Source organism: Ruegeria sp. BHSC026 (assembly GCF_059613065.1).
On sequence record NZ_JBXWRV010000003.1, the window covers coordinates 110,085 to 221,970 of the forward strand.

Annotated in this window: 109 protein-coding genes and 3 tRNA genes (2 of these 112 only partly in view); 71 read left to right on the forward strand and 41 right to left on the reverse strand. The window is 62.9% G+C overall.

Annotation, left to right across the window (positions count from 1 at the left end):
* The 3 genes from AC2FME_RS04995 to AC2FME_RS05005 form a co-directional block, all read right to left on the reverse strand.
* Nucleotides 1-525, reverse strand: partial view of a bile acid:sodium symporter family protein gene (locus tag AC2FME_RS04995; RefSeq protein ID WP_496799811.1) — the 5' portion only. The gene continues 333 nt to the left of window position 1, outside the view; only the first 525 of its 858 coding nucleotides appear in the window; the start codon lies at nt 523-525; its stop codon lies beyond the left edge, outside the window.
* Between the two features lie 72 nt (nt 526-597).
* Entirely contained in the window at nt 598-1,332 is a 735-nt protein-coding gene (locus tag AC2FME_RS05000; protein ID WP_496712435.1) for a glutamine amidotransferase, read from the reverse strand.
* A gap of 40 nt (nt 1,333-1,372) precedes the next feature.
* Nucleotides 1,373-3,145: an SLC13 family permease gene (locus tag AC2FME_RS05005; protein WP_496799812.1), complete on the reverse strand. Its 1,773-nt coding sequence runs from the start codon at nt 3,143-3,145 to the stop codon at nt 1,373-1,375.
* A 110-nt stretch (nt 3,146-3,255) separates the two neighbouring features.
* Here AC2FME_RS05005 and AC2FME_RS05010 point away from each other — a divergent pair, with 110 nt between their 5' ends.
* Nucleotides 3,256-3,996, forward strand: a complete 741-nt coding sequence (locus AC2FME_RS05010) for a YebC/PmpR family DNA-binding transcriptional regulator (protein WP_496678717.1) — start codon at nt 3,256-3,258, stop codon at nt 3,994-3,996.
* Nucleotides 3,997-4,044: 48 nt separating this feature from the next.
* On the opposite strand, the gene AC2FME_RS05015 is transcribed toward AC2FME_RS05010, so the two are convergent.
* Nucleotides 4,045-4,923: a LysR family transcriptional regulator ArgP gene (locus AC2FME_RS05015; RefSeq protein ID WP_496799813.1), complete on the reverse strand. Its 879-nt coding sequence runs from the start codon at nt 4,921-4,923 to the stop codon at nt 4,045-4,047.
* 85 nt (nt 4,924-5,008) lie between these two features.
* Here AC2FME_RS05015 and AC2FME_RS05020 point away from each other — a divergent pair, with 85 nt between their 5' ends.
* The 7 genes from AC2FME_RS05020 (at nt 5,009) to AC2FME_RS05050 (ending at nt 11,510) form a co-directional block, all read left to right on the forward strand.
* The gene (locus tag AC2FME_RS05020) at nt 5,009-5,608 is read left to right on the forward strand and encodes a LysE/ArgO family amino acid transporter (protein ID WP_496678721.1); all 600 of its coding nucleotides are present in this window, start codon (nt 5,009-5,011) and stop codon (nt 5,606-5,608) included.
* A 40-nt stretch (nt 5,609-5,648) separates the two neighbouring features.
* Entirely contained in the window at nt 5,649-6,557 is a 909-nt protein-coding gene (locus AC2FME_RS05025; protein ID WP_496685883.1) for a DMT family transporter, read from the forward strand.
* 84 nt (nt 6,558-6,641) lie between these two features.
* On the forward strand, nt 6,642-7,214 hold the full coding sequence (betI, locus tag AC2FME_RS05030; protein WP_496678724.1) for a choline-binding transcriptional repressor BetI: 573 nt from the start codon (nt 6,642-6,644) through the stop codon (nt 7,212-7,214).
* Nucleotides 7,211-8,719, forward strand: a complete 1,509-nt coding sequence (betC, locus tag AC2FME_RS05035; RefSeq protein WP_496799814.1) for a choline-sulfatase — start codon at nt 7,211-7,213, stop codon at nt 8,717-8,719. The genes betI and betC overlap by 4 nt, the downstream gene beginning before the upstream one ends.
* A gap of 86 nt (nt 8,720-8,805) precedes the next feature.
* Entirely contained in the window at nt 8,806-10,464 is a 1,659-nt protein-coding gene (gene betA / locus AC2FME_RS05040) for a choline dehydrogenase (protein WP_496799815.1), read from the forward strand.
* A gap of 54 nt (nt 10,465-10,518) precedes the next feature.
* Entirely contained in the window at nt 10,519-11,163 is a 645-nt protein-coding gene (locus AC2FME_RS05045) for a thermonuclease family protein (RefSeq protein ID WP_496799816.1), read from the forward strand.
* 101 nt (nt 11,164-11,264) lie between these two features.
* Complete coding sequence (locus AC2FME_RS05050) at nt 11,265-11,510, forward strand: HP1242/YdcH family protein (protein WP_496678730.1); 246 nt, start codon at nt 11,265-11,267, stop codon at nt 11,508-11,510.
* 39 nt (nt 11,511-11,549) lie between these two features.
* Here the strand turns inward: AC2FME_RS05050 and AC2FME_RS05055 are convergent, their stop codons facing one another.
* On the reverse strand, nt 11,550-12,950 hold the full coding sequence (locus tag AC2FME_RS05055) for a helix-turn-helix domain-containing protein (protein ID WP_496795673.1): 1,401 nt from the start codon (nt 12,948-12,950) through the stop codon (nt 11,550-11,552).
* A 64-nt stretch (nt 12,951-13,014) separates the two neighbouring features.
* Nucleotides 13,015-14,220: a multidrug effflux MFS transporter gene (locus tag AC2FME_RS05060; RefSeq protein WP_496678733.1), complete on the reverse strand. Its 1,206-nt coding sequence runs from the start codon at nt 14,218-14,220 to the stop codon at nt 13,015-13,017.
* A 172-nt stretch (nt 14,221-14,392) separates the two neighbouring features.
* Between AC2FME_RS05060 and AC2FME_RS05065 the strand changes: the two genes are divergently transcribed.
* The 5 genes from AC2FME_RS05065 (at nt 14,393) to AC2FME_RS05085 (ending at nt 19,791) form a co-directional block, all read left to right on the forward strand.
* Complete coding sequence (locus tag AC2FME_RS05065) at nt 14,393-15,925, forward strand: acyl-CoA carboxylase subunit beta (RefSeq protein ID WP_496799817.1); 1,533 nt, start codon at nt 14,393-14,395, stop codon at nt 15,923-15,925.
* A 65-nt stretch (nt 15,926-15,990) separates the two neighbouring features.
* Entirely contained in the window at nt 15,991-16,476 is a 486-nt protein-coding gene (locus AC2FME_RS05070) for a DUF6497 family protein (RefSeq protein WP_496799818.1), read from the forward strand.
* Between the two features lie 130 nt (nt 16,477-16,606).
* Entirely contained in the window at nt 16,607-16,960 is a 354-nt protein-coding gene (locus AC2FME_RS05075; protein ID WP_496685896.1) for a hypothetical protein, read from the forward strand.
* Nucleotides 16,961-17,424: 464 nt separating this feature from the next.
* Entirely contained in the window at nt 17,425-17,628 is a 204-nt protein-coding gene (locus AC2FME_RS05080) for a hypothetical protein (protein WP_149774774.1), read from the forward strand.
* Between the two features lie 117 nt (nt 17,629-17,745).
* A complete protein-coding gene (locus AC2FME_RS05085; RefSeq protein WP_496685898.1) occupies nt 17,746-19,791 on the forward strand; it encodes an ATP-binding protein in 2,046 nt (681 codons plus the stop codon).
* 115 nt (nt 19,792-19,906) lie between these two features.
* On the opposite strand, the gene AC2FME_RS05090 is transcribed toward AC2FME_RS05085, so the two are convergent.
* Complete coding sequence (locus tag AC2FME_RS05090) at nt 19,907-20,353, reverse strand: DUF4174 domain-containing protein (protein ID WP_496685900.1); 447 nt, start codon at nt 20,351-20,353, stop codon at nt 19,907-19,909.
* Nucleotides 20,354-20,512: 159 nt separating this feature from the next.
* Here AC2FME_RS05090 and AC2FME_RS05095 point away from each other — a divergent pair, with 159 nt between their 5' ends.
* From AC2FME_RS05095 to AC2FME_RS05125, 7 genes are all read left to right on the forward strand, one after another.
* Nucleotides 20,513-21,328, forward strand: a complete 816-nt coding sequence (locus AC2FME_RS05095; RefSeq protein ID WP_496799819.1) for a hypothetical protein — start codon at nt 20,513-20,515, stop codon at nt 21,326-21,328.
* The gene (gene scpA, locus AC2FME_RS05100; RefSeq protein WP_496799820.1) at nt 21,325-23,451 is read left to right on the forward strand and encodes a methylmalonyl-CoA mutase; all 2,127 of its coding nucleotides are present in this window, start codon (nt 21,325-21,327) and stop codon (nt 23,449-23,451) included. The genes AC2FME_RS05095 and scpA overlap by 4 nt, the downstream gene beginning before the upstream one ends.
* Nucleotides 23,452-23,607: 156 nt before the next feature.
* A complete protein-coding gene (locus AC2FME_RS05105) occupies nt 23,608-24,210 on the forward strand; it encodes a VOC family protein (RefSeq protein WP_496799821.1) in 603 nt (200 codons plus the stop codon).
* Nucleotides 24,207-24,695, forward strand: a complete 489-nt coding sequence (locus tag AC2FME_RS05110) for a GNAT family N-acetyltransferase (RefSeq protein ID WP_496799822.1) — start codon at nt 24,207-24,209, stop codon at nt 24,693-24,695. The genes AC2FME_RS05105 and AC2FME_RS05110 overlap by 4 nt, the downstream gene beginning before the upstream one ends.
* A 45-nt stretch (nt 24,696-24,740) precedes the next feature.
* The gene (locus tag AC2FME_RS05115) at nt 24,741-25,421 is read left to right on the forward strand and encodes a TerB family tellurite resistance protein (RefSeq protein ID WP_496799823.1); all 681 of its coding nucleotides are present in this window, start codon (nt 24,741-24,743) and stop codon (nt 25,419-25,421) included.
* Between the two features lie 3 nt (nt 25,422-25,424).
* Nucleotides 25,425-26,438 (forward strand): endonuclease/exonuclease/phosphatase family protein, encoded by a 1,014-nt coding sequence (locus AC2FME_RS05120; RefSeq protein WP_496712414.1) that lies wholly within the window; start codon nt 25,425-25,427, stop codon nt 26,436-26,438.
* 38 nt (nt 26,439-26,476) lie between these two features.
* The gene (locus AC2FME_RS05125) at nt 26,477-26,860 is read left to right on the forward strand and encodes a hypothetical protein (RefSeq protein WP_496799824.1); all 384 of its coding nucleotides are present in this window, start codon (nt 26,477-26,479) and stop codon (nt 26,858-26,860) included.
* Between the two features lie 9 nt (nt 26,861-26,869).
* On the opposite strand, the gene AC2FME_RS05130 is transcribed toward AC2FME_RS05125, so the two are convergent.
* Genes AC2FME_RS05130 through AC2FME_RS05140 form a run of 3 tightly spaced genes read right to left on the reverse strand, consistent with a single transcriptional unit; the run spans nt 26,870 to nt 30,227 of the window.
* A complete protein-coding gene (locus AC2FME_RS05130; protein WP_496678757.1) occupies nt 26,870-28,411 on the reverse strand; it encodes a Ppx/GppA family phosphatase in 1,542 nt (513 codons plus the stop codon).
* Nucleotides 28,412-28,463: 52 nt separating this feature from the next.
* Nucleotides 28,464-29,153, reverse strand: a complete 690-nt coding sequence (locus tag AC2FME_RS05135; protein WP_496799825.1) for an HdaA/DnaA family protein — start codon at nt 29,151-29,153, stop codon at nt 28,464-28,466.
* On the reverse strand, nt 29,154-30,227 hold the full coding sequence (locus AC2FME_RS05140; RefSeq protein WP_496712411.1) for an AI-2E family transporter: 1,074 nt from the start codon (nt 30,225-30,227) through the stop codon (nt 29,154-29,156).
* A gap of 237 nt (nt 30,228-30,464) precedes the next feature.
* On the opposite strand from AC2FME_RS05140, the gene proS reads away from it, so the two are divergent.
* Nucleotides 30,465-31,805 carry a proline--tRNA ligase gene (proS, locus tag AC2FME_RS05145; protein ID WP_496799826.1) on the forward strand — a complete coding sequence of 447 codons (1,341 nt, stop codon included), beginning with the start codon at nt 30,465-30,467 and terminating at the stop codon, nt 31,803-31,805.
* Nucleotides 31,789-32,682, forward strand: coding sequence for a glycosyltransferase family 2 protein (locus AC2FME_RS05150; RefSeq protein WP_496799827.1), 894 nt, complete (start codon nt 31,789-31,791; stop codon nt 32,680-32,682). Before proS ends, AC2FME_RS05150 begins: the two co-directional genes overlap by 17 nt.
* On the opposite strand, the gene AC2FME_RS05155 is transcribed toward AC2FME_RS05150, so the two are convergent.
* The gene (locus AC2FME_RS05155; protein ID WP_496795686.1) at nt 32,679-33,140 is read right to left on the reverse strand and encodes a hypothetical protein; all 462 of its coding nucleotides are present in this window, start codon (nt 33,138-33,140) and stop codon (nt 32,679-32,681) included. The genes AC2FME_RS05150 and AC2FME_RS05155 overlap by 4 nt on opposite strands.
* 204 nt (nt 33,141-33,344) lie before the next feature.
* Here AC2FME_RS05155 and AC2FME_RS05160 point away from each other — a divergent pair, with 204 nt between their 5' ends.
* The 3 genes from AC2FME_RS05160 to AC2FME_RS05170 all read left to right on the forward strand — a co-directional run bounded on the left by AC2FME_RS05160 (nt 33,345) and on the right by AC2FME_RS05170 (nt 36,402).
* A complete protein-coding gene (locus AC2FME_RS05160) occupies nt 33,345-34,355 on the forward strand; it encodes a DUF6492 family protein (RefSeq protein ID WP_496799828.1) in 1,011 nt (336 codons plus the stop codon).
* Nucleotides 34,356-34,436: 81 nt separating this feature from the next.
* Nucleotides 34,437-35,723 (forward strand): lipoprotein-releasing ABC transporter permease subunit, encoded by a 1,287-nt coding sequence (locus AC2FME_RS05165; protein ID WP_496799829.1) that lies wholly within the window; start codon nt 34,437-34,439, stop codon nt 35,721-35,723.
* Nucleotides 35,716-36,402, forward strand: a complete 687-nt coding sequence (locus AC2FME_RS05170) for an ABC transporter ATP-binding protein (RefSeq protein WP_496799830.1) — start codon at nt 35,716-35,718, stop codon at nt 36,400-36,402. Before AC2FME_RS05165 ends, AC2FME_RS05170 begins: the two co-directional genes overlap by 8 nt.
* Here the strand turns inward: AC2FME_RS05170 and AC2FME_RS05175 are convergent.
* Nucleotides 36,386-36,823 (reverse strand): DMT family transporter, encoded by a 438-nt coding sequence (locus AC2FME_RS05175; RefSeq protein ID WP_496678772.1) that lies wholly within the window; start codon nt 36,821-36,823, stop codon nt 36,386-36,388. The two genes, AC2FME_RS05170 and AC2FME_RS05175, sit on opposite strands and share 17 nt — an antisense overlap.
* Before the next feature lie 97 nt (nt 36,824-36,920).
* Between AC2FME_RS05175 and AC2FME_RS05180 the strand changes: the two genes are divergently transcribed.
* Nucleotides 36,921-37,316 (forward strand): c-type cytochrome, encoded by a 396-nt coding sequence (locus AC2FME_RS05180; RefSeq protein WP_496678774.1) that lies wholly within the window; start codon nt 36,921-36,923, stop codon nt 37,314-37,316.
* A gap of 3 nt (nt 37,317-37,319) precedes the next feature.
* Here AC2FME_RS05180 and AC2FME_RS05185 read toward each other — a convergent pair whose 3' ends face one another.
* Both AC2FME_RS05185 and AC2FME_RS05190 read right to left on the reverse strand, forming a co-directional pair.
* Nucleotides 37,320-38,006 (reverse strand): hypothetical protein, encoded by a 687-nt coding sequence (locus AC2FME_RS05185; protein WP_496678775.1) that lies wholly within the window; start codon nt 38,004-38,006, stop codon nt 37,320-37,322.
* Nucleotides 38,007-38,047: 41 nt separating this feature from the next.
* Nucleotides 38,048-38,710, reverse strand: a complete 663-nt coding sequence (locus AC2FME_RS05190) for a DNA-3-methyladenine glycosylase I (protein ID WP_496685941.1) — start codon at nt 38,708-38,710, stop codon at nt 38,048-38,050.
* Between the two features lie 398 nt (nt 38,711-39,108).
* Here AC2FME_RS05190 and AC2FME_RS05195 point away from each other — a divergent pair, with 398 nt between their 5' ends.
* From AC2FME_RS05195 to AC2FME_RS05225, 7 genes are all read left to right on the forward strand, one after another.
* Nucleotides 39,109-40,059 carry an ABC transporter substrate-binding protein gene (locus tag AC2FME_RS05195; protein ID WP_496799831.1) on the forward strand — a complete coding sequence of 317 codons (951 nt, stop codon included), beginning with the start codon at nt 39,109-39,111 and terminating at the stop codon, nt 40,057-40,059.
* A 9-nt stretch (nt 40,060-40,068) separates the two neighbouring features.
* On the forward strand, nt 40,069-41,121 hold the full coding sequence (locus AC2FME_RS05200; protein ID WP_496795690.1) for a quaternary amine ABC transporter ATP-binding protein: 1,053 nt from the start codon (nt 40,069-40,071) through the stop codon (nt 41,119-41,121).
* Nucleotides 41,118-43,184 carry an ABC transporter permease gene (locus tag AC2FME_RS05205; protein ID WP_496799832.1) on the forward strand — a complete coding sequence of 689 codons (2,067 nt, stop codon included), beginning with the start codon at nt 41,118-41,120 and terminating at the stop codon, nt 43,182-43,184. Before AC2FME_RS05200 ends, AC2FME_RS05205 begins: the two co-directional genes overlap by 4 nt.
* Nucleotides 43,185-43,287: 103 nt before the next feature.
* A complete protein-coding gene (locus tag AC2FME_RS05210; RefSeq protein WP_496799833.1) occupies nt 43,288-43,953 on the forward strand; it encodes an NnrU family protein in 666 nt (221 codons plus the stop codon).
* 71 nt (nt 43,954-44,024) lie between these two features.
* A complete protein-coding gene (locus AC2FME_RS05215; RefSeq protein WP_496678947.1) occupies nt 44,025-44,546 on the forward strand; it encodes a DUF2478 domain-containing protein in 522 nt (173 codons plus the stop codon).
* 90 nt (nt 44,547-44,636) lie between these two features.
* Nucleotides 44,637-45,884 carry a D-arabinono-1,4-lactone oxidase gene (locus tag AC2FME_RS05220; protein WP_496799834.1) on the forward strand — a complete coding sequence of 416 codons (1,248 nt, stop codon included), beginning with the start codon at nt 44,637-44,639 and terminating at the stop codon, nt 45,882-45,884.
* Complete coding sequence (locus AC2FME_RS05225) at nt 45,881-47,002, forward strand: alanine racemase (protein WP_496799835.1); 1,122 nt, start codon at nt 45,881-45,883, stop codon at nt 47,000-47,002. Before AC2FME_RS05220 ends, AC2FME_RS05225 begins: the two co-directional genes overlap by 4 nt.
* 3 nt (nt 47,003-47,005) lie before the next feature.
* On the opposite strand, the gene AC2FME_RS05230 is transcribed toward AC2FME_RS05225, so the two are convergent.
* The 6 genes from AC2FME_RS05230 to AC2FME_RS05255 all read right to left on the reverse strand — a co-directional run bounded on the left by AC2FME_RS05230 (nt 47,006) and on the right by AC2FME_RS05255 (nt 52,720).
* The gene (locus AC2FME_RS05230; RefSeq protein WP_093964811.1) at nt 47,006-47,761 is read right to left on the reverse strand and encodes an ABC transporter ATP-binding protein; all 756 of its coding nucleotides are present in this window, start codon (nt 47,759-47,761) and stop codon (nt 47,006-47,008) included.
* 9 nt (nt 47,762-47,770) lie between these two features.
* Nucleotides 47,771-48,526 carry an ABC transporter ATP-binding protein gene (locus AC2FME_RS05235; RefSeq protein ID WP_496799836.1) on the reverse strand — a complete coding sequence of 252 codons (756 nt, stop codon included), beginning with the start codon at nt 48,524-48,526 and terminating at the stop codon, nt 47,771-47,773.
* Nucleotides 48,527-48,538: 12 nt separating this feature from the next.
* Nucleotides 48,539-49,744: a branched-chain amino acid ABC transporter permease gene (locus tag AC2FME_RS05240; protein WP_170340852.1), complete on the reverse strand. Its 1,206-nt coding sequence runs from the start codon at nt 49,742-49,744 to the stop codon at nt 48,539-48,541.
* A gap of 3 nt (nt 49,745-49,747) precedes the next feature.
* The gene (locus AC2FME_RS05245) at nt 49,748-50,779 is read right to left on the reverse strand and encodes a branched-chain amino acid ABC transporter permease (RefSeq protein WP_170340251.1); all 1,032 of its coding nucleotides are present in this window, start codon (nt 50,777-50,779) and stop codon (nt 49,748-49,750) included.
* A gap of 104 nt (nt 50,780-50,883) precedes the next feature.
* Nucleotides 50,884-52,230: a substrate-binding protein gene (locus tag AC2FME_RS05250; protein ID WP_496678792.1), complete on the reverse strand. Its 1,347-nt coding sequence runs from the start codon at nt 52,228-52,230 to the stop codon at nt 50,884-50,886.
* Nucleotides 52,231-52,636: 406 nt separating this feature from the next.
* Nucleotides 52,637-52,720: transfer RNA gene (locus AC2FME_RS05255), tRNA-Tyr, on the reverse strand.
* Between the two features lie 116 nt (nt 52,721-52,836).
* On the opposite strand from AC2FME_RS05255, the gene rlmB reads away from it, so the two are divergent.
* The 4 genes from rlmB to AC2FME_RS05275 all read left to right on the forward strand — a co-directional run bounded on the left by rlmB (nt 52,837) and on the right by AC2FME_RS05275 (nt 55,138).
* On the forward strand, nt 52,837-53,610 hold the full coding sequence (rlmB, locus tag AC2FME_RS05260; RefSeq protein ID WP_496799837.1) for a 23S rRNA (guanosine(2251)-2'-O)-methyltransferase RlmB: 774 nt from the start codon (nt 52,837-52,839) through the stop codon (nt 53,608-53,610).
* 12 nt (nt 53,611-53,622) lie between these two features.
* Nucleotides 53,623-53,913, forward strand: a complete 291-nt coding sequence (locus tag AC2FME_RS05265) for a hypothetical protein (protein ID WP_496678949.1) — start codon at nt 53,623-53,625, stop codon at nt 53,911-53,913.
* 145 nt (nt 53,914-54,058) lie between these two features.
* Nucleotides 54,059-54,466 carry a YHS domain-containing (seleno)protein gene (locus AC2FME_RS05270; RefSeq protein ID WP_496678798.1) on the forward strand — a complete coding sequence of 136 codons (408 nt, stop codon included), beginning with the start codon at nt 54,059-54,061 and terminating at the stop codon, nt 54,464-54,466.
* A 201-nt stretch (nt 54,467-54,667) separates the two neighbouring features.
* Complete coding sequence (locus AC2FME_RS05275) at nt 54,668-55,138, forward strand: CoA-binding protein (RefSeq protein WP_496678799.1); 471 nt, start codon at nt 54,668-54,670, stop codon at nt 55,136-55,138.
* A gap of 4 nt (nt 55,139-55,142) precedes the next feature.
* Here AC2FME_RS05275 and AC2FME_RS05280 read toward each other — a convergent pair whose 3' ends face one another.
* From AC2FME_RS05280 to hisA, 4 genes are all read right to left on the reverse strand, one after another.
* Nucleotides 55,143-55,718, reverse strand: a complete 576-nt coding sequence (locus tag AC2FME_RS05280; RefSeq protein WP_496678800.1) for a hypothetical protein — start codon at nt 55,716-55,718, stop codon at nt 55,143-55,145.
* Nucleotides 55,719-55,803: 85 nt separating this feature from the next.
* Nucleotides 55,804-56,121, reverse strand: a complete 318-nt coding sequence (locus AC2FME_RS05285; RefSeq protein WP_496678801.1) for a phosphoribosyl-ATP diphosphatase — start codon at nt 56,119-56,121, stop codon at nt 55,804-55,806.
* Complete coding sequence (gene hisF, locus AC2FME_RS05290; RefSeq protein WP_496678803.1) at nt 56,118-56,879, reverse strand: imidazole glycerol phosphate synthase subunit HisF; 762 nt, start codon at nt 56,877-56,879, stop codon at nt 56,118-56,120. Before hisF ends, AC2FME_RS05285 begins: the two co-directional genes overlap by 4 nt.
* 123 nt (nt 56,880-57,002) lie before the next feature.
* On the reverse strand, nt 57,003-57,725 hold the full coding sequence (gene hisA, locus AC2FME_RS05295) for a 1-(5-phosphoribosyl)-5-[(5-phosphoribosylamino)methylideneamino]imidazole-4-carboxamide isomerase (RefSeq protein ID WP_496678804.1): 723 nt from the start codon (nt 57,723-57,725) through the stop codon (nt 57,003-57,005).
* A gap of 135 nt (nt 57,726-57,860) precedes the next feature.
* Between hisA and AC2FME_RS05300 the strand changes: the two genes are divergently transcribed.
* Nucleotides 57,861-58,268: a DUF2147 domain-containing protein gene (locus AC2FME_RS05300; RefSeq protein WP_496678805.1), complete on the forward strand. Its 408-nt coding sequence runs from the start codon at nt 57,861-57,863 to the stop codon at nt 58,266-58,268.
* A gap of 4 nt (nt 58,269-58,272) precedes the next feature.
* Here AC2FME_RS05300 and hisH read toward each other — a convergent pair whose 3' ends face one another.
* Together hisH and hisB are read right to left on the reverse strand one after the other, a co-directional pair.
* Entirely contained in the window at nt 58,273-58,911 is a 639-nt protein-coding gene (gene hisH, locus AC2FME_RS05305) for an imidazole glycerol phosphate synthase subunit HisH (protein WP_496799838.1), read from the reverse strand.
* Complete coding sequence (gene hisB / locus AC2FME_RS05310; RefSeq protein ID WP_496799839.1) at nt 58,912-59,499, reverse strand: imidazoleglycerol-phosphate dehydratase HisB; 588 nt, start codon at nt 59,497-59,499, stop codon at nt 58,912-58,914.
* A gap of 155 nt (nt 59,500-59,654) precedes the next feature.
* Here hisB and AC2FME_RS05315 point away from each other — a divergent pair, with 155 nt between their 5' ends.
* Nucleotides 59,655-59,894 (forward strand): Lrp/AsnC ligand binding domain-containing protein, encoded by a 240-nt coding sequence (locus AC2FME_RS05315; protein ID WP_149774720.1) that lies wholly within the window; start codon nt 59,655-59,657, stop codon nt 59,892-59,894.
* 70 nt (nt 59,895-59,964) lie between these two features.
* Here AC2FME_RS05315 and AC2FME_RS05320 read toward each other — a convergent pair.
* Both AC2FME_RS05320 and AC2FME_RS05325 read right to left on the reverse strand, forming a co-directional pair.
* Nucleotides 59,965-60,039 (reverse strand) — tRNA-Gly (locus AC2FME_RS05320).
* A 34-nt stretch (nt 60,040-60,073) separates the two neighbouring features.
* Nucleotides 60,074-60,148 (reverse strand) — tRNA-Gly (locus AC2FME_RS05325).
* A 413-nt stretch (nt 60,149-60,561) separates the two neighbouring features.
* Here AC2FME_RS05325 and AC2FME_RS05330 point away from each other — a divergent pair.
* A complete protein-coding gene (locus AC2FME_RS05330; protein ID WP_496799840.1) occupies nt 60,562-61,542 on the forward strand; it encodes a hypothetical protein in 981 nt (326 codons plus the stop codon).
* A gap of 60 nt (nt 61,543-61,602) precedes the next feature.
* On the opposite strand, the gene AC2FME_RS05335 is transcribed toward AC2FME_RS05330, so the two are convergent.
* A complete protein-coding gene (locus tag AC2FME_RS05335) occupies nt 61,603-65,040 on the reverse strand; it encodes a pyruvate carboxylase (protein ID WP_496685972.1) in 3,438 nt (1,145 codons plus the stop codon).
* Between the two features lie 120 nt (nt 65,041-65,160).
* Entirely contained in the window at nt 65,161-66,321 is a 1,161-nt protein-coding gene (locus tag AC2FME_RS05340) for an alpha-hydroxy acid oxidase (RefSeq protein ID WP_496799841.1), read from the reverse strand.
* 161 nt (nt 66,322-66,482) lie between these two features.
* Here AC2FME_RS05340 and AC2FME_RS05345 point away from each other — a divergent pair, with 161 nt between their 5' ends.
* A complete protein-coding gene (locus tag AC2FME_RS05345) occupies nt 66,483-68,885 on the forward strand; it encodes an ATP-dependent helicase (protein ID WP_496799842.1) in 2,403 nt (800 codons plus the stop codon).
* 54 nt (nt 68,886-68,939) lie between these two features.
* Nucleotides 68,940-69,305, forward strand: coding sequence for a hypothetical protein (locus AC2FME_RS05350; RefSeq protein WP_496794549.1), 366 nt, complete (start codon nt 68,940-68,942; stop codon nt 69,303-69,305).
* 94 nt (nt 69,306-69,399) lie between these two features.
* On the opposite strand, the gene AC2FME_RS05355 is transcribed toward AC2FME_RS05350, so the two are convergent.
* Nucleotides 69,400-69,624 carry a DUF1127 domain-containing protein gene (locus AC2FME_RS05355; protein WP_496685980.1) on the reverse strand — a complete coding sequence of 75 codons (225 nt, stop codon included), beginning with the start codon at nt 69,622-69,624 and terminating at the stop codon, nt 69,400-69,402.
* 200 nt (nt 69,625-69,824) lie between these two features.
* Between AC2FME_RS05355 and AC2FME_RS05360 the strand changes: the two genes are divergently transcribed.
* The 10 genes from AC2FME_RS05360 (at nt 69,825) to AC2FME_RS05405 (ending at nt 80,233) form a co-directional block, all read left to right on the forward strand.
* Nucleotides 69,825-70,151, forward strand: coding sequence for a hypothetical protein (locus AC2FME_RS05360; protein WP_496799843.1), 327 nt, complete (start codon nt 69,825-69,827; stop codon nt 70,149-70,151).
* A gap of 388 nt (nt 70,152-70,539) precedes the next feature.
* On the forward strand, nt 70,540-71,043 hold the full coding sequence (mraZ, locus tag AC2FME_RS05365) for a division/cell wall cluster transcriptional repressor MraZ (protein WP_496685986.1): 504 nt from the start codon (nt 70,540-70,542) through the stop codon (nt 71,041-71,043).
* Nucleotides 71,044-71,047: 4 nt separating this feature from the next.
* Entirely contained in the window at nt 71,048-72,043 is a 996-nt protein-coding gene (gene rsmH / locus AC2FME_RS05370; protein WP_496678950.1) for a 16S rRNA (cytosine(1402)-N(4))-methyltransferase RsmH, read from the forward strand.
* Nucleotides 72,040-72,408, forward strand: coding sequence for a cell division protein FtsL (gene ftsL, locus AC2FME_RS05375; RefSeq protein WP_496678822.1), 369 nt, complete (start codon nt 72,040-72,042; stop codon nt 72,406-72,408). The genes rsmH and ftsL overlap by 4 nt, the downstream gene beginning before the upstream one ends.
* On the forward strand, nt 72,405-74,192 hold the full coding sequence (locus tag AC2FME_RS05380; protein WP_496799844.1) for a peptidoglycan D,D-transpeptidase FtsI family protein: 1,788 nt from the start codon (nt 72,405-72,407) through the stop codon (nt 74,190-74,192). Before ftsL ends, AC2FME_RS05380 begins: the two co-directional genes overlap by 4 nt.
* Nucleotides 74,193-74,213: 21 nt before the next feature.
* On the forward strand, nt 74,214-75,695 hold the full coding sequence (locus AC2FME_RS05385) for a UDP-N-acetylmuramoyl-L-alanyl-D-glutamate--2,6-diaminopimelate ligase (RefSeq protein ID WP_496799845.1): 1,482 nt from the start codon (nt 74,214-74,216) through the stop codon (nt 75,693-75,695).
* Entirely contained in the window at nt 75,692-77,086 is a 1,395-nt protein-coding gene (locus AC2FME_RS05390; protein WP_496799846.1) for a UDP-N-acetylmuramoyl-tripeptide--D-alanyl-D-alanine ligase, read from the forward strand. Before AC2FME_RS05385 ends, AC2FME_RS05390 begins: the two co-directional genes overlap by 4 nt.
* A 34-nt stretch (nt 77,087-77,120) precedes the next feature.
* Nucleotides 77,121-78,203, forward strand: coding sequence for a phospho-N-acetylmuramoyl-pentapeptide-transferase (mraY, locus tag AC2FME_RS05395; RefSeq protein ID WP_496678829.1), 1,083 nt, complete (start codon nt 77,121-77,123; stop codon nt 78,201-78,203).
* Between the two features lie 150 nt (nt 78,204-78,353).
* Nucleotides 78,354-79,748, forward strand: a complete 1,395-nt coding sequence (murD, locus tag AC2FME_RS05400; protein ID WP_496799847.1) for a UDP-N-acetylmuramoyl-L-alanine--D-glutamate ligase — start codon at nt 78,354-78,356, stop codon at nt 79,746-79,748.
* A 110-nt stretch (nt 79,749-79,858) separates the two neighbouring features.
* The gene (locus tag AC2FME_RS05405) at nt 79,859-80,233 is read left to right on the forward strand and encodes a glycine zipper family protein (RefSeq protein WP_496678832.1); all 375 of its coding nucleotides are present in this window, start codon (nt 79,859-79,861) and stop codon (nt 80,231-80,233) included.
* Here the strand turns inward: AC2FME_RS05405 and AC2FME_RS05410 are convergent.
* On the reverse strand, nt 80,230-81,411 hold the full coding sequence (locus tag AC2FME_RS05410) for a BaiN/RdsA family NAD(P)/FAD-dependent oxidoreductase (RefSeq protein WP_496799848.1): 1,182 nt from the start codon (nt 81,409-81,411) through the stop codon (nt 80,230-80,232). The genes AC2FME_RS05405 and AC2FME_RS05410 overlap by 4 nt on opposite strands.
* A 129-nt stretch (nt 81,412-81,540) precedes the next feature.
* Here AC2FME_RS05410 and ftsW point away from each other — a divergent pair, with 129 nt between their 5' ends.
* The 9 genes from ftsW (at nt 81,541) to ftsA (ending at nt 90,115) form a co-directional block, all read left to right on the forward strand.
* A complete protein-coding gene (gene ftsW / locus AC2FME_RS05415; protein WP_496685996.1) occupies nt 81,541-82,704 on the forward strand; it encodes a putative lipid II flippase FtsW in 1,164 nt (387 codons plus the stop codon).
* Entirely contained in the window at nt 82,704-83,801 is a 1,098-nt protein-coding gene (locus AC2FME_RS05420; RefSeq protein WP_496799849.1) for a UDP-N-acetylglucosamine--N-acetylmuramyl-(pentapeptide) pyrophosphoryl-undecaprenol N-acetylglucosamine transferase, read from the forward strand. The genes ftsW and AC2FME_RS05420 overlap by 1 nt, the downstream gene beginning before the upstream one ends.
* Nucleotides 83,798-85,207 (forward strand): UDP-N-acetylmuramate--L-alanine ligase, encoded by a 1,410-nt coding sequence (murC, locus tag AC2FME_RS05425; RefSeq protein ID WP_170371540.1) that lies wholly within the window; start codon nt 83,798-83,800, stop codon nt 85,205-85,207. Before AC2FME_RS05420 ends, murC begins: the two co-directional genes overlap by 4 nt.
* A 75-nt stretch (nt 85,208-85,282) precedes the next feature.
* Nucleotides 85,283-85,531, forward strand: a complete 249-nt coding sequence (locus tag AC2FME_RS05430) for a DUF2484 family protein (protein WP_490359448.1) — start codon at nt 85,283-85,285, stop codon at nt 85,529-85,531.
* A complete protein-coding gene (locus AC2FME_RS05435) occupies nt 85,528-85,770 on the forward strand; it encodes a DUF2484 family protein (RefSeq protein WP_170357288.1) in 243 nt (80 codons plus the stop codon). The genes AC2FME_RS05430 and AC2FME_RS05435 overlap by 4 nt, the downstream gene beginning before the upstream one ends.
* Before the next feature lie 55 nt (nt 85,771-85,825).
* Nucleotides 85,826-86,752 (forward strand): UDP-N-acetylmuramate dehydrogenase, encoded by a 927-nt coding sequence (gene murB / locus AC2FME_RS05440; RefSeq protein WP_496799850.1) that lies wholly within the window; start codon nt 85,826-85,828, stop codon nt 86,750-86,752.
* 104 nt (nt 86,753-86,856) lie between these two features.
* Nucleotides 86,857-87,777: a D-alanine--D-alanine ligase gene (locus AC2FME_RS05445; protein ID WP_496799851.1), complete on the forward strand. Its 921-nt coding sequence runs from the start codon at nt 86,857-86,859 to the stop codon at nt 87,775-87,777.
* Nucleotides 87,765-88,772, forward strand: coding sequence for a cell division protein FtsQ/DivIB (locus AC2FME_RS05450; RefSeq protein WP_496678842.1), 1,008 nt, complete (start codon nt 87,765-87,767; stop codon nt 88,770-88,772). Before AC2FME_RS05445 ends, AC2FME_RS05450 begins: the two co-directional genes overlap by 13 nt.
* 8 nt (nt 88,773-88,780) lie before the next feature.
* The gene (ftsA, locus tag AC2FME_RS05455; RefSeq protein WP_496678843.1) at nt 88,781-90,115 is read left to right on the forward strand and encodes a cell division protein FtsA; all 1,335 of its coding nucleotides are present in this window, start codon (nt 88,781-88,783) and stop codon (nt 90,113-90,115) included.
* A gap of 6 nt (nt 90,116-90,121) precedes the next feature.
* Here ftsA and AC2FME_RS05460 read toward each other — a convergent pair whose 3' ends face one another.
* Nucleotides 90,122-91,000 carry a LysR family transcriptional regulator gene (locus tag AC2FME_RS05460; RefSeq protein WP_496799852.1) on the reverse strand — a complete coding sequence of 293 codons (879 nt, stop codon included), beginning with the start codon at nt 90,998-91,000 and terminating at the stop codon, nt 90,122-90,124.
* Between the two features lie 152 nt (nt 91,001-91,152).
* On the opposite strand from AC2FME_RS05460, the gene AC2FME_RS05465 reads away from it, so the two are divergent.
* The 6 genes from AC2FME_RS05465 (at nt 91,153) to AC2FME_RS05490 (ending at nt 98,999) form a co-directional block, all read left to right on the forward strand.
* Nucleotides 91,153-91,416 (forward strand): DUF4242 domain-containing protein, encoded by a 264-nt coding sequence (locus tag AC2FME_RS05465; RefSeq protein ID WP_068347630.1) that lies wholly within the window; start codon nt 91,153-91,155, stop codon nt 91,414-91,416.
* A 380-nt stretch (nt 91,417-91,796) separates the two neighbouring features.
* Nucleotides 91,797-93,404, forward strand: coding sequence for a cell division protein FtsZ (gene ftsZ / locus AC2FME_RS05470; RefSeq protein ID WP_496678847.1), 1,608 nt, complete (start codon nt 91,797-91,799; stop codon nt 93,402-93,404).
* A 211-nt stretch (nt 93,405-93,615) separates the two neighbouring features.
* Nucleotides 93,616-94,536, forward strand: a complete 921-nt coding sequence (gene lpxC, locus AC2FME_RS05475; RefSeq protein ID WP_496740947.1) for a UDP-3-O-acyl-N-acetylglucosamine deacetylase — start codon at nt 93,616-93,618, stop codon at nt 94,534-94,536.
* Between the two features lie 125 nt (nt 94,537-94,661).
* A complete protein-coding gene (locus AC2FME_RS05480) occupies nt 94,662-95,525 on the forward strand; it encodes an outer membrane protein assembly factor BamD (RefSeq protein ID WP_149774745.1) in 864 nt (287 codons plus the stop codon).
* Between the two features lie 36 nt (nt 95,526-95,561).
* Nucleotides 95,562-97,211, forward strand: a complete 1,650-nt coding sequence (recN, locus tag AC2FME_RS05485; RefSeq protein WP_496799853.1) for a DNA repair protein RecN — start codon at nt 95,562-95,564, stop codon at nt 97,209-97,211.
* A gap of 102 nt (nt 97,212-97,313) precedes the next feature.
* Entirely contained in the window at nt 97,314-98,999 is a 1,686-nt protein-coding gene (locus tag AC2FME_RS05490; RefSeq protein ID WP_496799854.1) for a chloride channel protein, read from the forward strand.
* Nucleotides 99,000-99,012: 13 nt separating this feature from the next.
* Here AC2FME_RS05490 and AC2FME_RS05495 read toward each other — a convergent pair whose 3' ends face one another.
* From AC2FME_RS05495 to cobS, 4 genes are all read right to left on the reverse strand, one after another.
* Nucleotides 99,013-99,357 (reverse strand): DUF427 domain-containing protein, encoded by a 345-nt coding sequence (locus tag AC2FME_RS05495; protein WP_496678854.1) that lies wholly within the window; start codon nt 99,355-99,357, stop codon nt 99,013-99,015.
* Between the two features lie 76 nt (nt 99,358-99,433).
* A complete protein-coding gene (locus AC2FME_RS05500) occupies nt 99,434-101,224 on the reverse strand; it encodes an aminopeptidase P family protein (RefSeq protein ID WP_496799855.1) in 1,791 nt (596 codons plus the stop codon).
* Nucleotides 101,225-101,309: 85 nt separating this feature from the next.
* Nucleotides 101,310-103,187, reverse strand: a complete 1,878-nt coding sequence (cobT, locus tag AC2FME_RS05505) for a cobaltochelatase subunit CobT (protein ID WP_496794545.1) — start codon at nt 103,185-103,187, stop codon at nt 101,310-101,312.
* 113 nt (nt 103,188-103,300) lie between these two features.
* Nucleotides 103,301-104,287 (reverse strand): cobaltochelatase subunit CobS, encoded by a 987-nt coding sequence (gene cobS, locus AC2FME_RS05510; RefSeq protein WP_496678859.1) that lies wholly within the window; start codon nt 104,285-104,287, stop codon nt 103,301-103,303.
* Between the two features lie 349 nt (nt 104,288-104,636).
* Between cobS and AC2FME_RS05515 the strand changes: the two genes are divergently transcribed.
* Both AC2FME_RS05515 and AC2FME_RS05520 read left to right on the forward strand, forming a co-directional pair.
* On the forward strand, nt 104,637-105,440 hold the full coding sequence (locus AC2FME_RS05515) for a Hint domain-containing protein (RefSeq protein ID WP_496799856.1): 804 nt from the start codon (nt 104,637-104,639) through the stop codon (nt 105,438-105,440).
* A gap of 235 nt (nt 105,441-105,675) precedes the next feature.
* Nucleotides 105,676-107,130, forward strand: coding sequence for an arylsulfatase (locus AC2FME_RS05520; protein ID WP_496686032.1), 1,455 nt, complete (start codon nt 105,676-105,678; stop codon nt 107,128-107,130).
* A 66-nt stretch (nt 107,131-107,196) separates the two neighbouring features.
* On the opposite strand, the gene AC2FME_RS05525 is transcribed toward AC2FME_RS05520, so the two are convergent.
* On the reverse strand, nt 107,197-107,817 hold the full coding sequence (locus AC2FME_RS05525) for a J domain-containing protein (protein ID WP_496711481.1): 621 nt from the start codon (nt 107,815-107,817) through the stop codon (nt 107,197-107,199).
* A 107-nt stretch (nt 107,818-107,924) separates the two neighbouring features.
* Between AC2FME_RS05525 and AC2FME_RS05530 the strand changes: the two genes are divergently transcribed.
* Nucleotides 107,925-108,179, forward strand: coding sequence for a BolA family protein (locus AC2FME_RS05530; protein WP_490360767.1), 255 nt, complete (start codon nt 107,925-107,927; stop codon nt 108,177-108,179).
* 97 nt (nt 108,180-108,276) lie between these two features.
* Here AC2FME_RS05530 and AC2FME_RS05535 read toward each other — a convergent pair whose 3' ends face one another.
* On the reverse strand, nt 108,277-108,714 hold the full coding sequence (locus tag AC2FME_RS05535; RefSeq protein ID WP_496711480.1) for a DUF4177 domain-containing protein: 438 nt from the start codon (nt 108,712-108,714) through the stop codon (nt 108,277-108,279).
* Between the two features lie 358 nt (nt 108,715-109,072).
* Between AC2FME_RS05535 and AC2FME_RS05540 the strand changes: the two genes are divergently transcribed.
* On the forward strand, nt 109,073-109,987 hold the full coding sequence (locus tag AC2FME_RS05540; RefSeq protein ID WP_496799857.1) for a calcium-binding protein: 915 nt from the start codon (nt 109,073-109,075) through the stop codon (nt 109,985-109,987).
* Between the two features lie 234 nt (nt 109,988-110,221).
* On the opposite strand, the gene gatB is transcribed toward AC2FME_RS05540, so the two are convergent.
* Nucleotides 110,222-111,733: an Asp-tRNA(Asn)/Glu-tRNA(Gln) amidotransferase subunit GatB gene (gene gatB / locus AC2FME_RS05545; RefSeq protein WP_496799858.1), complete on the reverse strand. Its 1,512-nt coding sequence runs from the start codon at nt 111,731-111,733 to the stop codon at nt 110,222-110,224.
* A 90-nt stretch (nt 111,734-111,823) separates the two neighbouring features.
* Nucleotides 111,824-111,886, reverse strand: partial view of a hypothetical protein gene (locus AC2FME_RS05550; RefSeq protein WP_496799859.1) — the 3' end only. It continues 1,191 nt past the right edge of the window; the window shows 63 of its 1,254 coding nt (coding positions 1,192-1,254); the start codon falls outside the window, past its right edge; its stop codon occupies nt 111,824-111,826.

Consider the following 111,886-nt stretch of genomic DNA (forward strand, 5'->3'; position numbering starts at 1 on the left):
GATGGTGGCCAGTTTCGAAAGGGGGCCGTCGATCCGGTCGGCAAAACCGGTTGCAAAATGGCGCAGGCCAACGCCGATGGCGACGGGCAGGGTGGTGATCAGGAACATTGCCAGCGCCAGACCGCTGATCGACACTTCGGGTGCGTCCTCGCCCATGAAGTTGTCGATCGACCAGGCCGCCAGAACCGGCACCGTGACGATCGACAACAGGCTGATCACCGCCGTCAGGCTGACCGACAGCGCCACATCGGCCTTCGCCAGTTTCGACAGGATGTTGCTGGTGACACCGCCCGGGCAAAAGCTGAGCAGCATGAACCCGACCGCAATTGCCGGCGGCAGCGCGAACATCTTGACCGTGACGAAGGCCGCGACCGGCAGCAGAACGACCTGGCAGACCGCGCCGATCGCAAACGGATAACGCCGACTGATCACGCGCCGGAAATCCGCCGCCTCAAGCCCGATGCCCAAAGACAGCATGATGATGGCCAGCGAAACCGGCAGGCCCACGTTTATCAGAAGATCCAAAACAACCCCTCCCAAAGTCGTTTTGGTCCAACCTAAGCGTGCGGTCCCCGGTCAGGCAACCGCGCCGTTGGGTCACCCGTAGCGCTGGGCGAAACGGCGCAGGATTTCGCCGGGCTGCGTGACCTCGGCGGCATGGCAGCGGTCGATCAGCAGTTGGGCGTCCTCGGGGCGGAAATAGCCGTGATCCTTGTAGATGTGGATGCGCTGTTCAAAGTCTTTGGCGTCGGCTTCGGGGTGGAACTGTGTGGCATAGACATTCTGGCCCCAGCGGATCATCTGGAACGGGCAGGGATCCGACGCAACCAGGTGCACGCAGCCCTCTGGCAGGGCCTGCACCGCCTCTTTGTGGCCGACGAAGGCATCAAAGTCGGACTCTAGACCGGCGGTCAGCGGGTCGCGGGCGCCATCCTCGGTCAGGTGGCAGCGCGACGGGCCGACCGGCTCGCCATAACGGTCCTTGCTGACCGGTGCGCCTAGATGCGCGGCCAGAATGCCCAGGCCATAGCAACAGCCCATGAACGGATGATCGCGCGCCGTGATCTGCGGCATCAGCCCCATAATCGCGCCCTCGATCCGGGCATCCATTTGCGATTTTCTGGCCGGGTCGTCGCTGACGCAGCCCGGTCCGCCACCCACGATCACACCAGCATAGTCGGTGACGTCCAGCGCCTCGGGCAGGGCCTCGCAATCCAGACGGATGCGGTGGGTGCGCTCGGGCGTCAGACCGGACCGGTTCAGGATCGAAGCATATTCGGCGTCCGAGGCATCGGTTTCGGGGCGCAGCTGCAGGATCAGAAAGCATTTCATGCGCTGCCCTTAGCGCGCGGTCCGGCGGTCACGCAAGCCCTCACAGCGGCCAGAACACAAGGATCGCCGGGACCGAAACCGCCACGATCAGAATCTCCAGGGGCAGGCCCATGCGCCAATAGTCGCCAAAGTGATAGCCGCCGGGCCCTAGGACCAGAGTGTTGTTCTTGTGTCCGATCGGTGTGAGGAATGCCGCCGAGGCGGCCACTGCCACCGTCATCAGGAAGGGATCGGGCGAAACCTCGAGCGTGCGCGCCATCTGGATGCCCACCGGCGCGGCCACGATGGCGGTTGCGGTGTTGTTCAGCACGTCCGACAGCGTCATGGTCACGACCATCAAAACCGTCAGAATAGCCCAAGCCGGCAGGCCTTCGGTCAGTTGAACCAGCGCATTCGCGATCAGTTCCGTCCCGCCCGAGCTTTCCAGCGCGCTGCCCAGCGGGATCATCGAGCCCAGCAGAACCACGACCGGCCACTCGATCTGATTGTAGATCTCGGAGATCGGGATGATCTTGGTCAGCACATAGGCGATCACCACAAGCCCCAGCGCGATGGGCAGGTAGATCAGCCCGATGCTGGCGGCCAGAACGGCAGCGGCGAACAGGCCGATGGCCAGCCATGCCTTGTCATTGGCGGTTACGTTCAGGCCGCGTTGGGCCAGAGGCAGGCAGCCCAGCCACTCGGTCACGTCCGCGCCTCGGTCGCGCGGGCACAGCAGAAGCAGAATGTCGCCCGGCTGCACCTCGGTCTTGCGGACCTGTTCGGTGATGCGCCGACCTTGGCGGGAAATGCCCATCAGGATCGTGTTCTGCCGCCAGGCCAGCCCCAACCCCTGTGCGGTACGACCCGCGATGCGGGCGCTTTCGGGTACGACGACTTCGATAACTTCCAACCCGTCGCCGGCAGCCGTTAGCAGCTCTTGCCGGCGGGCATCCGAGAAATCCAGGTTCAGCGCGGCGCGGAATTCATCCAGCGCCTCGGGGCTGGCTTCCAGCACCAGCGCGTCGCCTTCCTGAAGGATCGTGTTTGCCGCGCGGCCATAGCGACGTTTGCCGTCCCGGATCAGGCCGATGATGGCGACGTCGGATTTCTCGGCCATCTCGTCCAACTCGGCGACGCGCTTGCCGATATGAGGCGACCCGGCCGGGACCGTCAGTTCAGCGATGTACTCCGCCAGCGTCTCCGAACTCTCGGTCTGTTCGCCGCGGTTTGGGATCAACCGCCAGCCGATCAGGGCGACGAAGGCCAGACCTGCGATGGCCGCCAGCCCGCCAACAGGGGCGAAATCAAACATCTGGAACGGCTCTCCCAGGGTCTCCTGCCGGATTGACGCGATGATGATGTTGGGCGGTGTGCCGATCAATGTGGCCATGCCGCCCAGAATGGTGGCAAAGCTCAGCGGCATCAGCGACAGACCAACGGGGCGCCCGGCTTTGCGCGCGGTCTGAATATCGACAGGCATCAACAGCGCAAGCGCCGCCACGTTGTTCATGAAGGCGGACAGAACGGCTCCGATCCCGCCCATCAGAGCGATATGCGCACCCAGGCTCCGCGAGGCATCGACCAGCGTGCGGGTGATCAGGAACACCGCCCCCGACCGCACCAGCCCGGCAGAGACCACAAGCACCAGAGCCACGATGATCGTGGCCGGATGGCCGAAGCCGGCAAAGGCGCCTTCAACCGGCACAACGCCCAGGATCACGCCGACCATCAAGGCGGCGAAGGCCACGAGGTCATAGCGGAACCGGCCCCACAACAGCAGACCGAATACGGTAATGAACAGTGCAAAGAGAATGATCTGATCCGTTGTCATTCGGCCACCATAGCGGCGCCGGACCGACGGGCAAGTGGGTGTCTTGATCCTTTGCCCCGCAAACGTCTATATGTGCGCCGAAGACCCAATCACGATTACGAGGACGCAACATGGCAGGCCATTCCAAATGGGCCAACATCCAGCACCGCAAGGGGCGCCAGGACGCCGCGCGGTCCAAGCTGTTTTCCAAGCTGTCGAAAGAGATAACCGTGGCCGCCAAGATGGGCGATCCCGATCCGGAAAAGAACCCGCGTCTGCGTCTGGCCGTGAAAGAAGCGAAATCGCAGTCGATGCCCAAGGACAACATCGAACGCGCGATCAAGAAGGCCACCGGCGGCGATGCCGAGGCCTATGAGGAAATCCGCTATGAAGGCTACGGCCCCAACGGCGTCGCGGTCATCGTCGAAACCATGACCGACAACAAGAACCGCACCGCGTCGAACGTGCGCTCGACCTTCGCCAAGAACGGCGGCAACCTGGGCGAGACCGGCTCGGTCGGCTTCATGTTCGAGCGCAAGGGCGAGGTGGTATATCCGGCGTCCGCTGGCGATGCCGACACCATCTTCGAAGCCGCCATCGAGGCCGGCGCAGAAGATGTCGAAAGCTCGGAAGACGGCCACATCATCTGGTGCGCCGACACCGACCTGAACGAAGTCGCCAATGCACTTGAAGCGACGTTGGGTGAATCGGAATCGACCAAGTTGGTCTGGAAGCCGACCACCACGACCGAGCTGGGGCTGGAGGACATGCAGCGCCTGATGAAGCTGGTCGAGGCGCTGGAAGACGATGATGACGTGCAGCGCGTCACCACCAATTTCGAAGCCTCTGACGAGGTGATGGCGCAGCTCTGACGCCACCGCATCACGTTGCCAGAAAACCCGGCCCTTGGGCCGGGTTTTTCAGTTCAGAACCTGCTTTGCGGCCTGTTGCACGGCGCGGGTCAGCGGGGTCAGCGCCGGTGCCAAAATACGCCCGACCTGCCAGGTCAGCGGCACGTCCAGCGGGGCGTCCGGCTCGATCTCGCACAGGCGGCCGTCGGCAATGGCGGACCGTACCAGAGGTTCCGGGTTCATTCCCCAACCCAGACCGGCGGCAGCCGCCGTGACGAAGCCGCTCGACGAAGGCAGAAAATGGGTCGGTGGCGACAGGCGCTTGCCGGTCCGGGTCTCGATCCATGCCCTTTGCAGCATGTCCTTGTGGTTGAAGGTCAGGCAAGGCGCGCGAGAGAGGCTGTGCGGCGTCACACCGTCTGCGAACCAGCGCGCGATGAAGTCCGGGCTGGCCGTGGGCAGGTACCTGAGCGCTCCCAACGGGGTTGCCGCGCAGCCGGGAACTGTCTGGCCGCCCACCGTGATAGCCGCGCTGACTTCGCCGCGCCGCAGCCATTCGGCCGAGTGGTCCTGGTCGTCGATCTCCAAATCAAACAGCATTCCGTCCACCGCCGCCATTGCCTCGATGAAAAAGGCCGACAGGCTGTCGGCCGGGACGGCGATGCGGACCCGGGCCGGGCCGTGCCCTGCATCCAGGGCCAACTCACGCCGCAGTTGCGCTTCGAGCAGACCGATATCCTCGGCATGTCTGGCCAGTCTTTGCCCGGCCTCGGTGCCCGTGCAAGGAGTTCCGCGTCGGATCAGGGACAGCCCGATCCGATCTTCCAGCGCCTTGATCCGTTGCGAGATCGCCGAAGGGGTGACCCCCAGTTCATCGGCCGCGGCCTCGAAGCTGCCCCGCCGCAGGATGGCCGCAAGCGCCGCCAGGTGATTCCGGTCGATTTCCATTAGAAGTTCTAATTTAGAGTTAGCATCTTTAATTTGATAAAAGGCCACTCGCGCTGTAGTCAACACCTGCGACACAGGAGGTTCCATGACGGCATCCATGTTTTCGGGCTTTGCGCTGGGCTTCAGCCTGATCCTGGCCATCGGTGCGCAGAACGCGTTCGTGCTGCGCCAGGGGCTGCGGCGCGAACACGTCTTTGCCCTGTGCCTGACCTGTGCCATCTCGGATGCGATCCTGATCGCCGCCGGTGTTGCGGGCTTTGGCAGCCTTGCGCAGGCCGCACCCTGGTTCGAGCCCATGATGCGTTATGGCGGTGCGCTGTTTCTGACGTGGTACGGGCTGCGCAGCTTGGCTTCGGCCTGGCGTGGCGGAGCGGCACTGGAACTGGCCGAGGGACAGCGCACCAGCCTGCGGGCGGCACTGCTGACGGTTTTGGCCTTCACCTGGCTGAACCCGCATGTCTATCTGGATACGGTGGTGCTGATCGGGTCGATCTCGGCACAATATCCCGACCGGCTGGGGTTCGCGGTGGGGGCGATGTCGGCCAGCTTCGTGTTTTTCTTTTCGTTGGGATACGGGGCGCGGGTGCTTTCGCCAATTTTCGTCCGCCCGCGGGCGTGGCAGGTCCTGGACCTGCTGATCGGGTTGGTGATGCTGGCCATCGCGTGGAAACTGGTGGCGATGTAAGGGCTTGTTCCCCAGCGGCTTTCGGTGTTCAACCAAATCCATGACAGCTCTCGCCGCCCAATCCCGGCCCCTGGCCGGCATGTTCTGGATGTTCACTGCCGGCCTGTCCTTTGTCGGGATGACCGCCCTGGTCAAATCGCTGGGCACCACGATGGACCCGATCCAGGCCGCCTTCCTGCGCTATGCGTTGGGTCTCGTGTTCCTGCTGCCGGCCGCGCGGGCCATCCTGACGACCCGACTGAACCGCCGCAACCTGACGCTGTTTTCGGTCCGGGGCGCCATCCATGCGGTGGGCGTGATGCTGTGGTTCTTTGCCATGACCCGCATCCCGCTGGCCGAGGTGACGGCCATGAACTATCTTACCCCGGTCTATGTGACGCTGGGTGCCGCGCTTTTTCTGGGCGAAACCATGGCCTTTCGCCGCATCGCCGCCGTGCTGGTGGCCATCATCGGGGCCGCGATCATCCTGCGGCCGGGATTTCGCGAGATTTCCGCAGGCCACCTGGCCATGCTGGGCACCTCGCTGATGCTAGGGGGGTCATACCTGCTGGCCAAGGCGATGGTGCGGGATGTGCGGCCCTCGGTCGTGGTGGCACATCTGTCGATCTGGACGACGATCTTCCTGATCCCTTTTGCGATCGCAGTCTGGACGCCGCCCAGCCTTCGTGACATCGGCGTGCTGTTCCTGATCGCCAGCTTTGCCACGGCCGGGCATTACTTCATGACACTGGCCCTGCAGGCCGCACCCGTCGCCGTAACTCAGCCGGTCACCTTCCTGCAGTTGATCTGGGCCACCCTGCTGGGCGCGCTGGTCTTTCACGAAGGTGTGGATATCTGGGTGGTCGCTGGCGGCACCTTGATCCTGGGGGCGGTCAGTTTCATCACTTGGCGCGAGGCCGTGCTGAACCGCAGCGGCTTGACGCCGCCCAGCCTTGCGCCCAAGCTTTGACGGTGGTCGCCTTCCCGTTATTGATTGACGAGTCAATAAAAAGGTCTTAGCGTTTTTCCGACATGGGTCATGTTGGGGGCGCGTATGCCGAAGCTTGGAATGGAGCCGATCCGGCGCGATGCGATCGTCAGGGCGACGATCGCCGAGTTGGGCGCGAAGAAATCGCTGGATGTGACCGTCAGCCAGATTGCCAAGCGGGCCGGCATGTCCAGTGCGTTGGCGCATCACTATTTCGGCGGAAAAGACCAGATATTCCTGGCCGCCATGCGCCGCATCCTGGGCGATTTCGGCGCCGAGGCCCGGTCGGAGCTGAAATCCGCCCCGCCGGACCAGCGCGCCCAAGCCATCATCCGCGCCTGTTTTGCGCCGTCCTGCTTTACCCCCGACGTGATCGCCGCGTGGATGACTTTTTACGTCCTAGCTCAAACCAACGATGACGCGCTGCGCCTGTGGCAGATCTATCAGGCACGGATCCGGTCGAACCTGATCCATGCTTTGCGCCCGTTGATGAGGGACCCGGTCGAGGCGGCCGAGAACATGATCGCCCTGATCGACGGTCTGTACATCCGCGCCGCTCTTTCCGCGCCCGAGGAACCGCAACTGGCCGTTTCCCACGCCATGCGCGTCCTGACGACCTTGCTCGAGGCCGAAAAATGACACAACCCAACATTCTGATCCTGATGGTGGATCAGCTGAACGGAACCCTCTTTCCCGACGGTCCCGCCGATTGGCTGCACGCGCCCAACCTCAAGAAACTAGCGGAGCGGTCAACGCGGTTTGCCAATGCCTATACGGCCTCGCCGCTGTGTGCGCCGGGGCGGGCCAGCTTCATGTCCGGCCAGTTGCCCTCGCGCACGGGGGTCTATGACAACGCGGCCGAGTTCCGCAGCGACATCCCCACCTATGCCCATCACCTGCGCCGCGCGGGATACTACACCTGCCTGTCGGGCAAGATGCATTTCGTTGGCCCCGACCAACTGCACGGGTTCGAGGACCGCCTGACCACCGACATCTATCCGGCCGATTTCGGCTGGACCCCGGATTACCGCAAACCGGGCGAGCGCATCGACTGGTGGTACCACAACATGGGCTCGGTCACCGGGGCCGGCGTGGCCGAGATCACCAACCAGATGGAGTATGACGACGAGGTCGCATATCACGCCAAGGCCAAGCTGTATGATTTGGCCCGTGGCAAGGATGACCGTCCATGGTGCGTGACCGTCAGCTTCACGCATCCGCATGACCCCTATGTTTCGCGGCGAAAGTACTGGGACCTGTACGAGGATTGCGAGCACCTGCTGCCGCAGGTCCCGGATCTGGGCTACGACAACCAGGACCCGCACGCCAAGCGCATATTCGACGCCAATGACTGGCGCAGTTTCGACATCAGCGAAGAGGATATCCGCAGCTCGCGCCGGGCCTATTTCGCCAACATCACCTATCTGGACGACAAGATCGGAGAGATCCTCGAGGTTCTGGAGACCACCCGGCAAGAGGCGATCATCCTCTTCGTCTCCGACCACGGCGACATGCTGGGCGAGCGGGGCCTGTGGTTCAAGATGAACTTCTACGAAGGCTCGGCCCGGGTGCCGCTGATGATCTCGGCGCCGGGCCTGCCGGCCGGCCGCATCGACGCCCCGGTTTCGACGATCGACGTGGCCCCGACGCTGGGCGAACTGGCGGGTGTGGACATGGCGGAGATCGCTCCGTGGACGGATGGCGAAAGCCTGGTGCCGCTGGCCAATGGCACCGAGCGGACGGCGCCGGTCCTGATGGAATACGCCGCCGAGGCCTCATATGCCCCGCTGGTGTCGATGCGCTATGGCAATTGGAAATACAATCGCTGCGCGCTGGACCCCGAACAGCTCTTCGACCTCGAAGCCGACCCGCACGAGTTGGAGAACCTGGCCGAAAAACCGGAACACGCCGGAACGCTGCAGACCTTGCGCGCCAAGTCCGAGGCGCGCTGGGATCTGGACCGGTTCGACGCCGACGTGCGTGCCAGCCAGGCGCGCCGCTGGGTGGTTTACGAGGCGCTGCGGCAGGGCGGCTATTACCCGTGGGACTACCAGCCGCTGCAGAAAGCGTCGGAACGCTACATGCGCAACCACATGAATCTGGACAACCTCGAGGAAAGCCAGCGCTTTCCGCGCGGCGAATGACCTCTTTCAAGATTTGAAGAAAAACCCACTGGTGGCAACGCACGGGACATCCCGCGCCACCGGTCGGGGCCAATGGAGACACGACCATGGAAGCAGATTTCGTCATCGTCGGCGCCGGATCCGCCGGATGTGCGATGGCCTATCGTCTGAGCGAGGCGGGGGCCTCGGTATTGGTGATCGAGCATGGCGGCACCGATGCCGGGCCGTTCATTCAGATGCCGGCGGCGCTCAGCTATCCGATGAACATGTCGATCTATGACTGGGGCTATCAGTCCGAGCCCGAACCCTACCTGAACAACCGGCGGCTGGCCTGCCCGCGCGGCAAAGTGATCGGAGGGTCGTCCTCGATCAACGGGATGGTCTATGTGCGCGGCCATGCGCGCGACTTTGATACCTGGGCCGATATGGGCGCAGATGGCTGGTCCTTTGCGGATGTTCTGCCTTATTTCAAACGGATGGAGAGCTGGCACGACGGCGGTCACGGCGGTGACCCGATATGGCGCGGCAGCGACGGCCCGCTGCATGTGTCACGGGGGCCGCGCAAGAACCCTCTGTTCAAGGCCTTCGTCGAGGCCGGGCGGCAGGCTGGCTACGAGCTGACCGATGACTACAACGGCGAGAAACAGGAAGGTTTCGGCCCGATGGAGCAGACCGTCTGGAAGGGGCGGCGCTGGTCGGCGGCCAATGCCTATCTGAAGCCCGCGCTGAAACGCCCGAACTGCGATATCGTACGGGGCCTCGCCACGCGCGTGGTGATCGAGGATGGCCGCGCAACCGGGGTCGAACTGATCCGTGGTGGCCGCACGCAGATCGTGCGCGCCCGGCGCGAGGTGGTGCTGGCGGCCTCGTCGATCAACTCGCCCAAGCTTCTGATGCTGTCGGGGATCGGACCGGCTGCGCATCTTGCCGAGCACGGCATCGACGTGGTCGCCGACCGGCCCGGCGTGGGCGCGAACCTGCAGGATCACTTGGAACTGTATATCCAGCAGGCCTCGCTGCAGCCGATCACGCTGTACAAGTACTGGAACCTGTTCGGCAAGGGCCTGATCGGGGCGCAATGGCTGTTTACCAAGACCGGCCTTGGCGCGTCGAACCAATTTGAAAGCGCGGCGTTCATCCGCTCGAGGCCAGGGGTCGAGTATCCGGATATCCAGTACCACTTCTTGCCCATCGCGGTACGCTATGACGGCAAGGCCGCAGCCGAGGGGCATGGCTTCCAGGCGCATGTGGGGCCGATGCGCTCACCCTCGCGCGGGGCGGTGACGCTGCGCTCGGCCAAGCCCGAGGACGCGCCGGTGATCCGCTTCAACTACATGAGCACCGAGCAGGACTGGGAGGATTTCCGCACCTGCATCCGCCTGACCCGCGAGATTTTCGGGCAGGACGCGTTCAAGCCTTATGCGGGCAAGGAGATCCAGCCCGGCGCTGACGTGCAGACCGACGAAGAACTGAACGCCTTCATCGCCGAACATGCCGAGAGCGCCTATCACCCCTGCGGCACCTGTCGCATGGGGCGGGCCGACGACCCGAACGCGGTCGTCGACCCGCAGGGCCGCGTCATCGGGGTGGATGGGCTGCGCGTGGCGGACAGCTCGATCTTTCCGCAGATTACCAACGGCAACCTGAACGCGCCGTCGATCATGGTGGGCGAAAAGATGTCGGATCATTTGCTGGGCAAAGACCCGCTGCCCCGGGCCAATGACCGGCCTTGGATCCACCCGAACTGGCAGACCGCGCAGCGTTAACCTTTCGTAGCAGCATGGGTTGAATGTCCGGCACCGGCCGGGCATATCGTGCCCATGTTAAGAATTTGTTTAGCATTTGTTCTTTTTGCTGCGACTGCGAATGCCGCTGACATGCTGACGGGCCGTATCAAGGTCATTGATGCCGATACGTGGGACGTGGGCGGCTTGCGTGTCCGCCTGCACGGGATCGACGCGCCTGAACTCGACCAGACCTGCGAGGACCCAAGCGGAGCGATCTGGTCTTGCGGCGCTTGGGTCACGCATGTGGTCCGGCAGAATTTCGGCGACATGCAAGCGGTCTGCATGCGGCGCGATACCGACCGCTATGGCCGGGTCGTCGCGTCTTGCACGGTGCAGGGCGCCGATGCCGGCGCAATGTTGGTGCAGGCTGGTCTGGCCTTCGCCTATCGAAAATACTCGGTTGACTACATCGCCGACGAAAACCGTGCCGCCGCCGCGGGGGTCGGCCTGCACGCCGGAACGGTGCAGGCGCCTTGGTTGTACCGCGGGCAAAAGCGCAAGGTCGCCAGCAAGGGCTGCGACATCAAGGGCAACATTTCATCCAAGGGCGCGCGAATCTATCACATGCCCGGACAAAGGCATTATGCGCGCACTAGGATCAGCCTGGCAAAGGGCGAACGCTGGTTCTGCTCACCCGCAGAAGCGCGCGCGGCCGGATGGCGCGCTGCGCGGCAGTGAAAAAGTCTGCCCGACAATCCGCATCTTGATCCGCGTCAAAGATGAGTCTGATCAGAGGCTTTAGACGTTGATGGCAATATCAAGACAAGGAGCGAAAACATATGTCACATACGCCACATGAACTGGCCGAAGAATTTCCCGACAAGGTCAAGTTGATGAGCCAGCTCAAACAGTCGGACGCGCATTTCGCCCGACTGGCGGATGAATACCATGAGGTCAACCGGGCGGTGCATCGCGCCGAAACCAATATCGAACCGATGGAGGAACTGGCCGAAACCGAGTTGCGCAAGAAACGCGCCGCGCTGAAGGACGAGATTTGGGCGATCCTGTCCAAGGCCACGGCCTGACACCGCGCGGGGCGGGTGACCGACCCGCCCCTCGTATTTTCATGTCACCTCGTAGGGCAGAGTGCCGCGGCTGTTCGCGTCGATTGTCAGGCGCCGTTCCAGCGGCGGCACCGAGCGTTGGTGGCACGTCTTGCGTTCGCAGATCCGGCAGGAAATGCCGATCGGCTCATAGGCGCTGGCATTGTTGATGTCGAGATGATCGGCATAGACCAACGCCTCGGCGTGGCGCACCTCGCATCCCAGCGCGATGGCATAGCGCCGCACCGGCGCGCCGAAGGACCCCCCTGATTTCGACACGTCCCGCGCCAGCGAGATATAGCGCACCCCGTCCGGCGTTTCGGCCAGCTGCCGCAGGAAATGGCCCGGAGTCTCGAAGGCCCGGTGCACGTTCCACAGCGGGCAGGCCCCGCCGAACCGCGCAAATTGCAGCCGCGTGGCCGAGTGGCGCTTGGTGATCGTTCCCGCCTGATCGACCCGCACGAAGAAGAACGGAATGCCCTTGGCGCCCGGACGCTGCAGCGTGGACAAACGGTGGGCCACCTGCTCGATCGAGGCGCCGAACCTGTTGCTGAGCAATTCCAGATCGTGCCGATAGTCCCTGGCAGCGTTCAGAAAAGCGCCGTAGGGCATCAGGGATGCGCCGGCAAAGTAGTTCGCCAGCCCGATCTTGGCGATTGCGCGGGCCTCGTCGCTTTGGAACTTGGCAAAATCCAACGTGGCCTCCAGCAACTTGTCCTGGCTGATCAGGGCGACCTGAAGCAACAACTGAAAGACCTGCGTCTGCGGCGCCGCACGCGATGACAGGCGCAGGGTCTTGGTCTGACCGTCATAGCTGCGCAGGGCCCGGATATCCTCGAATGTGACCTGAATGCCGCGCTCTGCGAGGCTTTCCAGCGCGGCCTGCCGAATGCCGCCGGGCCCGTCGGCACGGGCGGCAAAGCGTTCAGCGGCACGGTCCACCGCATCGATGTAGTTGTCGCAATAGTGGAAGAAATCGCGAACTTCCTCCCACGGGCTGGCCTGAATGCGCGCGTCCTCGCGGCCCAGTGCTTCGTCCAGCGAGGCCAGCCGTTCGTGGGTCTGCCTGTAGGCTCTGTGCAGTTCGATGAAGGCCCGCGCCAGGGCCGGGGCGTTTGAGGCCGTCAGGCGCAGATCGGCCAGCGGTGGCGTGGCATCGGCAAAGACCGGATCGGCCAGCGCCTCGCGCATGTCCGAGACCAGACGCTCGCTGTCGCCGGTGCTCAACTCGGTCACGTCCATGCCGAATTCCTGCGCCAGCGCCAGAACGACGGTCGTCGAGATCGGCCGATTGTTGTTCTCCATCTGGTTCAGATAGGGCAGGGACACGCCCAGCTTGGCGGCGAATTCCTTTTGCGTCAGTGTCAGGCGTGTGCGCATTTCGCGCAGCTTGGCGCCAGCATAGAGTTTCTGAGTGGCCATTGGGTGTCTTTGCAATTATTCTGCTTGGTCAGCCTAACTTTGCAAAGCGAGTCTCGCAAGTCTCTCACAAGCCGATTTGCCTTTCGCGCCAGATGACCGAACTGATGGCGATGATGGCGAGGACCGAGGTGGCGAGCATCAGCCAAAGCAGAGGCATCGCGCCGGTTTCATGCGTCAGCAGGGCTCCAGCCAGCGCGCTGAGTGCCGCCCCGCCGCCCAGCATGATCGCTCCGCTCAACCCCGAGGCCGTGGCCGCCAGGTGTGGGCGCACCGACAGGGCGCCGGCGGTTGCGTTCGGGATGGACATGCCATTGCCGAGGCCTACGAAGGTCATGAAGCCGAAGAAGCTGAGCGCCGAGCCTTTGTCCAAAAGGAACAGGCCCGCCGAAAGGGCGACCCCGATGGCATTCAGCCAGCACCCCCAGCGCACCATCCGGTTGACACCAAAGCGGACCGAGAAGCGCCCACTGATGAAGTTGCCGAAGAAATAGCCCACCGCCGGTGCGCCGAAATAGATGCCGACCTGGGCTGCCGTCAGGCCAAATAGTTCCGACCCGATAAAAGGTGCGCCCCCCAGATAGGCAAAGAACGCCCCCGAGGAGAATGCCGAGGACAGCGAATACCCCCAAAAGCGGGGCGACATCAGCAGTTCGGGATACTCTCGGAACTGCTGGAGCAGGGTTTTTCCGCTTTTGGCCGAAGTTTCCCCGAAATCCAGATAGGTCAGCCCGAGCGCCAGCGCCGCTAGCCCGAACGGCAACCAGAAATTGGCTTTCCAGCCAAAACTCTCTTCGAGAATGCCGCCGATGGCCGGCCCGATCATAGGGACCACGGCCATGCCCATGGTGACATAACCGATCATCGAGGCGGCCTGATCCTGATCGTACATATCCCGTACTGCAGCCCGGCTGAGCACGATGCCGACCACGATGACCGCCTGTGCCATGCGAAAGGTCAGGAAGGTCTCGACATTCGGGGCATAGATGCACCCAAGCGTCGCCAGCAGAAACAGCGCCAACCCCCACAGCAGCACCGGCCGCCGACCGGCCTTGTCCGCGATCGGTCCGATCACGATCTGCAGCACCGCATTGACCAGCAGGTACAGCGCGATCGACAACTGCATGATCTTGTAGTCCGCCCGGAAATACTCTGCCATGAAGGGCAGGCTGGGCAGGAAAAGGTTCATGCTGAGCGCACTAAGGCCGGACAGCAGGACCAGTGTCGCAAGTGTCGGAGGGGAACGATCAGCGGAGGTGGATCTGAACTGCATGGTTCACTCTTAGATCGAAGGTCGCGCAAAGGCCATGCCGCACTGGTGAGGTTAGCCAATTTGCAATTTAGTTGCCACGCATTGCCAATGGTTTGCAAATTTGCCGAAAAGGGCTTTGGGTGACGCAGAGCTGTCTATATTGTCCCTGCAAAATTCACAGGGGACGATCGAGATGAAGGATATCCTGGCCGAGCTGGAAAACCGCCGCGAGAACGCGCGCCTGGGAGGGGGGCAGAAGCGGATCGACGCGCAGCATGCCCGCGGCAAGCTGACGGCACGCGAACGGATCGAGCTGCTGCTGGACGAAGGCAGCTTTGAGGAATTCGACATGTTCGTGACCCACCGCTGCACCGATTTCGGTATGGAAAAACAAAAACCTGCCGGAGATGGCGTCGTCACCGGCTGGGGTACGATCAATGGCCGCATGGTCTATGTGTTCAGCCAGGACTTTACCGTGTTCGGCGGGTCTCTGTCGGAATCGCATGCGCAGAAGATCTGCAAGATCATGGATATGGCGATGCAGAACGGCGCGCCGGTGATCGGCATCAACGACTCGGGCGGGGCGCGAATCCAGGAAGGTGTCGCCTCGCTGGCGGGCTATGCCGAGGTGTTCCAGCGCAATATCATGGCCTCTGGTGTAGTGCCGCAGATCTCGGTGATCATGGGGCCCTGTGCCGGTGGCGCGGTCTACAGCCCGGCGATGACCGACTTCATCTTCATGGTCAAGGACACCTCGTACATGTTCGTGACCGGCCCCGACGTGGTGAAAACTGTCACCAACGAGGTCGTCACCGCCGAGGAATTGGGCGGTGCGTCGACGCACACCAAGAAGTCCAGCGTGGCCGACGGCGCTTTCGAGAACGATGTCGAGGCGCTGGCCGAGGTGCGCCGTCTGGTGGACTTCCTGCCGCTGAACAACCGCGACAAGCCCCCGGTTCGCCCCTTCTTCGACGAGCCGGACCGCGTCGAGATGTCGTTAGACACCTTGGTGCCGGAAAACCCCAACACGCCCTATGATATGAAGGAACTGATCGTCAAAGTGGCGGACGAGGGCGATTTCTACGAAATCCAGGAGGATTTCGCCAAGAACATCATCACCGGGTTCATCCGGCTTGAGGGGCAGACCGTGGGCGTGGTGGCCAACCAGCCGATGGTGCTGGCCGGCTGTCTGGACATCGACAGCAGCCGCAAGGCCGCGCGATTCGTGCGCTTCTGCGACTGTTTCGAGATCCCGATCCTGACCTTCGTCGACGTTCCGGGCTTTTTGCCCGGCACCAGCCAGGAATATGGCGGGGTCATCAAGCATGGCGCCAAGCTGCTGTTTGCTTATGGCGAGGCGACCGTTCCCAAAGTGACCGTCATCACCCGCAAGGCCTATGGAGGTGCCTACGACGTGATGGCGTCGAAACACCTGCGTGGCGACTTCAACTATGCGTGGCCCACCGCCGAGATCGCGGTGATGGGGGCCAAGGGCGCCACCGAAATCATTCACCGCGCCGATCTGGGCGACCCAGAAAAGATCGCGCAGCACACCAAGGACTACGAGGATCGCTTTGCCAATCCTTTCGTGGCGGCCGAGCGTGGCTTCATTGACGAGGTGATCATGCCGCATTCGACCCGCCGCCGGGTGTCACGGGCCTTTGCCAGCCTGCGCAACAAGCAGCTGAAAAACCCGTGGAAAAAACACGACAACATTCCGTTGTAGGTTGCGGGGCGCAAGCCCCTTGTCCGCCAGACATTCAGGATTGACCGACACCGCAAAACCATATCATGATCCGCCCGACCCGAAACAGAACCGCGCAGGCAGGCTGCCTTGCGCACGCGACCTCGGAAGGAGGAGCCCGCCCACAGCGGGTCCGAGGTCGCGCTCTTTTCGTTCTGCTTTGGGGGGTGGCCGGCCCCGTTCAGGCGCAGCCGGGCAACCAGCTGCCCGTACCTTCGGGGCAACCGGTCGAGTTGAGCGAGGTCCTGCTGGACAACAACCCAGGCGAGCTGTGGCTTCGGTTCCGGTTCATCGCACCCAAGATCGGGGGCGAGGTGGGGCGCATCGGCTATGACGTGGCCGCCAAGGACATGCTGCACCTGTGCCAGACGCTGGTTGTTCCCTATGTCGCGCATCACGATTTGCACCCTGCGCGGGTGGTGATTTCGTTGTCCGACAGGCCGATTCAGTTCGGGGATGTCGCCCCGGACGCAACCCAGTTTTTCGAAGCCTACCGGTTGGAACGATCCACCTGTATCTGGGAGGAGCTTTGACCATGACTCGCCCGATTCATCTGCGTCGAGCCCAACTTTGCACTCTTGCGGCTTTGGAGTTGCCCATGACCCATTCTTCCCGATGTGGACGCCCGCACCGGATTCGCTTGACCGCGGCCCAGGTGCCGCCATGTTGAAACACCGCGGTTTTCCCGGCCGGTTGCCCGGCACCGATTTCCAGTTCACGATTCGGCGCGCAAACCCCAAGGGGGTTACGCCCCTAACGCGGCGCGAGCGGTTCCGTGATCGCAAACCGGCCGATCGTCGCGCCGACGCGGCCTTCATGGAGGCCCTGTGGGAGCATTTCGGGGATCAGCCGTTCGAGCGCGGCAATCTGGATGCCGGTCGCCTGAGTTGGCTGTTCGGCCGCGAAGTCGTTCCGGCCGAAGATCCGTTTGATCCTGCCAGTTATGACGCGTTGTTGAAAATAGATGTCGATGTTGCGCGGCAGTCATTTCCCGACATCTTCGATGGAGCGTCCTAGCTGGTGGATCGGGGTGCCACATATCTGACCCGGGACCACACGCGCGGGTTGGCCTTGGACTGTCTGCCCGGGGCCGATGCGCGCGCCGTGATCCTGCAGCGCGGACGCAGTCCCTTCGGCGCAAAATCGCGCGCCTTCGCAGCGCATGGGCAGGTTTCAGCCGGAAATGAAATTGGAAACAATGATCGCTTGGTGATCAAAATTGTCCAATGCAGAATTATGGGGCCGTGCGGCTCGACTTTGCCTGCGTCGCACAAGCACCTACTATTCCGTACCCCTTCCTTCCGCGGGCAGGCCGATCCTTCCCAGTTCGACCTGTCCGCGGTCTTCTCCTCGTCACCGGCGCGCCCTCCGCGGCAAAATCCTGCGCAGGATCCCTGCGGGGCAAGTCTGATATTGAATAGCAGGCCCGGTTTCGGGCAACTGAAGGGCAGTTCGTCAAGAAACCAAAAGGGGCAGATCGAATGCGAGCTTCACGAGTCATTCTTGCGTTGGCGGCATGCGCCGGCATCACCGCCTGCGGTGAAACAATCGGAGAACAGGCGATCCTGGGTGGCGGAGTCGGGGCCATCGGCGCGGCCGTCGTCAGCGCGGACCCGATCGTCGGGGCCGCGGTCGGTGCGGCGGGCAATGTGCTGTACTGCAAAACCCAGAACAACTGTTACTGAAACCTTCATTGCGGGGCGCGCGCCGTCCCGTCCACCATTTGACGGCACGCCGTTGCGGGGCATCAGCCCGGCAACGGCGTTTTCGTTTGTCCAGAACACAAAGACAGAGGACGTTCCATGTTCAACAAGATCCTGATCGCCAACCGAGGCGAGATTGCCTGCCGGGTCATCAAGACTGCTCGGAAAATGGGAATCGGCACTGTCGCCATCTACTCGGATGCCGACAAGCACGCGTTGCATGTGGAAATGGCCGACGAGGCTGTTCACATCGGACCGCCGCCGGCGAACCAGTCCTACATCGTGATCGACAAGGTGATGGACGCCATCCGCCAGACCGGCGCGCAGGCGGTTCACCCCGGCTATGGCTTCCTGTCCGAAAACGCGAAATTCGCCGAGGCGCTCGAGGCCGAAGGCGTCGTATTCGTGGGCCCTCCGAAAGGGGCGATCGAGGCGATGGGTGACAAGATCACCTCGAAGAAGATCGCGCAGGAGGCCGATGTCAGCACCGTTCCCGGATACATGGGCCTGATCGAGGATGCGGACGAGGCGGTGAAGATCAGCCAGCAGATCGGCTATCCGGTGATGATCAAGGCCAGTGCCGGTGGCGGCGGAAAGGGTATGCGCATCGCCTGGAACGACGACGAGGCGCGCGAAGGCTTCCAGTCGTCCAAGAACGAGGCCGCAAGCTCGTTTGGCGATGACCGGATCTTCATCGAGAAATTCGTGACGCAACCGCGCCACATCGAAATTCAAGTTCTCTGCGACACGCACGGCAACGGCATTTATCTGGGCGAGCGTGAATGCTCGATCCAGCGTCGCAACCAGAAAGTGGTGGAAGAGGCCCCGTCGCCCTTCCTGGACGAGGCGACCCGCCGTGCGATGGGCGAACAGGCCGTGGCGCTGGCCAAGGCCGTGGGCTATGCCAGCGCGGGCACGGTAGAGTTCATCGTGGATGGCGACAAGAATTTCTACTTCCTGGAAATGAACACCCGCCTGCAGGTCGAGCACCCGGTGACCGAGCTGATCACCGGTGTCGATCTGGTCGAACAGATGATCCGCGTCGCCGCGGGCGAGCCGCTGTCGATCACCCAGGACGACGTCAAGTTGACCGGCTGGGCGATCGAGAACCGGCTGTATGCCGAGGATCCCTATCGCAACTTCCTGCCCTCGATCGGGCGGCTGACCCGCTATCGTCCGCCGCAGGAGGTGGCCGCGGGCCCGCTGTTGGAAAATGGCAAATGGCAGGGCGATGCGCCCAGTGGCGAGACAGCCGTGCGCAACGATACCGGCGTCTTTGAGGGCGGCGAGATCAGCATGTATTATGACCCAATGATCGCCAAGCTGTGCACCTGGGCGCCGACCCGCGAGCAGGCGATCGAGGCGATGCGCGTGGCACTGGACAGTTTCGAGGTTGAAGGCATCGGCCACAACCTGCCGTTCCTGTCGGCGGTGATGGATCACCCCAAATTCGTCAGTGGTGACATGACCACCGCTTTCATCGCCGAGGAATATCCCGATGGGTTCAACGGTGTCGAACTGCCCGAAGGCGACTTGCGCCGAATCGCGGCCTCGTGCGCGGCGATGCACCGGGTGGCCGAGATCCGCCGCACTCGCGTTTCGGGTCGGATGGACAACCACGAACGCAAGGTCGGCAAGCGCTGGGTGGTCACGCTGCAGGGGCAGGAATATGCCGTGCAGGTGAATGCAGACCGCGACGGTGCTACGGTCAAGTTCGAGGACGGCGCCGCCCTGCGCGTCAGCTCGGACTGGACACCAGGTGACCAGCTGGCGGTTCTGGACGTGGACGGCAGCCCACTTGTGCTGAAAGTCGGCAAGATCTCGGGCGGGTTCCGCATCCGCAACCGGGGGGCGGACCTGAAGGTGCATGTGCGCCGGCCGCGCGCTGCCGAACTGGCCAAGCTGATGCCCGAGAAACTGCCGCCAGACACCTCGAAAATGCTGCTGTGCCCGATGCCGGGCCTGATCGTGAAGATCGATGTCGAGGTCGGGCAAGAGGTGCAGGAAGGTCAGGCGCTGTGCACGGTCGAGGCGATGAAGATGGAGAACATCCTGCGCGCCGAGCGCAAGGGGGTGGTGTCCAAGATCAATGCCGGTCCGGGCGACAGCCTGGCCGTCGATGACGTGATCATGGAGTTCGAATAACGTCCATGTGCGCTTGCCCGGGAAATGTGGGTTTTGCCCGTTTTGTCGCCATCTGCACCGTCAGTGCGGATGGTGCGGGCGTGGCAGACCCCCTCTGCCGGGCGGGTCTGAGTCGTCAGCGCCCCTCGCGCCGCTCGCGGACTTCGCGCTCGCGCAGGGGGGTCTTGTCGATGGACCGGCTGATCTCGCGCACGCTCCACGGCGTGGGTTTGCGCAGTTTCACCACCCCGTCCTTGTCGACGAAGACCATCGCGAACCCGCGCGGGCGCAGTTGCGTCCGGATTGGGGATCGCGCTGAAGGGTCGGTGTCGGTCAGAACGACGACGTCACGTTCGCGCATCATGTCTTCGCCGTCCTTCAACATCTCGATCTGCTGTTGGAATCGCGGATCGGCCGGGGTGTCTGCAAACACCACGATGGGCCGGTGGGTCCAGAGAAACTCGCTCAGCTCACTGTCGCCGGCGGGGCGGATGAAGGCGTCTTCTTCCGCGGCCGCGCCGTCCGCCGCCCAGGCGGCGAGGGGCAAAAGTGCTGAAAAAACCAAGGTAATCAAGCGTGTCATTGCGTCTCCCGTCATCCTGAATATAGCCTTTGTCCCGGCGAATGCGACCGACGAAATGACTTTGGGCATCAAAAAAGCATGCGCAGCAGCGCAACGATTGCGTGATCGCGGCAGGCACCAATCCAACCGGATGGAGTTTCCTGGTGGCGGGGTGTTGGCATGGAAGTGATTCTGCACTGCGGTGCGCATCGGTGCGCCACGACGAGTTTTCAAGGTTTCATGGCCGCACATGCCCAGGGACTGGAGAACCAGGGGCTAGTGTACTGGGGGCCTGAACGCACGCAGTCCAATGGTCTCAACAGTCTCGACAAACTGACGCCCGACATCTGCGCGGGTTTGCACCAGGAGTTGGATGCATGCAGACGCCAGGGCGCTCGGCAGGTTCTGATCAGCCAGGAGAACTTTGTCGGTTCCATGGTTCGGAACTTCGCCTACGCCTCGCTGTATCCAAATGTACTGGAGCGGGGGCAGCTTCTGGCCCAGGCCTTTGGCGGACGGGTTTCGAAGATTGCGCTGAACATCAGGTCGCTGGACATGTACTGGGCGTCGGCTGCGGATTATTTGCTGACCCGCAAGAACACATCGATAGAACCCGAGCGCTGGCAACGCATCGCAAACGGCAAGCGGAGTTGGCGTAGTGTCATCACGGATCTGGGACGTGCGTTCCCGGGCATTCGTTTTCTGGTTTTGCCCTTCGAGGAGTTTTGCGGGCAACAGCACGCACAGCTTGAGGTTCTGACCGGCCTGACCGTGCCGGACACGGGCCGGCGCTTTGCACTCAACGGCACATCCCGGCCGGCCGGGCATGGGCTGAACGCCCAGCAGGCCATGAAGCTGTGCATCGACTATGCCGACGATCTCGCCTGGCTGGCCTCGGGCGCCGACGGCCTTGCCGAATTGATAACCCACACGGGGACACATGATCGCGGGACCGCGCCCGCGGAAACAGGATTGGAACAGAGGATATCGACATGACCGATATGAAGGACTGGCGCGCGCTAGCCGAAAAGGAACTGCGGGGGCGCCCCGTCGAGGACCTGACCAAGACAACGCTGGAAGGGATCGAGGTCAAGCCGCTGTACACGCAGGACGACACCGCCGACCTGCCGCATATGCATTCCCTGCCGGGGTTCGCGCCCTTCACCCGAGGCGTGCGGGCCACGATGTATGCAGGCCGCCCGTGGACCATCCGCCAGTATGCGGGGTTTTCCACGGCCGAGGAATCGAATGCCTTTTACCGCCGCAACCTCGCGGCCGGTCAGCAGGGCGTTTCGGTTGCCTTCGACCTGGCCACGCACCGCGGCTATGACAGCGACCACCCGCGCGTGGTGGGCGATGTGGGCAAGGCCGGGGTGGCCATCGACAGCGTCGAGGACATGAAGATTCTGTTTGACGGCATCCCGCTGGATCAGGTCTCGGTCTCGATGACGATGAACGGCGCGGTGATCCCGATCCTGGCCAATTTCATCGTCACCGGCGAAGAGCAGGGCCATGACAAGTCGGTTCTGGCGGGCACCATTCAGAACGACATTCTGAAGGAGTTCATGGTCCGCAACACCTATATCTATCCGCCCGAGCCTTCGATGCGGATCATCTCGGACATCATCGAATACACCTCGAACGAGATGCCCAAGTTCAACTCGATCTCGATCTCGGGTTACCACATGCAGGAGGCCGGCGCGAACCTGGTGCAGGAGCTGGCCTATACCCTGGCCGACGGGCGCGAATATGTGCGCGCGGCCATCGACGCGGGCATGGACGTGGACAAATTCGCGGGGCGCCTGTCGTTCTTTTTTGCCATCGGCATGGATTTCTTCATGGAGATCGCCAAGCTGCGCGCCGCGCGTACGCTGTGGCACCGGGTGATGACCGAGTTCGGGGCCAAGAACGAACGCTCGAAGATGCTGCGCACCCATTGCCAGACCTCGGGCGTGTCGCTGCAGGAGCAGGACCCCTACAACAACGTGATCCGCACGGCCTATGAGGCGCTGAGCGCGGTTCTGGGCGGCACACAGTCGCTGCATACCAACGCGCTGGACGAGGCGATCGCGCTGCCCACCGATTTCTCGGCCCGGATCGCCCGCAACACCCAGCTGATCCTGCAGGAAGAGACGGGGATCACCAACGTGGTCGATCCGCTGGCGGGCTCCTACTACGTCGAAAGCCTGACCAACGAGTTGATCGAAAAGGCGTGGGCCCTGATGGAAGAGGTCGAGGAGATGGGCGGCATGACCAAGGCCGTGGCCAGCGGCATGCCCAAGCTGCGGATCGAGGAAAGCGCCGCGCGCCGCCAGGCCATGATCGACCGTGGCGAAGAGGTGATCGTCGGCGTCAACAAGTACCGCAAGGAAAAGGAAGACCCGATCGAGATTCTCGAGGTCGACAACCAGGCCGTCCGCGAGGCGCAGATCGCCCGGCTGGAACGCATCCGCGCGACCCGGGACGAGGCCGCCTGTCAGGCCGCGCTGGACGAACTGACCCGGCGCGCGAAAGAGGGGGGCAACCTGCTGGAAGCCGCCGTCGAGGCCGCGCGTGCCCGCGCAACCGTAGGAGAGATCAGCATGGCAATGGAAAAGGAATTCGGCCGTCATCGAGCCGAAGTGAAAACGCTGGCTGGTGTCTATGGCGCAGCTTACGAAGGTGACGAGGGCTTTGCCGCCATCCAGAAATCGATTGAGGAATTTGCCGAGGAAGAGGGCCGCCGCCCGCGTCTTCTGGTGGTCAAGATGGGCCAGGATGGTCACGACCGCGGGGCAAAGGTGATCGCCACCGCGTTCGCCGATATCGGTTTCGACGTGGACGTCGGTCCGCTGTTCCAGACCCCGGCCGAGGCCGCTCAGGACGCGATCGACAATGATGTGCATGTGGTTGGCATTTCCAGCCAGGCGGCGGGTCACAAGACACTGGCGCCGCAATTGGTGGAAGAACTGAAGAAGGCTGGTGCCGAGGATATCATCGTGATTTGCGGTGGCGTCATCCCCCAGCAGGATTATCAGTTCCTGTATGATCACGGGGTCAAGGCGATCTTCGGTCCGGGGACCAACATTCCCGAGGCGGCGCAGGACATCTTGCGCCTGATCCGCGAGGCGCGCGGCTGAACTGTGATTTGGGGGGCTGTCTGCCCCCTCTGCACGATGCCTTTGGCCTCGTGCATTCACCCCCGAGGATATTTGGGGCCAGATGAAGTGTTGGCGTCTGGCGTTTCGTGGTATCAAGTGGGGATGAGGTCGGGGCTGGAAGGTGGAGGCTCGGTCATGGAACTGGATCATCTTGCGGTGGCCGCCGCGACGCTGGAAGAGGCCGTGGCCCATGTGGAGCAAGCGCTGGGCGTGCAGATGGCGCCAGGCGGCAAGCACGCGGCGTTCGGCACGCACAACTATCTGCTTGGATTGGACGAAGGCCTTTATCTTGAGGCGATTGCGATTGACCCGCAGGCCCCCGATCCCGGGCGGCCGCGTTGGTTTGATCTGGATCGGTTCGCAGGGCCGCCCAAGCTGAGCAACTGGATTTGTCGGGTTTCCGATTTGTTGGCCGATCTGGATGCGTTTCCGGTTGATGTGGGGCAGGTCCATGACCTTGAACGGGGCGCCTTGCGGTGGAAGATGGCTGTTCCAGAAACGGGCCGGTTGCCTTTTGACAATCTGTTTCCGGCGCTGATCCAGTGGCAGGGCGATCTGCATCCAGCGGGGATGTTGCAATCCAGCGGGTGCCGTCTTCGACGGTTGGTCGTCTTTCATCCTGACGCGCTGACGATGGCGCGGTTGCTGGGCCAGATGGATCGGGTTGTGTTCGACACGGGGCCGGCCGCGTTGCGGGCCGAGTTCGACACGCCCCATGGTCTGCGCGCGCTGGAATGATCGTCCGACCTGCACGGACCCGGGATGCGGTGGCGATCGCGGCAATCACCAATCAGGTGGTTCGGGATACCTTGGTAACCTTTACGACCCAAGAGCGCAGCCCGGCCAGTATTGCCGAGGACATCGCCGCGCGAGGGCCCGCGTTCCAAGTTGCCGAATGGCAGAACCGGGTGGTCGGGTTTGCCACCTATGGTCGGTTCCGCACCGGTCCCGGCTATGACGCCACGCGCGAACACACGATCATGTTGGACCCACAGGCGCAGGGGCAGGGCGGCGGCCGAAGATTGATCGAGGCCTTGGAACAGGTCGCGCGGGCGGATGGGGTTCATGTTCTGGTTGCGGGGATCTCGGCCGAGAATCCCGCGGCGGTTTCCTTTCATTCGGCTTTGGGGTTCACGCAGGTCGGACGCATGCCCGAGGTGGGGTTCAAATGGGGCCGATGGCTGGATCTTGTGCTGATGCAGAAAATTCTTCGTCCGAAATGATTGGTCGCACCTGACAGTCCGGTTTGGGCGCGCTAGGGTGCGCCCATGTCGATCTGGTCCCGCATATCCGAGGCGCTGAGCGCGCTGGCCAAGGGCGAAAGCTTGGCAAAGGTTTTCGAAAAGCTGCGCACTCCGCCCGAAAAGTCCGTGGCCTTCGCCATCGCCGTGATCGCGCTGGGGGCGAAGATGGCCAAGGCCGACGGTCAGGTGACGCGCGACGAGGTGACGGCCTTCCGCGAGGTATTCCGCATTCCGCCCGAGGAGGAAGCCGGCGCCGCCCGTGTTTTCAACCTGGCCCGTCAGGACGTGGCCGGCTACCAGGAATATGCGCGCAAGATAGCTCGGATGTTCTCCGAGGACAGCACGACCTTGTGCGACCTGATGGAAGGGTTGTTCCACATAGCCATGGCCGACGGGTTTTATCACCCCAACGAAAACCGGTTTCTTGAGGATGTGGCCCAGATTTTCGGCCAGTCCGAGGCGCAGTTCAAGGCGCTGCGGGCCAGGTTCGTGCCCGATGCGCCCAAGGATCCCTATACGGTTCTGGGGGTCACCCCGGATATGCCGTTGCCGGAAATCCGCAAGGTCTGGCGCAAGCTGGTGAGGGACACCCATCCCGACGCCATGATGGCGCGCGGTGTGCCGGAAGAAGCGATCCGTCTGGCCGAGAAGAAGATGATCGACATCAACCGCGCCTGGGACGAAATCAACGGCGCGCGGGCCTGAGCGATGCGGCTGGCGACCTATAATATCGAATGGTTCGCCAACCTGTTCGATCGCCACGACAAGCTGGTCGTCGATGATAGCTGGTCGGGGCGGCGCAACGTCACCAAGGCACAGCAGGTCGAGGCCATCGCGACGGTTCTGACCGCGATCGACGCGGACGCCATCCTGATCGTCGAAGCGCCCAATACCGGCAGCAGCCAAAACACCGTGCGCGCCCTGCAGGAATTTGCCGAGGTGTTTGGCCTGCGCACCTCGCAGGCGGTGATGGGTTTCCCGAATGACACCCATCAGGAGCTTGCCCTGATGTACGACCCAGACAGGCTCAGCGCCCGTCACGACCCGATCGGAGACCGCGAGACGGACGGGTTCGCCGGCGACGCGCCCCGGTTTGACGGTGAATTTCGCATCGACCTGGACATCGACGCGACCGAAGACATCGTCCGGTTTTCGAAACCACCGGTGGAACTGGCCGTCAAAACGGCGGACGGGCTCGAGTTTCGGATGATCGGCGCGCATCTGAAATCCAAGGCGCCGCATGGGGCGGACACGCCCGAGCAGGCGATGCGGATTTCGATTGCCAATCGACGCAAGCAGTTGGCCCAGGCGGTGTGGCTGTCGCATCGGGTCAAGGCGCATCTGGCTGCGCACGAACCGGTGGTTCTGCTGGGCGATCTGAATGATGGGCCGGGGCTGGACGAGTTCGAAAACCTATTCGGGCGATCCTCGGTCGAGATCCTGTTGCAAGCCGGCCTGTTTGACCCCCACGCGGCCCAAGCCTGCCGGCCCCGACCGGGGTGGATCCCGTCGACCGCCCGCTTTCCGCGGCCTGAAGAGGGCCAATATCTCGAGGCGCTGCTGGACTACATCATGGTCAGCCCCGATCTGAAGGCACGCCGCCCGGTCTGGCGCATCTGGCATCCGTTGCGGGACGAGCATTGCTGGAGCGTTCCCGAATTGCGCGAAGCATTGGTCACCGCGTCCGATCATTTTCCGGTCACTCTGGATATCGACCTCTAGCCCTTTCAACCTGATCGTCCGCCCCTTATCTTGGACGCATGAAGCATCTTGTTCTGACCGTTTCGCTCGCTTTGGCTGCCCTGCCTGCCGTCGCGCAGGAGCCGCAAGGCAAATCCCTGATGGAGCAGGGGGCCGAATTGTTCTTTGAGGGGTTGCGCCGGGAACTGGAGCCGGCGCTGGAGGATCTGCGCGATCTGGCCGACCAGTTCGGCCCGGCGATGCAGTCCTTCCTGCAGGAGATGGGCCCGGCGCTGGCCGAACTGGCGGCGCAGGTTCAGGATTGGAGCGCCTATGAGGCGCCCGAGATGCTGCCCAATGGCGACATCATCATCCGCAAGAAGCCCGAGCCGCCTTTGCCGGAAAGCCCCGCACCCGAGGCTGAAGAAGACCGACCCGAGGGCGAAGACGTCACGGATATCTGACCGCCCGGGTCATTTCTGGATGATGACGCGCGGTTCGGATTTCAACGCATCGGCCAGCGAGTTGAACCGTGCCTCGGCGACCTCGTTGAACAGCGGGCTGAGCGAACCGGGCAGATACAGTTCAAGCTCGCGTTTCTTTGGGTAGAACCGTAGCTTGCCGATGGCGGCGTCATTCTGCATCCACAGCATTGCCCCGAACCGCATGGCTTTGCCCAGAATCTCGGCCTGTTGCTGGTCTTTCTCGTCCAGCAGGTCATAGAGCGGCGCGAACCGGTTGCCGTGGCGTTTGTTGCGGTATCTGTGTTGCAGCGCCAGACCGATGAAGACCCGTTCGGAATGTTTCAGCCCGCCAAGATTGGCACGGGTTACGTTGTCAAAGCAGACCTCGGCCCGGTAATCAGGGTGGGCGCGCCAGCTGACGTCATGCAGTAGACAGGCGGCCTTGATCAATCGGATTCGGGATTGTGGCGCCGACCGGAACAGCGGCATCACGAAATCGAACAGGTGGCGGCCGAACCCCGGCAGTCGGGCGTCCTTCTGCTCGGAAAACCGGCAGGCCTCGATCAGCGGGTCCCGGTCGCGCAGGATCTGGGGCATCTGTTCATACAGAAGCCCTTCGCGTATGCCATAGCTCGAGATGGCGATGTCCTTGGGTTTGAAGGTGCGGATTAGGCGCGACAGCACATCCATCGCATAGGGAACCAGCGCCATGCGCGAGGCCGACACCCCGGCCCGCGACCGCAGCTTTTCGGCGTCGTTTTTTTCGATGAACTTGATCGTCTCGCGAACCTGCTTGGTGGTCATGCGGTATTCATGCAGCACGTTCAGCGGATAGCCACGGCGCAGCATGTCCAGCCGAGCGAAGGCCCGCCAACTGCCCCCCACAAGGAACAGCCGGTCGCGCTGCGGCCCCAGCTTGTCACGCAGGGCCTCCATGGTTTCCTTGATATGTGCCTTGCGCGCCCGTCGCCCGCCCTTGATATCGCGCAGCTTCAGCGGCCCCAAGGGCGAGGTCACGCAGCGCCCGACAGAGTTGCCGCCGATCTCGGCCAGTTCCATAGAGGCGCCACCGATGTCGCAGATCAGCCCGTAGGCGCCGGGCCAGCCCAGCAGCACGCCCTGAGCGGACAGCCGGGCCTCTTCCTCGCCGTCGATGACCGACACGTGCAGGCCAGTCTCGGCCCAGACCTGGTCGCAGAAATCGGGGCCGTCCTCGGCCTCGCGCACGGCGGCGGTGGCCACCACATGAAGGCCGGGTAGGTCCAGATCGCGCGAAAGGTGTTCGAACCGGCGCAGGGCGGCCAACGCACGTTCACGCCCGCGCGGGTTCAATCGCCCGGTTTCCGCCAGCCCGGCGCCCAGTTCGCACATCACCTTTTCGTTGTAAAAGTAGGCCGGCGAGCGCGCCGCGCCGTCAAAGATCACCATCCGCACCGAGTTCGACCCGACATCGACCACTCCGACCCGCGACAGGTCGCGAATCCCCGGGTCGTCGAACAATGGTCTTCCGAATGATCCCCAATCCGGAATCCTGGCTGCAATCTGTTCCATGTTCTTCCCCGGGGTCCCTTCCTGCGCAGGATGCGAAATCAGACCCAAACGGTCAATCGCCGGTGATGGTTTCGTCGACGTCCTTGTTCAGCACGCGGACGGCCAGTGCCCGGGTGATTTCGCGCTTTTCCATCAACGCGACGTGATCCAGTTGGGCCACGACCTCGGCGGCGGTCTCGAACCGGCGGTCCATGTGCTTGACCAGATAGGCGATCACCTCGGGGCCGGGGTTCAGTTGCCGGTCCACGAACAGCTTGGCCAGAACCGCGCCCAGCAGCGCATCGTCGGGCGGGTCCAGGGCCACGTGATGCGCGCCCTCGACCCGGCTTTGCAGATCGGCCAGGGGCAGTTCCCAGAACCTCGGCGCCAACCGTCCGGTCATCAGCAGCGCATGCCCTTCCGCCAGAACAAGGTTGTGCAGGTGAAACAAGGTTTTCTGCCGTTCGATGTCGCCCGCGATCATCGGCACGTCCTCGACCGCGACCGGCGACCGCGCCAGGGCGGGCACCAAATCGTGGTGCAGGTCTGCCGCCGACACGATCCGCCCCCCGGTTTCGGCCGCCCAGACATGGGCCAAATGGGTTTTGCCGGACCCGGCTGGGCCGGACAGGACCAGCTTGTTGCCTGGCCATGAATTGGCCGAGATCATAGCCACCGCCAGCGCATTGGCCGGTGATACAAAAAAATCCTCGCGTCCCAGCGCGGTCTTGGCTGGAAGATCGAAACTCAGTTGTCTGGCCATTTACTCGCTTTCCCGGTCCAGCTCGTCATGCCCCCGGTAGAGGCGGCCTGCCAGATATTGCGAAGTGGCGAAACGTGCAAGCACGCCCAGCGACGCCGCGACTGGAACCGCGATCAACATGCCCACGAATCCGAACAGCGATCCGAAGACCGACAGGGCCAGAAGCAGCCACACCGGGTGCAACCCGACCGAGCTGCCCACCAGCTTGGGGGTCAGTAAATTGCCCTCGACCACCTGGCCGATGGCGAAGATCCCGGCCACTAGGCCGATCGATGCCCAGTCGCCCCAGAACTGGAATAGCGCCAGGCCGATGGCCAGCGTTCCGCCGATCAGGGCGCCCAGATAGGGAATGAAGGTGACCAGCCCCGCGATGAAACCCACGATCAGGCCGAACTGCAGGCCTACGATCATCAGCGCTACCGCATAGTAGGTGCCCAGGATCAGGCAGACCGACCCCATTCCGCGCACGAAAGACGCCAGCACCGCGTCGATTTCCGAGGCCAGACGGCGGATGGTCGGCGCATGGTCACGGGGCAGAAGCTGGTTGATGCGGGCAATCATGTGATCCCAGTCCAGCAGCAAATACACCGCCACCACGGGCACGATCACCAACAACAGTACCACGTTCACGGCCGATCCCACCGAGGCGACGACCGTTTCGAGGATGTCGCCGGACTTTGCCTTGAGGGTTTCGCTCAGCGACATCAGGAATTGATGCGTGTTTGACTCACTGTCCAGAAGCGCGGGAAACCGCTGTTCGACAAAGGTGCGTAGTTGTTGGAACAGGGTGGGCAGGGTTTCGACCAGATCGGCCAGTTGCGTGATCAGGGCCGGAACCACCATCAGGATTATCAGAAGAAAGGTCAGCACGCCGATAATCGTGATCGTTGCGGTCGCCGCCGCACGCGACAGACCCAGGCGCTCTAGCCGATCGGCCAGGGGGTCGAGGAAATAGGCGATCGCGCCGCCGATGACGAAAGGCAGCAGGACATCCCCCAGCAGCCAAAGCACCAACACGAAAACGGCCGCGGCCACGCCCCAATATTTCAGCTGGTCCCGAACCGGCAACGCCATCATGGTCTCCTGTCTGCAGGCCTGTGGTTGTTCTTGGACGATGCAACCTTGTGATGCAAGCGCTTCATGAGACGGGATTTTGGCGTGGCGGACAAGCGGTGCACCGGTTTCGACGTGGTTTGATCAAAGGCACAGCCGCCTGGCCACGAACCGGCGATTGGGTCATTGTCCGATTGCCCCCGGCGGGGCTTTCGCATAATCACGTGTCCGTGGAATTCTCACCTGCAAGGTAAAAACATGCGCCTCAGCCGTTATTTTCTGCCCGTTCTCAAAGAGAACCCCGCCGAAGCCCAGATCGTCAGCCACCGGCTGATGCTGCGCGCCGGGATGATCAAGCAGGCCGCCGCCGGGATCTATTCGTGGCTGCCGCTTGGCTTCAAGGTGCTGCGCAAGCTGGAAAACATCGTGCACGAGGAGCAGATCCGCGCCGGTCATATCCCGATCCAGATGCCGATCCTGCAATCGGCCGACCTGTGGCGCGAATCCGGGCGCTATGATGACTACGGCCAGGAAATGCTGCGCATGAAGGACCGGCACGGCCGCGACATGCTGTACACGCCCACGGCCGAGGAGCTGGTTACCGACATCTTCCGCGGTCATGTCAACAGCTACAAGGACCTGCCGCTGACGCTCTACCAGATCCAGTGGAAGTTCCGCGACGAGATCCGCCCCCGCTTCGGCGTGATGCGTGGCCGCGAGTTCTACATGAAGGACGGCTACAATTTCGACCTGACCAAAGAGGACGCGCTCCACGCCTACAACCGCCACCTGGTCAGCTATCTGCGCACGTATGAACGCATGGGTCTGCAGGCGATCCCGATGCGTGCAGACAGCGGCCCGATCGGCGGTGACGACACGCATGAATTCCTGGTGCTGGCCGATACCGGCGAATCCGAGGTGTTCTATGACAGCGCGGTCACCGACATCCGTCTTGGCGAGCGCGACATCGACTATGACGACAAGGCCCAGTGTCAGGCGATCATGGAGGAGTTCACCTCGCTCTACGCCCGCACGGATGAGACCCATGACGAGGCCCTGTTCCAGCAGGTACCCGAGGAACGCCGCCGCAGCGCGCGTGGCATCGAAGTGGGGCAGATCTTCTATTTCGGCACCAAGTACTCCGAGCCTATGGGCGCCACCGTGCAAGGTCCCGACGGCAAGCAGGTTCCGGTGCATATGGGCAGCCACGGCATCGGCGTCAGCCGCCTGATCGGTGCGATCATCGAGGCCAGCCACGACGACAAGGGCATCATCTGGCCCGAGGGCGTGACTCCGTTCCACTGCGGCATCGTCAACCTGAAACAGGGCGATGACGAGGCCGACGCAGCCTGTGACAAGATCTACAAGGCGCTGACCGTGCTGGGACTCGAGCCGCTCTATGACGACCGCAACGAGCGGGCAGGGGGCAAGTTCGCCACGATGGACCTGATCGGCCTGCCCTGGCGCATCACCGTTGGCCCGCGCGGGTTGAAGAACGGAGTGGTCGAGCTGACCAACCGCCGCACCGGCGAAAGCGAAGAGCTGAGCCCCGAGGCCGCCGTAACCCGCATTGCCGAGATCTATGAGCGCACCGCCTGATACCGGTGACTCGCCGCTGATCTCGGTGATCACGGCAACTTGGAACCTGCTGTCCCAAGGGCGTCAGGACACGTTTCGTCGCGTCATCGAATGCATGGCGCGGCAGAATTGCGACCGTTCCGAGCACATCATTCAGGACGGAGCATCGTCGGACGGGACGGTCGAATTTATTCAGGACTTGATCGTCAACGCTCCGCGCACGCGCCTGATCAGTGAACCGGACCATGGCCTGTACGACGCAATGAATCGCGGCGTCGAAGCGGCACGCGGCGAATATGTCCTGTTCCTTAATTCCGACGACTCGTTGGCCGCGGATGATCTTCTGAACCGGGCGGCCGAGCGACTGACCGCGACCCGTCCTGACTATCTATTCGGATCAACCCTTCACCGGTCCGCGGACGGCGGCGAAAAGATGGAAAAACGGATGTCGGTCAAGGCCATCCTTCAGCGTATGCCGTTTTGCCATAACTCTGTTTTTCTGCGGCGAGATGTTTTTCAGGAATTGGGGGGACACGACACTCAGTTCCGCATCGCTGGTGATTATGACCTGATGCTGCGGTTGGTTGCCCGGGGCTATCGCGGCGAAAGGATGGATGAGCCGATTTCATTGTTCTGGGACCGCGGCGAGACCAGCGACCAGCAAGCGACGGGACGGGATTATGCCCGCGTCTGGCAACGGTTCTTTGCCGATTATCGCGCGGCACAAGGCTTGGATCTGGATGATTTTGCAGAGTTCTATCGCCGCGGGCATATGCCGGCAAACCTGCTTATCGAGGTGCTGAGGCGCCAGGAAACGCCGCTGCCGATCCGGCGGGCAGCAAAACACAGCCTTGCCAAATCTCTGCGCCGGTCCGTCCAGTTCTGGCGGCGGTACTAGGACCCGCCCGTCGCCGGACGCGCGCGAAGCAGTTCACCATCCGCCTTGTCACCTCGGGCGACGACGACGGGGCGACCCAAACGACGGACCAGATCCTTCAATTCGATGTCCAGAAACCGCAACCCGCAAAGCCGTTTTCCGGTCGCTCGGTCCATCAGGCACATGCGCCCGCTTTGGAATGCCAGGCGATAGCCTTTTTCGCGCAGCGTGTCGGCAAGACCGGCCCAACTGGCCGCGCCGGCAAACAGCGGTCGAATGACGGCCCGCAATAACGCTGCGGTTTCGCAATCCATGTCCTGAGATATGATCGTCGTGGCTGGCGCACCAACCTGTTCAATTTCCTCTTCAATATTCATGAGCGACCCCCGCTCTTTAAAATGTATTCCCCCACAATCAGGGTGCCAAAATTTCTCAAAAGAAGCAAAATGCGAAACAAAGTTGCTGTGAAAATGTTGCATTTCAAGTTCAGTTTACGGCCTGAACCTCACATTGATTTCATACCTGAAACAATAAAGGCCTGTCTGAGATGGGCTTCACAACCAGCGGTATAATCGTCTTTCACATATCATCTGTTACTGGAATTTGCGCCCGACGGCTGATTCTGCGCCAACGCGGAAAAGCAGATTTGGCGGCAGGTCGAGAAGCTGATACAGCAGCGCCGAGTGATTGTGAAAGGCAACCCGACCGTGCTGAGTTTTGCCACGATAGTGTATTCCAAGGATTACCCGCTGCTCGAGTTGCAGGCGCGTTCCTTTGCGCGATTTGCTGATCCGGCCAAAGTTGCTTCCATCCATGTGGTTCTGAACGACGTGGACGAAACCGCATTGCAGGCGCGTATCGAGCCCATATTAACGGCCTATGGCCCTCTGCAATCCAAGGTTCGGGTGGTCGGGGGCGATGACATTCTGCTTGGGGCAAGTCAATGCGTCAGGCGCTCACTGGGCGACCGGCTTCTGATTGAAGGACGGCACCGTATCCCTTTCGTGCGAAAGGGGGGCTGGCGCGGCAACAACGGATACCGCACGCAACAGGTGCTCAAGCTGGGCGCCGCACGGATCGCCGAGACGGAGCAGATGGTTATCCTGGACACCAAAAACCTGTTTCTGCGGTCTTTCAATGAGGCAGAATTCTTTGCGGATGGCGGAGCCGCCCGGATTCCGTTCATTTCGGTCAACAGCGATTTTCACCGCAACTGGCTGCGGCAGAGCCTGGATGCTTTGCAGGTCACCGTCCCGGACATTGAGGCGTTGAAGACCACGACGTTTTCGACGCCGTTCCCGGTGCGCAGGTCGTTGGTGTTGGAGGTGTTGGACGAGATCAACGAACGCTACGGTTCGGTGCAGTCGCTCTTCGGGTCGCGCCGGAGACCCTCGGAATTCATGCTGCTGAATGCGTTTTGCCTCCGGTCGGATCTGACTTTGCGCCCGTGGTTCGAGGACGCACCCAGCACCGCGCTGGGGCTGTGGCCGACCTATTCGCAACAGAAGCTGGAAGGCCTGATTGCCAGGATCGACGAACCGGAACTGTTGAGCCTCGGCCTGCACAACCGGGCGGTTTCCATGCTGACACCTGAAACCCGAGATCGCTTGTTCGAGGCCTTGGCGCGACGAGGGATTAGTGATCGTGAGACGACCCAGTCTGTGCTGGATGCAACTTCGTCGCTAACCGGTTGAACGGGCGCGCGCATCCAGAACCGGCTTGACCATCCAGCCAAATCCCGAAAATGTCCCCACCACAGATTTGCCGGAGCAGGAATGGCCAGAACACCCCCTCCCTTTGCCGCCTTCGAATGGAAGATCGCCTGGCGCTATCTGCGCGCCCGGCGTGCCGAGGGCGGTGTAAGTGTGATGACATGGATCTCGTTGATCGGGATCACTCTGGCCGTTTTCGCGCTGATCGCAACGCTGGCGGTCCGGTCCGGGTTCCGGTCCGAATTCGTGGGCACCATTCTTGGGGCCAACGCTCACGTTACAGTTTACTCGGCCGGAGAACTGGACGCGCACGGGCAGGTGGATCGCACCATCGTTGAATACGACGCCATGGCCGAGCGCATCGCGCAGGTGCCGGGCGTTCAACGCGCCGCGCCGTTGGTCAAGGGGCAGGTCCTGATCACAAACCGAGATCGCAGCAGCGGCGCCGAGGTGTTCGGCATCCGCCCCGATGACTTGCTCAACCTGCCCGGCATCGCCCAAAGCGACCAAGCCTATGGCGATCTGTCCCGGTTCGAGGAGGGAATCGCCATCGGCTCGGGCGTGGCCCGCGCCATCGGCGCCACGGTTGGTGATAGGGTCAAGCTGACCTCGCCCAACGGGGTCAAGACCGCCTTCGGCACCTCGCCCCGCGTGAATGCCTATGAAGTCGTTTACGTGTTTTCGGCCGGGCGCTATGACATCGACCGCACCCGCGTCTACATGCCGTTTTCCGAGGCGCAGAGCTTTTTCAATCGCGAGGGCGTCGCCGACGAGATCGAGGTTATGGTCGACGGTCCCGAGGACCTGAACCCGATCCTGATCCCGATCCTCGAGGCGGCGGGCGAGCGGGTGCAGATCTGGACGTGGCTGGATGCGTCGGGTGGTTTTCTGCGCGCGCTCGAGGTCGAGGACAACGTGATGTTCATCATCCTGTCGATACTCGTGCTGATCGCGGCGATGAACATCGTGTCAGGCCTGATCATGCTGGTCAAAAACAAGGGCCGCGACATCGGCATCCTGCGCACCATCGGCCTCAGCGAGGGCTCGGTGCTGCGCGTGTTCTTCATCTGCGGTGCGTTCACCGGGATCATCGGCACCGCGATGGGCGTCATTCTGGGCTGCCTGTTCGCGCTCTATATCGACCCGATCTTCTCTTTCGTGAACTACGTGATGGGCGGCGGAATTTGGGATCCAGCGATCCGCGGCATCTATGCCTTGCCGGCCGAGCTGCACCTGTCGGACGTGCTCAAGGCGGTTGGGATGTCGCTGGGCCTGTCCTTCTTCGTCACCTACTTCCCGGCCCGCCGCGCGGCGCGGCTGAACCCGGTCGAGGCGCTGCGCTATGAATGATGTGACCTTGCGTCTGACCGGCCTGACCAAGACCTATCTGAAAGGCACGCCCGCCGAGGTGCAGGTGCTGCGCGGCGCCGATCTGGAACTGCGCGCCGGCGAGGCGGTGGCACTTGTGGCACCCTCGGGGGCGGGCAAGTCGACCCTTCTGCACATCGCCGGTCTGCTGGATACGCCGGATTCCGGGACGGTCGAAATCGGCGGGCAGGACGCGACCGGCAAAGGCGACCGCACCCGCACCGCGATGCGGCGGCGGGATGTGGGTTTTGTGTACCAGTTCCACCACCTGCTGCCGGAATTCACGGCGCTGGAAAACGTTGTGCTTCCGCAATTGGCGAATGGCGTATCCGAAAGGGCGGCCAAGGCCCGCGCGATGGATTTGCTGGGCCTTGTCGGTGTCGCCGAACGTGCCGACCACCGCCCGGCGGCCCTGTCGGGTGGCGAGCAGCAGCGGGTGGCCTTCTGCCGGGCCCTGGCCAATGAACCGCGTGTCCTGTTGGCGGACGAGCCAACAGGGAATCTGGACCCGGGTACCTCGGATCAGGTCTTTGCCGCGCTGATGGATCTGGTGCGCGAGTCGGGCCTGTCGGCGTTGATCGCCACGCACAATGTTGACCTGGCGGCGCGCATGGACCGGATGCTGCGGCTGGACGGGGGTGTGCTCAGGCCAGCTGAGTGATCGCGACACCCACGGCCATCACCGCGATCCCGCCGGCGCGCATTAGGGTCAACGGGGTGATCTGCGCACCGAAAAGGCCGAAATGGTCGATGGCCGCGGTGCTGATCAACTGGCCCAAAAGCACGAAGAACACCGCGTTGCCCACACCGAAATGCGGCGCGACATGGGTGATCGACAGGACGTAGAAGGCAATAAGAACCCCGGCCAGCAACAGGTGCTTCGGCGTGTGCGCGACTTTGGCCACAGCCTGCGTGCCCGGCCCCAGCAGCATCACCATCGCCGAGGCGGCAAAGGCCACGGCAAACAGGATCACCGCCGCGACGGTCGGCGACCCGATCAACTTGCCAAAGGCCGCATTCAGCGCCGCAAGGATTGGCACGCCGATCCCGGCGGCCAGCATGATGGCTGCGTATTGTGTCATTGCCCCGGTCCTTGTCGCCTGTTTCGTTGATCTGGATCATTGCGGCTTGCACCGGTCCGGGCAAGTCTGCATTTGCCGGACTGGATGGAGGAACGCGATGAAACTGCTGACATTTGCAACGCTGGCTCTGTTGGCCGCCCCGAGCGTCTGGGCGCAGGACGTCGGGACGGGCGAAGAGCTGTACCTGCATCACTGCGCCACCTGTCACGGGCTGGATGCAACCGGCCATGGCCCGATGGCCGGCGTGCTGGTCATCCAGCCCACCAATCTGACGGCGTTGAGCGGCTCGGACGGCGTTTTTCCCACCGAACGGGTGGTTAAACGCATCGACGGGCGCGATCCGCTGGTCAGCCATGGCAGTCCGATGCCGGTCTATGGCCCCTATTTCGAAGGGCAGGACACCGCGATCAAGGCGCCGACCGGCCAACCGATCCTGACCAGCAAGCCCATTGCCGACCTTGTGGCCTATTTGGAGACTTTGCAGGGCGGATGATTCTCAGCGGCAGATGCCCTGAACCTTTGCACCGCTCCAGGGAAGGATCACGTCGCTCTCGCGCCGGTCGCCGGGCAGGGCGGCAAGGTCGAGATACTTGTCCAACATCTCGTGCAGGCGTCGGGTGCGCGGCGCATTAGGGTCCAGCGCGCGGCAGCAGACATATTCCTCGACGATGGCCCCCTGCTGTTCAAACCCAAAGTCCAGAAAGTCCGCCGAGTTGTCCAGGTCGAACAGGTACGGATCCTTGCGCCCGCCATGCTCGGCCGCGGCGCGCAAGGGGTGATAGCCTGTCACCGCGCGGTTCTGCCACTGCCAGACATGGGTCAGCTCATGCGCCAGCAGCATCGCGGCCACCAGGTTGATCCGATCGGGATAGCTGGCCATGTAGTCTTCGAGATACCAGTCCCGCGTAAAATACACTTGGTTGAACAGGGCCACGGCCGCGGGTTTTCCGGTAACGGTCTCGGTCTTTATGGGGGGCAGAATGCGTTCGCGGCAGGCCAGCCGAGGGCGGGCCTTGCGCTCATAAGTGATCGCAGCCACCGGGGCACCCTGGACCAGCCGCACTCGATCCAGGTCCAGCGTGTCGCCCTGCACCTGTGCGGCAAAGGCCTTTTCCCGCTCGGTCAGCGGACGACCGCAGGACAGAAGCGTCAGCGCGACAAGGATCAGAGCCAGCCGGATCATGATGCAAGCCTAGCCCGGCAGGGCAGGGCCGCAAGCGGTTTTCAAAGGCTCATGGCCAGAACCCGGCTGATTTCCGTCAGCGACCGGCCCGATTGATCCATCCATGTGTTGAACGCCGTTTGCACGGCGGTCATCGCCCTTTTCGAGGTGGTGGGCTTGTCAATCACCCCTTCGGCGATCAGGCGGGCCGTGACGTCGCGCGACAGGATGAAACTGTCGCGCCCGGCGAACCGCATCGCGTACTGGGCCGAGGCACCGCCCAGCCGAGATCCGCGCCGGGCCAGCATCTCGAGCAATCCGACATAGTCGGTCGAGGGCCAGCCGCCCAGCACCTTGCCTGCGCCGCCCTCGGCGCGTAGTTCCAGCAGAAAGGCGGCGTTGTCGCGCACCGTGGCGATCTTGGCTCCATTGCGCACGATGCGGGTATCCTGCAGCAACGCGTCGAATTTTTCGTCATCCATGAAGGCGCAGCGCCCTACGTCGAACCCATTGAAGGCGGCTTCGAATCCGTCCCACTTGGCCTCGATGACCTTCCAGTTGAACCCGGCCTGAAAGATGCATTTGGTCAAGATCGACAACCAGCGATCATCGGGCATCCGGGCCAGTTCGTCCGTTGATTTGGGGCGGGTCAGCTTCTGCTCGAGCGCGTCGATCCCGCCGTGCCGATCAGCCGCCAGACCATAGATTTCGTCGAAATGGTGCATGTGTCGACCCTCCGGCCAGAATGTTGCCCGTTTGTTCCTATTTGTGCAACCCTGGCCTGAATAGGGAGGATATTCAAACGGGCTGAGTCCGGGAAAACCCGGTATTTTTTCATGCGCTGCGAAAGAAATGCTCGACAAATGACGGGAATCGGGTTTGTGATTGACTGGTCAATCAATAACCTGCCGTACCGAAACCGGACGCGCGCGGCAGGATCTTGATGTTCCAACCGGAACGGAGGGGAGGCGGGACCGGCAAATGTTTCAAGTCAGTCCAAGTGTTCACTTTTCTTTTCCGGCCAAATTTGTGCATGTTGCGACATGGTCATGTCATCAGGCATGTCACCCGGCGGGCCAATCCTGCCGGGGTGGGCAAAACAAGGAAGACAGGGAGCAAATCCATGAAAAAACTCAGTGTTAGTCTGCTGGCGGTGGTTGCCGCAGGCGCAGTTCACGCGGCCGAGATGGGCGCGGTGGACGAGCCGATCAAACTGGCCATCAACGAATGGACCGGCCAGCACGTGACCACGCATGTCGCGGGCGAGATGCTCGAGGCCGCCGGCTACAAGGTCGAATATGTGACCGCAGGCATGATGAACCAATTCCAGGCGCTGGCCGATGGTGACATCGACGCAACGCTCGAAATCTGGTCGTCGAACGTGTCGGACGAGTATGCCAAGAAGATCGCCGAGGGCACCGTGGTCGAGATCGGTGATCTGGGCCTGGATGCCAAGGAAGGCATCGCGTATCCGGCGCATGTGGCTGATCTCTGCCCGGGCCTGCCGGCTTGGGAGGCGCTGAATGACTGTGCGCAGGTCTTCGCCACCGCAGAAACGCTGCCGATGGGCCGTCTGGTCGACTATCCGGCCGACTGGGGCACCCCTGGCGCCGATCGTATGGCGGGACTGGATGTGCCGTTCAAAGCCGTGCCCGCCGGATCCGAAGGGGCGTTGATCGCCGAGCTTCGTGCCTCGACCGAGCGCAAGTCGCCGCTGTTGATCACCTTCTGGCAGCCGCATTGGGCGATGTCGGCCTATGACGTGAAATTCGTCGATCTGCCGCCGGGCGAAGAGGCCTGTTTCACCGATCCGGCCTGGGGCCCGAACCCCAATGCCGTGAATGACTGCGACTTTGCGCCCTCGCGCATCTTCAAGGCCGCCTGGAACGGCATGGCCGACAAATGGCCGGCGGCCTATGAGATCCTGTCGAACTATCAACTGAGCGTCGAGGATCAGCAGCCGATGATGGGCGCGATCGATGTAGATGGTGGCAGGGTCGAAGAGGTCGTGGCCGACTGGATGGCCCAGAACGAAGACAAATGGCGTCCGGTTGTGGACGCGGCAACCAAGTGAGCCGCCTAAGTGACTGACGCGAATACGCCAGCCATTGCCTGCCGGAATCTCTGGCAGGTCTTTGGCCAAGGTGCGGAGAAAGCCCTGACCGACGCGCTGGCTCGGTCAGGGGACGACGCTGAAAAGGCCGCTGCCGAGCTGCGCGAACACGGGTTCATTCCCGCCGTGCAGAACGCCAATTTCGACGTTCGCGATGGCGAACTGTTCGTCATCATGGGGCTGTCGGGGTCGGGCAAGTCGACCCTCATCCGCTGCATCTCGCAGCTGTTGCCAGGGACGGGCGGTGAAATCCGCATTGACGGCGACAACGTGCGCGGTGCGCCCAAGAAGAAACTGACCGAGCTGCGCCGCAGGAAGATGGGCATGGTGTTCCAGCATTTCGGCCTGTTTCCGCACATGACGGTGGCCGAAAACGTGGCCTATCCGCTGCGCGTTCAGGGCGTGGGGCGCAAGGAACGTTTGGCCCGCGCGCAGGAGGTCATCTCGCTGGTCGGTCTCGAAGGCCGCGAAGAGAGTTTCCCGCGGCAATTGTCGGGCGGTCAGCGTCAGCGCGTGGGCATCGCCCGCTCGTTGGCGGTGAACCCCGATATCTGGTTCCTGGACGAGCCGTTCTCGGCGCTGGACCCGTTGATCCGGCGGCAGCTGCAAGACGAATTCCTGCGCATTCAGGCGACGCTGAAAAAATCCATCGTCTTCATCACCCACGACATTGCCGAGGCGCTGAAGCTGGCCGACCGCATCGCGATCATGCGCGACGGCAAGATCGTGCAGATCGGCACGCCCTCGGACATCGTTCTGCGCCCGGTCGACGATTATGTGCGCGAGTTTTCCAAGGACGTTGCCAAGGGCCAGCACGCCAAGGTCGCCTCGGTCATGCATCCAGGCGATGCCGAGCGCGGTCCGGATGACCCTGGCCTGACCGTCAACATGACGCTGGACGCGGCGTTGGCCCGCTGCATGGCCTTGTACGAGCCGGTGCCGGTGCATGACGAAACCGGCGCGATCGTCGGCACGGTAAATCCTTTGGACCTTGCCGCCGCTTTGCAGGTGGATGACGCATGACCGTTGCAGCTGATGTTCCCACGCCCGCGCGGGCGCACCTGACGGCAGGGGCACAGGCGGCGCTGATCACGCTGATCGTCGGAGCGCTGTGCCTGGCGCTTGAGCCGCACGCGCCCTGGCTGGTCAAATGGCCCGCAACGTGGGAGGTGCCGGCCACGCAATGGGTGGGCGCCTTACTCGACTGGTTTCTGAACGCAATCAAACCGGCGGCCCGGCTGTTTTCCGACCTGATGGCCTATCCGATGAACTGGGCCAATTTCGTGCTGGGCCACACGCCCTGGCCGATCCTGATCGGGCTGGTGACGGCACTCGGCTGGTATCTGGGTGGGTTGCCCATGGCGGCGCTGGGCTTTCTGGGCCTCAGCTTCGTGCTGGCCTCGGGCTATTGGGCCGAGAGCATGAACACCTTGGCGCTGGTGGCTGTTTCGGTCCCGGTCGCGCTGATCGTTGGCAGTGCAATTGGCATTCTGGCCAACGAAGTGCCTCGGGTGAAATCAGTGGTTCAGGCGGTGTTGGACATCATGCAGACTGTACCGACCTTTGCCTATCTGACGCCGTTGCTGCTGCTGTTCGGGTTTGGCCCGGTGGTGGGGCTGATCGCCTCGGCCATCTACGCGGCGCCGCCGATGGCGCGCAACGTGATGCTGGGGCTGGAGCGCGTGGAGCCCGAGATCAAGGAAGCCGCCATCATGTCGGGCGGCACTCGGTTCCAGCAGCTGTTCCAGGTGGAAATCCCGGCGGCGGCGACGCAGATCATGGTGGGTGTGAACCAGTGCCTGATGGCGGCCCTGTCGATGGTGATCATCGCCGCGGTCATCGGCGGGTTCAATGACATCGGTTGGGAGGTCCTGCTGACCATGCGCAAGGCGCAGTTCGGTGAATCTCTGCTGGCCGGCATGGTGATCGTTGTCTTTGCCGTGGTGATTGACCGCATGAGCGGCACGCTTGCCACTGAACGCACACGCCATGACAACCGCGTCGTCTGGGCGGTTATTGGCTTTGCGGTCCTGTTTACGCTGCTGTTCTGGGCGCGGCTGCCCAACCCGTCCGAGCTGACGCTGCTGGATCCGGTCGCGCAAGCGGTGGACACCGGCCTGACAGCCTTTACCCAGAATAACGGGCCGTGGCTGGATTCGCTCAAGAACAACTCGATGTTCTATGTGCTGCTGCCGCTGCGGATCGGTCTAAGTCAGGCGGTTCTGCCCTTCACCTGGGGGTTCCAGTGGACCCCGGGCATGAGCTATGGCCTGTTCGCCGCCGGTGCGGTGATCGCCTTGCTGATGGCGTGGCGTGGGCACCTGACCGGCGGTCTGGTCACGCTGATCCTGATCGGCATGCTCGAGACGGGCATCGCGAATCTGCCATGGCCCTTCGTCCTGACTGGCGCGGCGGCGTTGGGCTGGGTGGCGGGCGGTTGGCGTCTGGCGGCGCTGTCTGTGGCGCTGCTGAGCACGATCCTGATCTCGGGCCTGTGGGAGAGGGCGCTGCTGTCGCTCTATCTCAGCGGTGCGGCGGTGTTCTTCTGCGCCGTTGTCGGCGGGCTGATCGGCCTCGCCAGCGCGGTCTGGTCGCCAGTCTGGAGGATCGTGCGCCCGATCTGCGACATGCTGCAGACGATTCCCCTGTTCGTGTTCCTGATCCCGGTGCTGATGGTGTTCCAGATCGGCGAGTTCTCGGCCTTTCTGGCGATCTGCGCCTATGCGATCGTGCCGATGATCCGCTACACCCGTCACGGGCTGGTCAACACCCCGGACGAGATGATGGAGGCCGCGATCGCCAGTGGAGCGACCGAGTGGCAGATCATGCGCGACGTGCGTGCGCCCTATGCTGCGCCCACGATCCTTCTGGGGCTGAACCAGACCATTCTCTATGCCTTTGCTATGCTGGTGATCGCGGCGTTGATCGGCACGACCGGTCTGGGCCAGTCGATCTATCTGGCGTTGGGGCAGGCGGATGTGGGGCTGGGCATTTCGGCCGGGGCAGCGATGGCCATTCTGGCGCTGATAGCCGACCGCATGGTTCAGGGATTTGCCGAGGAACGCCGCAAGGCGCTGGGCCTGTAACCCTGGATCGGGGGCGGCGCAGCTGCCCCCAACCACACTTGATTTCGAAAAAGGCGGGGCCGTTTCCCCCGGTATTCCGGGTGCAAAACAGGCGGAGATGACCATGGCCGGTTGGGGCGCTTTTGTTGCTGCACTTCTGATCTTTCTGCTCAGCCACGCCATTCCGGCGCGTCCGGCAGTGCGCGGGCGGCTGATCGGGTTGATGGGGCGCGGACCCTATTTCGCGGTCTATTCCGCGCTGTCGCTGGCGGTTCTGGCCTGGCTGATCGTGGCCGCGGCCAACGCGCCCTATGTCGAGGTCATCCCGCCGCTGGCGATCCTGCGCTGGGTGCCTCTGCTGGTGATGCCCGTCGTCTGCTGGCTGGCGGTGGCCGGGCTGGCGGCGACCAACCCGTTTTCCTTCGGCGGGCTGGGAGGTCGCCCGTTCAACCCCGAGCTGTCCGGTCTCCTGCGGACCACCCGCCACCCGATCCTGTTGGCGATAGTGTTGTGGGCGCTGGCGCATCTGCTGGCCAATGGCAGCTTGGCACATGTGGTCCTGTTCGGCCTGTTCGCGGGTTTCGCCTGGATGGGCATGGTCCTGATCGACAGGCGCAAGGCGCGCGAGATGGGGGCCGATTGGCCGCACCTGTCGCGCAACACAGCACGCCTGTCGCTGCGGCTGCCGCGCCCCTGGCCGAGGCCCTGGGTCTGGTTGGTGGCAGGGCTGGCCTATGCCGCGCTGTTGCACCTGCACGCGCCGGTGATCGGAGTGTCTCCTCTGCGGTGATGCGGGTGCTGGAAGGGGCGCCTCATGCGTGCTAATTGAAACAACACGATGAAACCCAGAGAGGTCTGCCGATGCACCTGGCCTATGTCACCACTACCGATCGCGGCGCAACCGACCGCCTGCTGAGCGCGGTTGCTGAACGTCTGCTGGCCAAGGGCGCCCGTCTGGCCGGTGTGGTTCAGACCAACTCCGAATGCGCCGACAGCAGCAAATGCGACATGGACCTGCGCGTGCTGCCGGATGGCGAAACCATCCGTATCTCGCAGTCGTTGGGCAGCCAGTCGCGCGGGTGCCGACTGGACCCGGCGGCGTTGGAGCAGGCGGTGGGCTATGTGACGGCGTCTTTGGCCAACCGTCCGCAATTGCTGATCGTCAACAAGTTCGGCAAACACGAGGCCGATGGCCGCGGGTTCCGCCCCGTCATCGCCGAGGCGCTGTCGCTTGACATCCCGGTTCTGGTCGGGGTCAACGGCCTGAACCGTGACAAGTTCGTGGAATTCACCGATGGTGCGGCGCAGGCGCTAGAACCCGATCTGGACGTCATCGAGGCCTGGTTCGACAGCGTCGCCAACCTGCGGCCTGCGGCCGAATAACAGTTTTCCCGACGTAACGTCCTGAAAACCGGTATTGTTCGGTTTCGCCCCGGCTGCGATCCTCTGCTCCGGATGGGAGGAGGATCAGCCATGTGGCAGAACTGGGCAGGCAACCAGACCAGCCAAATACGGCCCAAGCGGCTGACCACGACCGAAGACCTTCAACAGTTGATCGCCTCGGCCGAAACCCTGCGTCCGGTCGGGGCAGGGCATTCCTTCACCCCGCTGGTTCCGGGCGCGCGGCATATCATTGACCTGACAGCCTTAAACCTGCCCCCCGTGACGCGGGTCGAAGGGGAGCGGGCTTGGATCAACGCCAATGCCCGGCTGCGCGATCTGTCGCCGGCACTGGCCGAGCACGGCAGGGCCTTCCGCAATCTGGGTGATATCAATGTGCAGACCCTGGCCGGCGCGGCAGCCACGGCGACCCACGGCACCGGGCGCACCCTGCCGTGCCTGTCTGCCGAAATCACCGCGGCCCGGCTGATCGGCGCTGGCGGGCAGACCCTGACCACCGACGATATTCCGCTGAACATGGTGCAGGTTTCGCTGGGTCTGCTGGGCATCGTGACCGAGGCACAGATCAACGTCGTGCCGAAATACAATCTGCGCCGTCGGGTGCGTCTGTCAGACCTGCAGGACACACTGGAGCGCATGCACCAGCATTGGGACGAGAACAGGAATTTCGAGTTCTTCTACATCCCTTTCACCGGCAAGACCGTTGAAATCCGGCACGATATCACCGACGCGCCCGAGACCCGCGCGCCGCGCGATCTGGACATGATCGCCGTCAAGGTTCTGAAGCTGGCGCGCAATGCGGGTCGGTTCAGCCCCGGCTCGCGGCGCGCCCTGCTACGTCTGCTGACGCTGGCCCAGTCCGACGAGGACTACGTCGGTGAAAGTTGGCGCGTTCTGTGCAGCGACCGGCACATCCGGTTCAAGGAAATGGAATACCACCTGCCGTCCGAAACCGCGGGGGACGTGCTGTCCGAACTGATCCGACGGTTGGAGTGCGACCATGGCAACATCTATTTCCCGATCGAGGTGCGGCAGACCGCAGGCGACGACGCCTGCCTGTCACCTTTCCAGGGGGGGCCGCGCGTATCGGTTGCCATCCACACCGATGCGAAGGAAGGCCATCTGCGCTATTTCGAGGCGATGGAGCCGCTGTTCCTGCAGGCTGGCGGCCGCCCCCATTGGGGCAAGCTGCACAGCCTGACCTATTCCGATCTGTGGCGCCTCTATCCCGATTTCGATGCCTTCTGCGCATTGCGTGAACGGCTGGACCCAAAGGGCAAGTTCCTGACACCCGCACTGGCCCGGATGTTTCGCCCATGACCGAAGGCTATCTCGAACATTTCGCTCAAGCGCTGCGCGATCATGGCGTCGACCGGCCGGTTGCCGTCGTAGATCTGGACCGGGTCGAGGGGAATTGCGACGCTGCCCGCGCGGGGTTGGGCCACGGCTTGCAGGCCCGGCTTGTGGCCAAATCGCTGCCGTGCCTGCCTCTGCTGGACCATATTCGCGCCCGGATTTCCACAACGGGCCTGATGAGCTTTTCCGAATCCATGCTGTCGGCCCTGCTGGCCGCCGAGCCGGACACCGATCACCTGCTGGGCAAACCGCTGCCGGTCACCGCCGCCCGGCGGATTCTTGAGACGCATCCCGACGCCGCCCGGCGGGTGCAGTGGCTGATCGACACGCCACAGCGGCTGGACGCGTATCTGTCGCTGGCCGCTGACACGGACCAAACCCTGCGCCTGTCGCTCGAGATCGACGTGGGCCTGCACCGCGGTGGCTTGGCCGCCGATCAGGTCGCAGGCGTTGCGGCGCGGATCGCGGGTCATGCCCATGCCGCTCTGTCGGGGCTGATGGGGTACGAGGTGCATTTGGCCAAACTGCCTGCGTTGCTCCGACGCCGCGCGCGGCGAGCCAGTGCGAAAGCCTATGAGCAGGCGGTCGCTGCGCTTGGGCAGGGGGCGCAGGGGCTGTGCCTGAACACCGGCGGCAGCCTGACCTTCCAAGATCCGGCCACGCGGAGCCCGGCGACCGAGGTCGCCTTTGGGTCGGTTTTGGTGAAACCTTCGGATTTCGACCACGCATCGACGCAGGCGTTTTCGCCCGCTCTGTTCCTGGCCACGCCGGTTCTCAAGGTGATGCCGCGCAACCCGGTGCCGGGGATCGACCTGCCCGGACTGCGCCGGACCAACCTCGCCATTTCCGGTGGGCACTATCTGGCCAGCCCCGTCTGGCCCGACGGGTTCGGCTATTCCGGCGTGTTCGGGCGTTCAAGCAATCAAGAGGTCTGGGTGGGTCCCAAAACAACCAAGGCGCAGCCCGGAGATATCGCCTTGCTGCGCCCCAGTCAGAGTGAAGCGGTTTTGAACCAGTTCGGCACGGTTCTGGCCCTGCGGCAGGGGCAGGTCGTGGCCGAATGGGCCTGCCTGCCCAATTGACGGTCAGATCGCCAGATATTCCTCCCGCAGCTGGGTGTTTTCCAGCACTTCGTCCGCGGTGCCGTCAAACACGATGCAGCCGGTGTCCAGAATGATTGCCCTGTCGGCCAGTTGCAGCGCGCGTACGGCGTTCTGTTCGACGATGATGGTTGTCATGCCCTGCTGCTTGATGTGGATCAGCGTCTTTTCGATCTCGTCCACGATCACCGGGGCCAAGCCCTCATAGGGTTCGTCCAGCAGCAGCACCTTGATGTCCCGGGCCAGCGCGCGGGCGATCGACAGCATCTGTTGTTCGCCGCCCGAAAGAGTCACGCCCTCTTGCTTGCGCCGTTCGCCCAGACGCGGGAACAGCTCGTAGATCCGTTCCAGCGACCAGCCGATCGGGGGGGCGATCTGGGCCAGCTGCAAGTTCTCCTCGACCGTCAGGCCTGGGATGATCCGCCGATCTTCGGGCACAAGACCCAACCCGGCGGCGGCGGCCTCGTAGCTGGTCATGTTGTGCAGCGGCTTGTGGTCCAGCCAGATTTCGCCGTGGCGCACCTCGGGCTCGCCCACGCGCGCGATCGAGCGCAGAGTCGAAGTCTTGCCGGCCCCGTTGCGCCCCAGCAGGGCGAGGATCTCGCCCTCGTGGACGTTGAAGCTGACGCCTTGGACGATGTAGCTTTCGCCGTAGTACGAATGCATGTCCCACACCGACAGGAACGCGGGCGCGGTGCTGGCCATGTTGGCGTTTTTCGAAAAGTCAGGTTTCTCGTTCATAGCTTTTCCTCACGCCGCCTCGCCCAGATAGGCTTCTCGGACCTTGGGGTTTCCGCGGATGTTTTCGGGGGTGTCTTCGACCAGCGGCGTGCCCTGCGCCAGAACGGTGATCCGCTCGGCCAGGCTGAACACCACATGCATGTCGTGCTCGATGATCGCGATGGTGATGTCGCGCTCATCCTTGATTTGCTTCAGCAGGTCGATGGTGTTGTTGGTGTCGGCCCGTGCCATACCGGCTGTGGGCTCGTCCAGCAGCAGCAGGCGAGGCTTCTGGCTGAGACACATTCCGATCTCGAGCCGCCGCTTGTCACCGCGCGAGAGCGAGGCTGCATGCATGTGCCGTTTGTCGGCCATGTTCATCTCTTCCAGCATGGCCTCGGCCTGTTCGACCACCTCTTTCTCGTTGGCGATGGTCTCGTAGGCGTGCATGCGGAATGCTCCGTCTCGCATCGCGAAGATGGGGATCAGCATGTTCTCCATTACGGTCAGTTCGCCAAAGATCTCGGGTGTTTGGAACACCCGGCTGATGCCCATCTGGTTGATCTGGTACGGCTCGCGCCCCAGCACAGACTGGTTGTCGAACAAGACCGAACCGGTATCCGGGATCAGCTTGCCCACCAGGCAGTTCAGCAGGGTGGACTTGCCCGCCCCGTTGGGGCCGATGATCGCATGGACCGAGTTTTCCTCGACGCTCAGGTTCACGTCCGTCAGGGCCTTGAGGCCGCCGAAGCGCTTGCTGACATCTTTTACTTTCAGAATTGCCATTGACGCGTTCCCTTATTCTGCCGGCTCGGTTTTGCCTTCGCGCGTGTCATCCCCGCCAACGCTTTTGCGGCGGATCCAGTTCAGCAACCGCTGACCGCCCTCGACCAGCCCGCCGGGCAGGTAGATCACCACCAGCATGAACAGGATGCCCAAGGTCAGATGCCAGCCCTTGCCGATGAACGGGTGGATGATGAACACCACCGCGTCCTCGAGCCCGTCGGGCAGGAAGGCGAACCAGCTGTGCAACACGTTGTCGTTGATCTTCGAGAAGATGTTCTCGAAATACTTGATGAAGCCAGCACCCAGAACCGGTCCGATCAGAGTACCGGTGCCGCCCAGGATGGTCATCAGAACGACCTCGCCCGAGGCGGTCCATTGCATCCGCTCGGCGCCGGCCAGCGGGTCCATCGCGGCCATCAGGCCACCGGCCAGGCCGGCATACATGCCCGAGATCACAAAGGCTGCCAGCGTGTAGGGCTTGGAGTTCAGCCCGGTATAGTTCATCCGCTGCTGGTTCGACTTCACCGCTCGCAGCATCATGCCGAAGGGCGAGCGGAAGATGCGGATCGCCAGGTAGAACACCACCATCATGATCACCGCGCACAGATAGTAGCCTGCGTTGAAGTCAAAGCTCCACGCGCCGACATCCATCGTGTAGGTCGCGCGCATCGGCAGGCCGAACAGATGCGGCAGATCGGGGGAATTGGCACCCTGCAGGATCTGCGGGTCATCGGCATAGACCTGCAGGCCGGTTTCCCCGTTGGTCAGGTTGAACTTGGGGTTCGACAGCACCGAATAGGCCAGCGCAAAGCTCATTTGCGCGAAGGCCAGCGTCAGGATCGAAAAGTAGATCCCCGACCGGCGCAGGCTGACATAGCCGATCAGAACCGAGAACAGCCCGGCGACCACGACGCTCAACGCGATGGCTGGAATGACGTTGTAGCTGAGCAGCTTGAACATCCAAACGGCCGAGTAGGAACCCACACCCAGAAAGGCCGCGTGGCCGAAGGACAGGTATCCGGTCAGGCCGAACAGGATGTTGAACCCGATGGCAAAGATGCCGAAGATCACGAACCGCTGCATCAGGTCCGGATAGCCCGCGTTGAACTGCGCCATGGCGCTGTCAGTGGGGAAGGGGTTCAGGATGAAGGGGGCCAGCAGCGTCAGGATTGCGACGACGATCAGCAGGCTTGTGTCTTTTTTGTTCAGTCCCAGCATGGGTTATTCCTCCATCACGCCTTTGCGGCCCATCAATCCCCGCGGACGGGTCAGAAGAACGATGATCGCGACCAGGTAGATGATAATCTGGTTGATGCCCGGGATCGTGGTGGTCGCCCAAGTGGTCGAGGCAAAGCTTTCAAGGATGCCCAGAAGGAACCCGGCCAGAACCGCACCGGGTAGCGAGCCCATGCCGCCGACGACCACGACCACGAAGCTGAGCACCAGAAAGTCCATGCCCATGTGATAGTTGGGCGGGTTCAGCGGCCCGTACATCACGCCCGCGAGGCCAGCCACCGCGGCGGCGATGCCGAACATGATGGTGAACCGGCGGTCAATGTTGATGCCCAAGAGGCCCACGGTTTCTCGGTCGGCCATGCCGGCGCGCACCACCATGCCGAAGGTGGTGAACTGCAGGAAAGAGAACACGCCTCCGATGATCACGACCGCGAACAGGAAATAGACCAGTCGCCAGATCGGATAGATGATGGCATTCGGGTCAAAGCCAAGCGCCACGCCCAGATCGACGGACCCGCTCAGCGCGGCAGGCGGCGGGGTCTGGATCGGGTTGGCGCCGAAGAAATACTTGATGATTTCTTGCAGAACGATGGCCAGGCCGAAGGTCACAAGGATCTGATCTGCATGGGGACGCTTGTAGAAATGCTTGATCAGGCCGCGTTCCATCACGTAGCCGACCATCAGCATGATCGGGATCGCGAACAGGATGGCCAGTGGCACGGACCAGTCGATGATGGTCGCGCCCAGCTCGGGGCCGAACCAGCTTTCGACATAGGGGGTCTTCACCTTCAGCGGGTTGCCCAGAAAGTCGGTCTGGGTCTCATCGACCACCTCGTAGCTGAGGTTGAAGATCTTCTGAAGCGTGACGGCACAGAAGGCGCCGATCATGAACAAAGCCCCGTGGGCGAAGTTCACCACGCCGAGCGTGCCGAAGATCAGCGTCAGCCCCAGCGCGATCAGCGCATAGGCCGAGCCCTTGTCCAGCCCGTTCAGAATTTGCAGTAGGATTGCGTCCATTGTCCTTACCTTTGACTGGTCCCGGCAGCTCTCCCCGGTCGTCTGACCGGAGAGAGCCGTTTTGAGGACTCAGGGGTTTTCTTGCGAAAAACCGAGTGTCGGGATTAAGCGCCCGGGTTGCACTTGCCCAGTTCGCCGCCGGCGAACATCGGGTGGTCGGGTGCGTATTCCACCTGCGCGCGCGGCGTGATCTCGACGATCTCGAGCGTGTCATAGGCGTTGGTCGGGTTCATATTTCCACGCACGACCAGCACGTCCTTGAAGCACTGGTGGTCGTCGGCGCGGTACAGGGTCGGACCATTGCCCAGCCCGTCGAACTCGAAACCTTCCAGGGCCTCGACGACGCCGCAGGGGTTGAAGGTGCCGGCGCGCTCGCACGCATCCGCGTAAAGCAGAACCTGTGCATAGCAGGTCTGGGCCGAGTTCGACGGCGGTTTGCCGTATTTCTCGCCGAAGGACTTCACGAAGGCCTTGGTGCCCTCATCCTGCAGCTGCCAGTTCCAGTTCATCGAACCCAGCACGCCCTTGATGTTCTCGCCCGCACCGGCGGCCATCAGTTCCGAATACAGCGGAACGACGATCTTGAAGTCCTTGCCGTTCACGACCTTGTCGAGCAGGCCGAACTGGATCGCGTTGGTCAGCGAGTTGACCATGTTGCCGCCGTAGTGGTTCAAAACCAGCACGTCCGCGCCCGAGTTCAGAACCGGCGCGATGTAGGACGAGAAGTCGGTCGATGCCAGCGGGGTCTTGACGGTGTTGACCGTCTCCCAGCCCATCGCCTCGGTCGAGGCCACGATCGACTCTTCCTGGGTCCAGCCCCAGTTGTAGTCGGCGGTCAGGTGATAGGCCCGACGGTCGGAACCCATTTCCTTGGCCAGCACCGGCGCCAGCGCCGCGCCCGACATGTAGGCGTTGAAGAAGTGACGGAAGCCGTTCGCCTTCTTGTCCTTGCCGGTGGTGTCGTTGGCGTGGGTCAGGCCGGCCATGAAGATCACGCCCGCCTCTTGGCAGAGGCCCTGAACGGCCACGGCCACGCCCGAGGACGAGCCGCCGTTGATCATGATCGCGCCATCTTTTTCGATCATCGACTTGGCCGATGCGCGCGCCGCGTCCGACTTGGTCTGCGTATCGCCGGTGACGAACTCGACCTTCTTGCCCAAGATGCCGTTGCCCTTCAGCGCCTTCGACGTGAAGGTGTTCAGGCAGCCGCCGTCGCCTTCGCCGTTCAGATGCTCGACCGCCAGCTGCTGCGCCAGCAGTTCGTCATTGCCTTCTTCGGCATAGGGGCCGGTCTGCGGCACGTTGAAGCCCAGCGTGACCGATCCGCCCGTGGGTTCGTTGGTATAGGCCGCGGCCGACGAGGCGGTGAAGATCGTCGGCAGAGCCAGACCGGCGCTTGTGACGGCACCAGATTTCAGCACGCCGCGACGCGTGACAGATTTGTTTGACATGAATTCCTCCCATTCAGCGGGTTGCGCCCTCGGGCTCCTCTTCCGTCGGGTAAAACACAACCTCGCAAGCCGAGTATGGGGGGCAGAAGGAAAATTCCCCAACAAGTGGCTGGAAAGGAAATATTATTTTGTAAAAAAGTGAACTGTCGATCGAGGGGAGTTGTAAAGATCGGCAAGAGGATCCGGATTATCCCGCTGTTGCAAAGCGGTTTCCTCGAAAACTTTTGTGCCGTCCGGCGACAGAACCGTCGGTGCCTTCCTACAAGCTTGGCAGGCATTTTGCGGTGTGCAACCGCATGCTTTGCCGCGGCGCGCATGTTTTCCCGACCATTGACGCAATGTCGGGCGGATTCGCGTCATCCAGACGCGCGCCCCGGACACCATTTCCAACAAGATCGAGTGGAGATGGTGGGCGACCCTGGAATCGAACCAGGCGTGCGTCTCCGCGAGGGAGTTACAGTCCCCTGCCACACCTTGCGGCCTGTCGCCCACTGTCAGGCGTTGCACCTGACGTGGAGGCGTGATTACTAGCGCTCAAAAGCAGCGTCAACAGGAAAATTTCGCGTTGGCGCAGGAAACATCCTTCCCGGCCCGGAGGCCAGCAAAATGAAGAAACCGAAGTGGGTGATCGAGAAAGAACAGGCGCGCAAAGCGGCGGCGTCCGAAACAGTCTGGCTGTTCGGATTGCACGCCGTGCGCGACGCGCTGATGAACCCCAAGCGGCAGAAACTGCGCCTGATCGTGACCCGCAACGCGCAGGACAAGCTGGCGGATGCGATCTCGGAGGCCGGACTGCAGCCCGAGGTCGTCGACCCGCGCAAGTTCACGGCACCAATCGACCCGGGCTCGGTGCATCAGGGCGCGGCGCTTGAGGTCAAGCCGCTGGAATGGGGGGGGCTTGCCGAGAATTGCATCGGGCGCAAAAACCCTCGGGTGCTGCTGCTGGACCGCGTGACCGATCCGCACAATGTGGGCGCGATTCTGCGCTCGGCCGAGGTTCTGGGCGCGAGCGCGGTCATCGGCACGCGCCACCACTCGGCGCCGGAAACCGGTGCCCTGGCCAAGACCGCCAGCGGGGCGCTGGAGCGCCAACCTTACCTGCGGGTGCGTAACCTTGCCGACGCGATCGTCGAGTTGCAGAATATGGGGTTCCTGGTTCTGGGCTTGGATGGTGAGGCCGATCAGACCATCGAGGCGGCGCTGGACGGCCGGCGCGATCAGCCCGTGGCCCTCGTGCTGGGGGCCGAGGGGCCGGGGTTGCGGCAAAAGACCAAGGAAACCGTGGATGAACTTGTCAAAATCGACGCGGCGGGCGGTTTTGGTTCGCTGAACGTCTCAAATGCTGCGGCGATTGCCCTATATGCGTCTCAGCCGCACTGAAAGGAGACAGCCATTCCCGCCCCGTCCAAGATTGCCACATGCTGTTACTGCGGCACCCGCGCCGCACTGGTCCTGAAAGGCCGCGAGCGGCATGAGTTGAGCTGTTCCAGTTGCGGCGCCCCGCTGCATGAGCTCAAGATGCTGCCGCGCAAGAAAGCACCGGAACCCGAGCCGCGCAAGACGGACAGCGTGGCAGTGCGGCGCAACGTGCCGATCAAAAACAAGCGCCGAAAAAAGAAAAAAGGCCTGCTGTATCGTGTGCTCGACGAAGCCTGGGATGTTATCGAGGACGTTTTCGATTGAACGCAGCGTGACACGCGGCTTCACAACTGCGTCAAGGGGGTTTCGCGGCGCGAAAAAAGTTGCATCTTGAAGCGCCTATTGCCCTCAAACTGTGACTGCTATGCTGACTCGACGCTCTGTCCTTACCGGTCTTTCCCTAGCCTGCATGGCCCCGACCACGCTGTGGGCGCAAAAGCGACCGGTGTTCTTTGAAACTGCAAGCGGCGCGATGGCGGGCTTTGATACCGTGTCCTATTTCCGGGATGGTCGCCCCGTACGGGGCAAGCCAGACATCGTGGTGATGTGGAAGGGAGCGGCGTGGCATTTTGTTTCTCAAGAGAATCGAGAGGCGTTCGAAAGCAATCCACGGGCCTTCGCTCCGCGGTTTGGCGGCTATTGCGCCTTCGCCATGGCACACGGTCAGCTTAGCAGCACGGACCCGACAGCCTGGAAAATTGTGGACGGGCGCCTGTACCTTACACATTCACCCGAGATCGAGAGGGTATGGGAGGCGAACATGGCGGAATACATCCGCAAGGCCGAAGTGAACTGGCCTGACATCTTGTATCGATGACTGGAGAACGTGCGCCGAGATCAAGCTGTCATCACAAAATTGCGCGCAGCCCCTTTTTTTTCCTTAACTCATGCCTAAATGTCACAGTGGCCGCGGAATGGAACTGCCGCGGGTCATTTCACTGTCCCTCGTTCCAACAACTGGCGCTCAAGGTATCCTTGGGCGCTTTTTTCTTTTCCAAGTCACGGCTAGGCTGCAGCCATGACTGACTATTCCGATGACTTCCTCAGATCCGTCCTGAAACGCACCAAGGTGGTAGCGGTCGTTGGCGTGTCGATGAATCCGGTGCGGCCCAGCTATTACGTCGCGCGCTACTTGTCGCTCAAGGGGTACAGGGTGATTCCAGTCAATCCCGGCCATTCCGGAGCTGATCTTTTCGGTGAAACCGTTCGGGCTTCGTTGGCCGAAATCTCGGAACCTGTTGACATGGTGGACATTTTCCGCAGGTCCGAAGCCGTTCCCCCGATCGTGGACGAGGCATTGGCCACTTTTCCCGACTTGCGCACGATCTGGATGCAGATCGGTGTCGAAAACGCCGAGGCCGCCGCGGTGGCGCAGGCGCGCGGGGTTGATGTGGTGATGAACCGCTGCCCCAAGATCGAATATCAACGCTTGTTCGGAGAGCTGCGTATGGGCGGGTTCGCCACGGGGATCATCTCGTCCAAGCTCTAGCTGCTCAGTTGACCGCCGCCGGTCTCAGCCGGGCCACCTGCTCTTGCCGTCGTTTCTCCAGCACGATGTCGCGCGGGACCCATTCGTACCGCGAGTCCTTGCGCAAGGGCGCCCAGAAAAGAATCCCGCCATAGCGCCAGGGGTCCAGGACGACTCCATCATACATCGAAGTGCCGCGGCGGCTGATGATCGCCGTGCTGTGATCTATTCGGAACGGGTTGTCGGCATTGGCGATCGCGCGGTGGAGGGTCAGCGTGTGAAACTTCTCTTGGTTCAGGCGGCGTTCCATGTCCTCGGCCCAGTGCCAGCACAGCCCGCGCGGCCGCAGCCCCTTGTTGACCTTGGCATTGTGGATCAGCGGCGGATCGGTGATCTGGTATTCCTGCGCAAGCTGCGCGGTGTAGGCGTAGGCGATTCGAGCCGCGCGCTGGGCCTCTTCGGGGTCCACCTCGGGCCCCAGCGCCCGGATCTGGGCTGCCAGACGCGCGACATCGTCGCTGCGGGCGGGCGGCGCGGACGTGCATGCGCCAAGCCCCAGAATGGCCAGCATCGTCATTGTCCAGATCATGGGTTTGAACATGCCTGCGTCCCTTGTCGACCCTGCGCCCGACAGGCGCTTCGGTCAACCAGTATAGGGCGCGGACGCTATTGGTGAAAGCCGGGTGTCAGCCCCGGTCGCGTGCGGCCTTTTCGGCGATGCCGCTGGTGCCTTGCCGCCTGGCAAGCTCGGCCAGAACGTCCTCCAGCGCCACGTCGCGCGCGGCCAGCATGACCAGCAGGTGATACAGCACGTCGGCGGCCTCGGATGTCAGCCGGTCGCGGTCGCCCTTCACGGCTTCGATGATCGCCTCCACGGCTTCCTCGCCGAACTTCTCGGCGCATTTCTCGGGGCCTTTGGACAGCAGCTTGGCGGTCCAACTGGATTCGGGGTCCGCGCCCTTGCGGGATGCGATCGTGGCGGCCAGATCATCCAGTATGCTCATGTCAGCCTCATGGGGATACCCGCAGCGGCCATGTGTTCCTTGGCCTCGCGGATCGTGTATTCGCCGAAATGGAAGATCGACGCCGCAAGCACCGCGCTGGCCCCACCTTCGGTCACGCCTTCGACCAAGTGGTCCAGATTACCCACGCCGCCCGAGGCGATCACCGGCACGTCGACCGCGTCCGAGATCGCGCGGGTGAGGGGAATGTTGAACCCCGCCTTGGTGCCGTCGCGGTCCATCGATGTCAGCAGAATTTCGCCAGCGCCCTTGGCGACGACGGTTTTGGCAAATTCGACGGCGTCGATGCCGGTAGGTTTGCGCCCGCCGTGGGTGAAGATCTCCCATTTGCCGGGGCTGACGGTTTTGGCGTCGATGGCGCAGACGATGCACTGGCTGCCGAACTGGTCGGCAGCTTCGGCGATCACGTCGGGGTTGGACACGGCGGCCGAGTTGAAGCTGACCTTGTCGGCCCCCGCCAGCAGCAGCGCGCGCACGTCATCCTTGGTACGCACGCCGCCACCCACTGTCAGCGGTACGAAGCACTGCTCGGCCGTGCGCTGAACCACGTCGAACATGGTGCCGCGGTTTTCGTGGGTGGCGTGGATGTCAAGAAAGCAGATCTCGTCAGCGCCGGCGGCGTCATAGGCCTTGGCCGATTCCACCGGATCGCCCGCGTCGCGCAGGCCCACGAAGTTCACGCCTTTGACTACGCGGCCATCGGCGACATCCAGACAGGGAATGATGCGGGTTTTTAGCATGGGGTGGTTATAGCCCTGGGGATTCTGTCGGCGCAATTTGTTTTGGAGGGGCAGGGGGCTGTCTGCCCCCTCTTGGCCTGCGGCCAATTCACCCCCGAGGATATTTCGGGCCAGATGAAGCGGTCAGTCGCGCAATGCTGCCAGCGCTTGGCGCAGATCCAGCGCTCCGTCATAAAGCGCGCGACCTGAAATCGCGCCGTTCAAGTTTGCGCCGCAGTCGCGCAGCGCGATCAGGTCGTCCAGCGAACTGACCCCACCGCTGGCGATCACCGGGATCGAGACTGCCCGGGCCAGGTCGGCCGTGGCCTCGACATTGGGGCCTTGCATCGCGCCGTCGCGGTTGATGTCGGTGTAGATGATCGCCGCCACGCCCGCGTCTTCAAAGCTGCGCGCCAGGTCGGTCACCATCACGTCGGTTTCCTCGGCCCAGCCCTTGGTGGCGACGCGTCCGTTGCGTGCGTCGATGCCGACGGCGACCTGGCCGGGAAAGGCCTTGGCCGCCTGACGGACCAGATCGGGGTTTTCCACCGCAACCGTGCCCAGAATCACCCGGGCCAGCCCTTTGTCCAGCCAGGTCTCGATCGTGGCCATGTCGCGGATGCCGCCGCCCAGCTGGGCCGGTACCTCGCAGGACTTCAGGATCGCCTCGACCGGGGCGGCGTTCACGGGTTCCCCGGCGAAAGCGCCATTCAGGTCCACCAGATGCAGCCATTCGCAGCCGGCTTCGACAAACGCGCGGGCCTGGGCGGCGGGGTCTTCGTTGAAGACTGTGGCCTTGTCCATCTCGCCGCGCAGAAGGCGCACGGCCTGGCCGTCTTTCAGGTCGATTGCGGGGTAGAGGATCATGTCGGGCGGCCTTCTCGTGACTGGTACTGGCGCGGGATATGGCACAGGCGGGGCAGGGGATGCAACGCGACGCAAAGTCAATCTTGCCGGAACGGGTGCCGGCGGTCAGACTGCCTGCAAAACAGGGAGGACACCATGAACAAACTTGCTCTGGCCGCTGCTGCGGCGCTGGTCACCATGGCCACTGGCGCACGTGCCGATGACCCGGTCGACGGGCTTTGGAAAACCCAGCCGGGGGATACCGGCGGATATCTGCACGTTTCGATCAGCCCTTGCGGCAGCGCCGTTTGCGGCATCATCGACAGCGCGTTCGACAAGGACGGAAACCAGCAGCTGGATTATGAGAACCTGGGCAAGAACATCATCTGGGACATGGTCGCGGATGGCGGAGGCAGCTACAGCGGCGGCAAGATCTGGGCACCGGACCGGGACAAGACCTACAACTCCAAGATGTCGCTGGACGGTCAGAACAAGCTGACGGTCAAGGGTTGCGTTGCGGGCGGCCTGATCTGTCGCGGCCAGGCCTGGACCCGCGTGCAGTAACCGGTCAGGGGGCCCAAGTCAGGAAGTTTCCGATCATCCTCAGGCCCACATCCTGGCTTTTTTCAGGGTGAAACTGCATCCCGATCATCGTGTCGCGGCCGATCACGGCCGTGACCGGCCCGCCATAGTCCACATGGGCCAGACGCTGCGCCGGGTTGGCGACACGGAAATGGTAGGAGTGGACGAAATAGACGTGATCGCCTGAGTTGACGCCGTTGAACACCGGGTGCTCGCTCTCGATCACCAGATCGTTCCACCCCATATGCGGAACCTTAAGCGCTCGGACCGTGGGCTCGATCCGCACCACGTCTCCGGTCACCCAATTCAGGCCTGGCGTGTCGGTATATTCGCGGCCCGTGGTCGCCATCAGCTGCATGCCGACGCAGATACCTAGGAATGGGCGGCCTTTCTGCTCGACCGCTTCGACCATCGCATCGTGGATGCCCTTGTGCCCGCGCAGCTCGGCCGCGCAGGCGGGAAAGGCGCCGTCGCCGGGCAGCACCAGCCGATCGGCGCGCGCCACCACATCGGCGTCCGAAGTCACGACGACCTCGCCCGCGTCCAGCTCGCGCGCCATGCGTTGAAACGCCTTTTCCGCCGAGTGCAGGTTGCCGCTTTCGTAGTCGATGATCGCGGTCAGCATCTAGAGCGCGCCCTTGGTGGATGGAATCGCATCCCCCTTGCGCGGATCGGTCTCGACCGCTTGGCGCAGGGCGCGGGCGACGGCTTTGAACGCCGCCTCGGCGATGTGGTGACTGTTGAGGCCGTGCAACTGGTCGATATGGAGGGTGATGCCGCCATGGGTGGCCAGCGCCTGAAAGAACTCGCGCACCAACTCGGTGTCGAAACTGCCGATCTTGGGTGTCGGCAGGTCCACGTTCCAAACCAGAAACGGTCGGCCCGACAGGTCCAGCGCGCAGCGCACCTGCGCGTCATCCATCGGCAGGTGGCACTCGCCATACCGCCGGATGCCTTTCTTGTCCCCCAGCGCCTGCGTCAGCGCCTGACCCAGCGCGATGCCGGTGTCTTCGACGGTGTGGTGGTCGTCGATGTGATAGTCGCCCTTGGCCCGGATCGTCATGTCGATCAGGGAATGCCGCGCCAACTGGTCCAGCATGTGATCGAAGAACCCCACGCCGGTCTGGTTGTCATAGGTGCCGGTGCCGTCGAGGTTGACCTCGACCGAAATCGCGGTCTCGGCGGTCTTGCGGCTGATCGAAGCTGTGCGCATTGGCGAAATCCTCTTGCTACAGGGGCGCTTATAGACGGGGACGGGCGGGGGATTCCAGTCAGATCGTTTCGGTCGCGGCCAACTGTTGCAAGGGATTGCACCCGGCTGCCCGGCGTGCCAGCTTGCGCGCAAGGAAACAAACAAGGTCATTGCAAATGTCCACCTGCGTCTTCATCCAGATCCGCTGCAAACCCGGCACCACCTACAAGGTCGCCGAAGAAATCGCCCTGCGCGAGATTCATTCGGAGCTGTATTCGACCAGCGGAGAATGGGACTTGCTGCTCAAGCTCTATATTCCCAAGGACCAGGACGTGGGGCATTTCATCAACGAACGGCTGCTGGACATTCCCAACATCGAACGGTCGCTGACCACGATGACGTTCAAGGCGTTCTGACAACGCACACCGATCCGGCCGATATGCGGCTGGGTCGGACCCGACTTTGTGTTCGGAAAAAGCTGACATCTGGAGCGGGCGATGAGATTCGAACTCACGACCCTTACCTTGGCAAGGTAATGCTCTACCCCTGAGCTACGCCCGCAAACAGATATCTTGTATGACCTTTCGGTCCTCGTTGGAGCGGGCGATGAGATTCGAACTCACGACCCTTACCTTGGCAAGGTAATGCTCTACCCCTGAGCTACGCCCGCGCCGTCGAGTGAGGCGTGAACTATAAATTCTGGCGGAAAGCTGCAAGAGGAAAAACGCACGAAAACCGAAAAAATTTTCCGACGGAACAGCGCCGCGCGGCCGTTCAAAACCTGAAACACCCGGCTAAGACGATAGTGGAGGTGAAATGAGGGGCAGGGTCGAGAATTTGAAGCTTGTGGCCTTGGCAGGCGCAATCCTGCTGGCGTTGATGGCCGGTCAGCCGGACAAGCACCGCCAAGAGCACAGGGATTCAAGGGTTGTGATGCAAGTCCGGACACTGGCGTCCAACAGCTGACAGGGTTTCGTCGTCAGACTTTTGCCACTTTCTAAATTTAGTGTATTCGTTAATCTCTATTTGTCCGCAATCCGTGTCGTGATGCGTTCGTCCCAGATAGCTCGGAAGGAGTTAGTGATGCATAGGATTTCTTCAATTTCGCGGGTCGTGGCGACATCGATATTGCTGGCCGGGGCGGTCGGCTTCGTTGCGGTTGTGGCCACGCCTGACATTGCGATTGCCAAGAACGGAAATGGCAACGGCAACGGTGGGGGCAAAGGCGGCGGCAACGATGGCGGCAAGGGCAAAGGAGCCGACAAGGCCGGCGACCGCGGAAGCGCCAAGAGCGGCAATTCCGGGCGCAGCAACGCAAGCAAAGGCAAGTCGGGTCAGGGCAAAGGTTTCTTGTCCGGATTGGGGCTGTCCAAGCCCAAAGCCGAGCGCAAGTCAGCCAAATCGAATAACCGCAGCACCGGGCAGAACGGGTTCGTGGCGAAACTGGACAACCTGTTCAAAGGGAAAAAGAAGGCCGAGACACCGGTCCGGAAGGCAAGAGTCGCTCCCGTGACTACGGTGGTGGAAGAACCCTATGTCAAACCCAGCAAACACGGCAAGATCGCGTCCGAACTCAAGGGATTGAATGCTGCTCATGCCAGCCAGACGGCTTTGATGAACGCAGCCCCGAACAGCATGCCGGGCAAGCTTTACAGCTATCAGCAGACCATACTCGGTTTCTCTGGCGCGGCCGAGGATCTTGAACTGCGCGAACGGGAATTGGCCGACCTGCAAGGCTTGACCGACTCCGAGATCGAAGACCAGTTCGCGCCGACCGAGGAAGAAGCCGCCGAAGGCATCACCGCGCAGGAAAAGTATGAAGCCGCCGTGGCCGAGGCCGAACAGGCCGTGACCGAGGCCGAAGACGCGCTGGCCGAGGCTGATGATCCGCGAGAGGCGCTGGATACGCTGACCGGCGGCCGCGACCTGTCGGATCCGGCGTTGCATGAACTGCACGACCTGTTGGGCCTGCCTGCGCCGATCGAGCAGGACGACGAGGTTTCGATCGACGACACGCCGGACCAGTTGCCGCAACAGCCCGTCGCGGAAACCAGCGACGGCTGAACGGGTAGAAACGAAAAAAAAGGCGCGCCGTGGGGCGCGCCTTTTTTGTGACGATACTGGTCACTCCAGTTCGATCAGCAGGTCCTTGGCGTCGATCTGGCCGCCGGGCTGGACATGCACCGCCTTCACGGTGGCGTCGCGCTCGGCATGGATGCCGGTTTCCATTTTCATCGCCTCGATGGTCAGCAGAAGGTCGCCTTCCTTGACTTCCTGGCCTGCGGTCACGGCCACGGTCGACACCACGCCCGGCATTGGTGCGCCGACATGGTTGGCGTTGCCCGGCTCGGCCTTGGGCCGCTGAATGGTCGAGGCCTGGACCATCCGGTTGGGCACCCGGATCACGCGGGGCTGACCGTTCAGTTCGAAGAACACCTTCACCTCACCCTTTTCGTCGGTCTCGCTGATCGCCTGGCACCGGATTTCCAGCGTCTTGCCGGGGTCGATCTCGGCCGAGATCTCCTCGCCCGGCTCCATGCCGTAGAAGAATGTCTTGGTCGGCAGGGTGCGCACCGGGCCATAGATCCGGTGACGGCCCATGTAGTCCAGGAACACCTTGGGATACATGAGGTATCCGTTCAGGTCCTCGTCATCGACCTCCTTGCCCTCCAGCAGTTTCGATAGCTCGGCGCGGGTGGCCTCCAGATCGATCGGCGGCAGGTGTTTGCCGGGGCGTTCGGTATTGGGTTTTTCACCCTTCAACACCTTCTTGACGATCTTCTCCGGGAAGCCGCCCGGCGGCTGGCCCAGGTTACCGCGCATCATGTCGATGACCGAGTCGGGGAAGGCGACATCGACATCGGGGTCTTCGACCTGCTCACGGGTCAGGCCTTGGCTGACCATCATAAGCGCCATATCGCCCACCACTTTCGAGGACGGCGTCACCTTGACGATGTCGCCGAACATCTGGTTCACGTCCGCATACATCTGCGCCACCTCGTGCCAGCGTTCCTCCAGCCCCATCGAGCGCGCCTGCGCCTTGAGGTTGGTGAACTGGCCGCCCGGCATCTCGTGCAGATAGACCTCGGACGCGGGGGCCTGCAGTCCGGATTCGAAGGCCGCGTATTGGCCGCGCACCGCCTCGAAATAATCGCTGATCTCGCGGATCGCTTTGATGTCCAGGCCGGTGTCGCGGTCGGTGTGGCGAAGGGCCTCGACCACGGTGCCCAGCGTCGCCTGGCTGGTATTGCCTGAGAAGCTGTCCATCGCGCAGTCCACCACGTCCACGCCCGCCTCGCTGGCCGCCAGGATGGTGGCGCTGGCGATGCCGGCGGTGTCGTGGGTATGGAAATGGATCGGCAGGCCGACCTCTTCTTTCAGTGCGCGGATCAGAACCCGCGCGGCGGCGGGTTTCAAGAGACCGGCCATGTCTTTAAGGCCCAGAACATGGGCACCGGCATCGCGCAGTTCTTTGGCCATGCCGACATAGTATTTCAGGTCATACTTGGCGCGGTTCGGATCAAGGATATCGCCGGTATAGCAGACGGTGCCTTCGCAGATCTTGCCGTTCTCGATCACCGCGTCCATCGCCACGCGCATGTTCTCGACCCAGTTCAGAGAGTCGAACACGCGGAACACGTCGATATTCTTGGCGGCCTGGCGCACGAACTCCTGCACCACGTTGTCGGGATAATTGGTATAGCCCACCCCATTGGCGCCGCGCAGCAGCATCTGGGTCATCAGGTTGGGCATGGCCTCGCGAAGGTCGCGCAGGCGCTGCCACGGGCATTCCTGCAAAAAGCGATAAGCCACGTCGAACGTTGCCCCGCCCCAGCATTCGACAGAGAACAGCTGCGGCAGGTTCGCGGCATAGCTAGGTGCCACGCGGATCATGTCGATCGAGCGCATGCGGGTGGCCAGAAGCGACTGGTGCCCGTCGCGCATGGTGGTGTCGGTGATCAGCAACTGGCGCTGGGCCTTCATCCAGTCGGCCACGGCCTGCGGGCCTTTCTGTTCCAGCAGGTTGCGTGTGCCCATCAGGGGTTCGGCCTTGGGCGCGGGGGGCTTCGGTTCTTTCAGGTCGGCACGCGGGCGCGGGCGATCCTTGGTCTCGGGATGCCCGTTGACCGTGATGTCGGCGATATAGGTCAGAACCTTGGTGCCCCGGTCGCGGCGCTTCTTGAACTGGAACAGCTCGGGCGTCTCGTCGATGAACTTGGTGGTGTATTCGTTCGACAGGAAGGTCGGGTGCTTCAGCAGGTTCTCGACGAAGGCGATATTGGTGGAAACACCGCGCACGCGGAACTCGCGCAGGGCGCGGTCCATACGGGCGATCGCCTTTTCGGGCGTGGGCGCCCAGGCGGTGACCTTGGTTAGCAGCGAGTCGTAATACCGCGTGATCACCCCACCGGCATAGGCCGTGCCGCCGTCCAGCCGGATACCCATGCCCGTGGCCGAGCGATAGGCCGTGATGCGCCCATAATCGGGTATGAAGTTGTTGAGCGGATCCTCGGTGGTCACACGGGTCTGCAGCGCATGGCCGTTGAGGCGGATCTCGTCCTGGCTGGCCTTGCCGGTGGCCTCGGCCAAGGTCTTGCCCTCGGCGATCAGGATCTGCGCCTGCACGATGTCGATGCCGGTGACCTCTTCGGTCACAGTGTGTTCGACCTGGACGCGGGGGTTCACCTCGATGAAGTAGAATTTGCCGGTCTCCATATCCATCAGGAATTCGACCGTACCGGCGCATTCATAGTTCACATGCGCGCAGATGCGGCGGCCCAGGTCGCACAGTTCGACGCGTTGTTCTTCGGTCAGATACGGGGCAGGGGCGCGTTCCACGACCTTCTGGTTGCGGCGCTGGACCGAGCAGTCGCGTTCATACAGGTGATAGATCTGCCCGTGCTTGTCGCCCAGGATCTGCACCTCGACATGGCGGGCGCGAGTGATCATCTTTTCCAGATAGCCCTCACCATTGCCGAACGCGGCCTCGGCCTCGCGGCGGCCTTCCAGAACCTTCTCCTCCAACTCATCTTCGGAATAGATCGGGCGCATCCCGCGACCGCCGCCGCCCCAGGACGCCTTGAGCATCAGCGGATAGCCGATCTCGGCCGCTTCCTTGCGGATCGCGTCCATGTCGTCGCCCAGAACCTCGGTCGCCGGGATCACCGGCACGCCGGCGGCAATCGCTACCTTGCGGGCGCTGGCCTTGTCGCCCAGGGCGCGCATGGTTTCAGCTTTGGGGCCAATGAAGGTGATGCCGTTTTGCACGCAGGCATCCACGAAATCGGGGTTTTCCGACAGCAGGCCATAGCCCGGGTGGATGGCGTCAGCGCCGCTTTCCTTGGCGACGCGGATGATCTCGTCGATCGACAGATAGGCCGCGACCGGGCCCAGACCCTCGCCGATGCGATACGCCTCGTCCGCCTTGAACCGGTGCAGGCCCAGCTTGTCCTCCTCGGCATAGACGGCAACGGTGCGTTTGCCCATCTCGTTCGCGGCGCGCATTACGCGAATGGCAATCTCACCCCTGTTGGCGATCAGGATTTTCTTGAAGTCAGTCATGGCAAGTCCCGGTCTTTTGCATTTGGCCGTGTTAATAGACCGAGTTTGCACGCAGATATATCTGTAGTTCTGGGTAGAACCGGCATGTTATCGCTCGCAAACGCCGCCTATTGTGGCGTTTTATGGCACGTGCTGCATCGCGGCATCAATGTTTGCGGTAACATCCGGCAGATCTTTTAGCGTTGCGGCGCCCAATTGTCCCATATTTGCAAGCATATCCTGCCGCAGAATGTCGATGACATGGGCCGGGCCGCGCGCGCCCAATGCTGCAACGCCATAGAGGAAAGCCCGCCCCAGCATGACCAGATCGGCGCCCAAGGCGCGCGCCCGCAGAATATCCAGCCCGCCCGAAACGCCGCTGTCGAAGATCAGCGGCAGGTCGGTCGCAGCGCGGATTGCGGGCAGCATGTCGATGCTGGCCGGCGCGCCATCGAACTGGCGGCCACCGTGATTCGACACCCACAGAGCGTCGATCCCGGCCTTCTTCAGCCGCTCGGCATCATCGGGGCGCAGCACGCCCTTTATGATGAGCGGCCCCTGCCAGTGGTCGCGCAACCACTTGACATAATCCATGCCCGGAGAGGTCCTGAGCAGGTATCCGATATGCGCCGTGGGCGGCAGGTTGGCGGTGCCGTCGATATATTTGTCCAGCGTGCGCATCCGGGGCTTGCCGTGACGCGCCATGCCCCAGGCCCAAGCCGGGCGGGCGGCGATCTGCGCCAGCAGGCGCGGCGTCAGGCGCGGCGGATGGGTCAGGCCCGAGCGGGTCTGCCGTTCCCGGCGCGAGGCCACGGGCACATCGACCGTCAGCACAAGAGTGCCGAACCCGGCGGACCGGGCGCGGTTCAGCAGGTCGGTACGAATCTCGGGGTCCTTGGGCGGGTACAATTGGAACCAGGCGTCTGGGCCGATATGCGGGGCCATGTCCTCGGGGCTTTGGCTGGCGACAGTGGACAGAACATAGGGAATGCCCGCCTGCGCGGCGGCGCGGGCCATCAGCGCTTCGGCCCCAGGCCAGACCAGCCCGCACATCCCGATCGGAGCCATGCCGAAGGGCAGGGGGTAGTCGCGCCCCGAAAAGCGGGTGCCGGTGTCGAATTCCAGCGGGCCTTTCAGGATGGCGGGCAGAAACCCGATGCGGTCCAGAGCCGCCCGGTTGCGTCTGAGCGCGGTCTCAGCCCCGGTGCCGCTGTCGACATAGTCCCAGACAAAGCGCGGCAGCCGACGGCGTGCGCGGCGTTTCAGATCCTCGATCCCCGGATAGGTGCTGTGCAGGTCCATGTCGATTGATCCGACCTGAGGCCCGATTCGGCAAGGGTTTCAGACAGATGCACCCCAAGCCCCGCAGCAATGCAGCCATCGGGTGGAAAATCTGAAAGATCGTGCGAACAAGCCGTGAACAAACCCTTTCCCTCGACGCGCTTCCGGCTTAGTTTGGGCGCATGAGCAGTTTCGATGAAAATGACGCCTTCGAAGGCGCTTCGCTGTCGGCCCGCGCCATGGCCGCGCTTCGGCCCGAGGCGGACTACTTGAATGAATTGAACCCGGCCCAGCGCGAGGCGGTCGAGCTATTGGATGGCCCAATCCTGATGCTGGCCGGGGCGGGAACCGGCAAGACCAAGGCCCTAACCACCCGCATCGCACATCTGCTGAACACCGGGCGGGCCCGCCCGAACGAGATTCTGGCCGTGACCTTCACCAACAAGGCCGCGCGCGAGATGAAGGAACGGGTCGGCCGCCTGCTGGGCCAGCCCGCCGAGGGAATGCCGTGGCTGGGCACCTTCCACTCGATCTGTGTCAAGCTGCTGCGCCGCCATGCGGAACTGGCGGGGCTGAAGTCGAACTTCACCATTCTGGATACCGACGATCAGCTGCGCCTGCTCAAGCAGCTGGTGCAGCCGGCGAACATCGACGACAAACGCTGGCCCGCGCGGATGCTGGCCGGCATCATTGACGACTGGAAGAACCGCGCCCTGACGCCCGACAAGGTGCCCACCGCCGATGCCGGGGCCTACAACAATAAGGGCGTCGAGCTTTATGCCCAATACCAGACCCGCCTGCGTGAGCTAAACGCGGTGGATTTTGGCGACCTGCTGTTGCACATGGTCACCATCTTCCAGACCCACGCGGACGTGCTGGAGCAATACCAGCGCTGGTTTCGCTACATCCTCGTGGACGAATACCAGGACACCAACATCGCCCAATACCTGTGGCTGCGGCTGCTGGCGGGCGGGCACAAGAACATCTGCTGCGTGGGCGACGACGACCAGTCGATCTATGGCTGGCGCGGGGCCGAGGTGGGCAACATCCTGCGGTTCGAAAAGGACTTTCCCGGCGCCCATGTGGTGCGGCTGGAACAGAACTACCGCTCGACCCCGCACATTCTGGCTGCCGCCTCGAACGTCATTCGCGGCAATGAAAGCCGCTTGGGCAAAGAGTTGTGGACCGACAAGCCTGAGGGCGAAAAGGTCCGCCTGATCGGCCATTGGGATGGCGAGGAAGAAGCCCGATGGATCGGCGAAGAGATCGACGCCATGCAGGGCGGCACCCGCGGCGTGCGGCCGATGAACTTGGACGAAATCGCTATCCTCGTGCGCGCCAGCCACCAGATGCGCGCCTTCGAGGACCGCTTCCTGACCATCGGCCTGCCCTACAAGGTGATCGGCGGCCCGCGATTCTATGAACGAATGGAGATCCGGGATGCCATGGCCTATTTCCGGCTGGTGGTTTCCCCCGAGGACGATCTGGCCTTCGAGCGGATCGTGAACACCCCCAAGCGCGGCCTGGGCGACAAGGCGCAGCAGACGATCCAGCGCACCGCGCGGGATCATGGCGTGTCACTGGTTCAGGGCGCGCGGATCGCGGTTGAACAAGGGCTGATCAAGGGCAAGGGCGCCGCGGCCCTGCGCGAACTGGTCGACGGGCTGGCGCGCTGGAACGCGATGACCCGCGGCCCGCGGATCGAGATCGAGGATGATGCGGTCATCGACGACGGCACTGCACCTGTTCGCTACGGCCCGCCCGAGGTGTCGCATATCGAACTGGCGCAGATCGTGCTGGACGAATCCGGCTATACCGCGCACTGGCAGAACGACAAGACGCCCGAGGCGCCGGGCCGGCTGGAAAACCTCAAGGAACTGGTCAACCAGCTGGACAATTTCGAGAACCTGCAAGGATTCCTGGAGCATGTCAGCCTGGTAATGGACAACGAACAGGACAGCGGTGGGCCCAAGGTCTCGATCATGACCCTGCATGCCGCCAAGGGGTTGGAGTTTCCGGCCGTGTTCCTGCCGGGGTGGGAGGACGGGCTGTTTCCCTCGCAACGGTCGATGGACGAAACCGGTCTCAAGGGGCTCGAGGAAGAACGGCGGCTGGCCTACGTCGGCATCACCCGCGCCGAAGAGGTCTGCACCATTTCCTTCGCCGCCAACCGGCGCGTGTTCGGGCAATGGCAGAACGCGATGCCCTCGCGCTTCATCGACGAGTTGCCCGAGGATCATGTCGAGGTGCTAACGCCTCCGGGCCTCTATGGCGGCGGTCAGATGTCGGCAGGCATCGAAACGCGCGCGGCGCAGGCCAACGTCTACAACTCGCCCGGCTGGAAACGGATGCAGGCGCGGCAGGGCCAATACGGCATGTCGCAGCCGCGCGAATCCCGCAACACCGTGATCGACGTGACGGCCGTGGCCAGCTTCACGCTGGGCGAGCGGGTGTTCCACCAGAAATTCGGCTATGGCGGCGTGGTCGGGATCGAGGGGGACAAGGTTGAGGTCGAGTTCGACAAGGCCGGGACAAAGAAGGTCGTCGCCCGCTTCCTGACCGCCAAGGACGACGTGCCGTTCTGATCCAGCGGAGTGTGCCTGCCCGCACATGCTAGATTTGTTGTTTTGCGCCCGGGCATGCCCGTGGCGCCTTTTTCATACCCGAATGAAAAAACGGCGGTTCCCAGGGAGGAGGAGGGGAACCGCCGTTCTTGGCAACATCAGAGCAGGGAGGAGGAGAGCCCTGATGCATCCGAACCCGGGTTTTGCCCGGTATCTGAAGCGCGCGGTGACACCAGGGAGGAGGAGGGGTGCCACCGCGCTCTTTTCACATCGGGAAGGGAGGAGGAGAACCCGATGCATCCGTTCCCGGGTCTTGCCCGGTATCTCGAAGTGCGCGGCGACGTCAGGGAGGAGGAGGACGCCGCCGCGCGCTTTCAACATCAGGGCAGGGAGGAGGAGAGCCCCGATGTATCGGCTTCCGGCAGGTTGGGGCCGGTATAGGGTGCGGCAGCACCAGGGAGGAGGAGAGATGCTGCCGCTGAAATACAGGTCCTATGGGAGGAGGAGTGGACCTGATCTCGGTATTTCGTTGCGCTCAGCGCGCGTACTGTTCCTCGGCGGCCTGCATGGCCAGGCGACGGATCATCGAGCGGTGCAGGCCCAAGTCGGCCAGTTCGCGATCCGACAGCTCGGACAGTTCGTTCAGAGTCTGGCGGTACAGGCGGTACCGTGCGAAACGGGTTTTTGCAGCTTCGATCAGCGACGCGAAGCGGAATGCCGAGGCGCTTTTGACTGCGCTGTTGGTGGATGCGACTGCCATGTTCGTTACCTAATCCGTTTGAGTGACTGCCGCGTGTCCACGGCGTTTTCTTGAAACCGAAAATAAGCGAATGCTGCGGGTGCACAATACCGAGCGCCCTCAATGCCGCTATGCAGCAAATGCATAGATTGACGGGAGAATCCTCACTGCAGCCCAAAGATGCCAATAAAATATGGGTTTTCGGCAGATGACCTGTGTGTGTGTCACGACGTGGGGCAAAAGCCGCCTTGTCAGTTTTGCCAAAAATTTACGCGCGAAAAGTTGAGATTTCAGCGTTCTTGAGATGCCTTGAACTCGGGCAGGTCACATCAATGGGTGTGCATGGGATCAAATGGGGGATGCGGGATTTCGTGGGATCGACCTGGAAAACGGCTTGGTCTGCCGGGCTGAGAGGTGCAGTGATTCGGGTCGATCAGGGAGATTTCGCTAAAAAATCCGGTTCTGGTGATGAGCATTCGAAAAAAGTTGGGAATTCATGGGAAAAAGTCTTCAGTGAAGAAATGGCCTATATATTGTGTGCGTTTTGAAGATAGCTACAACTAGCGGTGCAAATGAGCTGTTTGTAGATTGGCGGAATGAGTGGTATTCCAGTGTGGATCTGGATTCGGGGAAAATTTCTCATTGATTTCCATGAATTCCCATGGCATCCCTTATTCATCCGATGAGGACGAGGCACATGGGGCGCCAAACGACCCCGAACCAAATAACAAACAGGTTTCATACAGGCATCTCGCTTTCATCACTCAACAGATCCGGCGCGCGGGCGAGCAGACATCCCCCCAGGTGGCGCGCGCAGCTGGACATCCCGCAAAGCGGGTCAATGCGGCGGGTTGATCAGTGGCAGCAGATCAACCCGCCGTTTTTCATCCGGGGGATGCGATTTTTGGTGGGGCGCAAGCGAAAGGGACAGTCGTCTTGGCGCGCAGGTTCAGAGGTGAAAGCCACCACAAGGTGGACGCGAAGGGCAGGGTGTCGATCCCGGCCTCATTTCGCCGCGTGCTCGAGGCCTCGGACCCCAACTGGCAGCCCGGCGGCAATCCCGAACTGGTGATCGTCTATGGCGACCATCGCCGTAAATACCTTGAATGCTATACGATGGAGGCGATCGACGAGGTCGATGCCAAGATCGACGCGCTGCCGCGCGGTTCGATGCAGCGAAAGATGTTGCAGCGCCTGTTCCACGGACAGTCCTTCCCGACCACAGTCGATGAAACCGGACGCCTTGTTCTGCCGGCCAAGCTGCGCAACAAGATCGGGCTTGAGGGCGAGGCGTTCTTCATCGCCGCGGGCGACACGTTCCAGATCTGGAAGCCCGAGACTTACGAGGCCGAGGAACTGGCCGCTACCGAAGAATGGCTGGACGACCTGCCCGAGGATTTCGATCCGATGCAGTTCCTTGATGGCATCGAAGGTGCGTGACGGCATGGCCGGCGCGGATCACACTCCCAGCGACAAGCCCCATATTCCCGTTCTGCTGCGCCCCTTGCTGGACGCGGTCCAGCCGGTTTCGGGCACTTGGCTGGATGGTACCTTTGGTGCGGGCGGATACACGCGAGGGCTGCTTGAGGCCGGCGCCGACAAGGTGATCGGTGTCGATCGGGACCCCTTGGCGTTTGAAATGGCGGCGGATTGGGCAGCGGAATATGGCGACCGGCTGGTGATGCAGCCGGGTGTTTTCTCTCGAATGGATGAATATGCCAGCGACCTTGACGGCGTGGTGCTGGATCTCGGCGTCTCGTCCATGCAGCTGGACCAGGCCGAGCGTGGCTTTTCCTTCATGAAGGACGGCCCGCTGGACATGCGCATGAGTCAGGAGGGCGAAAGCGCAGCCGATCTGGTCAACACCGCCACCGAGGCGCAACTGGCCGACATCCTGTTCCACTATGGCGAAGAACGCGCCAGCCGTCGCATCGCGCGCGCCATCGTCAAAGCCCGTGCCGAGGCACCCATCACCACCACCCTGCGTCTTGCCGAGATCGTCGAATCCTGTCTGCCGCGCGCCAAACCCGGGCAGTCCCACCCGGCCACGCGGTCATTCCAGGCGCTGCGCATTGCGGTGAATGCCGAATACGAGGAACTGTTTCAGGGCCTGATGGCCGCCGAGCGCGCGTTAAAGCCGGGCGGGCAACTCGCCGTTGTTACCTTCCATTCGGTCGAGGACCGCATGGTCAAACGTTTTTTTCAATCGCGCGCGGGCAAGACCGGCCGTGCCAACCGCTATGCGCCCGAGATCCGGCAGGATCAGCCGCAATTCACGTTGAAGACCCGCAAGGCCATCGGCCCCGATGCGCAGGAGTTGCAGGACAACCCGCGCGCACGCTCGGCCAAGTTGCGGGTTGCTGTTCGTACCGATGCTCCGGCGGGGGAAATTGATGCCCGCGCCATCGGCATGCCCATAATCGGGGGAAAGGCAAGATGAAGAGTATTCTGTTTGCGTTGACTGCCTTGGGCGTTTTCGGGTTGGCCCTGTGGGCCTATCAGGAAAACTACCGCACCCAGCAAGTATTGAAGGAAACCCAGTCCTTGCAGCGTCAGATCGGCGCGGCGCAGGCGCGACTGGCAATATTGCAGGCCGAATGGGCCTATCTGAATCGCCCCGACCGCCTGCGTGAATTGGCCGACTTGAATTTCGAGCGTCTGGGCCTGCTGCCGCTGCGCGCCGAGCAATTCGGGCGCGCCGACCAGATCGCCTATGCCGAGGATCCCGACCTACCCATCGCCGACCCGGTCGAATTGCAGGCGATCACCGACACTCAGGCCCTGGGCGAGGTGCAAATCCCATGACACGCACACCCCTCCGCCCGCTTGCCCGCATCCTTGAGGCCCGCGCCCGCGGTGAAAACCCCAAGGTGATCGAGCGCGAGAACATCCGCCGCCGCCATGAAGAGATGAAAGACCGCGCCCGCGCCCGCGCCGAGGGGCGGTTGTTGGTTCTGGGCGTGTTCTTCTTTTTGGCCTTCGGTGTCGTGGGGTTTCGCATGGGCGTTCTGGCGACGTCCGAGGCGCAGGAGCCCGTCGCCAGCGCCCCCGGCGCCTCGATCGCCATGCAGCGGGCCAATATCGTAGACCGGCACGGGCGGATCCTGGCCACCAATCTGGATACCTATTCGGTTTATGCCCAGCCGCCGCTGATGATCGACCCGATCGGCGCCGCGGAAAAGCTGGCCGCGATCTTTCCCGATCTGGACAAGGACCGCCTGATCAAGGACTTCACCGGCAAGCGCAAATTCCTCTGGATCAAGAAACGCATCTCGCCCGAGCAGAAGCAGGCGGTGCATGACATCGGCGATCCGGGGATCCTGTTCGGCCCGCGCGAGATGCGGCTCTATCCCAACGGCCGGCTGGCCGCGCATATCCTGGGCGGGTCGGGCTTTGGGCGCGAAGGCGTCTCGGCTGCCGAGGTGATCGGTGTGGCCGGGGTGGAAAAACAGTTCGACGACTATCTGCGCGACCCGGCCAACGGCAACAAACCGCTACAGCTGTCGCTGGACCTGACCGTTCAGGCGGCGGTGGAACAAGTTCTGGACGGCGGCATGAAGATCATGAACGCCAAGGGCGCTTCGGCCGTGCTGATGAACGCCCATACCGGCGAAGTGATCGCTGCTGCGTCGCTGCCATCGTTCGACCCGAACGACCGTCCGCGCCCGCCGACCTCGGGGTTCGATCCTTCGGACAGCCCGCTGTTCAACCGCTATGTGCAGGGTGTTTACGAGCTGGGCTCGGTTTTCAAGATCTTCACTGCCGCGCAAGCGGTCGATCTGGGTCTGGTCAATGCCGACACGATCATCGACACCTCCGGTCCGATGAAAATCGGGCGTTTCCCGATCGGCGAATTCAACGGCAAGAATTACGGCAAGGTCAGCGTCGCCGATGTGATCGTGCACAGCTCGAACCGCGGCACGGGGCGGTTGGCGCTGCAGATCGGTGCCGAGCGCCAGCAACAGTTCCTGGACGCGCTGGGCATGTTCGACCCCACGCCGTTCGAGATCGTCGAGGCCAAGGGCGGTGTACCGCTCAAGCCCAAGAAATGGGGTGAACTGAGCACCGTCACCATTTCCTACGGCCACGGCCTGTCGACCAGCGCGATGCATCTGGCGGCGGGCTATGCCGCAATCGCCAATGGCGGGCATTATGTCAGCCCCACGATCCTGCGCCGCAATGGGCCGCAATACGGGCCGCGCGTGATGTCGGAAAATGCCGCACAGCAATCGCTGATGATGCTGCGCAGGGTGGTAACGGACGGAACCGCCAGCTTTGGTGACGTGCCGGGTTATGCCGTGGCCGGGAAAACCGGAACCGCCGACAAGCCCAAGCCGCGCGGCGGTTACTATGATGACAAGGTGATCGCTACCTTCGCCTCGGTCTTTCCGGCCTATGATCCGAAATATGTACTGATCGTTGCGCTGGATGAACCGTCGATCCTGGCCTACGGCGAAAAGCGCCGCACGGCAGGCTGGACGGCGGTGCCCGTGGCGGCCGAGCTGATCGGCCGCATCGCGCCGCTGCTGGGCTTGCGTCCGCGGCTTGAGCCTGAGGATCGCGCTGCTATAACGCTGACCTCGAACTAGGCAGTCCGACAGAGGTGGGTCATGGGCGCAAGGTCAAAGAAACTCAGCCAGCTGGCCCTGACCGCGCGCGGCGGTGCCGACCCGGAGATTACCGGGCTGGCCGTGGACAGCCGTCAGGTCAAGGACGGCTTTCTGTTCGCGGCGCTGCCGGGGACGCGCGTGCATGGGGGCGAATTCATCCAATATGCCCTGCGTATGGGGGCTGCCGCCATCCTGACCGATGCCGAGGGCGCGCGGATCGCCGCTGATGAACTGGCCGCCTCGGACGCCGCCCTGGTGGTGGTGCAGGACCCGCGCCAGACGCTGGCCTACAGCGCCGCATTGTGGTTCGGAGCGCAGCCGCGCACCATGGTGGCGGTCACCGGCACCAACGGCAAGACCTCGATTTCGACCTTCGTGCGCCAGATCTGGACCGAGCTGGGCCACATGGCCGTCAATCTCGGCACTACAGGAGTCGAAGGCGCCTGGACGGCACCGCTGGCCCATACCACGCCCGAACCCATCACCCTGCATCGCTGTCTGGCCGAGGCCGCCGAGGCGGGCGTGACCCACGCCGCGATGGAGGCCTCGTCGCATGGGCTGGACCAGCGCCGGCTGGACGGCGTGCATTTGACGGCGGCGGGGTTTTCGAATTTCACCCAGGATCACCTGGACTATCACGCGACGTTCGAGGCGTATTTCGCCGCCAAGGCCGGCCTGTTCGACCGGGTTCTGCCGCAGGACGGAACGGCGGTCATCAACATGGATGACCCGAAAGGGGGCGCGATCCGTGATATCGCGCAAGCACGCGGTCAGACAGTTCTGACCGTGGGCAGCGGGGATGTCGACCTTTGCCTTTTGAACCAACGGTTTGACGCCACCGGGCAGGATTTGCGCTTTGCCTGGCGCGGCAAGACCTTCCAGACCCGGCTGAACCTGATCGGCGGGTTTCAGGCGGAAAACGTTCTGCTGGCCTGCGGATTGGTCATCGCCAGCGGAGACGAGGCTGAACATGTCTTCGACACCCTGCCGCATCTGACTACGGTGCGGGGGCGGATGCAGTTGGCGGCGACCCGCAGCAACGGGGCGGCGGTATTCGTCGATTACGCGCACACGCCCGACGCCGTAGCCACCGCGTTGCAGGCGCTGCGCCCGCATGTGATGGGCCGGTTGATCGCCATCGTCGGCGCGGGCGGCGACCGGGATGCGACCAAGCGCCCGCTGATGGGCCGCGCCGCGGCCGAGAACGCCGATATCGTCTTTGTCACCGACGACAACCCGCGCTCGGAAGACCCCGCCGCCATCCGCGCCGCGGTGATGGCCGGGGCCCCCGACGCGACCGAGGTTGCCGACCGGGCCGAAGCCATCCTGCGCGGCATAGATGCATTGCAACCGGGCGATGCGCTGCTGATCGCGGGCAAGGGGCACGAGACCGGGCAGATCGTGGGTGACCAGGTTCTGCCGTTCGATGACGTGGAACAGGCTAACATCGCCGTGGCCGCACTGGACGGGAGGGTCGCATGACACTCTGGACTGCATCCGAGGCCGCCGCCGCGACGGGTGGACAGGCCACGACCGATTGGCAGGCGCGCGGCGTATCCATCGATACGCGCACGCTGCAACCGGGCGACCTGTTCGTGGCGTTGAAGGCGGCGCGCGACGGGCATGATTTCGTGGCGCAGGCGCTGGAAAAGGGGGCCGCCGCCGCGCTGGTCTCGCGGGTGCCCGATGGTGTGGCCCACGATGCGCCACTGTTGATCGTCAATGACGTACAGACCGCGCTCGAGGCGCTGGGCCGCGCCGCCCGTGACCGGTGCAAGGCCCGCGTGGTCGGGGTGACGGGCAGTGTCGGCAAGACCTCGACCAAGGAGATGCTGGCGACCATCCTGTCGGATCAGGGCCGCACCCATGCCAGCGTCGCCAGCTACAACAACCATTGGGGTGTACCGCTGACTCTGGCCCGGATGCCGCGCGACACCGAATATGCGGTGATCGAGATCGGCATGAACCACCCCGGCGAAATTGCACCCCTCGCGCGGCAGGCCCGCCCGCATGTGGCGCTGGTCACCACGGTCGCCGCGGTTCACCTTGAGGCGTTCGAGTCTGTTGCCGGCATAGCCCACGAAAAGGCCGCCATCTTCGAAGGATTGGAGGCCGGCGGCGCCGCAATCGTAAACGCCGACCTGGATCATACCGACATCCTACGCACCTGCGCCGCCCGACATGGCGCTGTGATCGTGGATTTCGGCCGCACCGCGTCGGATTACCGTTTGATTGACGTGACCCAGTCGCCCACAGACATCCACGTGACCGCCGAGGCCTTCGGCCGACCTATTTCCTTCGACGTGCAATCGGCGGGGACGCATTTTGCCATGAACGGCCTGGGCGCGCTTGCCGCCTGTGTCGCGCTAGGTGTCGATCTGGACGCGGCCATTGCCGGCCTGGCCAAATGGGCGCCGGTTACAGGGCGGGGCGTGCGCGAGATGGTGACATTGCCGGACGGCGGGCAGATCGAACTGCTGGATGACAGTTACAACGCCAATCCGACCTCGATGGCGGCGGCGCTGGATGTGCTGGCGGCGGCGCAGGGCGCACGGCGCATCGCCTTTCTGGGCGACATGAAGGAGCTGGGATCACAAGAGCGCGCCATGCACGCAGGGCTGGCGGATGTGCCTGCCATGGTACGGATCGACAAGGTGCATTGCATCGGGCCGCTGATGCAGGCGCTGCACGAGGCCTTGCCCGAGGGCAAGCGTGGCCTGTGGTTCGAAACCAGCGCCGAAATGGCCCGGCATCTACCGGGTCTGGTTCAGGCGGGCGATGCGGTTCTGGCAAAGGGCTCGCTCAGCATGGCGCTGGCACGGATTGTTGACGGGCTGCGGAAAATGGGGCAAGTGGGCGCGCTTGACGCATGACCACCCATGACCGCCGTGTGAGAAAGGCTTTTGGATGCTGTATTGGTTGACCGCCCTGTCGGATGGAGGGGATTTTTTCAACCTCTTCCGCTATATCACGTTCCGCGCAGGCGGCGCCTTTCTGACGGCACTGATCTTTGGCTTTCTATTCGGCAAGCCGTTGATCAACGTCCTGCGCCGGAAACAGGGCAAGGGCCAGCCGATCCGCGATGATGGCCCCGAAGGGCATTTCTCCAAAGCTGGCACACCCACGATGGGCGGGCTGCTGATCGTGGGGGCACTGGTGACGTCGACCCTGTTGTGGGCGCGTTGGGACAACCCCTATGTCTGGATGGTTCTGTTCGTCACGCTGGCCTATGCGGCCATCGGATTTGCGGACGACTATGCCAAGGTGTCCAAGCAGAATACCAAGGGCGTTTCCGGCAGGATGCGCCTGGCTTTGGGCATCATCATCGCCGCGCTGGCCGCGCTGTGGGCGACTCTGCACCACCCGGAGATGCTGCAGAACCAGTTGGCCGTGCCGATCTTCAAGGACACGCTGATCAATCTGGGTATCTTCTACATTCCGTTCTCGATCGTGGTGATCGTGGGGGCGGCGAATGCCGTTAACCTGACCGACGGGCTGGACGGGCTGGCCATCATGCCCGCGATGATCGCGGCCTCGACCTTGGGCGTGATCGCCTATGCGGTGGGTCGCGTCGACTTTACCGAATATCTGGACGTGCACTATGTTCCCGGCACGGGTGAGATCCTGATCTTCACCGCCGCGCTGTTTGGCGGCGGGCTTGGGTTTCTGTGGTACAACGCGCCGCCCGCCGCGGTGTTCATGGGGGATACCGGATCACTGGCTTTGGGCGGCGCACTGGGCGCCATCGCGGTCGCCACCAAGCACGAGCTGGTTCTGGCCATCGTCGGCGGCCTGTTCGTGGTCGAGGCGTTGAGCGTGATCATCCAGGTGCTGTATTACAAACGCACCGGGCGGCGGGTGTTCCTGATGGCGCCGATCCATCACCACTATGAGAAAAAAGGCTGGGCCGAACCGACCATCGTGATCCGATTCTGGATCATCTCGCTGATCTTGGCGATGATCGGTCTGGCGACGCTGAAAGTACGGTAAGGCTCCCGCCGGGCGCAGCAGGCCTGCGGCCCGCCTGTACCCGTTGGGCCCGGCTCGCGCCAAGGGCGCGAGCCTGACGCCGCCCTTGCCAAGGGTCAATTCTTCGGTACAGGGTGGCGGCGCATTGGCAGATGGAAGAAGGTGCGCGGCATGATCCCGGTCGAAGGGTTTTCAGGACATAAGGTTGCGGTTCTGGGGCTGGGGCGGTCGGGCCTGGCCACGGCGCACGCATTGCGGGCTGGTGGGGCCGAGCCGGTGTGCTGGGATGACAACCCTGCCGCGCGCGAAAAGGCCGAGGACGCGGGGTTCATGTGTCAGGACCTGCGACGGCAGGGCGCCTTTGACGCGATCGCCACCTTGATCGTTTCGCCCGGCATTCCCCATCTTTATCCTGAACCGAACCCGGTTGTTGCCGCCGCACTGCAGGCTGGCGTACCGGTCGACAATGACATTGGTCTGTTCTTCCGCTCGTTGGGCGGTGCCGAATGGGACAAGTTCGATGTGCCGCCGCGTGTGGTCGCCGTCACCGGTTCGAACGGGAAATCGACCACGGCCGCGCTGATCCACCACATCCTGACCCAGTCGGGGCGCGAGGCGCAACTGGCGGGCAATATCGGGCGCGGGGTGCTGGATATCGAGCCCGGCGGCGATGGATCGGTGGTGGTGCTGGAACTTTCCAGCTATCAAACCGAGCTGGCGCGTGCGCTGACGCCCGACGTGGCGGTGTTCACCAATCTCTCGCCCGACCATCTGGACCGGCACGGGGGCATGGGCGGCTATTTCGCCGCCAAACGCCGCCTGTTCTCCGAAGGCGGTCCCGACCGCGCCGTGATCGGCGTGGACGAGATCGAAGGCGCGTTTTTGGCAGGGCAACTTGCCGAAGGGCCGGGCGACGACCGGGTGATCCGCGTCTCGGTGGCGCGCAAATTGGCCGGCCCGGGCTGGCAGGTCTTTGCCCGCAAGGGGTTCCTGTCGGAATACCGCAAAGGGCGGCAGGCCGCTTCGATCGACCTGCGCGGCATCAAGGGCCTGCCCGGCACCCACAACCATCAAAATGCGTGTTCGGCCTATGCCGCCTGCCGCGCGCTGGGGCTGGCGCCCAAGATGATCGAGGACGCGATGCACAGCTATCCGGGTCTGCCGCACCGCAGCCAGATCATCGCTGAGGCGAATGGCGTGACCTTCGTAAACGATTCCAAGGCCACCAATGTCGACAGCGCGGTCAAGGCTCTGGGCGCGTTCAAGAAGATCCGCTGGATCTGCGGCGGGCTTGAGAAAGAGGGCGGCATTGCCGCGCTGAACGACGCGACCGACGAGGTTCTGTGCGCCTATGTGATCGGGCGGGAGGCGGCCGCGTTCGCCATGCAGTTGTCGGTCGAAACCCGCGTCTGCACCACCATGGCCGAGGCGGTGGAGCAGGCCATGTGCGACGCCGCGCCGGGTGAAACTGTACTGCTAGCCCCCGCGGCGGCCAGTTTCGACCAGTACGACAATTTTGAACAGCGCGGCGATGATTTCGTGGCGCAGGTGAAACAGCGGTTGTGATCCCGACATTTGCAATGAACCGCCGATTGCGCCAAGGTGAACCGCCATCGGCTTGACGCGCCTCAAAAATCCAGATTTGCGTCAGGCGAAACAGACACGAGGTCAAAACGATGCCGAACCGTAAGCTTTCCCTGATCCTGCCCGCGCTTCTGACTGTGGCGGCCTGCGCCGATGTCGGCGCGAACTACCAGCCTATCGTCGATGGTCCGGTCAGCCCCAACTACAACGCTGACCTGGCCCAGTGTCAGGCCCTTGCGCGCCAGCAGGGCACCGTCGACGCCAATACCGCGCGCAGTGCCGCGGTCGGTGCGGCCGGGGTGGCCGGCACCAAGGCCATCATCGACGACAGCGCCAGCGATCTGGGCCGTGCGGCCGTGGCCGGTGCATTGGTGGGCGCGGGCGCCAGCGCCATCTCGAACACGCAAAAGCAGGAAGTCATCGTGCGCAACTGTATGCGCGGCCGCGGCTACAACGTCGTAGGCTAAACGCGAGCGGCGATTGCTTTTCCGGCGGCGTGGCCCGAGGACCACGCCCACTGAAAATTGTATCCGCCTAGCCATCCGGTGACATCCACCGCTTCGCCAATCGCAAAGAGGCCGGGGACATCCCTGGCCTCCATCGTTTTGGACGACAGGCCATCCGTGTCGATGCCGCCCAAGGTGACCTCGGCGGTGCGGTACCCCTCGGTGCCCGAGGGGGTCAGCACCCAGTCGGACAGCGCATCGGTCAGTGCCTGCAGTGCCGCATCCGATTGATCGGCCAGGTTGCCGGGCATCGGGATGTGGGTGCTCAGATACTCGACCAGGCGGGCGGGCAGGTGACGTGCCAGTGCGGTGGTCAGTGCCTTGCGGCCCGCGCTTTGCCGCCGCGCGCGGAGCAGGTCCAACAGGGACAACTCGGGGATCAGGTTGACCCGGATCGCCTCGCCCTCGCGCCAGTACGAGGAGAGTTGCAGCACCGCTGGCCCGCTCAGGCCGCGATGGGTGAACAGCAGCGCCTCTTCGAAACTTGCGCGCGTATTCGACAGTCGCGCGGGGACGGAAACTCCGGACAGGTCCTTGAACCGCCCATCCGGAAAGGTGAACGGCACCAAGGCCGCGCGGGTTTCTGTCACGCGCAGGCCGAACTGTGCAGCAATGTCATAGGCCAGCCCAGTCGCACCCATCTTGGGGATGGATTTGCCCCCTGTGGCCACCACCAGGTTGGCACAGCTCAGGTCGTGCCGCGCGCCCTCGCGCTCGACCGATAGGGAAAATCCGGTTTCGGTCTTTCGCAGATCGCGCAGCGACGTATGCAACCACAGCTCGGCGCCCGCGCGGTCCATCTCGGCCAGCAGCATGGCGATGATCTGCTTCGATGAGCCGTCGCAGAACAGCTGCCCCAGCGTCTTTTCATGCCAGGCGATGCCGTGGCGGCCTACGAGGTCGATGAAGTCCCACTGGGTGTATCGTGCCAGGGCCGATTTGCAGAAATGCGGGTTCTGCGACAGAAAGTTCTGCGGCCCGGCGTGGAGGTTGGTAAAGTTGCACCGCCCACCGCCCGAGATGCGGATCTTTTCCCCCGGCGCCTTGGCGTGGTCGATCACCAGTACACGACCGCCACAATGGGCGGCGCACATCATGCCGGCGGCTCCTGCGCCCAGTATGATCGTGTCAAATCGCATCCCCTGCCCTTGGCGCGGATTGACGCCAATGACAAGAGGAAGAGGCTGGCCTGAGGTGCATTTTCCCTGTAGACTCTTGAACAGATCCCGAAAACGGGACGGTAACGAGGCAGATAGTGGCGGTATCTCATGACTGAGATGGTGTATGGCGCGGTCCAGGACCAGCGCGGTGAACCGATCCTTCCGAAATGGTGGCGGACGATTGACCGCTGGACGATGTCCTGCGTGCTGATCCTGTTTGCGATCGGGCTTTTGCTGGGGCTGGCCTCATCGCCGCCGCTGGCGCAGCGCAACGGGTTCGATCCGTTCCACTATGTCGAGCGGCAGGCGTTGTTTGGATCGCTGGCGCTGATCGCAATGCTGCTGACCTCGATGATGTCGCCCACGTTGGTGCGACGGCTGGCGGTTCTGGGCTTTCTGGCGGCCTTCGTGGCGCTGGCCTTTCTGCCGATCTTCGGGACCGATTTCGGCAAGGGGGCGGTGCGCTGGTATTCGCTGGGCTTCGCCTCGGTCCAACCGTCCGAGTTTCTGAAGCCCGGCTTCATCGTCGTGGCCGCCTGGCTGCTGGCCGCGGCGCAAGAAATCAACGGTCCGCCGGGGCGGCTGTGGTCCTTCGCGCTGTGCCTGTCGATCGTGGGCATGCTGGTGATGCAGCCTGATTTCGGTCAGGCCTGTCTAATCCTGTTCGGCTGGGGCGTGATGTATTTTGTGGCCGGTGCGCCGATGTTTCTGCTGTTGGGTATGGCGGGGGCGGTCGTCTTGGGTGGCATGTTCGCCTACGCCAATTCCGAACATTTCGCCCGGCGCATCGATGGTTTCCTGAACCAGGAAGTCGATCCCACCACCCAGTTGGGTTATGCCACCAACGCCATCCGAGAGGGCGGCCTGTTCGGCGTTGGCGTGGGAGAGGGGCAGGTAAAATGGTCGCTGCCCGATGCGCATACCGATTTCATCATCGCCGTGGCGGCCGAGGAATACGGCCTGATCCTGGTGCTGATCATCATCGCGCTTTATGCGCTGATCGTCGTGCGCTCGCTGCTGCGGCTGATGCGCGAACGTGACATGTTCATCCGTCTGGCGGGCACCGGTCTGGCCTGCATGTTCGGTGTGCAGGCGATGATCAACATGGGCGTCGCCGTGCGCCTGCTGCCGGCCAAGGGCATGACGCTGCCCTTCGTCAGCTATGGCGGCTCGTCGCTGATCGCGGGCGGCATCGCGCTGGGCATGCTTCTGGCCTTCACCCGCACCCGCCCACAGGGCGAACTGGGCGACATTCTGCGCGGACGGAGCTGATGACCAACCCTTATTTGCTGATCGCGGCTGGCGGAACCGGGGGCCACATGTTCCCCGCTCAGGCGCTTGCTGAGGCCATGGTGAACAAGGGTTGGCGCGTGCGCCTGTCCACCGACGCGCGCGGCGCGCGCTATACGGGCGGTTTCCCGCATTCTACCGAGATTGTCGAGGTGTCCTCGGCCACATTCGCCCGCGGCGGGCTGGCGGCCAAGGCGCTGGCCGGTCCCCGGATCGCGGCCGGAGTTGCCGGGATGACGGCCCAGTTGCTGCGCAACAGGCCGGACGTGGTGGTGGGGTTCGGCGGCTACCCGTCGATCCCGGCGCTGAGCGCGGCGGTGATGCTGCGTCTGCCCCGCATGATCCACGAACAAAACGGCGTTCTGGGGCGTGTGAACCAGCTGTTCGCCACCCGCGTTGCGCATGTGGCCTGCGGCGTCTGGCCCACCGACCTGCCAGAGGGCGCCCACGGTATCCACACCGGCAACCCCGTCCGGGCCGCCGTGCTGGAGCGCGCCGCCGCGCCTTACATCCCGCCCGGAGATTACCCGATGTCGGTGCTCGTGATGGGCGGCAGCCAGGGCGCCCGCATCCTCAGCGACGTGGTCCCCGGCGCCATCGCGGCACTGCCCGAGAGCCTGCGCCAGTATATCCGTGTTTCGCACCAAGCGCGCGAAGAGGATGTCGAGCGGGTCACCGCCTTCTACGCCGACCATGGTATTTTGGCCGAGGTCCAGCCTTTTTTCCAAGACGTGCCTCGCCGTATGTCCGAGGCGCAATTGGTGATCAGCCGCTCGGGTGCGTCGAGCGTGGCTGACATCTCGGTGATCGGGCGGCCCTCGGTCCTGATCCCCTTTGCTGCCGCAGCAGGCGATCACCAGACCGCTAATGCGCGCGGGCTGGTACAGGCGGGCGCGGCGATCATGATCCCCGAAAAGGCCCTTGACGTTCCCGCCCTGACCGAGCAAATCGCACTGGTTCTGACCAACCCCGAAGCCGCACAGAAAATGGCCCATGCCGCCCTGTCTGTCGGGGCGCCCGACGCGACCGAGCGTCTGGTGGCCCTTGTCGAACAGCTGGCGCAGAAGGAGACCCCATGAATCCAGCAACCAAACTGCCGCAGGATGTCGGACCGATCCATTTCGTGGGCATCGGCGGCATCGGGATGTCGGGCATTGCCGAAGTGCTGCTGAACCTTGGGTATCAGGTGCAGGGATCCGACCTTAAAGCCTCGAAGATCACCGACCGTCTGGCGTCGCTGGGGGCTGAGATTTTTGTGGGTCAGCGGGCTGAAAACCTCGACAATGCCGCGGTGGTTGTCGTTTCGACCGCGATCAAGCCGGGCAACCCAGAACTGGACGGCGCCCGTGCATTGGGCCTGCCGGTGGTGCGCCGTGCCGACATGCTGGCCGAGCTGATGCGGCTGAAATCCAACATTGCCATCGCCGGTACCCACGGCAAGACCACGACCACCACGATGATGGCCGAGCTGATGGTGGCGGGCGATTTCGACCCAACCGTCATCAACGGCGGCGTAATCCATGCTTACGGCTCGAACGCGCGGATGGGGCAGGGCGAATGGATGGTGGTCGAGGCCGACGAATCCGACGGCTCGTTCAACCGGCTGCCCGCGACCATCGCCATCGTGACCAATATCGACCCTGAGCACATGGAGCATTGGGGCGATTTCGACCGGCTGCGCGCGGGCTTTCACGATTTCGTCTCGAACATCCCGTTTTACGGTCTGGCGGTGTGCTGCACCGACCATGCCGAGGTTCAGGCACTGGTGGGCCGCATCACCGACCGCCGCGTGCGCACTTATGGGTTCAACGCCCAGGCCGACGTGCGTGCGGTCAACCTGACCTACAAGGGCGGCATTGCGCATTTCGACATCCACCTGCAATACGAGGACACGGTGATCGAGGGTTGCACCCTCCCGATGCCGGGCGATCACAACGTCTCGAACGCGCTGTCGGCCGTGGCCGTGGCACGTCATCTGGGCATGAAAACCGCTGAAATCCGCGATGCGCTGGCCAATTTCGGCGGCGTCAACCGCCGCTTTACCAAGGTGGGCGAGGTGAACGGCGTCACCATCATCGACGATTACGGCCACCACCCGGTGGAAATCGCGGCGGTGCTCAAGGCCGCGCGTCAGGCGACCGAAGGCCGTGTGATCGCCGTGCATCAGCCGCACCGCTATTCGCGTCTGTCTAACCTGTTCGACGATTTCTGCGCCTGTTTCAACGACGCCGATGTCGTGGCCATTGCCGAGGTCTTCTCTGCCGGTGAGGATCCGATCGAAGGCGCCAGCCGCGATGATCTGGTGCAGGGCCTGATCCGTCACGGCCACCGCCACGCGCGCGCGCTGCTGGACGAAGGCGACCTGGAGCGTCTGGTACGCGAGCAGGCCCGGCCCGGCGACATGGTCGTCTGCCTGGGCGCGGGCACCATCAGTGCCTGGGCCAATGCGCTGCCTGACCGGCTGAAGGTAAAACAAGCCGTTTGACGTTAGCAGGCATTTGGGTGCACAACTTGCGGATGTGTTCCTGCCCTGGCATGTGACTCATTTGCGGAGAGAGCCATGGATTATTCCGTTTTCTTTGCCGCCCTTTGGGTGATCTGCGCCACTGTCGTGGCGCTGTTGCCGATGCGCCTGCAATTTCCGCCGGGCATCGTACTACTGATCTGCGCACCAGTTCTGATCGTCTGGCTTGGCGTGGCCCATGGCTGGTTGATCGGAGCGCTGGCCTTTGCCGGGTTCGTATCGATGTTCCGCAACCCCATCCGGTATTACTGGCGAAAATGGTCGGGCCGCGAGGTGGGGCAATGAGTTGGTCGATCGCACTGGCCGCCCTGTGGGGCGTCGCCGCCAATGTGCTGGCCATGATCCCCAGCAAGGACAACCACTGGACCCGCGCCTATGCGCTGATCGCGGTGGGCATCCCGATCCTGGGCTATGTCACTTACGAAAACGGCCCGTGGGTCGGCCTGTTCGTTCTGGCCGCCGGCATGTCGGTGCTGCGTTGGCCCGTGATCTACCTTGGGCGATGGCTGCGGCGGCGGATTTGAACCTGCGTCTTGGAACGGGCTTGCCACGCCCCACCGAATCCGCGATCTAGCCTCAATGACCACTTTGCCAACGCCTCAAGGCCGCCTGACGCCGGACCGACCTCTGAACGACCTCACCTGGCTGCGTGTTGGCGGCCCGGCGGATTATCTGTTTCAGCCGGCTGCCCTTCAGGATTTGCAGGCTTTCCTGCGAGATCTTCCGTCCGAGGTGCCGGTGTTCCCGATGGGCGTCGGCTCGAATCTGATCGTCCGCGACGGCGGGCTGCGGGCCGTGGTGATCCGACTGGGGCGCGGCTTCAACTGCATCTCGGTCGAAGGCACCACAGTTACCGCAGGGGCGGCCGCACTGGATGCGCATGTCGCGCGCAAGGCGGCGGATGCGGGGGTGGACCTCACCTTTCTGCGCACCATTCCCGGTTCCATCGGTGGGGCCGTGCGGATGAATGCCGGTTGCTACGGCAGCTATACGGCGGATGTTCTGAAATCGGCCACCATCGTCACCCGGCAGGGCGAGTTGGTCGAGCTGACGCCGGCCGACCTGAACTTCCGCTATCGCCAGTCCGACCTGCCCGAGGGTGCGGTGTTGGTGTCGGCCACGTTCCAGGGCCCGGCGGGTGACCCGGCTGACCTGCACGCCCGGATGGAGGCGCAGTTGAAAAAGCGCGACGAGACCCAGCCCACCAAGGACCGCAGCGCCGGGTCGACCTTTCGCAATCCGGCCGGGTTTTCCTCGACCGGGCGGGCCGATGATGTGCACGACCTGAAGGCCTGGAAGGTGATCGACGACGCCGGAATGCGCGGCGCCCGACGCGGGGGCGCACAAATGAGCCCCAAGCACTCGAACTTCCTGATCAACACCGGAAACGCCACCGCCGCCGACCTCGAAGGGCTGGGCGAAGAGGTGCGAAAAAAGGTTTACGAAACAAGCGGGATCACGCTACAGTGGGAAATCATGCGGGTCGGTGATCCGCTGACAGATTAAAGCCCCGACCGTCAGACCAAAACAGGCAAATTCAGGCGACGGATCAAAGGCATAACGAAATACGGACCACCAGATAAGGTCCGGGGACATTGAGGCGCACGAACGTGGGTAGGTCGAGCAGGACAAACCCCAAAGTGGCGGTATTGATGGGCGGCCCCTCGGCGGAACGCGAGGTGTCTCTCAGCAGCGGGCGCGAATGCGCAGCCGCCCTTGTGGGAGAAGGGATCGAGGTCGTCGAACTGGACGCCGGTCCTGACCTTTGTGCGCGCTTGCAGGACATCAAGCCCGACGTTGTCTTCAACGCCTTGCATGGCCGCTGGGGTGAGGATGGTTGCGTGCAGGGTCTGCTGGAGTGGCTGCGAATTCCCTACACGCATTCCGGCGTGTTGGCTTCGGCGCTGGCCATGGACAAACAGCGTAGCAAAGAGGTATTCCGCGCGGCCGGCCTGCCGGTGGCCAACAGCTTGATCGTTCCGAAATCGGACGTGATGGCGGGACACGTCATGCCCGCGCCATATGTGGTCAAGCCCAACAACGAAGGATCGAGCGTTGGGATCTACCTTGTGTTCGAGGGGTCGAACGGCCCGCCGCAGCTGTCGGATGACATGCCCGAACAGGTCATGGTCGAGCAATACGTGGCCGGGCGCGAGCTGACGGTCACCGTGATGGGCGACCGCGCCCTGACCGTGACCGAGATCCTGACCGACGGCTGGTATGACTACGACGCCAAATACAAGCCCGGCGGGTCGCGCCACGTGCTGCCCGCCGATATCCCGCCGCGTATCTTCGAGCTGTGCATGGATTATGCCCTGCGCGCGCATCAGGTTTTGGGGTGCCGGGGCGTCAGTCGCACCGACTACCGCTGGGACGACGCCAAGGGCGAAGACGGCCTGTTCCTACTGGAGACCAACACCCAGCCGGGTATGACCCCCACCTCGCTGGTGCCTGAACAAGCCGCGCATCTGGGCATGACCTTCGGTCAGCTCTGCGGCTGGATGGTCGAGGACGCTTCATGCGATCGTTGACCGCCTCGCGCGCGCCAGACGTATATCGGCCCAAACCCCTTGCGGGGCCGGATGCAACATTTCAGGCTGGCGGCAATGCAAAGGCCCAGTCTGATCCCAAGCTGCGCCTGCGCGGTGGGCGTCTGTTCCGCCGTCGCACCGGGCGTGCCGATCCCGCCCCTTCGCGCCTCAGCTACCGTCTGCAGCGCTGGATGCTGACTCCAGGCATCCGGCGCGGCCTCAAGATCGGTCTGCCTCTGGGCGCTCTGGCCGCCGCCGTTGGTCTGTTCTTTGCCGACGAGACCCGGCGCGAAGCACTGACTGCGCAAGTCGACGGCGTAATCACCGCTTTCCAGGAACGTCCCGAATTCATGGTCAAGCTGATGGCGATCGACGGCGCGGGTTCCGACCTGTCCGATGACATTCGAGAGGTGGTGCCGCTCGATTTCCCCATCAGTTCGTGGGATCTGGATGTCGAGCAGATCCGCGACACGATCACCGGGCTGGATCCGGTGAAGTCGGCCAGCGTGCGGATCCGGCCGGGCGGTATCCTGCAGGTGGACGTGGTCGAGCGTCAGCCGGTCGTCGTATGGCGCACGCGCGAAGGCCTCGAGCTGCTGGACGAAACCGGCGCGCATGTGGCGTCGATCGCCCGCCGGACGGAGCGGCCCGATCTGCCGCTGATCGCGGGCGAGGGTGCTGACAAGCATGTGGCCGAGGCGCTGGAACTGCTGCGCACCGCGCGCGGCCTGGGCGACCGTGTGCGCGGCCTGCTGCGGGTGGGCGAACGGCGCTGGGATCTGGTTCTGGACCGCAACCAGCGCATCATGCTGCCGACCGAGCGCCCGGTGCGTGCGCTGGAGCGGGTTCTGGCAGTGAACGAGGTTCAGGATCTTCTGGAACGGGACGTGGCCGTGGTCGATATGCGGCTCGGGTCGCGCCCGACCATTCGGATGACCGAAGCCGCCAGCGCAGACTGGTGGAATACAAAAGTGACAACGGGTAACGGGCAGTGAATACGATGATGACCGATCTTTATCAGTCTCAGCGCGCGATGCGCCAGATGCGCCAGCAGGCCATGCAGCGGGGGGTGGTCGCGATCCTCGATGTGGGGACATCCAAGATTGCCTGCCTCGTGCTGCGGTTCGACGGGACCGGTCGGCTGAGCGAGGACAATTCGATCGGCTCGCTGGCCGGGCAGACCGGGTTTCGGGTCATCGGCGCGGCCACCACCCGGTCGCGTGGGGTGCGGTTCGGCGAGATCACGGCCATGCAGGAAACCGAACGCGCCATCCGCACAGCGCTGCAGGCGGCGCAGAAGATGGCCGACATCCGGGTCGATCACGTGATCGCCTGTTTCTCGGGGGCCAATCCGCGCTCGTATGGACTGGACGCGCAGGTGGACCTGGACGGGCACGAGGTCACCGAGGCCGAGATCGGTCGCGTTCTGAATGCTTGCGACGTGCCCGACTATGGGGCGGGGCGCGAGGTGCTGCATGCCCAGCCGGTGAATTTCGCGCTCGACAACCGCTCGGGCTTGATCGACCCGCGCGGGCAGATGGGGCAGACGCTGGCCGTGGACATGCACATGCTGACCGTCGATGCGGTCGCCATCCAGAACCTGGTGCGCTGCATCAAGCGGTGCGATCTGGAGTTGGCGGGCATTGCCAACTCGGCTTATGTGTCGGGAATTTCGGCGCTGGTCGAGGACGAGCAGGAACTGGGCGCCGCCTGTATCGACATGGGCGGTGGATCGACCGGCGTGTCGATCTTCATCAAAAAACACATGATCTATGCCGACAGCGTACGCATGGGCGGCGATCACGTCACCAGTGACATTTCGATGGGGCTGGGGGTCTCGACCACCATCGCCGAACGGATCAAGACCTTCAATGGCGGCGTTCATGCCACTGGCGCCGATGACCGCGACATGATCGACATCGGCGCGGACACCGGCGACTGGGAACACGACCGACGCACCGTCAGCCGTGCCGAACTGATCGGCATCATGCGCCCCCGCGTCGAAGAGATTCTGGAAGAGGTCCGCCTGCGGCTGGACGCCGCCGGGTTCGACCACATGCCCAGCCAGCAGATCGTGTTGACCGGAGGAGGCAGCCAGATTCCCGGCCTCGATGGGCTGGCCAGCCGCATTCTGGGCCAGCGGGTCCGCCTGGGGCGGCCTCTGCGGGTGCACGGCCTGCCGCAATCGGCCACGGGGCCCGGCTTTTCCTCGGCGGTCGGATTGGCCCTGTTTGCCGCGCATCCGCAGGACGAATGGTGGGATTTCGAAACCCCGGTCGACAGCTCGGCCGTGCGCCCGTTCCGCCGTGCCGTGCGCTGGTTCAAGGACAACTGGTAAGGATGCTCAGCCCGGCCAGGCAAAGCTTCTGGCCGAGCGCATCATAGCCTCCATCGGGGGCGAGAATTTGCGGCCGGGAACGGTGATCATCGCCACCTCCCGGCTCACCTCGGGCTCAGTCAGCGGGCGCTGGACGAGGCCGGGCAGAGTCACCGAATATTCCGGCATGAAGGCAAAACCGATCCCGGCCAGAACCATCGCCTGCACCCAGTCCTCGCGTTCCGAACGAAACCGGGCATACAGCTCGACCCCCTTCGAATCGCAGACCGACATGACCATTTCGCGCAGTTCGCAGGCCAGCCGGTCGACGTAGTCCTGCCCCGAAAGCTCGGCCAGCGTTATGGCGTTCTTGCGCTGCAGCCGGTGCTCGGGCGGCAGAACCACCACGTAGCGTTCGGAATAGAGAGGGTGGACGCGGAACCTGTCGCGGATGTCGTCGCCCGCCGTCATCACCACCGCGTCCAGCTCGTCATCGGCCAGAAGGCTCTCCAACTCCGATACTGGGGCTTCCCTGACCGCCAGTTCCATGCCGGGGTGGTCGTGCTTGAAGGCGGCCAGAAATCGCGCCAGCCGCACATGCCCGATCGTCGGCATCACGCCAAGGCGGATCGGTGTCTTTTCCAGCAGGCAAAAGTTGCGGGCCAGAACCCGCGTGGCCTCGGTCTCTTCGAGGATGTGTTCGAGATGCGGCAGCATCGAACGGCCGAACTCGCTGAGCAGGATGCGCCGCCCCTCGCGGTGAAATACCGGCGCGCCCAGCTCCTCCTCCAGCGCCTTGATGCCCTTGGTCAGCGCCGGTTGCGACACGTCGCATTCCTCGGCCGCCTTGGTGAAATTAAGCGTCCGCGCCGCGGTCAGGACATAGCGGATCTGGGACATCTCCATGGCAACCCTCCCCTTGAAAACCACAGGGCAAGGATACAACACCCGGGCCAAACCGTCAGTTATCGAATGATAACGGTGCGCCCATAGTCCCGTGCGCCGGGTTCTGTTGAAATGCCCTCATTGACAGAAACGGTTTGTGAGAGGAGCACGAAATGCCTGTATTCATGGTGGAAAGAAATCTCAAGGGCATCAGCATGGAGGACCTCGCAGGCGCGCAGAAGGCAGCGATCGGGACGGCCGAGACCATGCGCGCCGGCGGTGACCAGATCCGCTATATCCGCTCGACCTTCTCGCCGGGCGACGGCCGTTGCATGTGCCTGTTCGAAAGCGACACGCCCGCCCAGGTGGCGCGGCTCAATGACACCGCTGGCCTGCCATATACCCAGATCGTCGAGGCGCTGGACCTGACTCCCTGAAAAATCAACGATGTGCGGCGGTTTTCGCCGCGCATTTTACCCGATTGCACGGTGACAGGATCAAGAGGCCGTGTTAGAGATTCACTCAGCACCCGGACAAGAGGTGCAGACCGAAGGCCGAGCAGGCTTTCTGAGAGTTCGGATACGTGACCTCCTCCCGCAACCCGGCGTTGCGGGCCGTTGGCGTGTTGTGTTGCCTCAGCTTCAACCCGCAACATCTGCCAGAGTCGGCGAAATACTGCAAGCGCGGGTCTGTTTTCTTCCATATTTTGTGGCAATTTTGCGTTTTTGGCGTGACGTTTGCCAATTCGGATTGTAGGATTGCAGGTGGATAGGCAAGAAAATCCCGCATTGGCGGACATATAACAGGCGGACAGAGCATGACATTAAATCTTTCGATGCCCGGGCAGGATGAACTGAAGCCACGGATCACGGTATTTGGCGTTGGCGGGGCAGGCGGCAATGCCGTCAACAACATGATTGAAAAGCAACTCGACGGCGTGGATTTCGTGGTGGCCAACACGGACGCGCAGGCACTGCAGCAAAGCCGCTCTTCGGCGCGGGTGCAGTTGGGCATCAAGGTGACCGAGGGGTTGGGCGCGGGCGCCCGGGCTTCAGTGGGTGCCGCCGCCGCCGAAGAAAGCATCGAGCAGATTGTCGATCACCTGGCCGGCGCGCATATGTGCTTCATCACCGCCGGTATGGGCGGGGGCACCGGCACCGGCGCCGCTCCGATCATCGCGCAGGCCGCGCGTGAACTGGGCGTGCTGACCGTGGGCGTGGTGACTAAACCCTTCCAGTTCGAGGGCGCCAAGCGCATGCGTCAGGCCGAGGACGGCGTCGAGGCGCTGCAGAAGGTTGTTGACACGCTGATCATAATCCCCAACCAGAACCTGTTCCGTCTGGCCAACGAAAAGACCACGTTCACCGAGGCTTTCTCGATGGCCGATGACGTGCTGTACCAGGGCGTCAAGGGCGTGACCGACCTGATGGTACGTCCGGGCCTGATCAACCTCGACTTCGCCGACGTCCGCGCGGTGATGGACGAAATGGGCAAGGCCATGATGGGTACCGGCGAGGCCGAGGGCGAAGACCGCGCCATCCAGGCCGCCGAAAAGGCCATCGCCAACCCGCTGCTGGACGAAATCAGCCTCAAGGGCGCCAAAGGTGTTCTGATCAACATCACCGGCAGCCATGACCTGACCCTGTTCGAACTGGACGAGGCCGCCAACCGCATCCGCGAGGAAGTGGACCCCGAGGCCAACATCATCGTCGGCTCCACTCTGGACCCCGAGATGGAAGGCAAGATGCGCGTATCGGTCGTGGCCACCGGCATCGACGCCAGCGACAGCGCCGCCGAGGCTCCGGCGCCGCGCCGGTCGATGGCAGCGCCGCTGAGCCGCGCCACCTCGGCCGAGCAGGAAGTCCCTGAAGTCGAGGCCCAGCCGCGTCCGGCCGAAGTTGCCGAGGCGGCCGAGAACATCGCGCCGACCCTGTTCGAGTCGATCGAGGAAGTAGAGTTCAAAGAGAGCTTCTACGACTCGGGCACCGAAACCGCGTCGGATGACGATGATCTTCCGCCGCCGGCCTACCAGCCAAGCGCAGCCGAAACCGGGCCGGTGCCCCAGCCGGTCGAAGCCGCAGCCGATCCGGTGCATTCACATGCGCCGGGCACCCCTTCGCCGCAGGCCATGCAGCGGTTGCAGGCCGCGGTCCAGAAAGTGCCGAGCGAGTCGCAGCGCCTGAACGCGCAGCGTCCGCAGGCGTCGGCACAACCGCCGCGCCCTGCGGCTGAGGAGCGGCCGCGTTTCGGCTTCAACCGCCTGATCGATCGGATGACCGGACATGCCTCGGACACCCCCGCGCAACCTGTCCGTCAGCAGCCCGCATTGCGCCAGACTGACGCCACGGCACCTGCGCAAGACGCGGCCGACCCGGATCAGGAACGGATCGAGATACCGGCCTTCCTGCGGCGTCAGGCCAACTGATCGCGGTAACAAATTCTGTGGAAGGGTCGCCGGTTGGCGACCCTTTATTTTTAGTTTTCAGATATTTACACGCGGATCGGCAGGCTTTTGCCGATCGTTCGCAAAACTGTTTCATTCGGTTACAAAGAGTGAGTTGAGGTGCTTCCGGTGCTTCCTTAACTGAGTGGCAACACGGCCGTTTCGGGTCGGACACCGCTCACAGAGGTCCCATTTGCAACAGACGCTCAAATCTTCGGTCACGTTCAAAGGCGTGGGTTTGCATAGCGGCAAGCCCGCGACGATGGTTCTTAAGCCGGCTGCCGCCGGGCACGGTATTTGGTTCAAGCGGACCGATATCGAACTGGGCAATGCAATGATCCCGGCGATCTATGACGTTGTTGAGCGGACCCAGCTGTGCACGCGGTTGGTCAATGATGCGGGCGTCTCGGTGTCTACTGTTGAACATATCATGGCAGCCTTGGCCGGATGCGGCATCCACAATGCCCTGATCGAGATCGACGGCCCCGAAGTCCCGATCATGGATGGATCGTCGATTGAATTCGTGCGCGGCATCATGTCCAAGGGTGTACGCCGCCAGGCCAGCCCCGTTCTGGCTTACGAGGTGCTCAAGCCGGTCGTCGCCGAGCGCGAGGGCGCGCGGGCGTCGATCCGTCCGGCGGACGGCTTGATCATCGAGTTCCACATCGATTTCGAAGACGTGGCCATCGGACGGCAGACCAAGATTCTTGACATGCGCAACGGTGCCTTTGCCCGCGAACTTTCCGACTGTCGCACGTTCTGTCGCCGCTCGGATGTCGAAGCGATGCGCGAAAACGGTCTGGCTCTGGGTGGCACACTGGACAACGCTGTCGTGGTGCAGGGCGACTCGGTTCTGACTCCGGGCGGCTTCCGCCGTGCGGACGAAGCCGTGCGTCACAAGATGCTGGATGCGCTGGGGGATCTGTATCTGGCCGGCGGCCCGATCTTCGGCCATTTCGTCGGCGAGAAATCCGGCCACGCGATGACCAACACCCTACTCCGCAAACTGTTCGAAACGCCCGGCGCGGTGCGCCCGGTTCTGTGCACGCCGGAACAGGCAATGCAATTGCCGGGGCAGGGTCTGGCCTTTGCGGAAATCCCGCAGGTGGCCTGATCTGTCCAGTCTTGGCGACAATTCCGTCGCGGGTCGTTTAAGGCGTTTTGCACCGGAATTTTATATGCTAGACCAAAGCCCAATCCGGGGTTACCCAAAGAGACAAGACGACTAGGATGGGCGGTATGGTTGGCTTCAAGGCGGCAGTCAGGCTTGCGGGCGTGATTCTTCTGGCGGCTACTTTGACGGCATGCGGCAATGCGGGCGGCTTGTTTGGAAACAAGGGGGCCGACCGGTCCCAAAACCTAGAAGGCTATACCCCCGAACAGATTTTCACCCGTGGCGAATTCGAGTTGTCGCAGAATAGGCCGGATGACGCCGCCTGGTACTTCTCGGAAGTGGAGCGCCTGTACCCCTATTCCGAATGGGCCAAGCGGTCGCTGATCATGCAGGCCTTTGCGTTCCATTCGGACAAGAATTATGAGGAAAGCCGCGCCGCCGCGCAGCGGTATATCGACTTCTACCCCACCGACGAGGACGCGGCCTATGCGCAATACCTTCTGGCGCTCAGCTATTATGATCAGATTGACGAGGTCGGCCGCGACCAGGGCCTGACCTTCCAGGCGCTACAGGCCCTGCGAACGGTGATCGAGGTCTATCCCGACAGCGAATATGCCACCTCAGCGGTGCTGAAATTCGATCTGGCTTTCGACCATCTGGCGGGCAAGGAAATGGAGATCGGGCGCTATTATCTGCGTCAGGATCACTATACCGCCGCAATCAACCGCTTCCGAGTAGTGGTCGAGGATTTCCAGACCACCACCCACACCGCCGAGGCGCTGTACCGCCTTGTCGAGGCCTATCTGGCCCTGGGGCTGGTTGACGAAGCGCAGTCGGCTGGTGCGATCCTTGGCTACAACTACCAGTCGTCCGAATGGTATGATGCGGCTTACAAGCTGCTGACGTCGCGCGGGCTTGAACTCAAGAGCCGCGGCAACAACTGGCTCAGCCAGATCTACCGCCAGACGATCAAGGGCCAGTGGTTGTAATCGCCATGGTCACAGGCTTGGGACGCTGACGACCCGATGCTGCGCGCCCTTGATATCCGCGACATGCTGATCATCGACCGGCTGGAACTGAACTTTCAGCCGGGCCTGAACGCGCTGACCGGCGAGACGGGCGCCGGCAAGTCGATCCTGCTCGACTCTCTGGGCTTCGTGCTGGGCTGGCGCGGGCGGGCCGAACTGGTCCGGCAAGGGGCCGCGCAGGGCGAGGTCGTGGCCGAGTTCGAACTGCCCGAGGGCCATCCCGCCCATGCGATCCTGGCCGAGGCTGGTTTGCCCGGCGGGTCGGAACTGATCCTGCGCCGCGTCAACACTGCCGATGGGCGCAAGACCGCTTGGGTCAACGACCGCCGCTGCTCGGGCGAGGTGCTGCGCGCGCTGTCGGAAACCTTGGTCGAACTGCACGGCCAGCATGATGACCGCGGCCTGCTGAACCCGCGTGGTCATCGCGCTATGCTGGACGCCTATGCCGGGGCCGAGCCGCAATTGACAGCTGTGCGCGCCGCCTGGGCTGAGATGGCGCGCGCACGCAAAGCCCTGGCCGAGACCGAGGCCGCCGTGGCCGCCGTGCGCAGCGAAGAGGAATTTCTGCGGCATTCCGTTGCCGAACTCGACAAGCTTGATCCGCAGCCGGGCGAGGACGCCGAACTCGACGCCCGCCGTCGGATGATGCAGGGGGCCGAGCGCATCCGCGACGACGTGGCCCGTGCCTTTGCCCTGCTGGGCGGTGACGGGGCCGAAGGGGCGATGGCGGATGCCGTGCGCTGGCTGGAAGGTGTCGCCGACCGGGCCGAGGGCCAATTGGACGAGCCGATCGCCGCCCTGGGGCGTGCCCTGATCGAATTGGGCGAGGCGCAGGATGGCGTAACCTCCTGCCTCGAGGCGCTGGATTTCAACCCTGTCGAGTTGGAGCAGACCGAGGAACGTCTGTTCGCCATCCGCGCGCTAGCCCGCAAACATGACGTGGCGCCAGATGACCTGAGCGGTTTCGCCGACACGCTACGCGCCCGTCTGGGCCAGCTTGAGGCCGGAGACGCCGACCTGGCCGACCGTCGCGCTGCGGTTCAGGCCGCGCAGGCGGCCTACGACGCGGCCGCTGAGGCACTCAGCGCTCTGCGGCGCGAGGCTGCCGGCCGGCTGGACGCGGCGGTAATGGCCGAGCTTGCGCCGCTCAAGATGGAGCGTGCGGTGTTCCAGACCCAGATCACACCCACCGAGCCCGGACCCGAGGGGCAGGACGCCGTGGCCTTTACCGTCGCCACCAACCCGGGCACGCCGTCGGGTCCGCTCAACAAGATCGCCTCGGGTGGGGAGCTCAGCCGCTTTCTGCTGGCTCTCAAAGTGTGCCTGTCGGGCGACGACAGCGCCCGCACCATGATCTTTGACGAAATCGACCGCGGGGTGGGCGGCGCCACCGCGGACGCCGTGGGCCGCAGGCTTGCGGCGCTGGCGCAGGGCGGGCAGGTGCTGGTGGTAACCCATTCGCCGCAGGTTGCGGCTCGCGCGGCTCATCACTGGCGGGTTCAGAAACACGTGACCGACGGGCAGACCCTGTCCACTGTCCTGCCGCTGTCCGAGCCGGACCGGATCGACGAGATTGCCCGCATGGTCTCGGGCGACACCATAACGCCCGAGGCCCGTGCCGCCGCCCGCGCGCTGCTGCAGGCCTGATGCCATCCTGTCGCAGTGTGCCGCGGGCTTCACCAGCTTGCGACTTTTCTCTGCGCGGTGCGTGCGTTACCAAGGGTTATCACCCAACCCCGCCGAGGGACAATGACCCAGTCCACCCGTTCCGTGCTGCACTACCAGCTCCAACAGGCCTTGGCCGCGCTCAAAGACGCCTGGCGGGTCATGCGCCGTCGTGGTCCCAGCCAGGTCCAGTTCTGGTTCATCGCGCTGGCCATCGGCATCGCCGCAGGGTTCATGGCGTTGGGGTTTCGCAAGGGCATCACCGCCTTGCAGGCCTATGTCTACCAGACCGAGGACATCCTGCGCCTGCACAGCCATGCCGAAGGGCTGCCATGGGTCATGATCCTGGTCATTCCCATCGTGGGTGGACTGGTGGTGGGGGTAATCCTGCACCTGTTTACCGATGACGGCCGCGTGCGCTCGGTTGCCGACGTGATTGAAGGCGCCGCCGTCAACGATGGTCGGGTCGACACCAAGGCCGGCATCGCCTCTTTCCTCGCCTCGCTGATCACGCTCAGCACTGGAGGTTCGACCGGGCGGGAAGGGCCGGTGGTGCACATGGCCGGCGTGATCTCGACCTGGGTCAGCAACCGCATCCATGCCGACGGCATCACCGGGCGCGACCTGTTGGGCTGTGCCGTCGCTGCCGCCGTATCGGCCAGTTTCAACGCCCCTATCGCCGGGGCGCTGTTCGCGCTCGAGGTGGTGTTGCGCCATTTTGCCGTCCATGCTTTTGCGCCGATCGTCATCGCCTCGGTGGCGGGCACGGTCATCAACCGGCTGGAATATGGCGACGTGACCGAATTCATTCTGGAAACGCCGGGATCGTTGCAATTCTACGTCGAGCTTCCGGCCTTCCTGATCCTCGGGCTGGTTTGCGGGCTGGTGTCTGTGGTGCTGATGCGCGCAATCTTCTTTGCCGAGGATTTCGGTAACCACGTCCAGACGCGCCTGTCACTGCCGCGCTGGTTGCGCCCGGCGGTGTCCGGGGCGATGCTGGGGGTTATTGCCATCTGGTTCCCGCATATCATCGGCGTGGGCTACGAAACCACGATCCGCGCCCTGACCGGCGATCTGGTGCTGACCACCGCCATCCTGTTCGCGGTGGTGAAAACCGCCGCCGTCGCCATTACCATGGGCGGACGCATGGGGGGCGGTGTGTTCTCGCCCTCGCTGATGATTGGGGCGCTGACCGGTCTGGCCTTCGGGCTGATCGCGACCGGCCTGCTGCCGGACGTGTCCGGCACGCACACGCTCTATGCCTTCGCGGGCATGGGGGCGGTGGCGGCGGCGGTGCTGGGGGCGCCGATTTCGACCACGCTGATCGTGTTCGAGCTGACCGGAGATTGGCAGATCGGGCTGGCTGTGATGGTATCGGTTTCGATGTCCACCGCTCTGGCTTCGCGGCTTGTCGACAGGTCGTTCTTCCTGACCCAGTTGGAGCGCCGGGGCGTGCATCTGGCGGCCGGGCCGCAGGCCTATCTGCTGGCGATGCTGCGGGCCGGTTCGGTGATGCGCCCGCTGGGTGATCCGCGCTCGATCACCGAAAAACAGGCGCGGGAGCTGATGGATCAGGGGCTTTGCATTCCGGCCAGCGCCACGCTCGAGGCGGCGATGCCTTATTTCGACCGTGACGAGATCGCCTGTCTACCGGTGGTGGTGCCCGAAGACGACGGATCCGAAACCCCGGTGGGAGCGCTTTATCACGTCGATGCACTCAAGGCCTATAACCGCGCGCTGGCCGCCACGGCAGCCGAGGAACATTCGTGACCCTGCGTGGGCGTCAGATCTGCTCGACCTTCACCGATTCGAGCCGGTAGAACGCAATGTAGTCCTTGATTTCGGACACGGCCGGGATCGGGTTCTCATAGCTCCAGGCCGCGTTTTCGGTGACCGAGGATTTGTTGACGATCGAAAAATGCGTGGCGTCGCCCTTGTGCGGGCAGTGGGTCACCTTGTCGGTCTTGTCCAGAAAGGCCATCGCGATGTCGTCGCGCGGGAAATAGATGACCGGCGGCAGATCGCCCTCCGACAGCTCCAGTGCGTTGGTGGTCTCGCCCAGAATGGCGCCGCCTGAACGGACGCACCATTTTCCGGGCGCCTTGCGGATCGTGATATCTGCGGTCATTTCTGCTCCTTCCCTCGTCGTCGCGGCCTTTGATCATTCCGGCCTGAAGTCTACCCGTCCATGTAACACTGTCATGTCACAACGGTGCGGTCGCGGCATCCAACCACAGTTGCGCGTCGGGCGACAGCCTTGGGCGGATCTTTTCCGCAACGTCCCGATGGTAGGCGTTCAGCCAGTCGCGTTCTGCTGCGGTCAGCATGTCGGACACGATCAGGCGCCGGTCGATCGGGACATAGGTCAACGTACGCCAGCACAGCATCGCCCGTTCGCCGTCACCGCCGGGCAGGGCGGGCGCTTCTTCCACGACCACCAGGTTTTCCAGCCGGATGCCAAACGCACCCTCGCGGTAATAGCCCGGTTCATTGGACAGGATCATGCCGGGCTGCAGCGGCACATGGCTGACGCGCGACAGGCGCTGCGGGCCTTCATGAACGCTGAGATACGCGCCGACACCGTGACCGACGCCGTGGTTGAAATCCTGACCCGCCTGCCACAACGGAATACGCGCCACGCATTCGATGTCACGCCCGGCCAGCCCCACCGGCCAGCGCAGCATCGACATGGCGATCATTCCTTTCAGCACGCGGGTAAAGCAGGCCTTCTCCTCTTCGCCGACGCTTCCGATAGCAATCGTGCGGGTGATGTCGGTGGTGCCGTCCAGATATTGCCCGCCGCTGTCCAGAACCAGCAGATGCCCGTCTTCAAGCCGGCTGTCGGTGTCCTCGGTCACCCGATAGTGCATGATGGCGCCATTCGGCCCGGTGCCCGCGATCGTGTCGAACGAGATGTCCTGCAGCGCGTTGTCGCGCCGCCGGTTTTCCTCGAGCCGGGTGACGACCTGGGTCTCGGTCACACTGCCCGGTGCCTGCGCATCCAGCCAGCACAGGGTCTCGATCACCGCCACCGCGTCGCGCAGATGCGCGGCGGCACTGCCCGCGATTTCAGCCGCGTTCTTGCACGCCTTGGGCAGGGCGCATGGGTCGCCGCCATCCACGGCGCGCTCGGCCAGCACGTCGATCACGGCCTGAGGCACGGTGCCCATGTCCACCTGAACCGCGCCTTCCAGCGCGCCGACGGCCTCCAGAAACGCTTCGGGCGGGTGCACCGACACCTGCGGCCCCAGATGTTGGTCCAGCCCGGTCAGCTTCTGCGCCGCCATGAACAGGTCCACCCGCCCATCGGCGTGCAGAATGGCAAACCCGTGCGCTACCGGATTGTAGGCGATGTCAGACCCGCGAATGTTCAGCAGCCACATGATCGAATCCGGCAAGGTGATCACGGCTGCGCTGCGCCCCGCGTCCGCCAGGCTTTTTGCCAGGCGCGTGATCTTGCTCTCGGCGCTTTCGCCCGCGAAGTCCAGCGGATGTGGCTTTGCCGGGTTCATCGGCGGCGCTGGCTGGTCCACCCAGATGCGGTCGACAAGGTTGTCACAGCGCACCAGCTCGATCCCGCTGCCGGCCAGCGCGGCTTGCGTGTCGTGGATCTGTCCCGCCGCGTGCAGCCACGGATCGAACCCCACCTTGCCGCCCTCGGGTAGGTGCCGTTTCAGCCAGTCGGCCAGAGATACTTCGGGCCAGGGCACCGGCGTGAACTCCTCGGCCACCTGCGCCTTGACCTGGGTACGGTAGCGGCCGTCGACGAACACCCCGGCAACGTCGCGTAATGTCACGCAGAACCCAGCTGTTCCAGTGAATCCGGTCAGCCAGGCCAGCCGCTCGTCATGAGCGGCCACATATTCGCCCTGATGCGCATCGGCGCGCGGCACAAGGAACCCGTCCAATCCTTCGCGCGCCAACTCGGCCCGCAACGCCGCCAGTCGCGGTGGCCCCTGTTCCGGCCGCGCCGTCACTTCGAAGGATTGGAACATTTGCATCTCCCTCAATCCGAGGCGGGCCATGGCCCACCTCAGTTTGGTTTTTTCAAGAAGGGTCCCGCCCGGGGCAAGGCCTGGCTCAGCCGGCCTTCCGAATGCCCATCACGCGGGCCCGCGCGCGCGGATCGCTGTCGAACAGGGCGGCCAATTGCTCGGTCATCGCCCCGGCCAGCTGTTCCACATCGGTGATCGTCACCGCGCGGTCGTAATACCGGGTCACGTCATGGCCGATCCCGATGGCCAGCAATTCGACCATCTTGCGCTTTTCGACCATGGCGATCACGTCGCGCAGGTGTTTTTCCAGGTAATTCGCCGGATTTACGCTCAGCGTAGAATCATCCACCGGAGCCCCGTCCGAAATCACCATCAGGATCTTGCGCTGCTCGCGCCGGGCCAGCATCCGCCGATGTGCCCATTCCAGCGCCTCACCGTCGATGTTTTCCTTCAGCAGGCCTTCTTTCATCATCAAGCCCAGATTGGCCCGCGCCCGCCGCCAGGGCGCATCCGCCCCCTTGTAGACGATATGCCGCAGATCATTCAGGCGGCCGGGCTGCTGTGGGCGGCCATCGTTCAGCCACGCCTCGCGCGCCTGTCCGCCTTTCCAGGCCCGGGTGGTAAAGCCCAGAATCTCGACCTTCACGTTGCAGCGTTCCAGCGTGCGTGCCAGAACATCGGCACAGATCGCTGCGATGGAAATCGGGCGCCCCCGCATCGACCCCGAGTTGTCCAGCAGCAGCGTCACCACGGTGTCGCGGAATTCGGTGTCTTTCTCGACCTTGAAGCTCAGCGGTGTCGTCGGGTTCGCAACAACCCGCGCCAGCCGACCGGCATCCAGAATGCCTTCCTCGCGGTCGAACTCCCAACTGCGGTTCTGCTGCGCCTGCAGTCGGCGTTGCAGCTTGTTGGCCAACCGGCTGACGGCGCCCTTCAGCGGCTCCAACTGCTGATCCAGATAGGCCCGTAGCCGTTCCAGTTCGGCGGGTTCGGCCAGCTCCTCGGCGGCGATCTCCTCGTCATGAGTGTTCAGATAGACCTTGTAGTCCGGGTCGGCCTCGGACGCCGGCGGAGGGGCGGGCGGCTCCAGCGGCGCTTCGCCCTCGGGCATCTCGGCCTCTTCGCCCATCTCGTCCTCGGCCATCTCATCCATCGAGACCTGCGCCTGCGACTGGTCTTGCTGCTCTTCCTGCGTCTGTTCAGGAGTGGCGTCGGCGTCCTGCTCGTCCTGTTCGTCCTGGCCGGTGCTGTCGGGGTCGGGCTGCTCCTCGGCCTCTTCCTCGGCCTGGTCCTCCTGGTCTTCGTCCAGCGCGTCCGGGTCTTCGCCCAACTGATCGCCATAACCCAGATCGTCGATCACTTGGCGGGCGAATTTGGCAAAAGCGGTCTGGTCCGACAGAATTTCGTTCAGGTTCTCCAACGTGCCGCCGGCCTGTTCCTCGATAAACCCGCGCCACAGTTCCATGACATTCGCGGCCGCCGGCGGGAGATCGCGCCCCGTGGCCAGGTGCCGGATCAGATAGCCCGCGGCGACGGCCAGCGGAGCCTCGGACGGCTGCTTGCACTGGTCATAGCCCCGCCGCAGCGCCTCGTGGTTGATCTTGACGTCGATATTGCTGGCGGTGCCCGGCATGTCGCGGGCGCCCATGGCTTCGCATCGGGCAGTTTCCATCGCCTCGTACAGATCGCGGGCCATGTCGCCCGGCGGGGCGTAACGGGCATGGGTGGCCTCGTCATGGTACCGGCGCTGCAACGCCAGCGCATCCGCCGTGCCGCGCGCCAGCAAAACCTCCTCGCGCGTCATCCGGCGCGACACTTGAGGCAAGCGCATCGACTCGCCCGACAAACCCGACGGATCGACCGTGTAGCTGACCGACAGGTCCGGGTCGTCGGCCATCACCTTGGTGGCCTCGGCCAGGGCCTTCTTGAAGGGATCAGCGGGATTGTCGTTCTTCTGCACCATCTCTCTCAGCCCTCATTCAAGCGCCGCCCGACCGCGACGACCGGCCCCGCCTTCATCTGGCCCAAAATATCCCCGCCGGAGGCATTGCGCCCGGCACGGGCGCAAATCCAGCATTACCCCAGGCTGACGCTTGCGGCGCTTTCCGGCAGTTCCTCATCAAAACACCGCTGATAGAACTCGGCAACCGTCTCGCGCTCCAACTCGTCGCACTTATTCAGGAACGACAGGCGGAAAGCATAGCCCACGTCGCGGAAGATCTCGGCATTCTGGGCCCAGTTGATCACGGTGCGCGGGCTCATGACCGTGGACAGATCGCCATTCATGAAAGCGGTCCGGGTCAGGTCGGCCACGGTGACCATCTGGCTGACGGTCTTGCGGCCCTTCTCGGTGTTGTAATGCGGCGCCTTGGACAGCACGATCATCACCTCGGCATCGTGACTTAGATAGTTCAGCGTCGCTACCAGCGACCATCGGTCCATCTGCGCCTGGTTGATCTGCTGCACGCCGTGATACAGGCCTGTGGTGTCGCCCAAACCCACGGTGTTGGCGGTGGCGAATAGGCGGAAATAGGGGTTCGGCGTGATGATTTCGTTCTGGTCCAGCAAGGTCAGCTTGCCGTCATGCTCCAGAACCCGCTGGATCACGAACATCACGTCGGCGCGGCCGGCGTCGTATTCATCGAACACGATGGCCACCGGGTTGCGCAGCGCCCAGGGCAGGATGCCCTCGTGAAACTCGGTCACCTGTTTGCCGTCGCGCAGCTTGATCGCATCCTTTCCGATTAGGTCGATCCGGCTGATGTGGCTGTCCAGGTTGACGCGAACTGCAGGCCAGTTCAGACGCGCGGCGACCTGTTCGATATGGGTCGATTTGCCGGTCCCATGATAACCCTGGATCATTACCCGCCGGTTGTGCGAGAAACCGGCCAGAATGGCCAGCGTCGTCTCGGGGTCGAACTTGTAGGTCGGATCGATCGCCGGCACACGGTCGCTTTGCTCGGCAAAGCCCTTGACGACCATGTTCGTGTCAATGCCGAACACGTCCCGGACCGAGATCTCTTCGGTCGGTTTTGCGTTTATGTCGATTGATCCGTCAGCCATGCGCTTTGTCCTCATTCCTTGGCCCGTTCACCGGGGTCGAACCCGTGTGTGGTGCAACATATTGCGGGCAAGGGCAAGGGAAAGCCGAGTTTGCCGAAAGAGAACCGGGCGATTGCCTTCGGCGGCCTTCGCGGCTGCATCGCGAACCCGGAAATCTGCACCGTGCAGCGGCGGCGTGGCGCTATTTGTTGACTCGTCAAAAGGAATATCGTGCAGTATGTGCGTTTGTTAGCGAGGTTTCGCCGTGTCATTGGTCATTACTGGCCCGTCGGTCATTAATTTCCCGTCGGGAGCCGATACGTTTGCCGTCGATTACAATGCCTCACGATCTGTTTCCTGGAGCGTCACAGTGCTTGGTGACGGGCCATTGGATCCGTCCGATTATTCCGTTTCCATCGACGCCAACGGTTTGTTGACCATCGACTTGACACCGGGGGTCGACATTCCTCCGGGTACATCGCTGTCGCTTCGGATCGACGCGACCACCGGCCGCCCCGGAAACGGGAACAATGCAAGCCTTGGCGTGACCGTGAACCTCCCTGCTGGGGTCGTGCCCTGTTTCGTTGCCGGAACCCTGATCGAGACCGCGCACGGACCACGCCCAGTCGAAGATCTTGCCGTTGGCGATCTCGTGCGCACCTCACGTGGAGAATTGCTGCCGATCCTCTGGATCGGGCAACGAACACTGTCAGCAAACCAACTGGAACTGAGCCCGAATTTCAGACCGATCTGCATAGGCAAGGACGCTTTGGGGCCCGGCAGGCCGTCGCGCGATCTCTACGTCTCACCGCAGCATCGCATCGTGCTCGAAGGGTGGATGGCCGAGCTTCTGTTCGGCGAAGCTCGGGTTTTTGCGGCGGCGGTCCATCTGGTCAACGATGGGACCATTCGCCGGACCCTGCCCAAATCGCCGGTCACCTATTACCACGTCGCCTGTCCGCGCCACGCCGTTCTGATCTCGAACGGGTTGCCGACCGAAAGCCTTTATCCCGGCGATATGGTGCTTGAGGCGTTTGAGATAGGGGCGGCGGCCGAGCTGTTGGCCTTGTTCCCTGAATTGGCCCACCCAACCCCTACAGCCGCGTTGCGGACCCGGTTGCCCTGCCTCAAAAGGCGCGAAGCCTCGGTGGCGGGAAAAGCGCTGATCCAGTAGGTCGGCCAGACCTGTCCCGACAAAAAAACCAAAATTAATGCCAACGTGCGCGCTTCGCGGTATGCTTGCAGAGGTTTCAGTGCCGCCCGGACAACGAACGGCCGTGGAATCCACTTTGCTTGAACATTTGAATTAAGGGAGTGAGAACTTGAGAACCTTGAATTGGAAGCGGCGCTTTGCCGGCGCAGTTTTGGGGGTCAGTCTGGCGCTGCCGGCTGCGGCCCAGGACAAGCCTATGAATTTTCTCATCATCTGGGGCGATGACATCGGGTACTGGAACGTTAGCGCCTATAACCAAGGCATGATGGGCTACGAAACGCCCAACATTGACCGGATTGCAAATGAAGGCATGTTGTTCACCCATGCCTATGGGGAACAGTCCTGCACGGCGGGGCGCGCCAGCTTCGTGACCGGCCAGTCCGGGTTCCGGACCGGGCTTCTCAAGGTCGGGTTGCCGGGCGCCAAGGAGGGGATCAGCGAAAAGGACCCCACCATTGCCGAATATATGAAGTCCAAGGGCTACATGACGGGTCAATATGGCAAAAACCATCTGGGCGACCTGGACGAACACCTGCCCACCAATCACGGTTTCGATGAATTCTTCGGCAATCTCTACCACCTGAACGCGGAAGAAGAGCCCGAGAATGTCGATTATCCCAAGGATCCCGCCTTCCGCGAGCAATTCGGCCCCCGCGGCGTCATCAAGTCCAGCGCCGACGGCAATATCGAGGATACCGGCCCGCTGACACGCAAGCGGATGGAAACCATCGACGAAGAGGTGACCGCCGGTGCGCTCGACTTTATCGACCGGGCGGTTGAGCAGGATAAGCCTTTCTTTTTGTGGTACAATACGACGCGCATGCACATTTTCACGCACCTCAAAGAGGAAAGCCAGGGCGTGACCGGGCTGGGGGTCTACCCTGATGGCATGGTTGAGCATGACAAGATGGTCGGCCAGATGCTGGACAGGCTCGACGAGCTGGGCATCGCTGACAACACGGTGGTGATGTATTCCACCGACAACGGCGCCGAGGTCTTCAGCTGGCCCGATGGCGGTACCACTCCGTTCCGGGGTGAAAAGAACGACAACTGGGAAGGCGGCTATCGCGTTCCGCTGCTGTTGAAATGGCCGGGTGTGATCGAACCGGGGCGCAAGTCGAACCAGATCATCAGTCACCTAGACTGGTTCCCGACGTTCATGGCCGCGCTGGGGGATGCCGACATGAAAGAGGTCATGCTGACCGAAGCACCCTTTGGTGAAGGCAACGAGCCGGTGCACCTGGACGGCTACAACTTCCTGCCATACTTCAAAGGCGAGACCGAAGAAGGCCCGCGCAAGGAGTTTCTCTATTTTTCGGATGGCGGTGACCTGGTGAACCTGCGGTACGGGCCGTGGAAGGTCGTGTTCGCCGAACAGCGGGCACATGGGTTCGATGTTTGGCAGGAACCGCTGACCTTCCTGCGGTTGCCCAAGCTCATAAACCTGTATTCGGACCCGTTCGAACGGGCCGAGCACGAGTCCATCGGCTACTCGCAATGGCGGCTCGAGCGCGCCTTTGCTCTGGTGCCGGCTCAGGCTTTCGTGGCTCAGTTCCTCGAAACCTTCAAGGACTACCCGCCGCGCCAGAAACCTGCCAGCTTCTCGATCGATCAGGTTCTGCAGACGTTGCAAACCAATCAGGGCGGCTGACCCAATTCACAGAAAACATGAAGGGCTCCCAATCGGGCGCCCTTTTTTCATTGAAAGGCTGAAGCTTTACTTGAAATTGCGGCTGTCCTTGATCTGGTCCCAGGCCCAGACCACTTCCTGCAATTGTTCTTCCTGACTGCGGTCGCCGCCGTTCATGTCGGGATGCAGAACCTTGATCAGCTTCTTGTAGGCCTTGCGCACTTCGGCTTTGGTCCAGTTGTCCTTGGCTTCGAGGATCTCGATCGCCCGGCGTTCGGTGGGCGGCAGGCGTCGGCCCGTGGCTTCGCGGCCCCGGTTCTTCGTGGCCTTCTCGCCCAGCACCTGATGCGGGTCCTCGATCCCAAGGCGGGCCCAGGCGCGCGCCTCAGGGTCGCCCATCGGTTTGGTCTCGCGCTCCCACACCTTGTCCTTGGACCGCTGCGCGTTCAGCTCGGCCTCGGTCGTTCCGTCGAAGAAATTCCACTTCTGGTTATACTCGCGCACGTGCTGCTGGCAGAACCAGAAATAGTCATCCAGCACGTCGGGCGCCTTGGGCGCGCGGTATTTCCCCGGTTCGTTACAGCCTTCGTGATCGCAGACGCGGGTCGATGTTTCGGATGCGCCCGACATGCCCCGGCGGCCGCGCGGGTTTTTCTTCTTGGCACTGGACACCGAGATGTCGAAACCGAAGGGATCAGGTTTTACCATGTGCTCATCCTCACGAACGCGTCTTTTCGACTCGGAGGCAGCAGTTTAATCTAAGTGACCGAAAGTAGAAGAGGGGCGCGGCAAATTATTTGTCCACGAGCACGAAAATGACCATGACCGAGGAAATTCGCACCCGCCTGCAGGCGGCTTTCGACCCCTATGAGCTTGAGGTCGTGGACGACAGCGAAAGCCATCGCGGCCATGCCGGGTTTCGCGAAGGCGGCGAAAGCCATTTCAACGTCCGCATCCGCGCCGCGGCCTTTGCCGGTCAGTCCCGTGTGGCCCGCCATCGTGCCGTGCACAAAGCGCTAGGAGACGTCGTGCCGCGCATCCACGCGCTGGCGCTGGACATTGGCGACTGATTGCGCCACGGCCGGCGGAAGGCGATCAGAGCGCTGGCAAGCAACCGGCGCATGCCCGAAATCCGCGCATCCAGCCAGGCGGTGTGGCGGTAATGGTTCAGTTGCCCCGGGTATCTTTTTCGGCCTCGTCCGGCTTGGCCTCGGGGGTGTCTTTGTCCGGCTTCGACGTCAGCGGCGGGTCGTCATTATCCTGCGCGATCGGGGCCGGTGCGTCGGGGCCGGGAACCGGACGCGCCAAGGGAGTATCGTCCTGTTCGGGCGGGGTCAGAAAGGCCTCGGCTTCATCGGCCGGCAATTCGGTCTCGACCGCCCGCCGGAACACCAGAACATTGCGCCAGTTCGTGGTGCTGCCGGTCAGTCCCACCCGCTCTTCGCTGGGCAGCAGTTCGGCGCTCTGATATTCCCAACCTTCCGCGCCCATCTCATTCAATAGCTGCTCGATGGTGACGGCAAACCGGCCCTCGGGCGTTTTGACCCCTTTGGCCTTGGTGCCTTTCTTGGGGGCCGGGACGACCTTGTATTCGTAACGCTGCATACACAACCTCAAAATTGTTGAAGGGGTTATAGCAGCGTGTTCCCCAAACGCCATAGCACCACTTGTATGACGACCGCACTATATAGGCAGATTTTTCCATTTGGATACTCGGTAAAGGTGCATTGATTGACATACTCGCCTGACACGCGTCTACTAATTGACGTTGGGTTAATTAGTTTGGGGGGGCGTTATGGCTCGAGCGATTGCGTATCGCGGCGTTGATATACCGAACACATCTGTATGGTTTGGTTTTGTGCAGGTCGCAAACTCGGGGAGGATCGTTATTTCGGATGGGTTTCGGAAAACGATCTACGAAGGCAGTTTCAGGTATGATGCGGCAGGGCGCGTGTCCGGAACTATGAACAAGATCACCGAGTTTGCGGGTGGTCAGAAACTATACACTGTGACTGGAATTGGCGCGAGTGCCGCAGCGCTGTACAATGCAATCCAGATACAAGCGAACTTTCAAAAAGCGGCAGCAATTGTTCTTGCAAAAAGCGATAGCCTAACCGGTTCGTTGTTTGCTGATAGTATTAAGTCATTTGCAGGAAATGACATCGTCAACGCTCGGGATGGAGACGACACGGTGTGGGCCGGAAGTGGTAACGATGTCGTCCGAGGTGGACTAGGAAACGACACCGTTTTTGGCAACCAAGGCAATGACAGACTAATTGGTCAGGCTGGAGTGGACAAACTCGTCGGACAGTCCGGGAACGATGTCCTTTCCGGCGGCAGTGGCGACGACGTACTGATCGGTGGCGGCGGCAGCGACCGAGTTTATGGCGGTGCCGGCAACGACATTCTGAACGGCGGGCGCGCGGCGGATATTTTGAGAGGCGGCGGCGACAATGATACTCTCATTGGTGGATCTGGTAACGACAACCTAGCTGGGGGTTCGGGAGACGACATCCTGCAGGGCGGTGCCGGTCGTGACATCCTTGCCGGAGGTGCCGGTGCGGACCAGTTCGTATTCAAAGCTGTTTCCGAGTCGCGTGTTGGAGGAACGAAACGGGACGTCGTTACAGATTTCGTTCAAGGGGAAGATGTTATTGATGTTTCCGCTATCGATGCAACGTCGCAACCTTTGGATCAGGCTTTTACGTTTATTGGAGAAGCCGCGTTCTCTGGCACCGAAGGTGAATTGCGTTTCGTCAAAAACACGACAAGCGGAGTTACAGTCGTGAGCGCGGATATCGATGGGGATGGCTCTGCCGATTTCCAAGTTCAATTGACTGGTATCTTCGATCTGAACCAGACGGATTTTATTCTGTAGGGAAGTTTCCGCGGCAGCCAGCGTCATCCTTGTTGCAGCGAGAATCATAGATCGCCAACAATGACCGCCCTGACCGACGGTTTTCGTCGCCTATCAGCGCCGAAGGCGATGCCACGATCAAGAACCGTTCGGCAACGGGTAGCTTTCGTTCAATCGAGCCGGGCCCGTGTTTGCAAGACTGTTGACTACAAACCGGACAAACCCAGTTGCCCGGCCTGTACAAACCGAAAGACCTTATTGGCCCAGCTTCTGCGCAACCAACTGGTTGACTGCCTTGGGGTTGGCCTTGCCGCCGGTGGCCTTCATCACCTGTCCGACGAACCAACCGGCCAGTTTCGGGTTCACCTTGGCCTTCTCGACCTGGGCGGGATTGGCGGCGATGATCTCGTCCAGCGCAGCCTCGATGGCACCGGTGTCCGTCACCTGCTTCATGCCGCGCTCTTCGACGATCTGCGCCGGGTCGCCGCCTTCTGTATAAACGATCTCGAACAGCTCCTTGGCGATCTTGCCCGAGATGGCGTCCGAGGCGATCAGGTCGATGATTCCGCCCAGCTGTGCGGGCGAAACCGGCGAGTCGGTGATGTCGCGGTCGTCTTTCTTCAGGCGGCCAAACAGCTCGTTGATGACCCAGTTCGCGGCCAGCTTGCCGTTGCGGCCCTTGGCGACCTCTTCGAAGTACACCGCCGATTCAACCTCGGCGGTCAGCACTGATGCGTCATAGTCGGTCAGGCCGAAATCGTTGATGAAACGGGCCTTTTTCTCGTCCGGCAGCTCGGGCAGCTTGGCGGCGATGTCATCGACCCAGGCCTGCTCGATTTCCAGCGGCAGCAGGTCGGGGTCGGGGAAGTAGCGATAGTCATGCGCCTCTTCCTTGGACCGCATCGAGCGCGTCTCGCCTTTGTCGGGATCATACAGGCGGGTTTCCTGCTCGACCTTGCCGCCGGCCTCGACGATGGCGATCTGGCGACGCGCCTCGACCTCGATGGCTTGCTGGATGAAGCGCATCGAGTTCATGTTCTTGATCTCGCAACGCGTGCCCAGGTACGAAAAGTCCTGCGTTTCCATGTATTTCTCATAGTCGCCGGGGCGGCAGATCGACACGTTCACGTCGGCCCGCAGGTTGCCGTTCTGCATGTTGCCGTCGCAGGTGCCCAGATAGCGCATGATCTGGCGAAGCTTGGCGACATAGGCGGCGGCCTCTTCCGGCCCGCGGATGTCGGGGCGGCTGACGATCTCCATCAGGCAGACGCCGGTGCGGTTGAGGTCGACGAAGGACATGTTCGGATCCATGTCGTGGATCGACTTGCCCGCGTCCTGCTCCATGTGGATACGCTCGATCCGCACCTTGCGCGCGGTGCCGTCGCCCATCTCGACCAGCACTTCGCCTTCGCCCACGATCGGGTGATACAGCTGGCTGATCTGGTAGCCCTGCGGCAGGTCGGGGTAGAAATAGTTCTTTCGGTCAAAGGCTGATTTCAGGTTGATCTGCGCCTTCAGGCCCAAGCCGGTGCGCACGGCCTGGGCCACGCAAAATTCGTTGATCACCGGCAGCATGCCCGGCATGGCCGCATCCACGAAGGACACGTTCGAGTTCGGCTCGGCCCCGAATTTGGTCGATGCCCCCGAGAACAGCTTGGCATTGGACGAGACCTGCGCGTGCACCTCCATCCCGATCACCAGTTCCCAGTCGTGCTTGGCACCGGCGATGGTCTTGGGTTTGGGCAGTTCATAGGTCAAGTCGAGCATGGCGCGCCTCATTTCCGCAGAAGTCTAGGCCTGCGTATTAGGCCCGGACCGTCCAAGGGGCAAGGGGCAAAGGCGCGGGGAGCGCGAATCTCAGGGGGTGTTCAACTGCAGGCCCGAGGGTGTGAAGGTCACGACAGTCCCGTCGCGCAGCTC

What these genes read in the sequence shown, in the direction of transcription:
- cobS (WP_496678859.1), bottom strand. Translation starts at nt 104,287, where the DNA reads ATGGCTGACGGATCAATCGACATAAACGCAAAACCGACCGAAGAGATC.
- mraY (WP_496678829.1), top strand. Translation starts at nt 77,121, where the DNA reads ATGCTGTATTGGTTGACCGCCCTGTCGGATGGAGGGGATTTTTTCAAC.
- AC2FME_RS05010 (WP_496678717.1), top strand. Translation starts at nt 3,256, where the DNA reads ATGGCAGGCCATTCCAAATGGGCCAACATCCAGCACCGCAAGGGGCGC.
- AC2FME_RS05215 (WP_496678947.1), top strand. Translation starts at nt 44,025, where the DNA reads ATGCACCTGGCCTATGTCACCACTACCGATCGCGGCGCAACCGACCGC.
- AC2FME_RS05005 (WP_496799812.1), bottom strand. Translation starts at nt 3,145, where the DNA reads ATGACAACGGATCAGATCATTCTCTTTGCACTGTTCATTACCGTATTC.
- AC2FME_RS05125 (WP_496799824.1), top strand. Translation starts at nt 26,477, where the DNA reads ATGAAGCATCTTGTTCTGACCGTTTCGCTCGCTTTGGCTGCCCTGCCT.
- AC2FME_RS05535 (WP_496711480.1), bottom strand. Translation starts at nt 108,714, where the DNA reads ATGCAGCGTTACGAATACAAGGTCGTCCCGGCCCCCAAGAAAGGCACC.
- AC2FME_RS05330 (WP_496799840.1), top strand. Translation starts at nt 60,562, where the DNA reads ATGCATAGGATTTCTTCAATTTCGCGGGTCGTGGCGACATCGATATTG.
- AC2FME_RS05315 (WP_149774720.1), top strand. Translation starts at nt 59,655, where the DNA reads ATGTCCACCTGCGTCTTCATCCAGATCCGCTGCAAACCCGGCACCACC.
- AC2FME_RS05235 (WP_496799836.1), bottom strand. Translation starts at nt 48,526, where the DNA reads ATGGCAATTCTGAAAGTAAAAGATGTCAGCAAGCGCTTCGGCGGCCTC.
- betA (WP_496799815.1), top strand. Translation starts at nt 8,806, where the DNA reads ATGGAAGCAGATTTCGTCATCGTCGGCGCCGGATCCGCCGGATGTGCG.
- AC2FME_RS05280 (WP_496678800.1), bottom strand. Translation starts at nt 55,718, where the DNA reads ATGTTCAAACCCATGATCTGGACAATGACGATGCTGGCCATTCTGGGG.
- AC2FME_RS05135 (WP_496799825.1), bottom strand. Translation starts at nt 29,153, where the DNA reads ATGGCCAGACAACTGAGTTTCGATCTTCCAGCCAAGACCGCGCTGGGA.
- AC2FME_RS05220 (WP_496799834.1), top strand. Translation starts at nt 44,637, where the DNA reads ATGTGGCAGAACTGGGCAGGCAACCAGACCAGCCAAATACGGCCCAAG.
- ftsZ (WP_496678847.1), top strand. Translation starts at nt 91,797, where the DNA reads ATGACATTAAATCTTTCGATGCCCGGGCAGGATGAACTGAAGCCACGG.
- hisB (WP_496799839.1), bottom strand. Translation starts at nt 59,499, where the DNA reads ATGCGCACAGCTTCGATCAGCCGCAAGACCGCCGAGACCGCGATTTCG.
- hisF (WP_496678803.1), bottom strand. Translation starts at nt 56,879, where the DNA reads ATGCTAAAAACCCGCATCATTCCCTGTCTGGATGTCGCCGATGGCCGC.
- AC2FME_RS05015 (WP_496799813.1), bottom strand. Translation starts at nt 4,923, where the DNA reads ATGGAAATCGACCGGAATCACCTGGCGGCGCTTGCGGCCATCCTGCGG.
- AC2FME_RS05165 (WP_496799829.1), top strand. Translation starts at nt 34,437, where the DNA reads ATGGCCAGAACACCCCCTCCCTTTGCCGCCTTCGAATGGAAGATCGCC.
- proS (WP_496799826.1), top strand. Translation starts at nt 30,465, where the DNA reads ATGCGCCTCAGCCGTTATTTTCTGCCCGTTCTCAAAGAGAACCCCGCC.
- betC (WP_496799814.1), top strand. Translation starts at nt 7,211, where the DNA reads ATGACACAACCCAACATTCTGATCCTGATGGTGGATCAGCTGAACGGA.
- murC (WP_170371540.1), top strand. Translation starts at nt 83,798, where the DNA reads ATGAATCCAGCAACCAAACTGCCGCAGGATGTCGGACCGATCCATTTC.
- AC2FME_RS05480 (WP_149774745.1), top strand. Translation starts at nt 94,662, where the DNA reads ATGGTTGGCTTCAAGGCGGCAGTCAGGCTTGCGGGCGTGATTCTTCTG.
- recN (WP_496799853.1), top strand. Translation starts at nt 95,562, where the DNA reads ATGCTGCGCGCCCTTGATATCCGCGACATGCTGATCATCGACCGGCTG.
- AC2FME_RS05195 (WP_496799831.1), top strand. Translation starts at nt 39,109, where the DNA reads ATGAAAAAACTCAGTGTTAGTCTGCTGGCGGTGGTTGCCGCAGGCGCA.
- AC2FME_RS05240 (WP_170340852.1), bottom strand. Translation starts at nt 49,744, where the DNA reads ATGCTGGGACTGAACAAAAAAGACACAAGCCTGCTGATCGTCGTCGCA.
- AC2FME_RS05090 (WP_496685900.1), bottom strand. Translation starts at nt 20,353, where the DNA reads ATGACACGCTTGATTACCTTGGTTTTTTCAGCACTTTTGCCCCTCGCC.
- AC2FME_RS05055 (WP_496795673.1), bottom strand. Translation starts at nt 12,950, where the DNA reads ATGGCCACTCAGAAACTCTATGCTGGCGCCAAGCTGCGCGAAATGCGC.
- AC2FME_RS05095 (WP_496799819.1), top strand. Translation starts at nt 20,513, where the DNA reads ATGGAAGTGATTCTGCACTGCGGTGCGCATCGGTGCGCCACGACGAGT.
- AC2FME_RS05190 (WP_496685941.1), bottom strand. Translation starts at nt 38,710, where the DNA reads ATGCACCATTTCGACGAAATCTATGGTCTGGCGGCTGATCGGCACGGC.
- AC2FME_RS05175 (WP_496678772.1), bottom strand. Translation starts at nt 36,823, where the DNA reads ATGACACAATACGCAGCCATCATGCTGGCCGCCGGGATCGGCGTGCCA.
- AC2FME_RS05120 (WP_496712414.1), top strand. Translation starts at nt 25,425, where the DNA reads ATGCGGCTGGCGACCTATAATATCGAATGGTTCGCCAACCTGTTCGAT.
- ftsL (WP_496678822.1), top strand. Translation starts at nt 72,040, where the DNA reads ATGAAGAGTATTCTGTTTGCGTTGACTGCCTTGGGCGTTTTCGGGTTG.
- AC2FME_RS05430 (WP_490359448.1), top strand. Translation starts at nt 85,283, where the DNA reads ATGGATTATTCCGTTTTCTTTGCCGCCCTTTGGGTGATCTGCGCCACT.
- AC2FME_RS05155 (WP_496795686.1), bottom strand. Translation starts at nt 33,140, where the DNA reads ATGCAACATTTTCACAGCAACTTTGTTTCGCATTTTGCTTCTTTTGAG.
- AC2FME_RS05025 (WP_496685883.1), top strand. Translation starts at nt 5,649, where the DNA reads ATGACAGCTCTCGCCGCCCAATCCCGGCCCCTGGCCGGCATGTTCTGG.
- AC2FME_RS05065 (WP_496799817.1), top strand. Translation starts at nt 14,393, where the DNA reads ATGAAGGATATCCTGGCCGAGCTGGAAAACCGCCGCGAGAACGCGCGC.
- AC2FME_RS05000 (WP_496712435.1), bottom strand. Translation starts at nt 1,332, where the DNA reads ATGAAATGCTTTCTGATCCTGCAGCTGCGCCCCGAAACCGATGCCTCG.
- AC2FME_RS05500 (WP_496799855.1), bottom strand. Translation starts at nt 101,224, where the DNA reads ATGTTCCAATCCTTCGAAGTGACGGCGCGGCCGGAACAGGGGCCACCG.
- hisA (WP_496678804.1), bottom strand. Translation starts at nt 57,725, where the DNA reads ATGATCCTCTACCCCGCAATCGACCTGAAAGACGGCCAGGCCGTGCGC.
- AC2FME_RS05410 (WP_496799848.1), bottom strand. Translation starts at nt 81,411, where the DNA reads ATGCGATTTGACACGATCATACTGGGCGCAGGAGCCGCCGGCATGATG.
- AC2FME_RS05340 (WP_496799841.1), bottom strand. Translation starts at nt 66,321, where the DNA reads ATGGACCTGCACAGCACCTATCCGGGGATCGAGGATCTGAAACGCCGC.
- AC2FME_RS05020 (WP_496678721.1), top strand. Translation starts at nt 5,009, where the DNA reads ATGACGGCATCCATGTTTTCGGGCTTTGCGCTGGGCTTCAGCCTGATC.
- AC2FME_RS05390 (WP_496799846.1), top strand. Translation starts at nt 75,692, where the DNA reads ATGACACTCTGGACTGCATCCGAGGCCGCCGCCGCGACGGGTGGACAG.
- AC2FME_RS05350 (WP_496794549.1), top strand. Translation starts at nt 68,940, where the DNA reads ATGCCCGTGGCGCCTTTTTCATACCCGAATGAAAAAACGGCGGTTCCC.
- AC2FME_RS05245 (WP_170340251.1), bottom strand. Translation starts at nt 50,779, where the DNA reads ATGGACGCAATCCTACTGCAAATTCTGAACGGGCTGGACAAGGGCTCG.
- scpA (WP_496799820.1), top strand. Translation starts at nt 21,325, where the DNA reads ATGACCGATATGAAGGACTGGCGCGCGCTAGCCGAAAAGGAACTGCGG.
- ftsA (WP_496678843.1), top strand. Translation starts at nt 88,781, where the DNA reads ATGACCGATCTTTATCAGTCTCAGCGCGCGATGCGCCAGATGCGCCAG.
- AC2FME_RS05105 (WP_496799821.1), top strand. Translation starts at nt 23,608, where the DNA reads ATGGAACTGGATCATCTTGCGGTGGCCGCCGCGACGCTGGAAGAGGCC.
- ftsW (WP_496685996.1), top strand. Translation starts at nt 81,541, where the DNA reads ATGACTGAGATGGTGTATGGCGCGGTCCAGGACCAGCGCGGTGAACCG.
- AC2FME_RS05045 (WP_496799816.1), top strand. Translation starts at nt 10,519, where the DNA reads ATGTTAAGAATTTGTTTAGCATTTGTTCTTTTTGCTGCGACTGCGAAT.
- AC2FME_RS05355 (WP_496685980.1), bottom strand. Translation starts at nt 69,624, where the DNA reads ATGGCAGTCGCATCCACCAACAGCGCAGTCAAAAGCGCCTCGGCATTC.
- AC2FME_RS05335 (WP_496685972.1), bottom strand. Translation starts at nt 65,040, where the DNA reads ATGACTGACTTCAAGAAAATCCTGATCGCCAACAGGGGTGAGATTGCC.
- AC2FME_RS05385 (WP_496799845.1), top strand. Translation starts at nt 74,214, where the DNA reads ATGGGCGCAAGGTCAAAGAAACTCAGCCAGCTGGCCCTGACCGCGCGC.
- AC2FME_RS05060 (WP_496678733.1), bottom strand. Translation starts at nt 14,220, where the DNA reads ATGCAGTTCAGATCCACCTCCGCTGATCGTTCCCCTCCGACACTTGCG.
- AC2FME_RS05435 (WP_170357288.1), top strand. Translation starts at nt 85,528, where the DNA reads ATGAGTTGGTCGATCGCACTGGCCGCCCTGTGGGGCGTCGCCGCCAAT.
- AC2FME_RS05170 (WP_496799830.1), top strand. Translation starts at nt 35,716, where the DNA reads ATGAATGATGTGACCTTGCGTCTGACCGGCCTGACCAAGACCTATCTG.
- AC2FME_RS05530 (WP_490360767.1), top strand. Translation starts at nt 107,925, where the DNA reads ATGACCATGACCGAGGAAATTCGCACCCGCCTGCAGGCGGCTTTCGAC.
- AC2FME_RS05080 (WP_149774774.1), top strand. Translation starts at nt 17,425, where the DNA reads ATGCGAGCTTCACGAGTCATTCTTGCGTTGGCGGCATGCGCCGGCATC.
- AC2FME_RS05460 (WP_496799852.1), bottom strand. Translation starts at nt 91,000, where the DNA reads ATGGAGATGTCCCAGATCCGCTATGTCCTGACCGCGGCGCGGACGCTT.
- AC2FME_RS05075 (WP_496685896.1), top strand. Translation starts at nt 16,607, where the DNA reads ATGTTGAAACACCGCGGTTTTCCCGGCCGGTTGCCCGGCACCGATTTC.
- AC2FME_RS05115 (WP_496799823.1), top strand. Translation starts at nt 24,741, where the DNA reads ATGTCGATCTGGTCCCGCATATCCGAGGCGCTGAGCGCGCTGGCCAAG.
- AC2FME_RS05070 (WP_496799818.1), top strand. Translation starts at nt 15,991, where the DNA reads ATGATCCGCCCGACCCGAAACAGAACCGCGCAGGCAGGCTGCCTTGCG.
- AC2FME_RS05420 (WP_496799849.1), top strand. Translation starts at nt 82,704, where the DNA reads ATGACCAACCCTTATTTGCTGATCGCGGCTGGCGGAACCGGGGGCCAC.
- AC2FME_RS05050 (WP_496678730.1), top strand. Translation starts at nt 11,265, where the DNA reads ATGTCACATACGCCACATGAACTGGCCGAAGAATTTCCCGACAAGGTC.
- AC2FME_RS05520 (WP_496686032.1), top strand. Translation starts at nt 105,676, where the DNA reads ATGAATTTTCTCATCATCTGGGGCGATGACATCGGGTACTGGAACGTT.
- AC2FME_RS05405 (WP_496678832.1), top strand. Translation starts at nt 79,859, where the DNA reads ATGCCGAACCGTAAGCTTTCCCTGATCCTGCCCGCGCTTCTGACTGTG.
- AC2FME_RS05380 (WP_496799844.1), top strand. Translation starts at nt 72,405, where the DNA reads ATGACACGCACACCCCTCCGCCCGCTTGCCCGCATCCTTGAGGCCCGC.
- AC2FME_RS05205 (WP_496799832.1), top strand. Translation starts at nt 41,118, where the DNA reads ATGACCGTTGCAGCTGATGTTCCCACGCCCGCGCGGGCGCACCTGACG.
- rsmH (WP_496678950.1), top strand. Translation starts at nt 71,048, where the DNA reads ATGGCCGGCGCGGATCACACTCCCAGCGACAAGCCCCATATTCCCGTT.
- AC2FME_RS05110 (WP_496799822.1), top strand. Translation starts at nt 24,207, where the DNA reads ATGATCGTCCGACCTGCACGGACCCGGGATGCGGTGGCGATCGCGGCA.
- AC2FME_RS05300 (WP_496678805.1), top strand. Translation starts at nt 57,861, where the DNA reads ATGAACAAACTTGCTCTGGCCGCTGCTGCGGCGCTGGTCACCATGGCC.
- murB (WP_496799850.1), top strand. Translation starts at nt 85,826, where the DNA reads ATGACCACTTTGCCAACGCCTCAAGGCCGCCTGACGCCGGACCGACCT.
- AC2FME_RS05490 (WP_496799854.1), top strand. Translation starts at nt 97,314, where the DNA reads ATGACCCAGTCCACCCGTTCCGTGCTGCACTACCAGCTCCAACAGGCC.
- murD (WP_496799847.1), top strand. Translation starts at nt 78,354, where the DNA reads ATGATCCCGGTCGAAGGGTTTTCAGGACATAAGGTTGCGGTTCTGGGG.
- gatB (WP_496799858.1), bottom strand. Translation starts at nt 111,733, where the DNA reads ATGCTCGACTTGACCTATGAACTGCCCAAACCCAAGACCATCGCCGGT.
- AC2FME_RS05150 (WP_496799827.1), top strand. Translation starts at nt 31,789, where the DNA reads ATGAGCGCACCGCCTGATACCGGTGACTCGCCGCTGATCTCGGTGATC.
- AC2FME_RS05180 (WP_496678774.1), top strand. Translation starts at nt 36,921, where the DNA reads ATGAAACTGCTGACATTTGCAACGCTGGCTCTGTTGGCCGCCCCGAGC.
- AC2FME_RS05270 (WP_496678798.1), top strand. Translation starts at nt 54,059, where the DNA reads ATGGCCCCGACCACGCTGTGGGCGCAAAAGCGACCGGTGTTCTTTGAA.
- AC2FME_RS05250 (WP_496678792.1), bottom strand. Translation starts at nt 52,230, where the DNA reads ATGTCAAACAAATCTGTCACGCGTCGCGGCGTGCTGAAATCTGGTGCC.
- AC2FME_RS05450 (WP_496678842.1), top strand. Translation starts at nt 87,765, where the DNA reads ATGCGATCGTTGACCGCCTCGCGCGCGCCAGACGTATATCGGCCCAAA.
- AC2FME_RS05275 (WP_496678799.1), top strand. Translation starts at nt 54,668, where the DNA reads ATGACTGACTATTCCGATGACTTCCTCAGATCCGTCCTGAAACGCACC.
- AC2FME_RS05285 (WP_496678801.1), bottom strand. Translation starts at nt 56,121, where the DNA reads ATGAGCATACTGGATGATCTGGCCGCCACGATCGCATCCCGCAAGGGC.
- AC2FME_RS05210 (WP_496799833.1), top strand. Translation starts at nt 43,288, where the DNA reads ATGGCCGGTTGGGGCGCTTTTGTTGCTGCACTTCTGATCTTTCTGCTC.
- rlmB (WP_496799837.1), top strand. Translation starts at nt 52,837, where the DNA reads ATGAAGAAACCGAAGTGGGTGATCGAGAAAGAACAGGCGCGCAAAGCG.
- AC2FME_RS05185 (WP_496678775.1), bottom strand. Translation starts at nt 38,006, where the DNA reads ATGATCCGGCTGGCTCTGATCCTTGTCGCGCTGACGCTTCTGTCCTGC.
- AC2FME_RS05140 (WP_496712411.1), bottom strand. Translation starts at nt 30,227, where the DNA reads ATGGCGTTGCCGGTTCGGGACCAGCTGAAATATTGGGGCGTGGCCGCG.
- AC2FME_RS05495 (WP_496678854.1), bottom strand. Translation starts at nt 99,357, where the DNA reads ATGACCGCAGATATCACGATCCGCAAGGCGCCCGGAAAATGGTGCGTC.
- AC2FME_RS05525 (WP_496711481.1), bottom strand. Translation starts at nt 107,817, where the DNA reads ATGGTAAAACCTGATCCCTTCGGTTTCGACATCTCGGTGTCCAGTGCC.
- AC2FME_RS05230 (WP_093964811.1), bottom strand. Translation starts at nt 47,761, where the DNA reads ATGAACGAGAAACCTGACTTTTCGAAAAACGCCAACATGGCCAGCACC.
- AC2FME_RS05085 (WP_496685898.1), top strand. Translation starts at nt 17,746, where the DNA reads ATGTTCAACAAGATCCTGATCGCCAACCGAGGCGAGATTGCCTGCCGG.
- hisH (WP_496799838.1), bottom strand. Translation starts at nt 58,911, where the DNA reads ATGCTGACCGCGATCATCGACTACGAAAGCGGCAACCTGCACTCGGCG.
- AC2FME_RS05345 (WP_496799842.1), top strand. Translation starts at nt 66,483, where the DNA reads ATGAGCAGTTTCGATGAAAATGACGCCTTCGAAGGCGCTTCGCTGTCG.
- AC2FME_RS05130 (WP_496678757.1), bottom strand. Translation starts at nt 28,411, where the DNA reads ATGGAACAGATTGCAGCCAGGATTCCGGATTGGGGATCATTCGGAAGA.
- AC2FME_RS05540 (WP_496799857.1), top strand. Translation starts at nt 109,073, where the DNA reads ATGAACAAGATCACCGAGTTTGCGGGTGGTCAGAAACTATACACTGTG.
- cobT (WP_496794545.1), bottom strand. Translation starts at nt 103,187, where the DNA reads ATGGTGCAGAAGAACGACAATCCCGCTGATCCCTTCAAGAAGGCCCTG.
- AC2FME_RS05465 (WP_068347630.1), top strand. Translation starts at nt 91,153, where the DNA reads ATGCCTGTATTCATGGTGGAAAGAAATCTCAAGGGCATCAGCATGGAG.
- betI (WP_496678724.1), top strand. Translation starts at nt 6,642, where the DNA reads ATGCCGAAGCTTGGAATGGAGCCGATCCGGCGCGATGCGATCGTCAGG.
- AC2FME_RS05225 (WP_496799835.1), top strand. Translation starts at nt 45,881, where the DNA reads ATGACCGAAGGCTATCTCGAACATTTCGCTCAAGCGCTGCGCGATCAT.